General features: G+C 70.9%; 88 protein-coding genes, 4 tRNA genes and 3 pseudogenes (1 of these 95 running past the window's edge). 70 read left to right on the forward strand and 25 right to left on the reverse strand.

Features of this window, described 5'->3' with window-relative positions; all coding sequences use genetic code 11:
- Positions 1-279: 279 nt before the first annotated feature.
- Positions 280-2883: an aminopeptidase N gene (pepN, locus tag IG90_RS0118130; RefSeq protein WP_030585209.1), complete on the reverse strand. Its 2604-nt coding sequence runs from the start codon at positions 2881-2883 to the stop codon at positions 280-282.
- 163 nt (positions 2884-3046) lie between these two features.
- Between pepN and IG90_RS0118135 the strand changes: the two genes are divergently transcribed.
- The 3 genes from IG90_RS0118135 (at position 3047) to IG90_RS0118145 (ending at position 4628) form a co-directional block, all read left to right on the forward strand.
- A complete protein-coding gene (locus IG90_RS0118135; protein WP_030585212.1) occupies positions 3047-3697 on the forward strand; it encodes a mycothiol-dependent nitroreductase Rv2466c family protein in 651 nt (216 codons plus the stop codon).
- Between the two features lie 63 nt (positions 3698-3760).
- Positions 3761-4213: a GNAT family N-acetyltransferase gene (locus IG90_RS0118140; RefSeq protein WP_030585215.1), complete on the forward strand. Its 453-nt coding sequence runs from the start codon at positions 3761-3763 to the stop codon at positions 4211-4213.
- Positions 4214-4280: 67 nt separating this feature from the next.
- Positions 4281-4628, forward strand: a complete 348-nt coding sequence (locus IG90_RS0118145; protein ID WP_030585217.1) for a VOC family protein — start codon at positions 4281-4283, stop codon at positions 4626-4628.
- A gap of 28 nt (positions 4629-4656) precedes the next feature.
- On the opposite strand, the gene IG90_RS0118150 is transcribed toward IG90_RS0118145, so the two are convergent.
- Positions 4657-6105, reverse strand: coding sequence for an NCS2 family permease (locus IG90_RS0118150; RefSeq protein WP_030585221.1), 1449 nt, complete (start codon positions 6103-6105; stop codon positions 4657-4659).
- 336 nt (positions 6106-6441) lie between these two features.
- On the opposite strand from IG90_RS0118150, the gene IG90_RS0118155 reads away from it, so the two are divergent.
- Positions 6442-7068 carry a helix-turn-helix domain-containing protein gene (locus IG90_RS0118155; protein WP_051860126.1) on the forward strand — a complete coding sequence of 209 codons (627 nt, stop codon included), beginning with the start codon at positions 6442-6444 and terminating at the stop codon, positions 7066-7068.
- A gap of 103 nt (positions 7069-7171) precedes the next feature.
- Here IG90_RS0118155 and IG90_RS0118160 read toward each other — a convergent pair whose 3' ends face one another.
- A complete protein-coding gene (locus IG90_RS0118160) occupies positions 7172-7828 on the reverse strand; it encodes a CatB-related O-acetyltransferase (RefSeq protein ID WP_030585226.1) in 657 nt (218 codons plus the stop codon).
- 261 nt (positions 7829-8089) lie between these two features.
- Entirely contained in the window at positions 8090-9622 is a 1533-nt protein-coding gene (locus IG90_RS0118170; protein ID WP_051860144.1) for an MFS transporter, read from the reverse strand.
- Between the two features lie 104 nt (positions 9623-9726).
- Here IG90_RS0118170 and IG90_RS0118175 point away from each other — a divergent pair, with 104 nt between their 5' ends.
- Positions 9727-10632, forward strand: a complete 906-nt coding sequence (locus IG90_RS0118175) for a helix-turn-helix transcriptional regulator (protein ID WP_051860127.1) — start codon at positions 9727-9729, stop codon at positions 10630-10632.
- Positions 10633-10636: 4 nt separating this feature from the next.
- Here IG90_RS0118175 and IG90_RS0118180 read toward each other — a convergent pair whose 3' ends face one another.
- From IG90_RS0118180 to IG90_RS0118190, 3 genes are all read right to left on the reverse strand, one after another.
- Positions 10637-11380 carry a DUF2071 domain-containing protein gene (locus IG90_RS0118180; RefSeq protein WP_030585233.1) on the reverse strand — a complete coding sequence of 248 codons (744 nt, stop codon included), beginning with the start codon at positions 11378-11380 and terminating at the stop codon, positions 10637-10639.
- A complete protein-coding gene (locus IG90_RS0118185) occupies positions 11377-11712 on the reverse strand; it encodes a metalloregulator ArsR/SmtB family transcription factor (RefSeq protein WP_030585236.1) in 336 nt (111 codons plus the stop codon). The genes IG90_RS0118180 and IG90_RS0118185 overlap by 4 nt, the downstream gene beginning before the upstream one ends.
- Positions 11713-11888: 176 nt before the next feature.
- Positions 11889-12530, reverse strand: a complete 642-nt coding sequence (locus IG90_RS0118190; protein ID WP_030585238.1) for a superoxide dismutase — start codon at positions 12528-12530, stop codon at positions 11889-11891.
- Positions 12531-13102: 572 nt separating this feature from the next.
- On the opposite strand from IG90_RS0118190, the gene tkt reads away from it, so the two are divergent.
- Together tkt and IG90_RS0118200 are read left to right on the forward strand one after the other, a co-directional pair.
- Positions 13103-15394: a transketolase gene (tkt, locus tag IG90_RS0118195; protein WP_051860128.1), complete on the forward strand. Its 2292-nt coding sequence runs from the start codon at positions 13103-13105 to the stop codon at positions 15392-15394.
- A 32-nt stretch (positions 15395-15426) separates the two neighbouring features.
- Positions 15427-16113, forward strand: coding sequence for a Dps family protein (locus IG90_RS0118200; RefSeq protein ID WP_030585244.1), 687 nt, complete (start codon positions 15427-15429; stop codon positions 16111-16113).
- A 28-nt stretch (positions 16114-16141) separates the two neighbouring features.
- On the opposite strand, the gene IG90_RS0118205 is transcribed toward IG90_RS0118200, so the two are convergent.
- The 4 genes from IG90_RS0118205 to IG90_RS0118220 all read right to left on the reverse strand — a co-directional run bounded on the left by IG90_RS0118205 (position 16142) and on the right by IG90_RS0118220 (position 21775).
- Entirely contained in the window at positions 16142-17377 is a 1236-nt protein-coding gene (locus tag IG90_RS0118205) for an epoxide hydrolase family protein (protein ID WP_030585249.1), read from the reverse strand.
- 89 nt (positions 17378-17466) lie between these two features.
- Positions 17467-18537, reverse strand: coding sequence for a glycerophosphodiester phosphodiesterase family protein (locus tag IG90_RS0118210; RefSeq protein ID WP_030585251.1), 1071 nt, complete (start codon positions 18535-18537; stop codon positions 17467-17469).
- Between the two features lie 210 nt (positions 18538-18747).
- Positions 18748-20214: an amino acid permease gene (locus tag IG90_RS0118215; protein ID WP_030585255.1), complete on the reverse strand. Its 1467-nt coding sequence runs from the start codon at positions 20212-20214 to the stop codon at positions 18748-18750.
- Positions 20215-20335: 121 nt separating this feature from the next.
- Entirely contained in the window at positions 20336-21775 is a 1440-nt protein-coding gene (locus IG90_RS0118220) for an amino acid permease (RefSeq protein ID WP_030585258.1), read from the reverse strand.
- 346 nt (positions 21776-22121) lie between these two features.
- Here IG90_RS0118220 and IG90_RS0118225 point away from each other — a divergent pair, with 346 nt between their 5' ends.
- The gene (locus IG90_RS0118225) at positions 22122-22715 is read left to right on the forward strand and encodes a biotin transporter BioY (RefSeq protein ID WP_030585260.1); all 594 of its coding nucleotides are present in this window, start codon (positions 22122-22124) and stop codon (positions 22713-22715) included.
- A gap of 12 nt (positions 22716-22727) precedes the next feature.
- Here IG90_RS0118225 and IG90_RS45940 read toward each other — a convergent pair.
- Together IG90_RS45940 and IG90_RS0118230 are read right to left on the reverse strand one after the other, a co-directional pair.
- A pseudogene (locus tag IG90_RS45940) lies at positions 22728-22934 on the reverse strand (FAD-binding protein); the annotation flags it as partial.
- Positions 22935-22976: 42 nt separating this feature from the next.
- The gene (locus IG90_RS0118230) at positions 22977-24410 is read right to left on the reverse strand and encodes an amino acid permease (protein ID WP_030585263.1); all 1434 of its coding nucleotides are present in this window, start codon (positions 24408-24410) and stop codon (positions 22977-22979) included.
- Between the two features lie 259 nt (positions 24411-24669).
- Here IG90_RS0118230 and IG90_RS0118235 point away from each other — a divergent pair, with 259 nt between their 5' ends.
- The 3 genes from IG90_RS0118235 (at position 24670) to IG90_RS0118245 (ending at position 27450) form a co-directional block, all read left to right on the forward strand.
- Entirely contained in the window at positions 24670-25158 is a 489-nt protein-coding gene (locus IG90_RS0118235) for a ribose-5-phosphate isomerase (protein ID WP_030585266.1), read from the forward strand.
- Between the two features lie 107 nt (positions 25159-25265).
- On the forward strand, positions 25266-26093 hold the full coding sequence (locus IG90_RS0118240) for an Fpg/Nei family DNA glycosylase (protein ID WP_030585269.1): 828 nt from the start codon (positions 25266-25268) through the stop codon (positions 26091-26093).
- Between the two features lie 262 nt (positions 26094-26355).
- Positions 26356-27450: a PP2C family protein-serine/threonine phosphatase gene (locus tag IG90_RS0118245; RefSeq protein ID WP_411572635.1), complete on the forward strand. Its 1095-nt coding sequence runs from the start codon at positions 26356-26358 to the stop codon at positions 27448-27450.
- A 196-nt stretch (positions 27451-27646) separates the two neighbouring features.
- Here the strand turns inward: IG90_RS0118245 and IG90_RS0118250 are convergent, their stop codons facing one another.
- Entirely contained in the window at positions 27647-28825 is a 1179-nt protein-coding gene (locus tag IG90_RS0118250; RefSeq protein WP_030585275.1) for a cation:proton antiporter, read from the reverse strand.
- Between the two features lie 277 nt (positions 28826-29102).
- On the opposite strand from IG90_RS0118250, the gene IG90_RS0118255 reads away from it, so the two are divergent.
- Positions 29103-29603: an HD domain-containing protein gene (locus tag IG90_RS0118255; RefSeq protein WP_030585278.1), complete on the forward strand. Its 501-nt coding sequence runs from the start codon at positions 29103-29105 to the stop codon at positions 29601-29603.
- A gap of 90 nt (positions 29604-29693) precedes the next feature.
- On the opposite strand, the gene IG90_RS0118260 is transcribed toward IG90_RS0118255, so the two are convergent.
- Positions 29694-30860: an acyltransferase family protein gene (locus tag IG90_RS0118260; protein WP_030585281.1), complete on the reverse strand. Its 1167-nt coding sequence runs from the start codon at positions 30858-30860 to the stop codon at positions 29694-29696.
- A gap of 522 nt (positions 30861-31382) precedes the next feature.
- Between IG90_RS0118260 and IG90_RS0118265 the strand changes: the two genes are divergently transcribed.
- A complete protein-coding gene (locus tag IG90_RS0118265) occupies positions 31383-31577 on the forward strand; it encodes a hypothetical protein (RefSeq protein ID WP_026290750.1) in 195 nt (64 codons plus the stop codon).
- 101 nt (positions 31578-31678) lie between these two features.
- On the opposite strand, the gene IG90_RS0118270 is transcribed toward IG90_RS0118265, so the two are convergent.
- Positions 31679-31752: transfer RNA gene (locus IG90_RS0118270), tRNA-Gly, on the reverse strand.
- A 142-nt stretch (positions 31753-31894) separates the two neighbouring features.
- On the opposite strand from IG90_RS0118270, the gene IG90_RS0118275 reads away from it, so the two are divergent.
- The 5 genes from IG90_RS0118275 (at position 31895) to clpX (ending at position 36661) form a co-directional block, all read left to right on the forward strand.
- Positions 31895-31971, forward strand: a tRNA-Pro gene (locus IG90_RS0118275).
- A gap of 150 nt (positions 31972-32121) precedes the next feature.
- Positions 32122-33519: a trigger factor gene (gene tig, locus IG90_RS0118280; RefSeq protein WP_030585285.1), complete on the forward strand. Its 1398-nt coding sequence runs from the start codon at positions 32122-32124 to the stop codon at positions 33517-33519.
- A 315-nt stretch (positions 33520-33834) separates the two neighbouring features.
- The gene (locus tag IG90_RS0118285; RefSeq protein ID WP_030585288.1) at positions 33835-34440 is read left to right on the forward strand and encodes an ATP-dependent Clp protease proteolytic subunit; all 606 of its coding nucleotides are present in this window, start codon (positions 33835-33837) and stop codon (positions 34438-34440) included.
- 82 nt (positions 34441-34522) lie between these two features.
- The gene (locus tag IG90_RS0118290) at positions 34523-35206 is read left to right on the forward strand and encodes an ATP-dependent Clp protease proteolytic subunit (protein WP_030077756.1); all 684 of its coding nucleotides are present in this window, start codon (positions 34523-34525) and stop codon (positions 35204-35206) included.
- A 156-nt stretch (positions 35207-35362) separates the two neighbouring features.
- Entirely contained in the window at positions 35363-36661 is a 1299-nt protein-coding gene (clpX, locus tag IG90_RS0118295) for an ATP-dependent Clp protease ATP-binding subunit ClpX (protein WP_007448932.1), read from the forward strand.
- A gap of 73 nt (positions 36662-36734) precedes the next feature.
- On the opposite strand, the gene IG90_RS0118300 is transcribed toward clpX, so the two are convergent.
- Positions 36735-37751 carry a hypothetical protein gene (locus IG90_RS0118300; RefSeq protein ID WP_030585292.1) on the reverse strand — a complete coding sequence of 339 codons (1017 nt, stop codon included), beginning with the start codon at positions 37749-37751 and terminating at the stop codon, positions 36735-36737.
- Positions 37752-37889: 138 nt separating this feature from the next.
- Between IG90_RS0118300 and IG90_RS0118305 the strand changes: the two genes are divergently transcribed.
- The 19 genes from IG90_RS0118305 (at position 37890) to IG90_RS0118395 (ending at position 66920) form a co-directional block, all read left to right on the forward strand.
- Positions 37890-40511, forward strand: a complete 2622-nt coding sequence (locus IG90_RS0118305; RefSeq protein WP_030585295.1) for a valine--tRNA ligase — start codon at positions 37890-37892, stop codon at positions 40509-40511.
- A gap of 135 nt (positions 40512-40646) precedes the next feature.
- Positions 40647-42170: a bifunctional tetrahydrofolate synthase/dihydrofolate synthase gene (gene folC / locus IG90_RS0118310; RefSeq protein WP_030585298.1), complete on the forward strand. Its 1524-nt coding sequence runs from the start codon at positions 40647-40649 to the stop codon at positions 42168-42170.
- A gap of 7 nt (positions 42171-42177) precedes the next feature.
- Complete coding sequence (locus tag IG90_RS0118315) at positions 42178-42531, forward strand: DUF4233 domain-containing protein (RefSeq protein ID WP_030585300.1); 354 nt, start codon at positions 42178-42180, stop codon at positions 42529-42531.
- A gap of 149 nt (positions 42532-42680) precedes the next feature.
- Positions 42681-43094 (forward strand): nucleoside-diphosphate kinase, encoded by a 414-nt coding sequence (gene ndk / locus IG90_RS0118320; protein ID WP_030077767.1) that lies wholly within the window; start codon positions 42681-42683, stop codon positions 43092-43094.
- 288 nt (positions 43095-43382) lie between these two features.
- Positions 43383-44402, forward strand: coding sequence for a rod shape-determining protein (locus tag IG90_RS0118325; RefSeq protein WP_030585303.1), 1020 nt, complete (start codon positions 43383-43385; stop codon positions 44400-44402).
- A 181-nt stretch (positions 44403-44583) separates the two neighbouring features.
- Complete coding sequence (gene mreC / locus IG90_RS0118330) at positions 44584-45630, forward strand: rod shape-determining protein MreC (protein WP_030585306.1); 1047 nt, start codon at positions 44584-44586, stop codon at positions 45628-45630.
- Between the two features lie 11 nt (positions 45631-45641).
- Positions 45642-46307 carry a rod shape-determining protein MreD gene (gene mreD, locus IG90_RS0118335; protein WP_030585309.1) on the forward strand — a complete coding sequence of 222 codons (666 nt, stop codon included), beginning with the start codon at positions 45642-45644 and terminating at the stop codon, positions 46305-46307.
- A 99-nt stretch (positions 46308-46406) separates the two neighbouring features.
- Entirely contained in the window at positions 46407-48629 is a 2223-nt protein-coding gene (gene mrdA / locus IG90_RS0118340) for a penicillin-binding protein 2 (protein ID WP_030585312.1), read from the forward strand.
- The gene (gene rodA / locus IG90_RS0118345; RefSeq protein WP_030585315.1) at positions 48629-49822 is read left to right on the forward strand and encodes a rod shape-determining protein RodA; all 1194 of its coding nucleotides are present in this window, start codon (positions 48629-48631) and stop codon (positions 49820-49822) included. Before mrdA ends, rodA begins: the two co-directional genes overlap by 1 nt.
- Positions 49823-49851: 29 nt before the next feature.
- Positions 49852-51372, forward strand: coding sequence for a CYTH and CHAD domain-containing protein (locus tag IG90_RS0118350; protein WP_030585318.1), 1521 nt, complete (start codon positions 49852-49854; stop codon positions 51370-51372).
- 52 nt (positions 51373-51424) lie between these two features.
- On the forward strand, positions 51425-53353 hold the full coding sequence (locus IG90_RS0118355; RefSeq protein WP_030585321.1) for a TIGR03960 family B12-binding radical SAM protein: 1929 nt from the start codon (positions 51425-51427) through the stop codon (positions 53351-53353).
- A 77-nt stretch (positions 53354-53430) separates the two neighbouring features.
- On the forward strand, positions 53431-54588 hold the full coding sequence (locus IG90_RS0118360) for a hypothetical protein (RefSeq protein WP_030585324.1): 1158 nt from the start codon (positions 53431-53433) through the stop codon (positions 54586-54588).
- A 122-nt stretch (positions 54589-54710) separates the two neighbouring features.
- A complete protein-coding gene (locus tag IG90_RS0118365; RefSeq protein ID WP_030585327.1) occupies positions 54711-55493 on the forward strand; it encodes a TIGR03936 family radical SAM-associated protein in 783 nt (260 codons plus the stop codon).
- A 228-nt stretch (positions 55494-55721) separates the two neighbouring features.
- Complete coding sequence (locus IG90_RS0118370) at positions 55722-59975, forward strand: Rne/Rng family ribonuclease (RefSeq protein WP_030585330.1); 4254 nt, start codon at positions 55722-55724, stop codon at positions 59973-59975.
- A gap of 336 nt (positions 59976-60311) precedes the next feature.
- On the forward strand, positions 60312-61430 hold the full coding sequence (locus IG90_RS0118375) for a DegT/DnrJ/EryC1/StrS family aminotransferase (protein ID WP_030585332.1): 1119 nt from the start codon (positions 60312-60314) through the stop codon (positions 61428-61430).
- Positions 61427-62446: a Gfo/Idh/MocA family protein gene (locus tag IG90_RS0118380; protein WP_030585335.1), complete on the forward strand. Its 1020-nt coding sequence runs from the start codon at positions 61427-61429 to the stop codon at positions 62444-62446. Before IG90_RS0118375 ends, IG90_RS0118380 begins: the two co-directional genes overlap by 4 nt.
- Positions 62436-64016, forward strand: coding sequence for a glycosyltransferase family 4 protein (locus tag IG90_RS0118385; RefSeq protein WP_030585336.1), 1581 nt, complete (start codon positions 62436-62438; stop codon positions 64014-64016). The genes IG90_RS0118380 and IG90_RS0118385 overlap by 11 nt, the downstream gene beginning before the upstream one ends.
- A complete protein-coding gene (locus tag IG90_RS0118390) occupies positions 64013-65629 on the forward strand; it encodes a glycosyltransferase family 2 protein (RefSeq protein ID WP_030585339.1) in 1617 nt (538 codons plus the stop codon). Before IG90_RS0118385 ends, IG90_RS0118390 begins: the two co-directional genes overlap by 4 nt.
- A gap of 4 nt (positions 65630-65633) precedes the next feature.
- The gene (locus IG90_RS0118395) at positions 65634-66920 is read left to right on the forward strand and encodes a nucleotide sugar dehydrogenase (RefSeq protein ID WP_030585342.1); all 1287 of its coding nucleotides are present in this window, start codon (positions 65634-65636) and stop codon (positions 66918-66920) included.
- A 73-nt stretch (positions 66921-66993) separates the two neighbouring features.
- On the opposite strand, the gene IG90_RS0118400 is transcribed toward IG90_RS0118395, so the two are convergent.
- Positions 66994-67590, reverse strand: a complete 597-nt coding sequence (locus IG90_RS0118400) for an acyltransferase (RefSeq protein ID WP_030585345.1) — start codon at positions 67588-67590, stop codon at positions 66994-66996.
- A gap of 302 nt (positions 67591-67892) precedes the next feature.
- Between IG90_RS0118400 and rplU the strand changes: the two genes are divergently transcribed.
- The 12 genes from rplU (at position 67893) to IG90_RS0118460 (ending at position 83872) form a co-directional block, all read left to right on the forward strand.
- Positions 67893-68213, forward strand: a complete 321-nt coding sequence (gene rplU / locus IG90_RS0118405) for a 50S ribosomal protein L21 (protein ID WP_003969204.1) — start codon at positions 67893-67895, stop codon at positions 68211-68213.
- Between the two features lie 14 nt (positions 68214-68227).
- Complete coding sequence (rpmA, locus tag IG90_RS0118410) at positions 68228-68485, forward strand: 50S ribosomal protein L27 (RefSeq protein WP_015608479.1); 258 nt, start codon at positions 68228-68230, stop codon at positions 68483-68485.
- A 144-nt stretch (positions 68486-68629) separates the two neighbouring features.
- Positions 68630-70066 carry a GTPase ObgE gene (obgE, locus tag IG90_RS0118415; protein ID WP_030585349.1) on the forward strand — a complete coding sequence of 479 codons (1437 nt, stop codon included), beginning with the start codon at positions 68630-68632 and terminating at the stop codon, positions 70064-70066.
- A gap of 235 nt (positions 70067-70301) precedes the next feature.
- Positions 70302-71801: a bifunctional cytidylyltransferase/SDR family oxidoreductase gene (locus IG90_RS0118420; RefSeq protein ID WP_030585352.1), complete on the forward strand. Its 1500-nt coding sequence runs from the start codon at positions 70302-70304 to the stop codon at positions 71799-71801.
- A gap of 225 nt (positions 71802-72026) precedes the next feature.
- Positions 72027-74150 (forward strand): hypothetical protein, encoded by a 2124-nt coding sequence (locus tag IG90_RS0118425; protein WP_233436000.1) that lies wholly within the window; start codon positions 72027-72029, stop codon positions 74148-74150.
- Positions 74151-74335: 185 nt separating this feature from the next.
- Entirely contained in the window at positions 74336-75574 is a 1239-nt protein-coding gene (locus IG90_RS0118430; protein ID WP_030585358.1) for a glycosyltransferase family 2 protein, read from the forward strand.
- A gap of 183 nt (positions 75575-75757) precedes the next feature.
- A complete protein-coding gene (locus IG90_RS0118435; protein ID WP_030585361.1) occupies positions 75758-78526 on the forward strand; it encodes a CDP-glycerol glycerophosphotransferase family protein in 2769 nt (922 codons plus the stop codon).
- A 172-nt stretch (positions 78527-78698) separates the two neighbouring features.
- Positions 78699-79853, forward strand: a complete 1155-nt coding sequence (gene proB / locus IG90_RS0118440) for a glutamate 5-kinase (protein WP_233436001.1) — start codon at positions 78699-78701, stop codon at positions 79851-79853.
- Positions 79854-79981: 128 nt separating this feature from the next.
- Positions 79982-80473, forward strand: coding sequence for a hypothetical protein (locus tag IG90_RS0118445; RefSeq protein ID WP_030585367.1), 492 nt, complete (start codon positions 79982-79984; stop codon positions 80471-80473).
- A 108-nt stretch (positions 80474-80581) separates the two neighbouring features.
- Complete coding sequence (locus tag IG90_RS0118450) at positions 80582-81865, forward strand: glutamate-5-semialdehyde dehydrogenase (protein WP_030585370.1); 1284 nt, start codon at positions 80582-80584, stop codon at positions 81863-81865.
- A 60-nt stretch (positions 81866-81925) separates the two neighbouring features.
- Positions 81926-82519, forward strand: coding sequence for an SCO2584 family spore wall biosynthesis protein (locus IG90_RS0118455; protein ID WP_051870764.1), 594 nt, complete (start codon positions 81926-81928; stop codon positions 82517-82519).
- Between the two features lie 210 nt (positions 82520-82729).
- Positions 82730-83872: an SCO2583 family membrane protein gene (locus IG90_RS0118460; protein WP_030585375.1), complete on the forward strand. Its 1143-nt coding sequence runs from the start codon at positions 82730-82732 to the stop codon at positions 83870-83872.
- Here the strand turns inward: IG90_RS0118460 and IG90_RS0118465 are convergent.
- Complete coding sequence (locus IG90_RS0118465) at positions 83790-84947, reverse strand: M48 family metallopeptidase (RefSeq protein WP_030585378.1); 1158 nt, start codon at positions 84945-84947, stop codon at positions 83790-83792. The genes IG90_RS0118460 and IG90_RS0118465 overlap by 83 nt on opposite strands.
- 110 nt (positions 84948-85057) lie before the next feature.
- Here IG90_RS0118465 and IG90_RS44845 point away from each other — a divergent pair, with 110 nt between their 5' ends.
- From IG90_RS44845 to IG90_RS0118510, 10 genes and pseudogenes are all read left to right on the forward strand, one after another.
- Positions 85058-85210 carry a hypothetical protein gene (locus tag IG90_RS44845; RefSeq protein ID WP_033894375.1) on the forward strand — a complete coding sequence of 51 codons (153 nt, stop codon included), beginning with the start codon at positions 85058-85060 and terminating at the stop codon, positions 85208-85210.
- Positions 85211-85294: 84 nt separating this feature from the next.
- A complete protein-coding gene (locus IG90_RS44850; RefSeq protein WP_033894376.1) occupies positions 85295-85456 on the forward strand; it encodes a hypothetical protein in 162 nt (53 codons plus the stop codon).
- A 37-nt stretch (positions 85457-85493) separates the two neighbouring features.
- The gene (gene nadD, locus IG90_RS0118480) at positions 85494-86111 is read left to right on the forward strand and encodes a nicotinate-nucleotide adenylyltransferase (RefSeq protein ID WP_030585381.1); all 618 of its coding nucleotides are present in this window, start codon (positions 85494-85496) and stop codon (positions 86109-86111) included.
- 19 nt (positions 86112-86130) lie between these two features.
- A complete protein-coding gene (locus tag IG90_RS0118485; protein WP_030585384.1) occupies positions 86131-87921 on the forward strand; it encodes an LCP family protein in 1791 nt (596 codons plus the stop codon).
- Between the two features lie 168 nt (positions 87922-88089).
- Entirely contained in the window at positions 88090-88521 is a 432-nt protein-coding gene (gene rsfS, locus IG90_RS0118490; RefSeq protein ID WP_030585387.1) for a ribosome silencing factor, read from the forward strand.
- On the forward strand, positions 88518-89171 hold the full coding sequence (locus tag IG90_RS0118495; RefSeq protein ID WP_030585390.1) for a histidine phosphatase family protein: 654 nt from the start codon (positions 88518-88520) through the stop codon (positions 89169-89171). Before rsfS ends, IG90_RS0118495 begins: the two co-directional genes overlap by 4 nt.
- A 53-nt stretch (positions 89172-89224) precedes the next feature.
- Positions 89225-89491: pseudogene (locus IG90_RS45945) on the forward strand (transposase); the annotation flags it as partial.
- A gap of 426 nt (positions 89492-89917) precedes the next feature.
- Positions 89918-89990: transfer RNA gene (locus tag IG90_RS0118500), tRNA-Ala, on the forward strand.
- A 323-nt stretch (positions 89991-90313) separates the two neighbouring features.
- The gene (locus IG90_RS0118505; RefSeq protein WP_030585393.1) at positions 90314-90547 is read left to right on the forward strand and encodes a hypothetical protein; all 234 of its coding nucleotides are present in this window, start codon (positions 90314-90316) and stop codon (positions 90545-90547) included.
- Positions 90548-90679: 132 nt separating this feature from the next.
- Positions 90680-90752, forward strand: a tRNA-Ala gene (locus IG90_RS0118510).
- A 78-nt stretch (positions 90753-90830) separates the two neighbouring features.
- Here IG90_RS0118510 and IG90_RS0118515 read toward each other — a convergent pair.
- Both IG90_RS0118515 and IG90_RS0118520 read right to left on the reverse strand, forming a co-directional pair.
- A complete protein-coding gene (locus tag IG90_RS0118515; RefSeq protein ID WP_030585396.1) occupies positions 90831-92408 on the reverse strand; it encodes an NADH-quinone oxidoreductase subunit NuoF family protein in 1578 nt (525 codons plus the stop codon).
- Entirely contained in the window at positions 92405-93736 is a 1332-nt protein-coding gene (locus IG90_RS0118520) for a ferric reductase-like transmembrane domain-containing protein (protein ID WP_033894379.1), read from the reverse strand. The genes IG90_RS0118515 and IG90_RS0118520 overlap by 4 nt, the downstream gene beginning before the upstream one ends.
- A 543-nt stretch (positions 93737-94279) precedes the next feature.
- On the opposite strand from IG90_RS0118520, the gene leuS reads away from it, so the two are divergent.
- From leuS to IG90_RS0118545, 5 genes are all read left to right on the forward strand, one after another.
- A complete protein-coding gene (gene leuS / locus IG90_RS0118525; protein ID WP_030585401.1) occupies positions 94280-97147 on the forward strand; it encodes a leucine--tRNA ligase in 2868 nt (955 codons plus the stop codon).
- A gap of 154 nt (positions 97148-97301) precedes the next feature.
- The gene (locus IG90_RS0118530) at positions 97302-98087 is read left to right on the forward strand and encodes a hypothetical protein (RefSeq protein WP_030585404.1); all 786 of its coding nucleotides are present in this window, start codon (positions 97302-97304) and stop codon (positions 98085-98087) included.
- 126 nt (positions 98088-98213) lie between these two features.
- Complete coding sequence (locus IG90_RS0118535) at positions 98214-99059, forward strand: DegV family protein (RefSeq protein WP_030585407.1); 846 nt, start codon at positions 98214-98216, stop codon at positions 99057-99059.
- Positions 99060-99703: 644 nt separating this feature from the next.
- Positions 99704-100441 (forward strand): ComEA family DNA-binding protein, encoded by a 738-nt coding sequence (locus IG90_RS45950; protein ID WP_411572631.1) that lies wholly within the window; start codon positions 99704-99706, stop codon positions 100439-100441.
- Positions 100438-102957, forward strand: a complete 2520-nt coding sequence (locus IG90_RS0118545) for a ComEC/Rec2 family competence protein (protein WP_233436003.1) — start codon at positions 100438-100440, stop codon at positions 102955-102957. The genes IG90_RS45950 and IG90_RS0118545 overlap by 4 nt, the downstream gene beginning before the upstream one ends.
- Positions 102958-103024: 67 nt before the next feature.
- Here IG90_RS0118545 and IG90_RS42100 read toward each other — a convergent pair.
- Positions 103025-103111 (reverse strand): annotated as a pseudogene (locus IG90_RS42100) (pyridoxamine 5'-phosphate oxidase family protein); the annotation flags it as partial.
- A 7-nt stretch (positions 103112-103118) separates the two neighbouring features.
- Between IG90_RS42100 and IG90_RS0118555 the strand changes: the two are divergent.
- Positions 103119-103997 carry an arylamine N-acetyltransferase family protein gene (locus tag IG90_RS0118555; RefSeq protein WP_030585415.1) on the forward strand — a complete coding sequence of 293 codons (879 nt, stop codon included), beginning with the start codon at positions 103119-103121 and terminating at the stop codon, positions 103995-103997.
- Between the two features lie 62 nt (positions 103998-104059).
- Here IG90_RS0118555 and IG90_RS0118560 read toward each other — a convergent pair whose 3' ends face one another.
- Positions 104060-104305, reverse strand: a complete 246-nt coding sequence (locus tag IG90_RS0118560) for a hypothetical protein (protein WP_030585418.1) — start codon at positions 104303-104305, stop codon at positions 104060-104062.
- A gap of 128 nt (positions 104306-104433) precedes the next feature.
- On the opposite strand from IG90_RS0118560, the gene holA reads away from it, so the two are divergent.
- Positions 104434-105420, forward strand: coding sequence for a DNA polymerase III subunit delta (holA, locus tag IG90_RS0118565; RefSeq protein WP_030585421.1), 987 nt, complete (start codon positions 104434-104436; stop codon positions 105418-105420).
- A 303-nt stretch (positions 105421-105723) separates the two neighbouring features.
- On the opposite strand, the gene rpsT is transcribed toward holA, so the two are convergent.
- The gene (rpsT, locus tag IG90_RS0118570; RefSeq protein WP_007449624.1) at positions 105724-105990 is read right to left on the reverse strand and encodes a 30S ribosomal protein S20; all 267 of its coding nucleotides are present in this window, start codon (positions 105988-105990) and stop codon (positions 105724-105726) included.
- 215 nt (positions 105991-106205) lie between these two features.
- On the opposite strand from rpsT, the gene lepA reads away from it, so the two are divergent.
- From lepA to hemW, 4 genes are all read left to right on the forward strand, one after another.
- Entirely contained in the window at positions 106206-108080 is a 1875-nt protein-coding gene (lepA, locus tag IG90_RS0118575) for a translation elongation factor 4 (protein WP_030585424.1), read from the forward strand.
- A 322-nt stretch (positions 108081-108402) separates the two neighbouring features.
- On the forward strand, positions 108403-110292 hold the full coding sequence (locus IG90_RS0118580; RefSeq protein ID WP_030585426.1) for an AMP-dependent synthetase/ligase: 1890 nt from the start codon (positions 108403-108405) through the stop codon (positions 110290-110292).
- A gap of 519 nt (positions 110293-110811) precedes the next feature.
- Positions 110812-112809, forward strand: a complete 1998-nt coding sequence (locus IG90_RS0118590) for an ATP-binding SpoIIE family protein phosphatase (RefSeq protein WP_030585431.1) — start codon at positions 110812-110814, stop codon at positions 112807-112809.
- A gap of 44 nt (positions 112810-112853) precedes the next feature.
- Complete coding sequence (gene hemW, locus IG90_RS0118595) at positions 112854-114095, forward strand: radical SAM family heme chaperone HemW (protein ID WP_030585434.1); 1242 nt, start codon at positions 112854-112856, stop codon at positions 114093-114095.
- Between the two features lie 52 nt (positions 114096-114147).
- Here hemW and IG90_RS0118600 read toward each other — a convergent pair whose 3' ends face one another.
- Positions 114148-115343 carry the 3' end of an ABC transporter substrate-binding protein gene (locus IG90_RS0118600; protein WP_030585437.1) on the reverse strand. The gene runs 1681 nt beyond the window's last position, so only the last 1196 of its 2877 coding nucleotides appear in the window; its start codon lies beyond the right edge, outside the window — the gene reads right to left on this strand; its stop codon occupies positions 114148-114150.

A 115343-nucleotide genomic window follows, 5' to 3' on the forward strand; every position in this document is an offset into this window, starting at 1 on the left:
CCGCGCCATCGACCACCGCACCCACAGGACCACCGTCCACATCGAGATCCAGCACGTTGCCAAACCCGTCAGACGGCTAACCGAACGGCATTGGCCCTAACCCCTGTTACACGCCCGTCGACAATCCCGGACAACGCCGTCCTGAAGTACGGACGTTCGACAACCGAAAAGGGCCGTCGTACCGGGACAGGGCGGAGGGGCGCCTCGGACGGGTGTGCGAGCGCCGCTTTCACGCCGCACGCACGCCCCCGCCCGGGCGCCCCCTCACGCGTGGAGGGCTCAGGCAGCGGCCCGGTCGCACTCCTGGCCGCGCAGCGCCCGCGCGAGATCGTCCCGGGCCTCCAGCACCAGCCGCCGCAGCGCCGGGGCCGCGTCCTCGTGCTCGCCCAGCCAGGCGTCCGTCGCCGCGAGGGTGTCGGTGCTGTCCTGGAGACCGGGGAACATTCCCCGCACCACGTGCATGCCGATCTGGATGGACCGCTCCGCCCAGATCCGCTCGATCACCTCGAAGTAGCGGCTCGCGTACGGGGCGAGCAGCTCCCGCTGGGAGGGCTGGCCGAAGCCCGCGATCGTCGCCTCGACCAGCGCGTTGGACAGCTTGTCCGACTCCACGACCGCCGCCCACGCCTGGGCCTTGACCGCTTCCGAGGGTCGCGAGGCCAGGCACCGTACGTGGTGGCGCTTGCCGGACGCCGTGTCGTCGCGGGCCAGTTCGGCGTCGATCGCCGCCTCGTTCGCCACCCCGTGCGAGGCCAGCGGGGAGAGGAAGGACCAGCGCAGCTCCTGGTCGACGTCGAGACCGTCGATCCGGGCCGTGCCCTCCAGCAGCCCGCCCAGCAGCTGGAAGTCCGCCTCCGACGAGGCGACCGCCGCGAAGAACCGGGCCCAGGTCAGCTGGTGCTGGCTGCCCGGCTCGGCGGTCCGCAGCTCGCGCAGCGCGCCCTCGGCCAGAGCCCGGCCGCCCTCCTCGCGCCAGTCGGGGGCGGCGTAGTCGACCAGCGCCGACTGCGCCCAGGCGTGCAGCATCTGGAGCACGCCGATGTCGCTCTCCCGCCCGGCGAACGCCAGCACCAGCGCGACGAAGTCACGGGCCGGCAGCAGTGCGTCCCGGGTCAGGTTCCACAGGGCCGACCAGCACAGGGCACGGGCCAGCGGGTCCGTGATCTCGCCCAGGTGGTCGCGGAGCGTGGCCAGCGACGCCTCGTCGAAGCGGACCTTGCAGTACGTGAGGTCGTCGTCGTTGACCAGGATCAGATCGGGACGCTCCGAGCCGGCCAGCGCCTCCACCACGGTCCGCTCCCCGGCCACGTCGACCTCGGCGCGCGCGTAACGCGTCAGCTCGCCCTCGGGCGTACGCCGGTACAGGCCGACCGCGACGCGGTGCGGGCGCAGCTCCGGGTGCGAGGCGGCGGCCTCCTGGACGACGGCCAGCTCGGTCAGGACGCCGGCCGCGTCGTACGTCGGCACGGGAGCGAGCACGTTGACGCCCGCCGTCTGGAGCCAGGAGCGCGACCAGGCCGTCATGTCGCGGCCCGAGGTCTCGGCGAGCACCGACAGCAGGTCGCCGAGACGGGTGTTGCCGTAGGCGTGCTGTTTGAAGTAGCGCCGCGCGCCCTCGAGGAAGGCGTCGCGTCCCACGTACGCCACGAGCTGCTTCAGCACGGACGCGCCCTTGGCGTACGTGATCCCGTCGAAGTTCAGCTTGGCGTCCTCCAGGTCACGGATGTCGGCCGTGATGGGGTGGGTGGAGGGCAGCTGGTCGGCGCGGTAGGCCCATGCCTTGCGGTTGTTGGCGAAGGTGATCCAGCCGTTGGTGAAGCGGGTCGCCTCGACCATCGAGAAGGAGCCCATGAAGTCCGCGAAGGACTCCTTCAGCCACAGGTCGTCCCACCACTCCATGGTGACGAGGTCGCCGAACCACATGTGCGCCATCTCGTGCAGGATGACGTTGGCACGCCGCTCGTAGGCCGCCGAGGTGACCTTGCCGCGGTAGATGTACTCCTCGCGGAAGGTGACCATGCCCGGGTTCTCCATGGCACCGAGGTTGTACTCGGGCACGAAGGCCTGGTCGTACTTCCCGAAGGGGTACGGGTAGTCGAAGTGGTCGTGGAAGAAGTCCAGGCCCTGCTTGGTGATCAGGAAGACGTCGTCCGCGTCGAAGTGCTTGGCGAGCCCCTTGCGGCACATCGCGCCGAGCGGGACCTCCAGCGTCGTGCCGTCGTCGAACGTACGGCTGTAGTGGTCGCTCACGTAGTGGTACGGACCGGCGACGACGGCCGTGATGTACGTGGAGACCGGCTTGGTCTCCGCGAAGGTCCACACCTCGCCCTCGCGCGACTCCTCGGCCCCGTTGGACCAGACCCGCCAGCCCGCCGGGGCGGTCACCTGGAAGCGGTAGGGAGCCTTGAGGTCGGGCTGTTCGAAATTGGCGAAGACGCGGCGGGCGTCGGCCGGCTCGTACTGCGTGTAGAGGTAGACCTCGCCGTCCTCCGGGTCGACGAAGCGGTGCATGCCCTCGCCGGTCCGGCTGTACGCGCAGCGGGCGTCGACCACGAGCACGTTCTCGCCCTCGACGAGCCCGTCCAGCGCCACCCGCGTCCCGTCGAACACGACGGCCGGGTCGAGGGCCGTCCCGTTCAGCGTCACCGCGTCCACACCCGGCGCCACCAGGTCGGCGAAGGTCGAGGCACCCGCACGGGCGGAGCGGAACCGGATCGTGGTGAGCGACCGGAACGTCCGCGGACCGCCGTCTCCGTCGCTCCCGTCGGCCCTCTCGGGCTCGCCGACGGCGGACCGCAGGTCGAGAGCGACCTCGTATCCGTCGACGGTCAGCAGCTCGGCCCTCTCACGGGCCTCGTCGCGGGACAGGTTTTCACCGGGCACGGGCACTCCTTCGTGACGCGCGTCATGTGTCGTGTTCGAACCCATTGATCCTTGCACGCGTCTCCGCGCGGCGGCATTCAGGGAATGGGCAGCCCCTCCGAAGGCGTTCTCGCCCGCGGGTGGAACACGCCCTTCTGTGGAACGCGCCCTTCTGAGGAGAGACATGTCCGAGAACACCCCCGCCAACGGCAGGACCCCGGTCGACTTCTGGTTCGATCCGCTCTGCCCCTGGGCGTGGATGACCTCGCGCTGGATGCTGGAAGTGGAGAAGGTCCGCGACGTCGAGGTCCGCTGGCACGTGATGAGCCTGGCCGTCCTGAACGAGGACAAGCTGGACGACCTGCCGGAGGAGTACCGCGACCTCCTGGAGAACAAGGCCTGGGGCCCGGTCCGGGTCGTCGTCGCCGCACAGCAGCTGCACGGCGACGAGGTCGTCGGCCCCCTCTACACCGCGCTCGGCACCCGCTTCCACAACAACGGCGAGGGCCCCACCCGCGAGGCCGTGGCCGCCGCGCTGAAGGACGTGGGCCTGCCCGCCGACCTGGCCGGCCACGCCGACTCCGACCGTTACGACACCGAGCTGCGCGCCTCCCACAAGGAGGGCATCGACAAGGTCGGCCAGGAGGTCGGCACCCCGGTCATCGCCGTTCCCGGCGCGGACGGCGAGCAGATCGCCTTCTTCGGCCCGGTCGTCACCCCCGCCCCCAAGGGCGAGGAGGCGGCGAAGCTCTGGGACGGCACGCTGCTGGTCGCCTCCGTCCCGGGCTTCTACGAGATCAAGCGGACCCGGACGCAGGGCCCGGTCTTCGACTGACGCCGGCTGTTCCGTGCCCGCGCGTATCCGTGCGTCCGTACGCACAAGGGGATGATGACTTCCATGCGGATACGCGCGGGCGAGGCGGCCGAGGCCGCCGCACTGACGGAGCTGGCCCTCCGGTCGAAGGGCCACTGGGAGTACGACGCGGAGTTCCTGGCCGCCTGCCGGGAGGAGCTGACGATCCGTCCCGCGGAGGTGGCGGCCCGGCGGACGCTGGTGGCTGAGGAGGACGGCCGGATCCTCGGCTTCACCACCTTGGACGGCGCGCCGCCGAAGGGCGCGCTCGGCATGATGTTCGTCGAGCCGGACACCATCGGCAGAGGCATCGGGCGACGGCTGTTCACCCACACCATGGACGAGGCCCACCGCCTGGGCTTCACCCGCATCACCATCGACGCCGACCCGAACGCGGAGCCGTTCTACCGGGCCATGGGCGCGGTCCGGATCGGCACCACCCCGTCCGGCTCCATCGAGGGCCGCGAACTGCCGCTGCTGGAAGTCGCGCCGGCCTGAAAACGGCCGGCCACGGGCCGGGCGGGCTCCCGGCCCGTTGTCAGTGGTGCGCCGTACGGTGAGGATCATGCGCATCTCACCGGAAATGATCACGATCGACTGTGCGGACCCCCAGGCGCTGGCGGCCTGGTGGGCCGAGGCGCTGGGCGTCGAGGAGACACAGGACTACGACCAGTTCGTCGTCCTCGCCGCGACCCCGCTGGTCCTCGGCTTCCAGCGGGTGCCCGAGCCCAGGACCGCCAAGAACCGGGTGCACGTCGACTTCGCCTCGCCGGACCGCCCGGCCGACGTGGAGCGCCTGGCGAAGCTGGGCGCGACCGTCGTCGGCGAGCGGTCCATGGAGGGCGGGACGTGGACGGTCCTCAGGGACCCGGAGGGCAACGAGTTCTGCCTCGCCGACGCCGGGAGCCACTGAGGCCCGGGTCCCCTGACGCCGGGAACCGCTACTTGAGGCCGAGGAGCTGCTCCAGCGGGTCGATGACGAAGTAGACCAGGAAGAGCGCGGCCGTGCCCCACAGCAGCCAGTGGACTTCGCGCGCCTTGCCGAGGCACGCCTTGATGACCACGTAGGAGACGAAGCCGGCGCCGATGCCGTTGGTGATGGAGTAGGTGAACGGCATGACGACGATGGTGAGGAAGGCCGGGATGGCGACGTCGTAGCGATCCCAGTCGATGTGCTTGACCTGGGTCATCATCAGGAACCCGACCACGACGAGGGCGGGCGCCGCCGCCTGGAGCGGCACGATCGTCAGGACGGGCGTGAGGAAGAGGGCGAGCGCGAACAGGCCGCCGGTGACCATGTTGGCGAAGCCGGTACGGGCTCCTTCCCCGACACCCGCGGCGGATTCGATGTAGGTGGTGGCCGACGACGAGGACGCGGCGCCACCGGCGACCGCTGCCACACCGTCGATCAGCAGGACGCGGCCGAGACCGGGCACCTGGCCCCGCTCGTCGAGGAGCCCGGCCTCGGCCGTGACACCCACGACCGTGCCCATCGTGTCGAAGAAGTCGGACAGGATGAGGGTGAAGACGAGCAGGACGACCGTCAGAACGCTGACCTGGCCGAACGAGCCGAACAGGTCGAACTGGCCCAGCAGCCCGAAGTCGGGTGCGGCGACCGGGTTGTCGGGCATCGAGGGCGAGGTCAGGCCCCAGGACTTGATGCGGGCGATCTCGTTGACGACGATGGCGACGACGGTCATCAGGACGATGCTGATGAGGATCGCGCCCTTGACCTTCCGGGCGACCAGGACGATCGTGAGGAGCACGCCGAGGCAGAAGACGAGCATCGGCCAGCCGGTGAGCGTGCCGGTGCCGAGCTGGACGGGCACGGTGGAGTTCGCGGCGTCGGGGATGCGGGTGACGAATCCGGCGTCCACGAAGCCGATGAAGGCGATGAAGAGACCGATGCCGACGCTGATGGCCTGCTTGAGGGGCTGCGGAATGGCGTGCATGATCGCCTCGCGTAGCCCGGTCATCACCAGAACGCAGATCAGCAGCCCTTCGAGCACGATGAGGCCCATCGCGTCGTCCCAGCTCATCAGGGGAGCGATCTGGTAGGCGACGACGGCGTTGATGCCCAGTCCCGCTGCCAGGGCCAGCGGCAGATTGCCGCCCACACCCATGATCAGCGTCATGACCGCGGCGACCAGCGCGGTGGCGGTGACCAGCTGCACGTTGTCCAGTTGCTCGCCGAACTTGTCCTCGGCCCCGCCGAGGATGATCGGGTTGAGCACGAGGATGTATGCCATCGTGAAGAACGTGGCGAATCCGCCGCGTATCTCCTGGATGTAGGTCGAACCGCGTTCGCTTATGCGGAAGAACCGGTCGACGGCGCCCACCGATCCGCTGGGCTTCGCGTCGGGCGGCGGGCTGGTCGTAGTGGGGTGCATGACGGAGTCTCCTGGGCCTGCGAATGATGGGTGAAGGGGATGGTGCCGGTGCTGCCCGATGTCAGTGGCAGGTGCTGTGCGAACGCACATGCGGCTCCTTGCGAGCGGATCATACGCGGCGACGGCGCGTTCGCAACTACCCGCGTAGAGGGTGTATTTGATGCCCATTAGGTCCTGTGGTTTCCTACGGAATCAGTGGTGACCTTTGCCGCCAAACCGGCAGGCAGCCGACAGTGGGTATGGAAGTGGCGGTGACAACTCCCCTACGCTCCGTATGTGCACCCACCACTCCCTTTCAACGCGCGGGCAGCGCGCGCCCTGCGCGAGAAACTCGGGATGGCGCCCGGTCATGTCGCCTACGGCATGCGCGCGTCCTTCGGCACGTCACACGTCGGTCCCGAGCACGTGATCGCGTGGGAGCGCGGGACCCATGTGCCGGACGCGGCGGAATTCACGGCTCTGGCGGGCGCGTTGTGGTGTCAGCCCAGTGAGCTCATGGGCCATCCGCGCACCTTGCTCGAACACCGCATCGCTCGCGGCGTCTCGGCCGAGGACGTCGCGCGCGCCACCGGCCTCACCCTCGACGCCTACCTGTCCATGGAGGAGGCCGGTCTGTGGACCGGCGACAAACGGCAGTCCGTCAAGCTCGGCGAGGTCCTCGGCCTTCCCCCGCGCGACTTCATCGCCATCACCAGGCTGGAGGAGGAGCTCGCCCGTCTCCTGGCCGAGGCGGTCTCCACGCGCTGGCAGGCGCACATCCGCGACATCGCCAAGCTCGTCTCGATGGAGCGCCGCGACCTGAAGGGCCCCTTGGCCGCCATGCACCAGGAGTACCAGGCCCTCCTGGCGGCCACTCTGAGCCGGGCCGGCGGCACCACCGCGTCCGGCGAGGCCGGGCGTCGCTACATCGAGGACATCGTCGACCACTTCTGGACCCGGCTGCCGGGATCCTCCCAGGCGTAGCCCGGCGGGGGGCTCCGGCTGCTGCTCGGTGCCGTCGCCGAGGCCGCCTCGTCCCTCACGCTCGGGCTGGTACGGCCCTGGGGGAGACGGTGCCGCGACCCTTCTACGCCTCCGGCGCCGCCGCCTCCAGCTCCGCCACCGTGCCCGACATCACCGTACGGATGTGGCGCGTCAGGTGGTCCGCCGGCCAGTCCCACCAGGCCACCGTCAGCAGGCGCGCGATGTCCGCCTCCTCGTACCGGGTGCGGATCAGACGGGCCGGGTTGCCGCCGACGATGCCGTAGTCCGGGACGTCCGAGACCACCACGGACCGCGAGCCGATGATCGCCCCGTGCCCGATGCGGACGCCCGGCATGACCACGGCTTCGTAACCGATCCAGACGTCGTTGCCGATCACGGTGTCGCCCCGGTCGGGGAGGTCCGTCAGCAGGTCGAAGTGGTCGGTCCAGGAGCCGCCGAGGGTTGGGAACGGGAAGGTGGACGGGCCGTCCATACGGTGGTTGGAGCCGTTCATGATGAACCGCACGCCTGTGCCCAGGGCGCAGAACTTGCCGATCACCAGGCGCTCCGGCCCGTAGTGGTAGAGCACGTTGCGGGTCTCGAAGTCCGTGGCGTGCTCGGGGTCGTCGTAGTACGAGTACTCCCCGGCCTCGATCAGCGGCGAGGTCACCAGGGGCTTCAGCTGCACCACGCGCGGCTGGCCGGGCATCGGGTGCAGGACGGTGGGGTCGGCCGGGACGGGCGTGGGGGCAGAAGTCATGGGGGTCGCTTCCAGGGAGGGGCCACGGGCGGACGGGCGTGGATCATCGTGGCATCCGGGCCCGGCGGGGCGCGCACATTTTCCCGAGCGGCCGGGAGGGATGGGACGATGCGGCGGTGCGGGAAGTGCTGGACGCGATCGAGGCAGTGAACTGGGACGGGCTGCCGGGCCCCGCCGTGCTGTTCCCGGCCCGGTGCGGCGATCCCATGCGCTGAGCCGGGAGCCGGCAGCCGGCAGCCGGGAGCCGGGAGCCGGCCCGGCTCAGCGAACGGCGGCTCCCTCACCATCGCCCGCGGCGACGGCCTCCGCGACAGCGGCTTCCGGGGCCTCGTCATCCAGAACCTTCGGAACCCGGCGCAGGGTGAAGAGGCCGAGGGCGACGTGGAGGAGACCGGCGGTGACGGCGACGACCTGGAGGCCGGTGACGAAGGCGTCCTTCGCCTGGCCGATCACCGCGGGTGCGAGACCGGGAAGGCCGAGCGTCTCGCCGAACGTACCCGCGAGGTCAGGGCCTTGCAGACGGAATACGAGGACGGACAGCGAGCCCAGGAGCGCGATGCCGAGAGCGTTGCCGATCTCGTTGCTGGTCTCGGCGATCGCGGCCGCGGACCCGGCCCGTTCGGCGGGAACCGCCGCGACCGCGGTCTCGGCGACGAGGCTGAAGGAGATGCCGTACCCGACACCGGCGAGAACCGTGGACGCGATGTACCAGCCCACCCCGCCGGAGGAGGCGACGGGCAGTAGCAACAGCAGACCGGTGGCGACGAAGAGGTGGCACGTGACGAGCGCCGACCGCTTGCCGGTGCGCGCGACCAGCAAGGGCGTGACGATGCAGGTGACGGTGAGAAGCAACGCCCCGGGGACGGCGAGGAGCGCGGCGCGCAGGACGGGGATCCCCAGAACGGACTGGAGGTAGACCCCTGAGAGGTAGGCGGTCGCCGACCACGCGGCGAGCGGCAGCAGCCCGGTGATGATCGCGATGGCGAAGACCCGGTCCCGGAACAGGCTGAAGTCGATCAGCGGATGTCCCAGAGTGAGCTGCCGCCGGACGAACCACACCAGGACGGACCCGCCGGCCAGCCCCGCCATCGCGATGTTCGTCGACCATCCCTCCGACGCCAGGGTCTTGATGGCGTAGACGGTCAGCAGGAGGCCGACCACGGACTGCACGACGCTCAGGGCGTTGATACGGCCGGACCGCGATGACTCCACCTCGCGGAGCAGGAACGGGGCCAGTGCCAGGAACAGCACGAGCACCGGAAGGTTGACCAGGAAGACCGAGCCCCACCAGAAGTGGCTCAGCAGTTGCCCACCGACAGCCGGCCCGATCGCGAACCCGGCGGCGAAGGCGGCGGCGAAGATCCCGATCGCCTGGGCGCGCCGGCGCGGGTCGACGAACAGTCCGCTGAGCACCGCGAGCGCCGAGGGCAGCAGCGTCGCCCCGGCCAGGCCCATGAGCGCGCGGAAGACGATGAGCAGGTCCGGGCTCGACGCGAACGCCGCTCCCAGCGAGGCGAGTCCGAACAGCGTCACCCCGATCATCAGCAGCTTCAGCCGGCCGTGCCGGTCACCGATGCCGCCGAAGGCGATGAGCAGGGAGCCCACGACGAATCCGTAGATGTCCAGTGTCCACAGCGCCTGGCCGGCGGTCGGTGAGAGGGCTTCGGTGACTTCCGGCATGGCCAGGAACAGCACCGAGCCGTCCATCGCGACCAGCAGGACGGGGCCGAGAACCACCGCCAGGCCCAGCCATGCCCGCAGACCGGGCTCTTGCGTATCAGCAGTCTTCTTCATGGACACGAGCATGGGAATCGCCGGGACGGGCAACCAGCCCCACGCCATGGGTACACCTCCCAGGGGCACCCACGCCCACCCCATGCCCTCCTACACTCCGAGCCATGGCCATGGAACCGGAAAGTCTCGGGACGTTTCTCAGGAACCGCCGCGGCCGAGTGACACCGGCGGACGTCGGACTCCGCACCTATGGCACCGCCCGCCGCGTTCCCGGACTCCGGCGGGAGGAGCTGGCGCAACTCGCCGGGGTGAGCGCCGGCTACTACACCCGGCTGGAGCAGGACCAGGCCGGAACCGCCTCCCGGCAGGTCCTCGACGCACTCGCCCGCATTCTCCTGCTCGACGCCGCGGAGACCGCCCACCTGCACAACCTCGCGCTCCGGCGGGCGGAACCGCGCATGGTCCGCCCCCAGCGCCAGCAACTGCATCCGAGGGTGCTCGCGCTTCTGGAGTCCCTGGGCCGGAACACACCGGCCGTCGTCCTCGGGCGCCGGGGCGACGTGCTGGCGTGGAACCGCACCGGACACGCCCTCACGGCCGAACACGTCGACTTCGACGCGCCGCAGGACTCCGCGCGACGGCCGTCCGTCCCGCGGATGTTCTTCCTCGACTCCCACACCCGCGACCTGCACGAGAACTGGGACGAACTCGCCCGGACCCATGTGGCCTACCTGCGGTTCACCGCGGGCCGGTATCCCACCGACCGCCGGCTGGCCGAGCTCATCGGTGAACTCGTCATGCACAGCGATGACTTCGCCAGGCTGTGGGCCACCGGCGACGTCGCCGACTGCACCGTGGGCACCATGCGCCTGCGGCACCCGACCGTCGGCAGGGTCGACGTCGACTACCAGGTGTGGCTCCAGCCCGACACCCCCGACCACCGTTTGGAGATCTACACCGCCAACGACGAACCCTCCGCCGACGCGTTGCGCCTGCTGGCCGACCAGGGCTCCGGCCGGCACGTCTGCGCGGACCGTCCCCTCAGCGGTGCCCCGGTAGCACCCCGATAGCGTCTCAGGCCGCCCCCGCCCCGCACCCCAGCCGGAACGGCTCGCCCTGCGACCAGTCCGCCGCCACGCCCCGCATCACCAGCGCGCTGTCCAGCACCGCGCTGCCCGGCGGGAAGCGGTCCAGGTCCTCGAAGAACGAGGAGCGTACGGCACGGGGCCGGCCCGCCGTCACCTTCCAGGCGTCCGTGGACAGTTCGAGGACGTCCAGGTGGGTTCCACCTGCGTTGGGGGAGAGGCCCCGGCTGCCGAGGCGGAAGAACTCCGAAGCCTCCGCCAGGTCGGCGAACAGCCCGCTGCCGTGCAGTTCCTCGGCCGGCTCCACCGTCGCGTCCACCTCCACCTCCCCGTCCCGGGTCGCGAAGGCCACCCGTACGGCGTCGGCCTCCTCCCGCACCGTGAAGTCCGCGCGGCCGTGCTCGCCCGGGTAGATCCGGCCGCCGGCGAAGGCGTTGAGGCGGGAGGCGGTGTCGCGGCGCGGGATGTAGACGCCCTGCTTGACGCCGTCCGGCCCGTCCCACTCGACGGAGATCCGGTGCGCCGCGTTCTCGCTGGTCAGCCCGGTCGCGGCCGGGGCCCAGCCGGGGCGGACGCCGCCGATCCGCAGCAGGCAGATCCCGGCCACCGCCTGGCCGCGCACCAACTGGGGCCGCAGCGGCGCGGGCAGCAGGGCCCCCACGACGTACGGGTCGACCCGGTAGTTCACCAGCAGGCGGCGTTCGATGACGCTGGAGAGCCGGGACCTGATCATGAGGCGTCGCCTTCCGGCGCGGAGCGCCACTTGGTGTTGCGGAGCACGATCTGCTCGGGGCACACGGCGCTGAGGAAGCGCCCCACGCACATGGCGAGCCGCTCCTCGGCGAGCGAGTAGAGGATGCGGTTGGCGTCCCGGCGCTCGGTGACGAGCCCGGCCCCCTTGAGGACGCCCAGGTGGCGCGAGATGGACGGGGCGCTGATCGAGAACCGGCTCGCGATCTCCCCGGCGGCCAGCTCACCGCCCCGCAGGTCCTCCAGGATCTGGCGGCGGGTGGGGTCGGCGAGCGCGCGGAACGCGCTCGCCTCTTCGTCGGCGGGTGATTCCATGGCCTATGTTTAGCATATGAGCTAAATGGCTAACAGCCCAGGTGAGATGGGAGTCCCGGCAGGGAAGAGCCCCCGCGAGTCAGGTCCTCGCGGGGGCGCGTCCTTCATCCGCCTGCCGTGGTGAAGGTTGAGAAGACGATCACGAGGCAGGACGTCTGTGGTGCGTCGGTGTCACCTCAGGGGGCGAGTAGCAGGACGTCCGCGCGCTCCTTGGCGGCGGCGTAACGCCTGGCCACGTCCTGCCAGTTGACGACCTGCCACATCGCCTCGATGAAGTCCACCTTCTGGTTCTTGTACTGCAGGTAGAAGGCGTGCTCCCAGGCGTCGAACACGAGGACCGGTACCGAGCCCTGCCCGACGTTGCCCTGGTGGTCGTAGACCTGCTCGACGATCAGCCTGCCGCTCACGGGCTCGTACGCGAGCACGCCCCAGCCGGATCCCTGGGTGGTGGCCGCGGCCTTCGTCAGCTGGGACTTGAAGCCCGCGAAGGAGCCGAAGGACTCGGTGATCGCATCGGCGAGGTCGCCCACGCCGTCCGTCGCGAGGGGCTCGCCGCCGCCGTCGCCGGTCATGTTGTGCCAGTAGATCGAGTGCAGGATGTGGCCGGAGAGGTGGAACGCGAGGTTCTTCTGGAGGCCGTTGATCGCGCCCCAGGCCTCCTTGTCGCGGGCCTCTTCCAGCTGCTCCAGGGTGTCGTTCGCACCCTTGACGTACGCGGCGTGGTGCTTGTCGTGGTGCAGCTCGATGATCTGCGGATTGATGACCGGTTCGAGCGCCGCGTAGTCGTACGGGAGTTCCGGGAGCGTGTACGTGGCCATGATGCGAGCCCTCCGACTGCTGGAATGCCGTCCAGTTGTTATTGCAACCTATATGCAGGAGCAGGCTAACAGCAGGAGTGCTCCGAAGTGATCAGCCCTTCGGCCTAGGACCTGCGGCGCGGAGGGCCGGACTGGGTCAGGGGTAGGGACAGGAGGGGGGCGGGGTATGCGTGTTCCGGACGGACGGACGGACGGACAGACGGAGTGGTGCGGGCTGGGTTGGACCGCTGTGACGTCTCGTCGGCATCGGGGCGCAGCCGTACTGCCCCTCGCCCTTGAACCTGCTCGGCCCCTCGCCTGCCGGGGTGGCTTCTTCCGACATGGTGGGCCTCTCCTTCTCGTCAGGTGTCCTATTATCTTGCCTTTTCTTGTTATAAAGGCGTTCTGATTCCTCGCCTGCTTCTCTCCTCACGAGCGCCCATGTTTGGGCACGACTTCCAGGGGGACCCGCGATACGGCCGAGCGGTCCACGCAGTGGCGGCCGGGCCGCCCGGGGCCCGCCGAGCCCGCTTTCGTGCCGGGCGCGAGTGCGCCGCGCGCCTCGCCCCCGCCGCACCGACCAGGAGGACTTGATGCCACCCCCGAACGCCCCCGACGTCCCGAACGGCTCGACCGCCTCCCAGGGCTCCGGCGCTCGCCCCCGCGACACGGAACTGGCCCCGCCCCTCGCGGACAAGGCGGGATGGGGTCCGCTCGACGTCCGGGCCGTCGACACCGTCCGCGTGCTGGCGGCCGACGCCGTGCAGAAGGCGGGCCACGGCCACCCGGGCACCGCGATGAGCCTGGCCCCGCTGGCGTACCTGCTGTTCCAGCAGGTGATGCGGCACGACCCGGCCGACGACGAGTGGCTCGGCCGCGACCGCTTCGTGCTCTCCTGCGGGCACTCCAGCCTCACCCTCTACATCCAGCTGTACCTGAGCGGGTACGGCATGGAACTGTCGGACCTGGAGGCGCTGCGCACCTGGGGTTCCGCCACCCCCGGCCACCCGGAGTACCGCCACACCCGGGGCGTCGAGATCACCACCGGGCCCCTGGGGCAGGGGTTCGCCTCCGCTGTCGGCATGGCCATGGCGGCCCGGCGCGAGCGCGGCCTCCTCGACCCCGACGCGCCGGCCGGCACCAGCCCCTTCGACCACCACGTGTACGTCGTCGCCTCCGACGGTGACCTGATGGAAGGTGTGACGTCCGAGGCCAGTTCGCTGGCGGGACACCAGGAGCTCGGGAACCTGATCGTCTTCTACGACTCCAACCACATCTCCATCGAGGACGACACCGACATCTCCTTCAGCGAGGACGTCACCGCCCGCTACGCCGCGTACGGCTGGCACGTCCAGACGGTCGACTTCACCCGCACCGGCGACTACGTCGAGGACGTCGACGCCCTGCTCGCCGCCGTCGAAGCCGCGAAGGACGAGAGCGGCCGCCCCTCCCTGATCCTGCTGCGCACGATCATCGGCTGGCCCGCACCCACCAAGCAGAACACCGGCAAGGCCCACGGCTCCGCGCTCGGCGACGACGAGGTCGCCGCCACCAAGAAGCTGCTCGGCTTCGACCCCGAAGCCGACTTCACCGTCGAGGGCGACGTACTGGAACACGCCCGCGCGGTCCGTGAGCGAGGCGCCGAGGCCCGTCGCGCCTGGGAGCCCGGCTATCAGGAGTGGCGCTCCGCCCACCCCGGGCGCGCCGAACTCCTCGACCGGCTGCGGGAACGGAAGCTTCCGGGCGGCTGGACCGGGAGCCTCCCCGTCTTCGACCCCGACCCCAAGGGCATCGCCACCCGCAAGGCCTCCGGCGATGTGCTCACCGCGCTGGCCCCCGTGCTGCCCGAACTGTGGGGCGGCTCGGCCGACCTCGCGGGGAGCAACAACACCACCATGGAGGGCGAGCCGTCCTTCGTACCGGAGAGCAAGCAGACCGGCGAGTTCCCCGGCGACCCGTACGGCCGCACACTCCACTTCGGCATCCGCGAGCACGCCATGGGGGCGATCCTCAACGGCATCGCCCTGCAGAGCCTCACCCGCCCCTACGGCGGTACGTTCCTGATCTTCAGCGACTACATGCGCCCGGCCGTCCGCCTCGCCGCCCTGATGAAGCTCCCGGTCACCTACGTCTGGACGCACGACTCCATCGGCCTGGGCGAGGACGGCCCCACCCACCAGCCCGTCGAGCAACTGGCCGCCCTCCGCGCGATCCCCGGCCTCGACGTCGTACGGCCCGCCGACGCGAACGAGACGGCCGTGTGCTGGCGCACCGTCCTGGAACACCACGACCGGCCGGCCGGCCTCGCCCTGACCCGGCAGCCGCTGCCCGTCCTGGAACGGGGCGAGGGCGCGTACGCCTCCGCCGAGGGGGCCGCCCGGGGCGGCTACGTCCTCGCCGACAGCCGGGGCGCGACCCCCGACGTGATCCTCGTCGCGACCGGCTCCGAGGTCCACATCGCCCTGGAGGCAAGGGAGGTGCTGGCCGATGAGGGGCACGACGCCCGGGTGGTCTCGCTGCCCTGCCGCGAGTGGTTCGCCGAGCAGCCGTACGCCTACCAGGACGAGGTCCTGCCACCCCGCGTCCGGGCCCGGGTGAGCGTCGAGGCGGCCGTCGCCCAGGGCTGGCGGGACGTGGTGGGGGACGCGGGCCGCACGGTCAGCCTGGAGCACTTCGGCGCGTCCGCACCCTACGAGCGCCTGTACGAGGAGTTCGGCATCACGCCGCACGCGGTCGCCGACGCCGCACGCGAGAGCATCCGCGCGGCAGCCGCCCCGGTCCGGCCCGGCGGGGAGCGGTCCGGCGCCGACCCGGCCGGGGGCGGCACCGGGGATGTCGGCCAGACGCCCCCACCACCACGACCTTCGACCGATCTCGCCCCATGATCTCGCCCAGCTACTTCGCCCAGAGGAGTCCCATGTCCCCCGCACGCACCCCCCGCTACACCGTTCCCGGCCTCGGCGTCGACGAAGGCCGTCAGGTCATCGACCTCCTGACGCTGCGCCTGCACGCGCTCAACGACCTCGCGCTCACCCTCAAGCACATCCACTGGAACGTGGTCGGGCCGCACTTCATCGCCGTCCACGAGATGCTCGACCCGCAGACCGCCGCAGTACGGGACATGGCGGACGCCGCCGCCGAGCGCATCTCCGCCCTCGGCGGCGAGCCGAACGGCACACCGGGCGCCCTGGTCAAGGAGCGCACCTGGGACGACTACAGCGTCGGCCGCGCCGACGCCATCGCCCACCTCGGCGCCCTGAACCTGGTCTACACGGGGATCATCGAGAGTCACCGCGAGGCGGTCGAGAAGGCCGGCGAGATCGACCCCGTCACCGAGGACCTGCTCATCGAGCACCTGCGCGGCCTGGAGCAGTTCCAGTGGTTCGTCAGGGCCCACCTGGAGAGCAGCTCCGGCACCCTGTCGACCGCCGGCGCCGACACCGAGGAAGCGGCGGCCGAAGCCGCGTCCCCGAAGCGGTCCGCCGCCCAGCGCGGCCCCGCCAAGAAGACGGCGCTGCCCGCCCCGGCGAAGAAGACCGCGAAGAAGGCGGCCAGGAAGACCACGGCGAGCAAGAGCACGGCGAGCAGGCGCACCACGCGCTGAGGTGGCCCGGGGCCCTGGACCAGGTGGTTCAGGGCCTGCGGCCGCGGAAGGTGCCGCGCAGGTCGTTCACCCAGGCGTCGGGGTTCTCCCAGGGGATGAAGTGGCCGCCGTGGTCATGGGCATTGACGTTGACGTGGTTGAACCAAGCCGCCTGCGGACCGGTCTCGAACGCCCGGACGCGCTCGGCGGCGGTGTGGATGCCCGGCGGGTTCTCGTAGGTGACGAAGGTGAGGCCGACCGGGGCCTGCACGACCGGGGTGCGGTCGTGGGCGGGGGTCCAGGGGTAGCGGTTGGCGTTGGCGTAGTAGCGCATCGACGTGGCGACGGAGTTGTTCACCCAGTAGATCGTGGCGTGGGTGAGCAGGTCGTCCTTGCTGAAGACGGCTTCGAGGTCGCCGCCGTTGTCGCTCCAGGCGTTCCAACGCTCCAGCAGCCAGGCGAGCAGTCCGGCGGGGGAGTCGCTCAGTCCGTGGGCCAGGGTGGCGCCGTCGATCATGTGCACGGCGAGATGGGACGCCCAGCGGTGGTCCAGTTCGACGACGCGGGCGCGGACGTCGGCGGACTGGTCGTCGGTGAGGGGTCGGTTCCGGGCGAAGTCCCAGGCGCGGGGGCCGGTGAAGAAGTCGAGCGGCAGCCCGGAGCCGATGTGGATGCCGTACAGCTCGTCGGCGTACTTGTGGCCGAGCTGGCTGGAGACGATCGCGCCGATGTCGCAGCCCCCGGCGGCGTACTTCTCGTACCCCAGGGTCTCGGTCATCAAGGTGTGCCAGAGGTCGGCGACCTTCCAGAAGTTGACGTCCGGAAAGCCGGTGAGCGGACCCGGGAAGCCGAACCCCGGAAGGGACGGCACGATGACGTCGAACGCGTCGGCGGGATCGCCGCCGTACGCGGCCGGGTCGGCGAGCTGGTCGATCACCTTCGACCAGTGCCAGAACGTCCACGGCCAGCCGTGGGTGAGGATCAACGGGACCGGGCGGGGGCCGCGGCCGGGCTTGCGCAGGAAGTGCACGGGGACGCCCGCGACGCTCACCCGGTAGTGGTCGTAGGCGTTGATGGCGGCCTCGGCCTCGCGCCAGTCGTAGCCGTCCCGCCAGTGGGCGACCAGCTCACGCAGACAGCTGTCCGGAACGCCGTAGCCCCAGTCCTCGTTTCCCTCGTCCAACGGCGGACGGGTCAGTGCGAGACGGGCGCGCAGGTCGTCGAGGACCTGGTCGGGCACATGGATCGGGGTGGGCTCCAGGGGGAAGGCGGGCGGGGCGGTCATGGCGTGGTCCCTTCCGGGGGCGGAGGCGGAGGAAGCGGTGTCCTCGACGTTCCCTCGGAACGCTTCCACATCCGCCCGCCCGGCGGGAGTCACGCCCGCAGGCCGTCCCTCGCCTGCACCGCGATGTCCGGGAAGTCCGTCACCACCGCGTCCACGCCCTGCCCGTAGTGGAAGGCGTACTCCGCGAACGCGTCGCCGAAGCCGTTCGGCGCGCTGCCCCGGCGGTAGGCGGCCGGGAGGTACCGGTTCTCCGCCCGGAAGGTGTACGCGCCGACCTTCAGGCCCGCCGCGTGGGCGTCCGCCAGCAGGGTGTTCGGCGGGACGAGCGAGGACTTGTCCGGGCCGACCCACTGCGCGTACGAGGCGATCTCGCGCAGCCCGGCCGGGGTCATCATGTCCCGGTAGGTGAGCTCGTGCCCGTACGGGCCGCCGTTCGTGCCGAGCGCCTGCCACAGCGGGAGGCCGAGGCGTGCGGCGGCCACCCGGCGCAGGCTCGCGGGCTCGAAGGACTGGACGACGCAGTCCCGGGCGGTCAGCCGGTTCCGGCGGATCACCCGGATCAGCTCCTCCTCCAGCGGCAGCCCGATCGAGCGGAAGTACGTCGGGTGCTTCGTCTCCGGGAACACCGCGATCCGCCGGCCCGACTCCCGCGACAGCCGCCGGGCCAGGTCCACGACCTCCTGGAACGTCATCACCCGGCCCCGCCCGTCGAAGACCGTGTTGCGGTCGCGGACCAGCGGAAGCCGCTCCACGGTGCGCAGCGTCCTCAGCTCGCGCAGCGTGAAGTCCTCGGTGAACCAGCCGGTCACCGCCTTGCCGTCGACCGTCTTCGTGGTGCGGCGGTCCGCGAACTCGGGGTGGCCCGCGACGTCCGTCGTGCCGCCGATCTCGTTCTCGTGCCGCACGACCAGGACGTGGTCCTTCGTCGGCACGAGGTCCGGCTCGATCCAGTCGGCCCCGGCTCGTACGGCGTAGGTGTACGCGTCGGCGGTGTGCTCGGGCCGCCAGCCCGCCGCCCCGCGGTGCCCGATGACCAGGGGGCCGGAAGGGTGGTGGGGGCGGTGCCCGGCGGAGGAGGCGGCGACGGCCGGGGCGGTGGCCGCCGCGGTGACGGCGGCGGTGGCCAGGAGGATCGAACGGCGCCTGGGGGCATCGGACATGACGGCTCCTCGGGTGGGTGGGACCACTACGGAAGCGAGGATGGATGACGGCCCGGCGTACGGGGCCCGGCCCTGCGATGTCCTGTTGCCCACGGGCACCCGCCGGCAACCGGAAACGTTGCACTGAGACGCCGAACGCCGAACGCCGAACGCCGGGCTCCGCCCCGTACGTACGAGGCGGAGCCCGGCGTTCGCGGACGTCGTCGGGAGTTACTTCCGCTGCGCCGGGATCCCGGCCGTGCCGTCGCCGACGACGCCGCTCCCGCCGTCGCCGCCCCGCCCCCGCTGACGTACGAGGCCGATACCGATCAGCACCACCGTCAGCGCCCCCGTGGCCAGCAGCTGGTCGCGGGTGTCCGGCTGGCGCAGCATCAGCAGGAAGATGCCCACCATGGCCGCCAGGGCGACGATCGTGCCGATGGGGAAGAACCACATCCGCACGACCAGCTTCTCCGGCGCCTCCCGCTCGGTGCGGCCGCGCAGGATCAGCTGGGAGGCCGCGATGAAGATCCACACGACCAGGATCACCGCGCCGATCATGTTCAGCAGCCAGGGGAAGACGTCGTCGGGCCGCCAGTAGCTGAGCAGCACGCACAGGAACCCGAAGACCGAGGAGAACAGCACGGCGTTGCGAGGCACCCCGGAGGTGATCTTCCCGAGCGCGGCCGGGCCCTGGCCCCGGGCGACCAGCGACCGGGCCATGCGCGAAGCGCCGTAGATGTTGGCGTTCATCGCGGAGAGCAGGGCGATGAGGATGACCACGTTCATGATCTGCGCGGCGCTCCCGATGCCGAGGTGGTCGAGCATCGCGTAGAACGGGCCGACCTCGGCGACCTTCGGGTCGTCCCAGGGGACCAGCGTGACGATGACCGCCATCGAGCCGATGTAGAAGACCGCGATGCGCCACATCGCCGTACGGACCGCCTTCGCGACGCCCCGCACCGGGTTCTCGGACTCGGCCGCCGCGATGGTGACGGTCTCCAGACCGCCGTACGCGAAGACGGAGGCGAGGAGTCCGATGATGAACCCGTCCATGCCCTTGGGGAGGAAGCCCCCGTCCCCCGAGAGGTTGGACAGGCCGGGCGCGTCCGTGTCGGGCAGCACGCCGAGGATCGCCAGCAGGCCGAGCACGAGGAACAGCGTGATCGCGATGACCTTGAGCGCGGCGAACCAGAACTCGAACTCGCCGAAGTTCTTCACGGCGGCCAGGTTCGTCCCGAGGAAGAGCACCATGAACAGGGCGACCCAGGCCCACTCCGGCGTCCCCGGCAGCCAGCCGCTGACGATCTGCGCGGCCCCGATGCCCTCCAGGCCCACGGCGACGCAGAGCAGGAACCAGAAGGACCAGCCCGCGGTGAACCCGGCCCACGGGCCGATCGCCCGTTCGGCGTGCACGGAGAAGGAGCCGGACGCCGGGTTGGCGGCCGACATCTCGCCGAGCATGCGCATCACCATCATGACGAGCAGTCCGGAGATGGCGTACGCGACGATGATCGAGGGCCCTGCCGCGGCGATCCCGGCGCCCGAGCCGACGAAGAGACCGGCGCCGATCACCCCGCCGAGGGCGATCATCGAAAGGTGTCGCTGCTTGAGGCCGTGGGTGAGCGCGGAGTCCGCCTGGGGCCCGGCGGGGGCTGCGGAGTCAGCGGTGGGGGGAGACGCGGAGGTCCGAGGCATGGACGAGCTCTGTTCGGTAGCTGAGACAGGGAAACGAACCCACAGTCTGGGCATCTTCACCGCTCACACGGAACAGGTGTCCGCTATACGGGCACCAGGCTCACACAAGGTGCACACGCGCCTACCGGCAGGTCGGAGCGGAGCCCTCGCGCTCCCGCCGCTGACGCCCCACCGCCCCCAGTACCACCAACGCCGTCGCCCCGGCCGACCACAGCACCTGCGGGCGTGCCGCCTCGTCGGTCAGCATCAGCAGCAGCACCCCGAGCAGCCCGGCCAGCGTCACCCAGGTCAGATACGGGAACCACCACATCCGCAGCGTGAGCGCCTCGGGGGCCTCCCGCTCCAGCCGGGCGCGCAGCCGCAGTTGGGAGGCGGCGATCAGCGCCCAGACGAACAGCAGCACCGCGCCGACCGAGTTGAGCATGTAGAGGAACACCGTGTCCGGCCACAGCAGGTTGAGGAGTACGGAGACGAAGCCGAAGGCCACCGAGGCCAGCACCGCCCGCCGCGGCACGCCACCTTCCGTACCGGCCGTGTGGGACACCTTCAGCAGCCCGCGCGGGGCCTCACCGCGCTCCGCCAGCGAGAAGATCATGCGGGAGGAGCCGTACAGATTGGCGTTGAGCGCGGAGAGCAGCGCCACGAACACCACGATGTTCATGATCTGCCCGGCCGAGGGCACCCCGATCGCGTCCAGCACCTTCACATAGGGGCTCAGCCCGGCCTGCTGCGCGGTCCACGGCAGCACGGTCACGATCACCAGCATCGAGCCGACGTAGAAGAAGAGGATGCGCACCACCGCACTGCGCACCGCCCGCCCCACCGCACGCGCCGGATCGTCCGTCTCGGCGGCGGCGATGGTGACGACCTCCAGCCCGCCGAAGGCGAAGACCACGGTCAGCACGCCGGAGACGACCCCGCCCCAGCCGTTCGGCAGGAAGCCGCCCTGGCCGGTCAGGTTGGTCATCCCGACCGGGCCGGTGTCGGGGAGCCGTCCGAAGACCGCCAGCAGCCCGAGCACCAGGAAGACGACGATCGCGCCGACCTTCAAGGAGGCGAACCAGAACTCGAACTCGCCGAAGTTCTTCACCGCCGTCAGGTTCGCCGCGGTGAACACCACCATGAACAGCAGCACCCACGCCCAGGGTTCGATGCCCGGCACCCATCCATGGGCGATCTGCGCGGCCGCCGTCGCCTCCACGGCGAGGACCACCACCAGCAGGAACCAGTACAGCCAGCCGACGCTGAACCCGGCCCACCGCCCGAGCGCCCGCTCGGCGTGCACGGAGAACGAACCCGAGGCGGGCATCGCGGAGGACATCTCGCCGAGCATCCGCATCACCAGCATCGCGAGCGCGCCCGCGATCAGATACGAGATGACGATCGCGGGCCCCGCCACCGCGATCCCGGCGCCCGAGCCGACGAACAGCCCGGCCCCGATCACCCCGCCGAGCCCCAGCATCGTCAGATGGCGCTGCTTGAGCCCGTGCGAAAGCGGCTCGGGCTGCACAGGGGAGGGGGAGGGCGAGAGGGAGGACGTGGGGGGAGGGGCGTCGTGCATGGGGGAGGGGGTCGCTCTCGGATCTACGGTCACTCGCGGGCCGATCAGAGCCGGCTGATCCTTATGGGGAAGCTCTGATCGTTTATGGGGAAGCTACAGTCTCGCCGATTGTCGCCCGCCCCGCCAAAACGTGCCGACACCGCCCTCACCTCCGTGACGAGCGTCACGCGGGAACATGATTGCGGCGCGGGCTTTGTGCGAATCCCACCAATCCATCAACCGCCGCTTTGTGGGCGGCTGATGGTGATCGAGCGTTAACCCGTGGGCTAACGTCGGCGGGAGCCCGACCCCACCCTGCCCGGCGGGGGGCCGTCCCGGCCCACCTGCCCTCACCCGCGGAGTCCCGATGAGTACTGCTGCCGCCCCCGTCCGCTCCGGAGCGGTCCTCGCCGACCTGCTGCCCGCAGCCCGGCACCGCTACGCCGTGGACGCGGCCCTCGTTCTCGGCGGTGCCGCCCTGACCGGCATCGCGGCCCAGATCGCGGTCCCGGTCCCCGGCTCCCCGGTCCCGGTCACCGGCCAGACCTTCGCGGCGCTCCTCATCGGCACCGCGCTGGGCGCCCGCCGCGGCTTCCTCTCCCTCGCGCTGTACGCGCTCGTCGGCATGGCCGGCATGCCGTGGTTCGCCGAGGCCTCCTCGGGCTGGGCGATGCCGTCCCTGGGCTACGTCTTCGGCATGCTCCTGGCCGCCACCGTCGTCGGCGCCCTCGCCCGGCGCGGCGGCGACCGCTCGGTGCTGCGCACCGCGGGCACGATGGTCCTCGGCTCGGCGATCATCTACGCCATCGGCGTGCCCTACCTCGCGCTGTCCACCGGGATGTCGCCGACCGCCGCCGTCGCGGCCGGTCTCACCCCGTTCCTGATCGGCGACGCGCTCAAGGCGGCGCTGGCCATGGGCGCGCTGCCCGCCGCCTGGAAGCTCCTCGACCGCCGCGGCTGATCCGCCCCACGCCTCGTAGGGGCCGCCGAAGAGGCCCGCCGGATCGTACTGGGAGACCGGACCGGCGAGCCTCTTCGTCGTTTCCGCCTCGTGGAAACCGGGGGTACGGTCCCCGCCGCCGAAGGAGAAGTCCAGCGACCGTCCGCGCACCCGCGGCTCCAGCACCCCGGACACCTCCCCGTACAGCGCGCGCACCGACGCCACGCCCGTACCGTCCAGCAGGTACGGGCACATCCCCGTACGGGGGTCGCTCGGCGGGTGCTACTCGGCGACGGCCTTGCGGCTGCGCCTCTCCCGGAACAGCGAGACGCCCACCACCAGCGCCGCGACCAGCAACGACAGTACGACCTGCTCGCGGGCGGCGTCATCGGTCAGCATGTAGACGAGGACGAAGGAGATCATCGCGATCGTCGCCCAGGTGAGGTACGGGAAGAGCCACATCCGTACGACCAGCTTGCCGGGGGTCTCACGAAGGATGATCCCGCGCATCCGCAGCTGGGTGAAACAGATGACCAGCCACACGAAGAGCGCGACCGCGCCGGAGGAGTTCAGCAGGAACTGGAACACCGTGTCGGGCCACTGGTAGTTGAAGAACACCGCCACGAAGCCGAAGACGACCGAGGACAGGATCGCCGCCTGCGGCACACCGCGCTGGTTGACCTCGGCGAAGGCCTTCGGCGCGTCCCCCCGCTCGCCGAGCGAGAACGCCATCCGGGAGGCGGTGTAGAGGCCGGAGTTGAGGCAGGACAGCACGGCCGTCAGCACGATGAAGTCCATGACCTGACCGGCGTGCGGGATCCCGATCACGTCGAGGGCGGCGACATAGCTGCCCTTCTCGACGATCGACGGGTCGTTCCACGGCAGCAGCGTCAGCACGACGAAGATCGAGCCGAGGTAGAACACGGCGATACGCCAGATCACGCTGTTGGTGGCCTTCGAGACGGCCCGCTGCGGGTCCGACGACTCGCCGGCGGCCAGCGTCACGATCTCACTGCCCATGAACGAGAAGACGACCATCAGCACACCGGTCAGGATCGCGCCGGGACCCTCGGGGAAGAACCCGCCGCTGTCCGTCAGATGGGCGAGACCGGACCCCGCGTGGTCCGACCCGGGCAGGAACCCGAAGACCGCGAGGAAGCCGATGACCACGAACGCGCCGATCGCCACGACCTTGATCCCGGCGAACCAGAACTCGAACTCACCGTAACTGCCCACCGAGACCAGGTTCGTCGCCGTCAGCACGACCATCACGATCAGCGCCCAGGCCCACTGCGGCACACCGGGAATCCAGCTCTCCAGGATCTTCGCGCCCGCCGTGGCCTCGACCGCGAGCACCACGACCCAGAAGAACCAGTAGAGCCAGCCGATGGAGAAACCGGCCCAACGGCCGAGCGCCTGGTCGGCGTAGGCGGAGAAGGAACCGGAGCTCGGCCGGGCGGCGGCCATCTCACCGAGCATCCGCATCACCAGGACGACCATCAGGCCGACCATCGCGTACGACACCAGAATCGCCGGGCCCGCGGCCGCGATGCCCGCGCTGGAACCCACGAAGAGTCCGGCGCCGATCACGCCGCCGATCGCGATCATCGAGAGGTGGCGGTTCTTCAGGCCGGCCTGAAGCCCGCCCGACGAGTCCGGCCGGTCCGGCTCACCGGGCTCCTGGACCGGATTCGCCAGCGTCGTCTGCGACGTCATGGGGGGAGTCCTTACGTTTTCGAGCATGAGGGTGTGCCCCGCTCCGCCGTCGGGTGGTGCCCGTGGGGGTGCGAAGACAGGCCACGCATTCAAGCCCGATACAAGGCGGAAGAGGAACCCTCCATTCGGATCGTTTGCCTGATCATTGCCTGAGTGGCGTTCGCCACACAGAAACGGGATCAGGCCTACGAAATATCGAATCGAGGGATTCCGACCCCGCTGACGGCTGCCCCGCGAAGTTCGTGCCACACTTCGCACCATGCGCGTGTACCTCGGATCCGACCATGCCGGCTACGAACTCAAGAACCACCTCGTCGAGTGGCTCGGCGCCCACGGCCATGAGGCCGTCGACTGCGGCCCCCACATCTACGACGCCCAGGACGACTACCCGCCGTTCTGCCTGCGTGCCGCCGAGCAGACGGCCGCGGACCCGGACAGCCTCGGCATCGTGATCGGCGGCTCCGGCAACGGCGAGCAGATCGCCGCCAACAAGGTCAAGGGCGTCCGCGCCGCGCTGGCCTGGAGCGAGCAGACCGCCGCCCTCGGCCGCGAGCACAACGACGCCAACGTCATCGCGATCGGCGGCCGGATGCACACGGTCGAGGAGTCCACGAAGTTCGTCGAGATCTTCCTCTCCACGCCGTACTCCGACGAGGAGCGCCACACGCGCCGCATCGAGATGCTCTCGGCCTACGAGACCACCGGCGAGCTCCCCCCGATCCCGGCCCACCACCCGCAGCAGGGCTGACCCGCACCGCTACCCCCGCCCCACGCCTTCCCGTGCCGCCGGGTCCCGGACCCGGCGGCACGGCCATGCCACCGACCGTCCCCAGCCCCTGTGACAGGAGCCCCGCCGTGCCCGAGGGACACACCATCCGCCGCCTCGCCGACGACCACGCCGAACGGTTCGCGGGCGCACCGGTACGGGTGAGCAGTCCGCAGGGCAAGTTCTCCGACAGCGCGGCCCTGCTCGACGGGCGGATCCTCACCGCCACCGACGCCCACGGCAAGCACCTCTTCCTCGGCTTCGGCGACACCGGCTGGGTCCACATCCACCTCGGCCTCTTCGGCAAGCTCGGTTTCGGCACCGCCCCGCCCCCGCCGCCCACCGGCACCGTCCGCCTCCGGCTCGTCAACGCCGGCCACCACGCGGATCTACGCGGCCCCACCACCTGCGCCCTGATCACCGAGCCCGAGAAGCGCGCGATACACGAGCGCCTGGGCCCGGACCCGCTGCGCGGCGACGAGGACGGGGAGCGCGCCTGGCAACGGATCTCCCGCAGCCGGACCACCATCGCCGCCCTGCTGATGGACCAGAAGGTCATCGCGGGGGTCGGCAACGTCTACCGCGCCGAGGTCCTCTTCCGCCACGGCATCGACCCGTACCGCACGGGCAGGGACCTCACCCGCACCGAATGGGACACGATCTGGGCGGACCTGGCGGACCTCATGCGCGAAGGCGTGCGGAACAACCGCATCGACACCGTCCGCCCGGAACACCTTCCCGAGGCCATGGGCCGCCCGCCCCGCAAGGACGACCACGGCGGCGAGGTCTACGTCTACCGCCGGGCGAACCTGCCCTGCCACATCTGCCGTACGGAGATCCGCACCGCGGACCTGGTCTCCCGCAACCTCTTCTGGTGCCCCCGGTGCCAGCCCCCGGGCCCCCCTGGCGGCCGATAGCCGCGGGCGGCCTTCGGCGACGGGGAACCCCGGGCCCGTCCGGTGGCCGGGGTTCGCGGGCGGCGTTCGCGCCCGCGTGCTCCCAGCACCGCCGGAACCGTGTCATATGCCACGCGAAACCGGGTTCCGGTGCGTGGAGGACCCCATATCGAACACATTGTCACCGGGGTCCCCCTGCACCGGACGCGCTCGGGTCGATAAGGTCCCGGCAGTGGCCCGTAGCGGAGGAGTAGACGACTTCTGGGCCCGGTGGCGCAGAAACATGCACCGGGCCCGCATCGGCCTGCGTAAATCCGGGGTCGACTACTTCCGCGGCGACGGCTCCGACTGGATCGCCCTGGTCGGCCTGCTGCTGACGATCCCGGCCATCACCTTCGCCACCATCGCCAGCCCGGTCTGGATCGACCCGGCGGCCCTCGCCCTGCCCATCGTGGCGGGCGGCCTCCTGCTGCGCCCCGCCAGCCTGCTGGGCCTGTACGCGACGGCCGCCGGCGCACTGATCGTCGAGGCGCTCACCCTCGGCCCGTACCTGGACGGCCCCGCCCGGGTCACACCGGGCACCGTGCTCGTGGTCGCCGCCTGCGGATTCTTCGGGCTGATCCTCGCTCAGTTCCGGGCCAGGGTCGGCGTGCCCTGGCGGCGGGGCGGCACGATGCTCTTCGACCTGCGCGAACGTATCCGGGTCCAGAGCGCCCTGCCCCGGCTGCCCCAGGGCTGGCACCGCGAGATGGCCCTGCGCCCGGCCGGCGGCCAGTCGTTCTCCGGGGACTTCGTCGTCGCGGCCCGCACCCACGGGGGCCGCACCCTGGAGGCCGTCCTCACCGACGTCTCCGGCAAGGGCATGGACGCGGGCTCCCGGGCCCTGCTGCTGTCCGGCGCCTTCGGCGGGCTGCTCGGCTCGCTGCCCTCGCACGCCTTCCTGCCCGCCGCCAACGGCTATCTGCTGCGCCAGGACTGGGACGAGGGCTTCGCCACCTCGATCCACCTGGTGCTGGACCTGGAATCGGGCGACTACGAGATCTACTCCGCGGGTCATCCGCCCGCCCTCCAACTGCACGCGGGCAGTGGGCAGTGGGAGGAGAAGTCCGGGGAGGGGCCCCTGCTCGGCGTCTACGACGGGGCCGAGTTCGACGCGGTGAAGGGATCGCTCGCGCCCGGCGACGTACTGATGCTGTTCACCGACGGCCTGGTGGAGGCCGCCGACCGGGACATCGCAGAGGGCATCGACCGGCTGACGGGCGAGGCCGACCGCTATGTCTCCACCGGCTTCGAGGGCGCGGCCTGGCATCTGATCGAGGCCTGCGCCAAGGACGTCAACGACGACCGGGCCCTGCTGCTGCTCTCCCGCCGGGCCTGAGCACCTTTCAGCACGGACTCCGGCCACCGGGCCCGGGCCCGGGCGCCCCGGCACGAGCCGACGGGACGCCGAACGGCACCGCACGCCGAACGGCACCGCACCCCGGACCCCGGACGGCACCGCACCCCGGACGGCGGAGAGGCGCCCGTCACCCGGAGGCCGGGCACCAGGGCGCCTCTCCGCCGTCCGGCGTCGCTCAGACCGACACCGGCACCTGTTCCTGGTTGTCGTCCTTCCTGCGGCCGCCCGGAAGGATGCGGGCCAGCCAGTGCGAGCGCCCGGCGGCCAGCGGCGCGAGGACGGCGAGCAGGAGGACGTAGCCGGCGATGAACGGCGAGAGCCGCTCGTCCAGTCCGGCGGCCGCGGCCATCGTGGCCAGGATGAGCGCGAACTCACCGCGGGCGACCAGGGTGGTGGCGATGTTGGCCGTGGCCTGCGAGCCGAAGGAGTACACCTTCGCCGCGGCCAGACCGGCCGCGATGTTCATGGCGAGCGTCAGCGCCACGGCCGCCAGTACCGGCCACAGCACGCTCGGCAGGTCGCCCGGGTCGATGGAGAGACCGAAGGCGAAGAAGAAGATGGCGCCGAACGCGTCCCGCAGCGGGTGGACCAGCTTGAGGATGCGGTCGCCGGACGAGGTGGAGCCGAGCATCAGGCCGACCATGAAGGCGCCGATCGCGTCGGCGACGCCGAACATCTCGGAGACGCCGGCGACGAGGACGGCCATGCCGAGGAACGAGATGACCAGCAGCTCGTCGTCCTTGGTGTTCATGAGCTTGCCGATGATCTTCGTACCGAACCGCGCCGCGAGGGCGAGCAGCAGCAGGAAGCCGAAGGCCTTGCCGCCGTCGATCAGCGCCGCCGAGAGGCTGTCCGCACCGGACAGGATCGGCTGGAGCGCGGCGAGGTACAGGGCGAGGAAGACGTCCTCTACGACGATGATGCCGAGGATCGGCCGGGTCTCCGGATTCCCGATGCGTCCGAGGTCCACCAGGATCTTGGTGACGATCGCGGACGAGGAGATACCGAGGACACCGGCGAGGACCAGCGCCTCCGAGGTGCCCCAGCCCAGTGCGAAGCCGAAGCCCAGCCCGGCGCCGACGTTCAGTACGAGATAGGTCCCGCCCGCGACGGCCATCTTCCGGCCCCCCGCCTTGAGGTCGTCCATGTGGAACTCGAGCCCCAAGTAGAAGAGCAGGAGGACGAGTCCCAGCGCGGAGAGCATCTCCAGGTCGTGCGGGTTCGAGAGGAGCGTGTATCCAGGGGTGTGCGGGCCGAGCAGGATTCCGGCCAGGATGAACAGGGGGATCGTCGGCAGCCCGATACGGCCGCCGAGGCGGGCGAGGACGGCAGCGGCCAGGAAGGCGCCGCCCATGGCGAGGAGGGTGTCAGCGTGTCCGATGAGCCTGATCCTTCGGGGTCGGTCAAGAGCGAGTCAAGGGCGCACCAAGGGTGCGTCAAGGATCCATCAGTAATTAGTTTACCGAACGGTTGACGCTGCAACTATGACTCGTCAGATTGTCAGCTTTCGTCTGTTGATTCCGTGACGGTGTCACGAGGGAGTCGCGCGGGCGCCGCGTCAACGGCCCTACGCTGAAACGAGTTCGCCCGCGGTCCGGAAGCCGCCCCGGACGCGGTCGTAGGGTCGGTCCATGACGGAACACGATCTGAGCGTCTTCGAGGTGGAGGCCATCGCCCGCGAGGCCCATGCCCGGCAGACCGACAAGGCGGGCCGCCCGTACGTGGAACACCTGGCGGCGGTGGCCGAAGGCGTACGGGTACGGGGCGGCGACGACGGGCAGATCGCGGCGGCGTGGCTGCACGACGCGGTCGAGGACGACGCGCTCTCCGCGGAGTGGCTGGCGGCGGCCGCCCTGCCGCAGCGGGTGAAGGACATGGTCCTGGCGGTGACCAAGCGGCCGGGCGAGGAGCTGTCCTCGTACACCGCGCGGATCCTGGCGACCCCGGGCGCACTGCTCGTCAAGGAGGCGGACCTCGCCCACAACGCGGATCCCGCCCGCCTCGCGGTCCTGGACGCGGCGACGCGTACCCGGCTGACGGCGAAATATGCGCAGGTGCGAGGCCTATTGGGGCTGGTCGGCGGCGAATCACCCTCGGACCGAAAGGATCCGGCCAACCCGGAGACGCAATGATCCACCCGCGGCTCGGCCGCGGGTGGATCAGGGGGAGTGGACGAGGAGGGCGGCGGCGGCCGGTCCGCGCACGGCCGGCTCACCGAGGGCTCAGCGCTTCGCGGGGTCCTTCCGGAACGCCCACGCCATGTCCGGCTCGGTGGCCCACTTCAGGGTGCGGCCCACCAGCGGGGTGCACATGAGCGTCACGGCCACCGCCGCCGCGAGCGAGACGAGGACCAGTCCGACCGGGCCGGAGAGCCAGGTGTAGCGGTCGAACAGACCCGCGTACTCGGCCCCCTTGATCAGGAAGCCGTGCAGCAGATACCCGCAGATCGTGCCGGCGCCGAGCACCGTGAACCACCGGGCCCGGCCGGGCACCCAGGCCAGGAAGCCGATCGTCAGCGCCAGGGCGCAGCCGAACATCCCGAGCGTCATCACCGCGCCCGACCACCACGGGGCGCCCATCTCCTGCGCGCTGTTGGCGCGGTAGAGCCAGCCGAGCTGCATGCGCGGGGCGACCCAGTACGCGAACAGCAGCGCGCCCGCGAACAGCGGCACCGACAGCAGCCGCACCTCGCGCCGCCTGACCAGCTGGAAGTGCTCGGGCTTCATCAGCAGACCGAGCACGAAGAACGGCAGGAACTGCAGCACCCGCTGAAGGTCGAGGTCGTCGCCGATGTCGGGGGAGACGGAGGCGAGCATGGCGATGGCGAGAGCCACCGGCAGCGGATGGCGCAGCGTGCGCCAGATCGGCGTGGTCACCCGCCAGACGAACAGGGCGATCAGGAACCAGGTCAGGAAGAACGGGTCGACCAGGCTGATCGCCATGTCGGGCGAATCGTCCGCGTACCGCTTGAAGAGCGAATAGGCCGTCTCGAACAGCACGTACGGCACCGCGACGCCGGTGACCAGCCGCTTCGCCTTGGACGGTGTCATGTCGAACGATCGTGAGAAGTAGCCGGAGATGAGGATGAAGGCCGGCATGTGGAACATGTACACGATCATGTACAGCGCCCGGGTGGCGCGACTGCCGTCCATCACGGGTTCCCAGGCGTGCGCCACCGCGACGAGAACGATGGCCAGATACTTCACATTGTCGAAGTAGGGATCGCGCTTCATGGCCGCCGCGGGCGCCGGAGCGGCGGCGCCCGGAGTGCCGGGCACGGGGGCGGGCCGGGGTGCGGTGGTGGTGAGCGTCTGCTCGTGTCTGGGCTCCGACTCCCGGGTCGCCGGGGGGAGCGGTGCCCTCTGAAATACGCTCGGAGCTTGGAACATCCAAGGCACTCTAGACCGGTCGATTGCCTCGCGTAAAACTGCGGGGAGATATCACGCGTTCCCCTCTATTCGAATGTGAAACCGTCGAACACTGCCCGCTATGGCACCTTTGATCCCGCTTAAATGGGGCATATCGGAAGGGTGTTGGTCGAAGTGAATTACGTCGCATCCATGCCGTCAATTTGCTGTGAATGAAGTGTGGGGATGCGGAAACGATTGCTGCGGTGGATATTCGTCCGCAGGGATTTCACAGCCGGCGCACAGGGGGCGTGAGGAGGGTGCGGCTCTCGGGCGCCGCCCGCGCGCCCCCCGCGCACGGGGCGGGACGGGGCGGGACCGTGCGCCGCCCGGTGCGCGCCGCTGCTGCGTCGCCGGCCTGTGAAGGATGGCGGGATCCCGTCACTCCGTTCCGTCACCCGGCAGCGACCAGGGGGGAGTTGGTGGCACGATGGGGGTGACGGGGCGCGCGGTGGTGCACGCTTCCGGGCCGGCAAGGCGGACCGACCGAGGGTGTGATCAGACGTGGCTATTTCACTGTCTATGGTGCTGCTGTTCGCGGTCATCCTGGTGGTAATGATCCGTGGCGGCTCCATCAAGGCCGGCCCCGCGATCGTCGCCGTGCTCTTCGGCTTCTTCCTGGCATCGACCGGCATGGCCCCGTCGATCAACAGGTTCATGAACTCGATAGCCGACACCATCAACCAGATCAGCTTCTGAGACCCGTCAATCGGCTTCCGAAGTCCGACTCGGCTTCCGAGGCCCGCCAACGCACGAGGGCCTGGCCGGAGGATCATCCTCCGGCCAGGCCCTCGACTGCGTGGAGCGGGCGACGGGAATCGAACCCGCGTAGCTAGTTTGGAAGACTAGGGCTCTACCATTGAGCTACGCCCGCAAGCGTCGCACCGCAGGTCCGTGGACCGCGGCACGAAGAGCATCGTAGCGGGTCGGCGGTGGTGCCCGCACACCCGTTGTGCCGGCCGCCGGAAAGCGGCGGAACCACGGCTCCCGTGCATGTACCCTACGTGTCGCACCGACGGGGTGTGGCGCAGCTTGGTAGCGCGTCCGCTTTGGGAGCGGAAGGTCGTCGGTTCGAATCCGGCCACCCCGACCACCGGCAAGATCGCATTGTGGGAGTCCTCCCCCTTGCCGTTACTATGCAAAATGCGTGCCCGTGTGTCTGATGTACCGGGCTCGGTCCGCGAAGCCGCCACTCGGCGGCCCAGCAGAACCCCAAGAAGTCAGCCACCAAGGAGACCGAACCGTGAAGAGCGCCGTGGAGACCCTGAACCCGACTCGGGTTCGGCTCAGCATTGAGGTGCCCTTCGAGGAGCTCAAGGACAGCCTCGACGCGGCGTACAAGAAGATCAACCAGCAGGTCACGGTGAAGGGCTTCCGCAAGGGCAAGATCCCCGCCCGGGTCATCGACCAGCGGTTCGGCCGCGGTGCGGTGCTGGAGGAGGCCGTCAACGACGCCCTCCCGAAGTTCTACACCGAGGCGGTCAACGAGGGTGAGCTGAACGTCCTCGGCCAGCCCGAGGTCGACATCACCGAGCTGAAGGACGGCGAGCTGCTGGCCTTCACCGCCGAGGTTGACGTACGCCCCGAGATCGAGATCCCGGACTACTCCGGCATCGAGGTCACCGTCGACGCCCTTGAGGTCACCGACGAAGAGGTCGAGAAGGCCGTGGAGCAGCTCCGCGAGCGCTTCGCCGCCACCAACCCGGTCGAGCGCGCCGCCGCCGACGGCGACGTCGTCACGATCGACCTGCAGGCCAAGGTCGACGGCGAGGTCCTGGAGGACGGCGTGGCCGACGGTGTCTCGTACACCATCGGTTCCGGCGAGCTCCTCGACGGCATCGACGAGGCCGTGACCGGCCTGGAGGCCGGTGGCGAGGCCACCTTCACCTCCGAGCTGAAGGGCGGCTCCGCCGAGGGCAAGGCCGCGGAGGTCACCGTCAAGGTCACCGCCGTCGCCGCCCGTGAGCTCCCCGAGCTGGACGACGACTTCGCCCAGATGGCCAGCGAGTTCGACACGCTGGAGGAGCTGAAGGCCGACAGCCGCAAGCGCCTGGAGACCACCAAGCAGTACGACCAGGCCACCCAGGCCCAGGAGCGGGTCCTGGAGGAGCTGCTGAAGCTCGCCGAGGTCCCGATCCCGGAGAAGCTGCTCGCGGACGAGGTCCAGACCCGCAAGCACAACCTGGAGCACCACCAGCTCGGTCAGATGGGTCTCGACCTCGAGAAGTACCTCGAGATCCAGGGCAAGACCCTGGAGGAGTTCGAGAACGAGACCTCCGAGCAGGCCGTCAAGGGCATCAAGACCCAGTTCATCCTGGACGAGCTCGTCAACAAGGAGAAGCTGAACGTCAACCAGGAGGAGCTCACCGAGCACCTCATGCGGCGTGCTGCCTCCTCCGGCATGAGCCCCGACCAGTTCGCCCAGGCCGTCGTCGAGGGTGGCCAGGTGCCGATGCTCGTCGGCGAGGTCGCCCGCGGCAAGGCGCTCGCCGTCGTCGTCGAGGCCGCCAAGGTCGTCGACACCAACGGCGAGGTCGTCGACCTCGAGGACGAGGACGAGGCCGCCGAGACCACGGAGACGGCCGAGGCCGCCACCGAGGACAAGGCGGAGGGCAAGGCCGAGGAGAAGAACGAGGCCTGAGCCTCGCCCCGCTCCACAGGACAGCCTTCGCGCTGACCGGTAGGTACGACGGGCCCCGGACGCACCGCGCGTCCGGGGCCCGTCGCCTCTCCCCGTGCCATCGCGCCGTATCGCCGTGCGGCCCCCGGAACCCTTGTGCCCACTGCGGACCTTGCGCTCCCAGCGAACAGTTGCGGAAGCGGGATGGCGTTGTCCCACCTGCGCGTTAGGGTCCATGAAGAGGAAGGGTGGGGCAGTGACTTCACCCGCCCGGTACGAAGACGCTGAGACGGCCGGAGCCGTCAGAGACGAGCAGGTGGATACGTGACGAATCTGATGCCCTACGCCGCCGGAGAGCCGTCCCTCGGTGGAGGCCTCGGTGACCAGGTCTACAGCCGACTGCTCGGCGAGCGCATCATCTTCCTCGGTCAGCAGGTCGACGATGACATCGCCAACAAGATCACCGCACAGCTTCTCCTCCTTGCCGCTGATCCGGACAAGGACATCTACCTCTACATCAACAGCCCCGGTGGTTCGGTGACGGCCGGCATGGCGGTCTACGACACCATGCAGTACATCCCCAACGACGTCGTCACCATCGGCATGGGCATGGCCGCCTCCATGGGCCAGTTCCTGCTCACCGGCGGCGCCGCGGGCAAGCGCTTCGCGCTCCCTAACACCGACATCCTCATGCACCAGGGTTCGGCCGGCATCGGTGGCACGGCCTCGGACATCAAGATCCAGGCCGAGTACCTGCTCCGCACCAAGACGCGGATGGCGGAGATCACCGCCCGCCACTCCGGCCAGACCGTCGAGACGATCATCCGCGACGGCGACCGTGACCGCTGGTACACGGCGGAGGAGGCCAAGAATTACGGCCTCATCGACGAGATCATCACGTTCGCGTCGGGCATCCCGGGCGGCGGCGGCACCGGTGCCTGATCCGGTTCCCACCGGATCGGCGACACCGCCTCCCGCCCGCCTCTCGTACGCCGAGACCTCCAGCCCACCGAACGCCACCAGGATGGTGAAGACCCACATGAACAACTACACCGGCGCCTCCGCGAGCGGCCTCTACACCGGCCCGCAGGTGGACAACCGCTACGTCGTCCCGCGCTTCGTGGAGCGCACCTCGCAGGGCGTGCGCGAGTACGACCCGTACGCGAAGCTCTTCGAGGAGCGCGTGATCTTCCTGGGCGTCCAGATCGACGACGCCTCGGCCAACGACGTCATGGCGCAGCTCCTGTGCCTTGAGTCGATGGACCCCGACCGCGACATCTCGATCTACATCAACAGCCCCGGCGGCTCGTTCACCGCGCTCACCGCGATCTACGACACGATGCAGTTCGTGAAGCCGGACATCCAGACGGTCTGCATGGGCCAGGCGGCCTCCGCCGCCGCCGTCCTGCTCGCCGCGGGCACCCCGGGCAAGCGCATGGCGCTCCCGCACGCCCGGGTGCTCATCCACCAGCCGTCCTCCCAGACGGGCCGCGAGCAGCTCTCCGACCTGGAGATCGCGGCCAACGAGATCCTCCGTATGCGTACGCAGCTGGAGGAGATGCTGGCCCGGCACTCGACGACCCCGCTGGAGAAGATCAGCGAGGACATCGAGCGCGACAAGATCCTCACGGCCGAGGACGCCCTGGCGTACGGTCTGGTCGACCAGATCGTTAGCACCCGCAAGACCACCGCGGGCGCATCGCTCTGACGTCGGTCTTTCCCCTTGGCACATTCCGTTTGCACGACCACGGCCGTGTGAACCGTGCCAAGGGGGGCCCGAACGGGGGCCCAGGCAAGGTACCGTCGGATAGAGGCACCAGGAGTCGCTGAACCAGGCGTCTCCCAGGCGAAGGGGAAGCACCTCGTGGCACGCATCGGTGATGGCGGCGACCTGCTCAAGTGCTCGTTCTGCGGAAAGAGCCAGAAGCAGGTGAAGAAGCTCATCGCGGGACCCGGTGTGTACATCTGCGACGAGTGCATCGATCTCTGCAACGAGATCATCGAGGAGGAGCTCGCGGAGACGAGCGAGGTGCGCTGGGAAGAGCTTCCCAAGCCCCGCGAGATCTACGAGTTCCTGGAGGGGTACGTCGTCGGGCAGGAGCCCGCGAAGAAGGCCCTCTCGGTCGCGGTGTACAACCACTACAAGCGGGTCCAGGCCGGGGAGAACGGCGGCGGTGCCAATCGTGAGGACGCGATCGAGCTCGCCAAGTCGAACATCCTCCTGCTGGGCCCCACGGGTTCCGGTAAGACGCTGCTCGCGCAGACGCTGGCCCGCATGCTCAACGTCCCGTTCGCCATCGCGGACGCGACGGCGCTGACGGAGGCCGGCTATGTCGGCGAGGACGTCGAGAACATCCTGCTCAAGCTGATCCAGGCGGCCGACTACGACGTCAAGAAGGCCGAGACCGGGATCATCTACATCGACGAGATCGACAAGGTCGCCCGCAAGAGCGAGAACCCGTCGATCACCCGCGATGTCTCCGGCGAGGGCGTGCAGCAGGCCCTGCTGAAGATCCTGGAGGGCACCACCGCCTCCGTGCCGCCGCAGGGCGGACGCAAGCACCCCCACCAGGAGTTCATCCAGATCGACACGACGAACGTGCTGTTCATCGTGGGCGGCGCGTTCTCGGGCCTGGAGAAGATCATCGAGTCCCGGGCCGGCGCCAAGGGCATCGGCTTCGGCGCCACGATCCGCTCCAAGCTGGAGATCCAGGCGAGCGACCAGTTCCAGGAGGTCATGCCGGAGGACCTGGTGAAGTTCGGGATGATCCCCGAGTTCATCGGCCGCCTCCCCGTGCTGACCTCGGTCCACAACCTGGACCGCGAGGCCCTGCTCCAGATCCTCATCGAGCCGCGCAACGCCCTGGTCAAGCAGTACCAGCGGCTGTTCGAACTCGACGGTGTGGAGCTGGACTTCGAGCGCGAGGCGCTGGAGGCCATCGCCGACCAGGCGATCCTGCGCCAGACCGGCGCACGCGGTCTGCGGGCGATCATGGAGGAAGTCCTCCAGTCCGTGATGTACGAGGTCCCGTCCCGCAAGGACGTCGCCCGCGTCGTCATCACCCCGGACGTCGTCCGCAACAACGTCAACCCGACGCTGGTCCCGCGCGAGCCGCGCACGATCGGCAAGAACGACGGCGGCCGGCACGAGAAGTCGGCGTAGCCGCTGACGACTTGCTCACGCCGTAGGGGCGCCCGCCGTATGAACCGGTGGGCGCCCCTACAGCGTTGGGCGATCAGATCTTGGTGCGGGAGGTGTTGTAGAGCTTGGCGGCGAGGTCGGCCATGTCCTCCTGCGGCACGGACTTCTCGGTCAGCGCCGAGGCGACGTCGAGACCGGCGACGATGCCGACCGTGCTGTAGTCGGCCCAGATGCAGACCGGCATGGTGAACGTCTTCGGCCCCTTCGCGGAGGTGGTGTCGGGCTGGCCGGTGTCCACCTTGAGGTCCTGGCACTTCATCAGCGCACCGTCGAAGCCGTCCGGCTTGAACTCCTTGGGGCTGCCCACCCAGGAGGGCTTGTTGCCGGTGCCGGTGCCGGTCCCGGTGTCCTTCGTCATGTTCTTCTCGGCCTTGGCGAACGCGCCGTCGAGCGTCTTCGCCGGATCCGAGATCTCGCCCCAGACGCCCTCGAAGATGAGCACCTTCTGCGCCAGGGGATTGTCCTTGCTGCCGCTCTGGTACTGGGCCCCCGCCTTGTTGGCGTCCTTGACGCCCATGGCCTCGGCCTCGGCCTTGTCATCGCCGGTCACCGGGCCGGCCGGCGAGGGCTTGGACGTGTCCTTCTTGTAGTCCTCCACCGACGCCGGAGGCGTCAGCTTGTACCCCTTCGTGGAGTCCGCCACGTCACTGTTGCCGCCGGAGGTCAGGAAGTACACCCCGCCCGCGATGACCGCCAGCGCCACCACGGCGACACCGATGATCAGACCGGTCTTCTTCTTCGGCTGCTGTGGCTGGCCGCCGTACGGAGGCTGGCCGCCGTACGGCGGAGTGGGCGGCTGCTGGCCGTACGGGCCCGGCTGCTGGGCCTGCGGGTAGCCGTAGCCCTGCGGCGGCTGCTGGGGCTGGCCGTACGGGTTCGGCTGCTGCGGGGGGACGCCCTGAGGGGCCTGCTGCGGGTAACCGTAGCCGGGCTGGCCCTGCGGGGGGCCCTGGGGCGGCGGGGCTCCGTACGGGCCCGGCTGCTGTCCGTACGGTCCGGGCTGGCCCTGCGGCGGCTGCCCGCCGTACGGGCCCGGCTGGTTGTAGCTCATTGCGGTGTCCCCTCCAGAATTCCTCATGCGTTGCGAACATCCTGACGGAAGCCGCCCTGACATGGGGGATCGGGTCGGACACCGTTACTGAACCAATCCGTTTCAGTGCAGACCTGTGACGGCCCTAAACTGTCTCCCGTGACCGAGAACTCATCGCAGCAGCCAGCCAGCAACCCCGAACTGCCGACCCAGTACGCGCCGGCCGATGTAGAGGGGAAGCTGTACGAGCGCTGGGTAGAGCGTGGTTACTTCGAAGCCGACGAGCACAGCGACAAGCCGCCCTACAGCATCGTCATCCCGCCGCCGAACGTCACCGGGTCGCTCCACCTGGGCCACGCCTTCGAGCACACGCTGATCGACGCCCTCGTCCGCCGGAAGCGGATGCAGGGCTACGAGGCGCTGTACCAGCCGGGCATGGACCACGCCGGCATCGCCACCCAGAACGTCGTCGAGCGCGAGCTCGGCAAGGAGGGCAAGTCCCGCCACGACCTGGGCCGCGAGGCCTTCGTCGAGCGCGTCTGGCAGTGGAAGAACGAGTCCGGCGGCCAGATCTCCGGCCAGATGCGCCGCCTCGGCGAGGGCGTCGCCTGGTCCCGTGAGCGCTTCACCATGGACGAGGGCCTGTCCAAGGCCGTCCAGACTGTCTTCAAGCAGATGTACGACGACGGGCTGATCTATCGCGCCGAGCGCATCATCAACTGGTGCCCCCGCTGTCTCACCGCGATCTCCGACATCGAGGTCGAGTACCAGGAGGACGACGGCGAGCTCGTCTCCATGACGTACGGGGACGGGGACGAGACCATCGTCGTCGCCACCACCCGCGCCGAGACGATGCTCGGTGACACCGCCGTCGCCGTCCACCCCGACGACGAGCGCTACAAGCACCTGGTCGGCAAGCAGATCAGCCTGCCGCTGACCGACCGCACCATCCCCGTCGTCGCCGACCACCACGTCGACCCCGAGTTCGGCACCGGCGCGGTCAAGGTGACGCCCGCCCACGACCCGAACGACTTCGAGATCGGCAAGCGCCACGACCTGCCGTTCCTCACGGTCCTGGACGAGCGCGCCGTCATCACCGTCCCCGGCCCCTTCCAGGGCCTGGACCGGCTGGAGGCCCGCTCCGCCATCGTCGCCGCCCTGCGCGCCGAGGGCCGGATCGTCGCCGAGAAGCGGCCCTACGTCCACTCCGTCGGGCACTGCTCCCGCTGCAAGACCACCATCGAGCCGCGTCTCTCGCTCCAGTGGTGGGTCAAGGTCGCCCCGCTCGCCAAGGCCGCGGGCGACGCGGTCCGCGACGGCAGCGTCAAGATCCACCCGCAGGAGATGGAGAAGCGGTACTTCGACTGGGTCGACAACCTCCACGACTGGACGATCTCGCGCCAGCTCTGGTGGGGCCACCGCATCCCCGTCTGGTACGGCCCGAACGGCGAGGTCGTCTGCGTCGGACCCGACGACGAGGCGCCCACCGGCGAGGGCTGGACCCAGGACAGCGATGTTCTGGACACCTGGTTCTCCTCCGGCCTGTGGCCGTTCTCCACCCTCGGCTGGCCCGAACGGACCGACAGCCTCGCGAAGTTCTACCCGAACTCCGTCCTGGTCACCGGCTACGACATCCTCTTCTTCTGGGTCGCCCGGATGATGATGTTCGGCCTGTACGTCAACGACGGCGTCCCGCCGTTCTCCACCATCGTCCTGCACGGCATGGTCCGCGACGAGCACGGCAAGAAGATGTCGAAGTCCTTCGGCAACGTCGTCAACCCGCTGGACTGGATGGACAAGTACGGCTCCGACGCCCTGCGCTTCACCCTCGCGCGCGGCGCCAACCCGGGCACCGACGTCCCGATCGGCGAGGAGTGGGTCCAGGGCTCGGCGAAGTTCTCCAACAAGATCTGGAACGCCACCCGCTTCGCCCTGATGAACGGCGCCACCATCGAGGGCGACCTGCCCCCGGTCGAGGAGATGTCGGTCACCGACCGCTGGATCCTGTCCCGCCTCAACAAGACCGTCGCGGACGTCGACGCGTTCTACGACGACTTTCAGTTCGCCAAGATCAGTGAGACCCTGCGCCACTTCGCGTGGGACGAGGTCTTCGACTGGTACGTCGAGCTGTCCAAGACCACGTTCTTCGCGGGCGGCCGCCCGGCCGAGGTCTCCGGCCGGGTCCTCGGCGAGGTCCTGGACGTGATGCTGCGGCTGCTCCACCCGATCGTCCCGTTCGTCACGGAGGCGCTGTGGACCGCGCTCACCGGGCGTGAGTCGATCGTCATCGCCGAGTGGCCGGGCGACTCCGGCTTCCGCGACGACGCGGCCGAGAAGGAGATCGAGCTGGTCCAGCAGGTCGTCACCGAGGTCCGCCGCTTCCGCAACGACCAGGGCCTCCAGCCCGGCCAGAAGGTCCCGGCCCAGCTGACCCTGACCGGCACGGAGCTCGCCCCGCACGAGGCGGCCATCCGCCAGCTGCTCCGGCTCCAGCCCGCCGGGGACGACTTCCAGGCCACCGCGTCCCTCCCGGTCGCCGGGGCCACCGTCGCCCTGGACCTGTCCGGCACGATCGACGTGGCGGCCGAGCGCAAGCGCCTCACGAAGGACCTGGAGGCCGCGCAGAAGGAGAAGGCCCAGGCCACCGGGAAGCTCGGCAACGAAGCCTTCCTGGCCAAGGCCCCGGACAACGTGGTCGACAAGATCCGCGGCCGGCTCTCCAAGGCCGAGGCCGACATCGAGCGGATCTCCGCCCAGCTGGCGGGCCTGCCGCAGAGCTGATGGGGTGAGAGCGAAGCCCCCGCACCCCGACCGACCGGGGACGCGGGGGCTTCGCCGTACGGCCTCCGTGTCCCGCCCGTCCGCACTGTGCCGGGCGCTGCGCGCGATGTCGGCGCCCATCCGTAGACTGGGCGCGTGAGTGAGCCCCGCCCTTCAGACCGGCACGACGCGCCCGATCCCGACGACACCTTCGAGGAGATCGTCGACGAGGCGACCCAGCGCGACCCCGACCTGGCGGTGATCGAGGCCGGGAGCCGCACACTGCGCACCTACTCGGGCCACCCGCAGGGTGAAGTGGTCCCGGCCCGCCCGGCCGACCCCGAGACCGACGAGGCGCTGCGCGCGGTGGAGCAGGAGCTCGCCGGACGCTGGGGCGAGACCAAGCTGGAGCCGTCCGTCGCGCGCATCGCCGCGCTGATGGACCTCCTCGGCGAGCCGCAGCGCGCCTACCCCTCCATCCACATCACCGGCACCAACGGCAAGACCAGCACGGCCCGCATGATCGAGGCCCTGCTCAACGCCTTCGAGCTGCGCACCGGCCGCTACACCTCCCCGCACGTCCAGTCGATCACCGAGCGGATCAGCCTCGACGGCTCCCCGATCGAGCCCGAGCGCTTCATCGAGACGTACGAGGACATCAAGCCGTACGTCGAGATGGTCGACGGCCAGCAGCCCTACCGGCTCTCCTTCTTCGAGGTCCTCACCGGCATGGCGTACGCGGCCTTCGCCGACGCGCCCGTCGACGTGGCGGTCGTCGAGGTCGGCATGGGCGGCACCTGGGACGCCACCAACGTCATCGACTCCACGGTCGCCGTCGTCACCCCCATCTCGCTGGACCACACCGACCGGCTCGGCACCACGCCCGCCGAGATCGCCGGGGAGAAGGCCGGGGTCATCAAGCAGGGCGCCACGGTCATCCTGGCGCAGCAGCCGGTGGACGCCGCGCAGGTGATGCTGAAGAAGGCCGTCGAGGTGGACGCCACCGTGGCCCGCGAGGGCATGGAGTTCGGCGTCACCTCCCGTGAGATCGCGGTCGGCGGACAGTTGCTCACCCTGCGGGGCCTGGGCGGCGAGTACGAGGGCATCTTCCTTCCGCTGTACGGGGCCCACCAGGCGCACAACGCGGCCGTCGCGCTCTCCGCGGTCGAGGCGTTCTTCGGCATCGGCGCCGAGCAGGCCCGCTCCCTCGATATCGACGCGATCCGCAAGGCGTTCGCCTCGGTGCTCTCGCCCGGCCGCCTGGAGGTCGTGCGCTCCAGCCCGACCGTCGTGCTGGACGCCGCGCACAACCCGGCGGGAGCCAAGGCGGCGGCGGACGGCGTCTCCGAGGCGTTCAGCTTCTCCCGGCTGATCGGTGTGGTCGGCACGAGCGGCGACAAGGACGTCCGCGGGCTCCTGGAGGCCTTCGAGCCGATCTTCGCCGAGATCGTCGTCACGCAGAACTCCACCGCCCGCGCGATGGACGTGGACGAACTGGCCGCGATCGCCGTCGAGGTCTTCGGCGACGACCGGGTCCAGGTCGAGCCGCGTCTCGACGACGCGCTGGAGGCGGCGATCACGCTGGCCGAGGAGGACGACGAGTACGCGGGCGCCGGGGTGCTGGTGACCGGATCCGTGATCACGGTCGGCGAAGCCCGGCTGCTGCTGGGAAGGGGCTGAGACGCCGATGCGGACGCTCTGCGCCTCGACGCTGATCGGCGAGTTCTTCGTGATCGGCTTCGCCGGTCTCGTCGCGATGAAGCTGGACGACGCCTCCATGGCCGTGGTCTGGACGGTGTGTGGCATCGGCATGGCCCTGTCCGTGCTGCTGTGCGGAATGATCACCCGGCCCGGCGGTGTCCAGTTGGGCTGGGCGCTCCAGGTCGCACTCGTCCTCAGCGGTTTCGTGGTCCCGATGATGTTCATCCTCGGCCTGGCCTTCGGCGGTCTGTGGTGGGCCTCGATCCACTACGGCCGCAAGATCGACGAGGCCAAGGCCAACTGGGCCGCCCAGCAGGACGCCGGCGAAGCCACGGCCTGAGGCCGGACACGCGCGGCTCGCCCGCCCGGGCCCCGGAAATCCGGGGCCCTGAAGGTGACCCTGGGTGAACCCGGGCGCGGACCCGTCTCCGTACCCCTGTAATCTCGCCCTCACCGCACCCGTATGCCTGGCCTTGCAAGGAGCCGTACATGACTCAGCGCACTCTCGTCCTGCTCAAGCCCGACGCGGTCCGCCGTGGCCTGATCGGCGAGATCGTCGGCCGCATCGAGCGCAAGGCCGACTGGCGGATCACCGCGCTGGAGCTGCGCACCCTGGACCACGAGACGCTGGAGCAGCACTACGGCGAGCACAAGGGCCGCCCGTTCTACGAGCCGCTCATGGAGTTCATGGCCTCCGGCCCCGTCGTCGCCCTGGTGGCCGAAGGTGAGCGGGTCATCGAGGGCATCCGTACCCTGGCCGGCCCCACCGACCCGATCGCCGCCGCGCCCGGGTCCATCCGTGGTGACTTCGGCACGATCACCCGCGAGAACCTCATCCACGCCTCGGACTCCGAGGAGTCCGCAGAGCGAGAACTGAAGCTTTTCTTTCCGGGACTTTCCTGACCTGATCGGCCAAACAGCGCTGTACGCCTGGGGCGACCGAAGTAATTCGGTCGCCCCTCCGCATAGGGTTTGGGATCGCGGGAACGCATCCTTCCGACGTAACGTCACCATGGGTAGAACGGGCACCCGTTCCGCTCACATTGGCGAAGGACCCTCGCGCTGTGTCCGTGCATACGGCACTACGATGGAAGCTTCCACGCCCGCAGCGCCAACCTCGCCTACCAGAACAAGCCATCTTCGCTTCTTGGGAAGGCCCGACGCATCCTCATGGGGAACAAGGGGAACTCAATGTCGTTCATCGGCCGTGACATGGCTATCGACCTCGGGACTGCCAACACGCTGGTGTACGTCAGGGGGCGCGGCATCGTCCTGAACGAGCCGTCCGTCGTGGCCATCAACACCAACACCGGCGGAATTCTGGCGGTCGGCTCCGAGGCCAAGAAGATGATCGGGCGCACGCCGGGCAACATCGTTGCCGTGCGGCCCCTGAAGGACGGCGTGATCGCCGACTTCGAGATCACCGAGCGGATGCTCCGCTACTTCATCCTCAAGATCCACAAGCGTCGCTATCTTGCCCGCCCCCGCGTCGTCGTCTGCGTGCCCTCCGGTATCACCGGGGTCGAGCGCCGCGCCGTCATCGAGGCGTCCACGCAGGCCGGTGCGCGCCAGGTGCACATCATCGAGGAGCCCATGGCCGCGGCCATCGGCTCCGGCCTGCCGGTCCACGAGGCCACCGGCAACATGGTCGTCGACATCGGTGGCGGCACCACCGAGGTCGCCGTGATCTCGCTCGGCGGAATCGTCACCGCCCAGTCGATCCGCACCGCCGGTGACGAGCTGGACAACGCGATCATCCAGCACATCAAGAAGGAGTACTCGCTCCTCCTCGGTGAGCGGACCGCCGAACAGATCAAGATCACCATCGGTTCGGCGTACGACCTGGAGAAGGACGAGCACACCGAGATCCGCGGCCGCGACCTGGTCTCCGGACTGCCCAAGACGGTTGTCATCTCGGCCGCCGAGGTCCGCAAGGCCATCGAGGAACCGGTCAACGCGATCGTCGACGCCGTGAAGACGACGCTCGACAAGTGCCCGCCCGAGCTCTCCGGCGACATCATGGACCGCGGCATCGTCCTCACCGGCGGCGGCGCGCTGCTGCGCGGTCTGGACGAGCGGCTGCGCCACGAGACGGGCATGCCGATCCACATCGCCGAGGACCCCCTGGACTCGGTGGCGCTCGGCTCCGGCAAGTGCGTCGAGGAGTTCGAGGCGCTCCAGCAGGTGCTGGACGCCCAGCCCCGCCGCTAGGGCGTGTCCGGCAGAACATCACCCGATCCGGCGCGCGGACCGCGGACGCTGCGGCTCCGCCCGCCGGATCGTTGATATAGATCGTTGCTGTACACGTACCGACGTACGCAGGTGCTGACGTACGGACAGCCACACATACACAGGCACGAACATTCCGACGAGGAAGGCACGGCCGCCGCACGTGAGGGACACACGAGAGAGCCGGCTGCTCCTGGTGCTGCTGATCGCCATCGCATTCGCCCTGATCACGGTGGATATCCGAGGCGGCGAGAAGTCACCGGTCGACGGCGCGAGGCAGGCCGCGGCCACGGTCTTCGGGCCGGTCGAGAACGGCGTGGCGGCAGCGGTCGACCCGGTGGGCAACGCCATAGGCGCGGTACGGGACTCCGGCAACCGGCACGACCGGATCTCCACCCTGGAGCAGGAGAACGCCGCGCTGAAGGCCAAGCTCGGCAGCGACGACCGCACCGACAGCCGGGTCCGCCAGCTCGACGCCATGCTGAAGAACGCGGGCGCCGGACAGTACGGCATCAAGGGCGCCGAGGTCATCGCCATAGGAGCGGCACAGGGCTTCTCCTGGACGATCACCATCGACGCCGGGTCGGACGACGGCATCCGCCGCGACATGACCGTCCTCAACGGAGAGGGGCTGGTCGGCCGGGTCACCACCGTCGGCCCCGGCACCGCGACGGTCCTGCTCGCCAACGACCCCGACTTCACCGTCGGCACCCGGATGGAGAAGACCGACGAGCTCGGCTTCGCCACCGGCCAGGGCTCGCGCCCGCTGTCGGTGCAGTTCCTCAACGGCAAGGCGAAGGTGAAGGCCGGCGACCGGCTGGTCACCTTCGGCTCCAGCAAGGACAAGCCCTTCGTACCCGGCGTCCCGGTCGGCGAGGTCGTCCGCGTCGACCCCTCCGGCGGCGAACTGACCCGGACCGTCTACGTGAAGCCGTACGTCGGGTTCACCAAGCTCGACATCGTCGGCGTCGTCGTGCAGGCCCCCCGCGAGGACCCGCGCGACATGGTCCTGCCCAAGCAGCCCGTCAAGACGAAGCCGAAGCCGACCCCCACGGTCACCGTCACGGTCCAGCCCAACGGCGACCTGGTGGACGGTTCCGGCAAGGTCGTCGGCAACATCAACGAGAAACCGGGCGACGCCGCCGGTGACGCGGCAGGCGACCAGCAGGGCAACGCCCAACCCGACAACGCGGCCAACGACCAGGAGTAGAGCTGATCCCCATGCGCATCAACCGGACTCTGCTCTCCACCGCCCTGGTCGTCGTCGCCCTCGTCGTCCAGGTCTCCGTCCTCGCCCGCCTCCAGCTCCCCGGGGCCGTCCCCGACCTGCTGCTCCTCACCGTCCTCGGACTCGCCTTCGTGTACGGGCCGGTCAGCGGCTCCCTCATCGGCTTCGGCGCGGGCCTCCTCGCGGACCTCGCCCCGCCCGCCGACCACGCCGCCGGGCGCTATGCCCTGGTGCTCTGCGTCATCGGCTACCTCGCGGGCCTGGCCCGACCGGAGAACGGGCAGCTGAAGTCGGCCTTCGCCCCGATGGCCGTGGTCGTCGCCGCCGCGATCGGCTCGACCCTGCTGTACGCGGGCGTCGGCGCGCTCGTCGGCGACACCTCCGCCCGCCATGTGGGTCTGGGCAGCCTGCTGTTCACGGCCGCGATCTACGACCTGCTGCTGGCGCCCTTCACGGTGCCGCTCATCATGGCGTTGGCCAGACGCACCGAGAACGACCCGCTCGCCGAGGCCTCCTCCGGCGGCAACGACGTCGCCGCCGGCTGGCTCTCCTCGGGCACCGGTCTGCGGATCGGCAACCAGCGCGGCGGCCTGCGGGTCAAGGCCGCCCGCAGCCGCGCCGCCCGCGCGGGCAGGATCAAGGGGGTCAAACGACTGTGAAGCCGTACGCGACCGAGGAGGCCGGGAGCGCTCCGTGAGGCTGTATTTCCCGGGGGACGACCCCCGTACCCCCAGCAGGACCACCACAGGGGGCACCGCGTGAGCAACATTCCCGAGACGGGGCGGACCCAGCGGGTCCAGATCCGGCTCATCGTCATCCAGGTCCTCGTCTTCTCCCTGCTGCTCACCCTCGGCGGCCGCCTCTGGTACATCCAGATCCGCAACGGCGACGAGTACACCGCCGAAGCCGCGGGCAACGGGGTGCAGCAGGTCGTCCAGCCCGCCGTGCGCGGCTCGATCCTCGACGCCCGCGGCGTGCCGCTCGCCGACAACGAGACCCGTCTCGTCGTCTCCGCCAGCCGCACCGAGCTGCTGAAGATGAAGGACGACGGCGTCGGCGTCCTCACCCGGCTCGCCGACGTCCTGGACATGAAGACCCAGGACGTCCGGGACAAGGTCCGCCTCTGCGACTCCAAGACCCCCCAGCCCTGCTGGAACGGATCGCCCTACCAGCCGATCCCGGTCACCGACGAGGCCACCACCCAGCAGGCCCTCCAGATCCGCGAGCGCGCCGAGGACTTCCCCGGCATCACCGCCGAACCCACCGCCGTACGCCGCTACGCCGCACCCGGCAAGGCGAAGACCGCACAGGTACTCGGCTACCTCTCGCCCGTCACCGACGAGGAGATCCAGCAGGCGCTGGACGGCCCGTCGCCCTACCTGCGCTCCGACCAGGTCGGCCGGTCCGGCCTCGAGCGCACGTACGACAAGGAGCTGCGCGGCAAGGCGGGCGTCACCCGTTACGAGGTCGACAACCTCGGCCGTGTCATGGGCGAGGCGGAGAACGACCCGGCGGTGTCCGGCTCCAGCCTCGTCACCAGCCTCGACGCCCGCGTCCAGGCGGTGGCCGAGTACGAGCTCGCCCAGGCGATGAAGACCGTCCGCCAGGAGACCGACAAGATCACCGGCCGGAAGTACGAGGCCGACTCCGGCGCCGTCGTCGTCATGGAGTCGAAGACGGGCCGCGTCGTGGCGATGGCCTCCCAGCCCGACTACGACCCCAACGCCTGGGTCGGCGGCATCTCCGGCAAGGAGTACGCCAAGCTCACCAGCAAGAAGTCCAACTACCCGCTGCTCAACCGGGGCATCCAGGGCCAGGCGCCCGCCGGCTCGATCTTCAAGGTGGTGTCGGCGAGCGCCGCCGTGCGCGGCGGCCACGCCTTCAACGACCGCTACAACTGCAGCAGCTCCTACAGCCTCGGCAGCCAGACCTTCGCCAACTTCGAGTCCCAGGGGCACGGCCCCATCACCCTCGGGGACGCGCTCAAGTACTCCTGCAACACCGTCTTCTACCGCCTCGGCCACGAGGAGTGGGCCAAGGACGGCGGCATAAAGCCGAAGAAGGACGCCAAGAACTGGTTCTACCGCACCGCCCGCGACTTCGGGCTCGGCTCCGAGACCGGCATCGACCTGCCCAACGAGGTCAAGGGCCGCATCCCGGACCGCCAGTGGAAGCAGGACTTCTGGAAGGCCAACAAGGACGCCTGGTGCAAGGAGGGCAAGAAGGGCGGCACCTACGTCCAGCAGATCGCGTACGAGAGCTGCCTCGAAGGTAACCAGCTCAAGGCCTACGACAGCATCAACTACGCGATCGGCCAGGGTGACGTGCTCGTCACCCCCATCCAGATGGCCACCGCCTACGCCGCCATCAGCAACGGCGGCACCATCCACGAGCCCACCGTCGGCAAGGCCGTGATCAGCCCCGACGGCAAGAACATCCAGGAGATCAAGCCCAAGGTCAGCGGCAAGCTGCCGGTCGACGCCCAGACCATCAAGGACCTCGACAAGGGACTGCGCTCGGTGGTCGAGCCGGGCGGCACCGCCGCCTGGCGGTTCGGCGGCTGGCCGCAGGACAAGATCCCGATGCGCGCCAAGACCGGTACCGCGCAGGTGTACGGCAAGCAGACCACCGGGTGGTTCGCGACCTACACCGACGACTACACGATCGTCATGACGATCTCCCAGGGCGGCACCGGCTCCGGCTCCTCCGGGCCCGCCGTCCGCAAGATCTACGACGCGCTCTACGGCCTCGACGCCGAGGGCAACCAGGACAAAGAGAGGGCCTTGCTGCCGAAGCCCCAGAAGGCGCTGCCGAAGATCCAGCCCGACGGCTCGATCTACGCGCCGAAGGTCAAGCCCTACGACCCCACCCCGGTCACGCCCGAGGTGCAGCCGGGAGGACAGGAACCCCAGTTGCCCCTACCGCCCGGAGGACAGCCCGGACTCACCGGATCGCCGGCGTCGACGGGGAGGCAGCCGTAATGGCAGGTGGATTCTCCGTCTCCCGGTACGGCCCCGACGAGGGCTCCTGGGCCAAGCTGACCGCCCGCGACTCCCTCGTACGGCGGCTGGACTGGCCGCTGCTCGGGGCCGCGCTCGCGCTCTCGGTCATCGGCTCGCTGCTCGTGTGGTCCGCCACCCGCAACCGCGACCACCTCACCCAGGGCGACCCGTACTTCTTCCTCCTGAGGCACGCCCTCAACACCGGCATCGGCCTCGCCCTGATGATCGGCACGATCTGGCTCGGCCACCGCACGCTGCGCGGGGCCGTCCCGGTCCTCTACGGCATCTCGGTGCTGCTGGTCCTGGCGGTCCTCACCCCGCTCGGCACAACGGTCAACGGCGCCCACGCGTGGATCAAGCTCCCCGCCGGCTTCTCGATCCAGCCCTCCGAGTTCACCAAGATCACCATCATCCTCGTGATGGCGATGCTGCTGGCGGCCCGCGTGGACGCGGGCGACCAGACCCACCCCGACCACCGCACCGTCGCCAAGGCGCTGGGCCTCGCGGCCATCCCCATGGCCATCGTCATGCTGATGCCGGACCTCGGCTCGGTGATGGTCATGGCCGTCATCGTCCTCGGTATCCTGCTGGCCTCCGGCGCCTCCAACCGCTGGGTCTTCGGCCTCCTCGGCGCGGGCGCGGCCGGGGCCGTCTCCGTCTGGCAGCTCGGCCTGCTCGACGACTACCAGATCGCCCGCTTCGCCGCCTTCGCCAACCCCGCGCTCGACCCGGCGGGCGTCGGCTACAACACCAACCAGGCCCGCATCGCGATCGGCTCCGGCGGACTCACCGGCACCGGGCTCTTCGAAGGCACCCAGACCACCGGCCAGTTCGTGCCCGAGCAGCAGACCGACTTCGTCTTCACCGTCGCAGGCGAGGAGCTGGGCTTCCTCGGCGCGGGACTGATCATCCTGCTCCTGGGCGTCGTCCTGTGGCGCGCCTGCCGGATCGCCCGCGAGACCACCGAGCTGTACGGCACGGTCGTCGCCGCCGGGATCATCGCCTGGTTCGCCTTCCAGTCCTTCGAGAACATCGGCATGACGCTCGGCATCATGCCGGTCGCCGGGCTGCCCCTGCCCTTCGTCTCCTACGGAGGATCCTCGATGTTCGCCGTCTGGGTGGCGATCGGGCTGCTCCAGTCGATCAGGGTGCAACGGCCGATGTCCGCCTGAACCCGGCGCATGCGGGTAGGTGTCCTTACATGGCGGACACCAAGCGCGAGATCGAGCGGAAGTACGAAGCCACCGACGACACCCGGCTGCCCGACCTGACCCGGGCGGCCGGGGTCGACCGGACGGTCCACCGCGGCCTGACCGAGCTCGACGCCGTCTACCACGACACCGCCGATCTCCGCCTCGCCGCCGACGCCCTCACCCTGCGCCGCAGGACCGGCGGGGCCGACGAGGGGTGGCACCTGAAGTTCCCCGTCGCCACCGGCATCCGGGACGAGATCCACGAGCCCCTCGCCGACACCCTGCCGCCCCCGCTGGCCGCCCTCCTGCGCTCCCGGGTCCGCCACGCGGAGATCGCCCCCGTCGTCCGGCTGCTCTCCGCCCGCGACGTCCACCACCTCACCGCCGCCGACGGCACCCTCCTCGCCGAGGTCAGCGTCGACCGGGTGCGCGCCGAGCGGCTCGCGGGGGAGGGGACCGGCGCCACGGCCACCTGGACCGAGATCGAGGTCGAGCTCGCCGACGACGGCGACCCAGCCGTCCTGGACGCCGTCGAGAAGCGGCTGCGCAAGGCCGGGGTGCGCCCCGCGAAATCCGCCTCCAAGCTCGCCCGGGCCCTCGCCGAGACGGCCCCCGCACAGAGCGGGAAGGCGGCGGCGCGGCCCCACACCGCGGGCGACCACGTCCTGGCCTACGTACGCGAACAGATCCGGAAGATCGTCGACCTCGACCCCGCCGTCCGCCGCGACCTGCCCGACTCCGTGCACAGGATGCGCGTCGCCACCCGTCGGCTGCGCAGCACCTTCAAGACCCACCGCAAGCTCCTCGACCGCGAGATCACCGACCCCCTCGGCGCGGAGCTCAAGTGGCTCGCCGCCGAACTGGGCCTCGACCGCGACCAGGAAGTCCTGGACGAACGGATCGGCACCCGCGTCGAGGCCCTGCCCGCCACCCTGACCCTCGGCCCGGTGCGCGGCCGCCTCCGCGCCTGGTCCGCCGCCCGCCGCACCGGATCACGCCGCAGGATCATCGACGTACTCGACGGGAAGCGGTATCTGGACCTCCTCGACGCCCTCGACGCGTTGAGCGCCGACCCGCCCCTGCTCCCAGCCGCCGGCCGCGCACCGCACAAAGCCCTGCCCCGGGCGGTGCTGAAGGACTACGACCGCCTCGCCACCCGCCTCGACCGCGCCCTCGGGCAGCCGCCCGGACCGGAGCGCGACACCGCGCTGCACGAGGCCCGCAAGGCCGCCAAGCGCGCCCGGTACGCGGGCGAGGCGGCCCGGCCCGCACTCGGCAAGCCCGCCAAGCGCTTCACCAAACGCGTGAAGGCCGTGCAGAGCCTCCTGGGCGACCACCAGGACAGCGTCGTCGCCCGCGAGGCCCTGCGCACCCTCGCGATCCAGTCGCACGCGGCCGGGGAGACCGCGTTCACCTGGGGACTCCTCTACGGACAGGAGGAGGCCGCCGCCGAAGCCCTGGAGCGCGAACTGCCCGAGGTCTGGGCCCGCGCCTCCGACTCCGGACTGCGCGCGGATCTGAGGACTTGAGTACCGGGGTACGCTGGATGGTCACCCCTGCCGGCTCACGAAGGTTCGCGAGATGTCTGCCGCATCGGTCTTCCCACAGCTCGAAGCTCTGCTCCCGCATGTGCAGAAGCCCATCCAGTACGTCGGCGGTGAGCTGAACTCCACCGTCAAGGAGTGGGACAGCTGCGACGTCCGCTGGACCCTCATGTACCCCGACGCCTACGAGGTCGGACTCCCCAACCAGGGCGTCATGATCCTTTACGAGGTGCTCAACGAGCGCGAAGGCGTCCTCGCCGAGCGCACGTACAGCGTCTGGCCCGACCTCGAAGCGCTGATGCGCGAGCACGACGTGCCGCAGTTCACCGTGGACAGCCACCGCCCCGTCGGCGCGTTCGACGTCTTCGGGCTGAGCTTCTCCACCGAGCTCGGCTACACCAACATGCTCACCGCCCTGGACCTCGCGGGCATCCCGCTGGAGTCCAAGGACCGCACGGTGGACCACCCGATCGTCCTCGCGGGCGGCCATGCCGCGTTCAACCCCGAGCCGATCGCGGACTTCATCGACTGCGCGGTCGTCGGCGACGGCGAGCAGGCCGTCCTGGAGATCACCGAGATCATCCGTGCCTGGAAGGCAGAGGGCCGCCCCGGCGGCCGCGACGAGGTGCTCTTCCGGCTGTCGAAGACCGGCGGCGTCTACGTCCCGCGCTTCTACGACGTCGAGTACCTCCCCGACGGCCGTATCGGCCGCGTCGTGCCCAACCGGTCCGGTGTGCCGTGGCGCGTCTCCAAGCACACGGTGATGGACCTCGACGAGTGGCCCTACCCCAAGCAGCCCCTCGTCCCGCTCGCGGAGACCGTGCACGAGCGGATGTCCGTGGAGATCTTCCGCGGCTGCACCCGCGGCTGCCGTTTCTGCCAGGCCGGCATGATCACGCGCCCCGTGCGGGAGCGAAGCATCACCGGCATCGGCGAGATGGTCGAGAAGGGTCTCAAGGCGACCGGCTTCGAGGAGGTCGGCCTCCTCTCGCTCTCCTCCGCCGACCACAGCGAGATCGGCGACATCGCCAAGGGCCTCGCCGACCGCTACACCGAGGACAAGGTCGGCCTCTCGCTGCCCTCGACCCGCGTCGACGCGTTCAACGTGGACCTGGCCAACGAGCTGACCCGCAACGGCCGTCGCTCCGGTCTCACCTTCGCCCCCGAGGGCGGCTCCGAGCGCATGCGCAAGGTCATCAACAAGATGGTCTCGGAGGAGGACCTGATCCGCACGGTCGCCACCGCTTACGGCAACGGCTGGCGCCAGGTGAAGCTGTACTTCATGTGCGGCCTGCCCACCGAGACCGACGAGGACGTCCTGCAGATCGGCGACATGGCGGTCAACGTCATCGCCAAGGGCCGCGAGGTCTCCGGCCAGAACGACATCCGCTGCACCGTCTCCATCGGCGGCTTCGTCCCCAAGCCGCACACCCCCTTCCAGTGGGCCCCGCAGCTCAGCGCCGAGGACACCGACGCCCGGCTGAAGAAGCTCCGGGACAAGATCCGCGGCGACAAGAAGTACGGCCGCTCCATCGGCTTCCGCTACCACGACGGCAAGCCCGGCATCGTCGAGGGCCTCCTCTCGCGCGGCGACCGCCGCGTCGGCTCCGTCATCCGCGCGGTCTACGAGTCCGGCGGCCGCTTCGACGGCTGGCGCGAGCACTTCAGCTACGACCTCTGGATGAACTGCGCCGAGAAGACGCTGCCCGAGTTCGGGGTCGACGTCGACTGGTACACCACCCGCGAGCGCACCTACGAGGAGGTCCTGCCCTGGGACCACCTCGACTCCGGCCTGGACAAGGACTGGCTCTGGGAGGACTGGCAGGACGCACTCGACGAGACCGAGGTCGAGGACTGCCGCTGGACCCCCTGCTTCGACTGCGGTGTCTGCCCGCAGCTCGACCTGGACATCCAGATCGGCCCGACCGGCAAGAAGCTCCTGCCCCTCAGCGTCGTGAACAAGTAGCCCGCATCGGCGAGAGCGCGGTGACGCGGAGGCCCGGTCCCGGCAACTGCGGACCGGGTCTTCGCGTCCTTCACGACATGGACGACGGAGAGCACCAGCATCTGGACCGGTACGCGCCCGAGACCGCCCCGAACAGGCTGGTCAGGGTCGTGGTGCGGGTCGTGGTGCTCGTCCTGGTCCTGCCCGTCCGCATGGTCTGGGATCTCCTGGCCGCCGGCTGGCACACCTTCGACCGGGTCGTGCTGCCCCCGGCCGCACGCGGGCTCGCCGCACTGGCCAGGGGGCTGGGGCGGAGCCTGGAGTGGCTGTTCAGCGGCATCGGCTGGATGGTGGGGATGCTCATCGGCGTCCTGGTGCTGATTCCGCTGAGGTGGCTGTACACCTCGGTGCTCACACCGCTGGGCCACGGCCTGCGCTGGATCGGCACCGCCCTGCTCGCCCCGGCCGCGCGCGGTCTCGGAACCGGCCTGGCGTGGCTGCTCACCACGCTGCTCGTCCGGCCGGTCGCGGGCCTGTGGCGTCACGTGATCGTCCCGGTGGTGCGCTACGGCCTGGTCGTCCCGGTGGTGTGGCTGTACGGGAACGTCCTCACCCCGCTCGGCCTCGGTACGGCCTGGGCTCTGGGTCAGCTGTGGCGGGGCACGGCGTGGGCCCTGGGCACGTTGTGGCAGGGCACGGCCTGGGTCCTCGGCCAGGTCTGGCGGGGGATCGCGGCCACCGGACGCGGGCTGGGCATCGCTGCCCTCTGGCTGGTGATGACGCTGCTCGTGGCCCCCGCCTCCTGGACGTACCGCCTGATCCTCGCCCCGGTCGGCCGGGAGATCGCCGCCGCGTCGGAGGTCGCCTGGCGGATCGCCGGGTACGTCTCCCGGGCCGTCGGCCGGGCCATCGCCTGGCTCGCGTGGCACCTGATCGGCGCACCCGTCTCCTGGGCGTACCGCACCGTCTGCGTCCCCGTCGGCCACTTCGTGCGCGACTCCGTATGGGCCCCGGCCCGGCGTGCCGCCGCCGAGGCGGGCCGGGCCGCCCGAGGGGCCCTCGCGACCGCCCGGGAAACCGTGCGCCAGGCCCGCCGCGACGCCTGGCGGGCGCTGGTCGGTGGCACGGACGGCGCACGGTCCCGGGAACCGCTGGGAGTCCCTGCGCGTACTCTGGGTAGTACAACGACTGTCCCCAGCGCGGCGCAGGCGTCCGAGACCCCTCTGGTCGGCGAGAAATTCGTCAAGCGGGGGTGAGCCGGAGCGGCACCCGGGGGACACCCGAATTTCGTGGGCGGCGCGCCACCGCGCCCGCCCCGCACCAAGGAGAAGAACCACTGGGCAAGCGACAGCCCGAAGGCCCGCCGCCCGCACCGGCAGTGCAGCGCATCCGCTTGCGCTACACCAAGCGCGGCCGCCTCCGGTTCACCAGCCACCGAGACTTCCAGCGGGCCTTCGAGCGGGCACTGCGCCGCTCCGAGGTGCCGATGGCGTACTCGGCGGGCTTCACCCCCCACCCCAAGGTCTCCTACGCCAACGCCGCACCCACCGGCACGGGCAGTGAGGCGGAGTTCCTGGAGATCGCCCTCACCGAGGCGCGGGACCCCGAGGTCCTGCGCGGACTGCTCGACGAGTCGATGCCGGACGGCCTCGACATCATCGACGCGGTGGAGGCCCGCACCTCGGGCCTCGCCGAACGGCTCACCGCCTCCGTCTGGGAGATGCGCCTGGACGGCGTCGACCCCGAGGACGTCCGCACCGCCGTGGCCGCCTTCGACGACGCCGAGACCGTAGAGGTCCAGCGCAAGGCGAAGAACGGCATCCGGACGTTCGACGCCCGCGCCGCCGTCGCCGACCTGCGGGTCGTCGACGCTCCGGCCGATAGGCCGGGCGAGCGGCCCTGTGCGATACTGCGCCTGGTTGTTCGGCACGTGACACCTGCCGTGCGGCCCGACGACGTCCTGTCCGGTCTCCGAGCTGTGGCCGACCTGGCGCCGCCTGTCCCCGCTGCGGTGACAAGGCTGGCGCAGGGGCTCTTCGACGAGGAGTCCGGCACGGTGACCGACCCGCTCGCGCCTGACCGCGAGGCCGCCCCGACCGCAGATTCCGCGGTCGCCGGGGCAGCCGTCGCGACGGTGCCGGAAGGTGCAGGTTCCGCGTAAGGCGGTCGTCGTAGCGCAGCCCTCCGACTCGGGAGCCACCTGGGTCGGGCCGCGCACTGACCCACAAGACTTTCGCCAGGCCGTACGCACACCGCATACGGAACCGGCGAGCCAGACATCAGTTCCCGTGCGGCGCCCGCGCCCCGGACGGCGGTATCGCACCACAGCGGACCGTGCCGGACCGGAATCAGACGCGGCGCCCGGGAGCACGACGGGAGAACCGCCCGCATGCCTCAGCCGAACGAACCCGGCACGACCGGGAACAACGAAGAGAACACCCCCGGCGACAAGCTGCCGCCGCGCCGCAGGCGCCGCGCCGCTTCCCGCCCGGCGGGCCCGCCCGGCGGAGCCGTGGCCCCCGCCGAGGACGTCACGCCGGCCATACCGGCCGACGGGTCCGCCGCCCCGGCCGCGGACGACACGCCCGGCGAGACCGTCGCCGAGACCGCCCCGCCCGCGCGTACGCGCCGCCGCGCCGTGCGTAAGGCCACCGCACCCGCCGGCGCCCCGGAGCCGGTGGAGGGCACCCCGGCCGCCGAGCAGCCCGCCGCGGTCGCGGAGGCCCCCGCGCCGGCCGCCGCCCAGGAGGAGCCCGCCGCACCCGCGCCGCGCACCCGTCGCCGCGCGGTCCGCAAGGCGACCGCTCCGGCCGGTGCGCCGGAGACCGCCGAGGCCCCCGCCCCGGTCGTCGAGACCGCGGCCGAGCCCGTCGCCGACCTCGACCCCGAGGCCGGCGACCCCGAGGAAGAGACCGTGGTCGCCGTGGAGATCCCCGAAGAGGCCCCCGCGCCCCGACGCCGTCGCGCTTCCCGTAAAGCCACCGCCCCCGCGGGCGCCCCGCCGGCCGCGGAGGCTGCCGTCGTGGTCGCGGCCGAGCCCGCCGTGCCCGCTGTCGCGCCCGAGCCCGCCGCCGAGCCGGAGCCCGCGGAGGCCCCTCGCGGCCGTGCCCGCCGCCGTGCCTCCGCCCCGGCCGGTGCGCCCCAGGCCGCCGCGCCCGTCGCCGAGCCGGTGACCGAGCCGGCGCCGGTCGCCGAGGCCCCCGGCGCCGAGGCGGAGGCCGCGGAGGAGACCCCCGCCCCGCGCACCCGCCGCCGCGCTTCCCGCAAGGCGTCCGCGCCGGCCGGTTCGCCGCAGGCCGCCGCCGAGCCGGTCGAGAACGCCGAGGAGCCCGTCGAGGCCGGGGAGAGCCTGCCCGCCGCCGTCGCCGAGGAGCTCGCCGCCGAGGTGGAGGAGGTCGAGGAGGCCGCCCCGCGCGGACGCCAGCGCCGCCGGGCCACCGCCGCCGGTCGCCCCGAATTCACCACGAAGCCCGAGGAGCCGACCCGCAGGGGCCGGCGCGCGACGCGCCCCGCTGTCGCCGTCTTCCAGGCCCCGGTCTTCGCCGAGCCGATGTTCCAGACACCCGAGACCGCGGCCGCCGCCGCTGCCGCGGCCGGTTCGGCCTCGCCGTACGACGAGGCCGACGAGGTCGAGGAGCAGCAGACCACCGAGGCCGAGCGGAGCGCCGCGCCCGCCGAGGCCGCGCCGCAGGGCGGTTCGCGCCGCCGTCGCCGCCGCCGTGGTGAGGCCGCCGAGGCCGAGCAGCAGGCCGCCGAGCCCGCCGCCCCGGTGGCGGCGCCCGCCGAGCAGCCCGCCGACGAGGCCCCCGAGGCCGAGGCGGACGAGCACGAGGGCGAGGACACCGACGAGTACGGCGACCGCCCCTCGCGCCGTCGCCGTCGTGGTGGCCGTCGCCGCCGCCGTGGCGAGGCCAACGACGTGGACGACGAGCAGAGCGCCGAGGACGCGCCCGCGCCGTCCCGTGCCGAGGAGCCCCGCTCCGAGGACGAGGAGGACCGGGTTCAGGACGCCGACGACAACGACGAGGACGACGACTCCTCGGCCTCCGGGTCGAGCAGCAGCCGCCGTCGCCGCCGTCGCCGTCGCCGCAGCGGTGACGCCTCCGCCGAGGCCGACCACGGCACCACCGACGACCCGGAGCGTACGGTCGTCAAGGTTCGCGAGCCCCGCAAGAAGGAGGAGCGCGAGCCGGGCACCGGCTTCGACGAGGTCCAGTCCATCAAGGGCTCGACCCGAATGGAGGCCAAGAAGCAGCGCCGCCGCGAGGGCCGCGAGCAGGGCCGCCGCCGGGTCCCGATCATCACCGAGGCGGAGTTCCTCGCCCGCCGCGAGGCCGTCGAGCGTGTGATGGTCGTCCGCCAGAGCGGCGAGCGCACCCAGATCGGCGTCCTCGAGGACAACGTGCTCGTCGAGCACTACGTCAACAAGGAGCAGGCCACCAGCTACGTCGGCAACGTCTACCTGGGCAAGGTCCAGAACGTGCTGCCGTCCATGGAGGCCGCCTTCGTCGACATCGGCAAGGGCCGCAACGCCGTCCTGTACGCCGGTGAGGTCAACTTCGAGGCGCTCGGCATGGCCCACGGGCCGCGCCGCATCGAGACCGCGCTCAAGTCCGGCCAGTCGGTCCTGGTCCAGGTGACCAAGGACCCGATCGGCCACAAGGGTGCGCGTCTGACCAGCCAGGTCTCGCTGCCGGGCCGCTACCTCGTCTACGTGCCCGAGGGTTCGATGACCGGGATCAGCCGCAAGCTGCCCGACACCGAGCGCTCCCGCCTCAAGACCATCCTCAAGAAGATCGTCCCCGAGGACGCGGGCGTCATCGTGCGCACCGCCGCCGAGGGCGCGAGCGAGGACGAGCTGCGTCGTGACGTCGAGCGGCTCCAGGGCCAGTGGGAGGACATCCAGAAGAAGGCGAAGGGCACCAGCGGCTCCAACGCGCCGACGCTGCTCTACGGCGAGCCGGACATGACCGTCCGGGTCGTCCGCGACATCTTCAACGAGGACTTCTCCAAGGTCATCGTCAGCGGCGACGAGGCGTGGGAGACCATCCACGGTTACGTCTCGCACGTCGCACCCGACCTGACGGAGCGGCTCTCCCGCTGGACCTCCGAGGTGGACGTCTTCGCGACGTACCGCATCGACGAGCAGCTGATGAAGGCGCTGGACCGCAAGGTCTACCTGCCCAGCGGCGGTTCGCTGGTGATCGACAAGACCGAGGCGATGATCGTCGTCGACGTCAACACCGGCAAGTTCACCGGCCAGGGCGGCAACCTGGAGGAGACCGTCACCAGGAACAACCTGGAGGCGGCCGAGGAGATCGTGCGCCAGCTGCGGCTGCGCGACCTCGGCGGCATCGTCGTCGTCGACTTCATCGACATGGTGCTGGAGTCCAACCGGGACCTGGTGCTGCGGCGTCTGCTGGAGTGCCTGGGCCGCGACCGCACCAAGCACCAGGTCGCCGAGGTCACCTCGCTGGGCCTGGTCCAGATGACCCGCAAGCGGGTGGGTCAGGGTCTGCTGGAGTCCTTCTCCGAGACCTGCGTCCACTGCAACGGGCGTGGCGTCATCGTCCACATGGAGCAGCCGACCTCCGTCGGCGGCGGTGGTGGCGGCAAGAAGTCCAAGAAGCGCGGCCGCGGCGGCGCGGGCCAGGACCACGAGCACGGTCACGAGCAGGACCACGGCCACGACGAGCACGCGGCCGAGCCCGGCGAGACCGAGTCCGAGGCAGAGCTGGCCGCCGAGGTCGCCGCCCCGGTGTCCCTGGCGGACCTGGAGCCGGCCGCTGACGAGGAGTTCTACAGCAGCCCCGCCGAGGCCGAGGCGGCCGCCACGCGCGGCCGTGGCCGCCGTCGGGCCTCCCGCAAGGCGTCGGCCCCGGCCGGCGCCCCGAAGGCCGAGGCGCCCGCCCCGGCCGTCGAGACCACCGTCGCCGAGGCCCGGCCCGAGCCGGCCGTGGACGCACTCGCCGAGGTTCCGGTCGCGGAGGCCCCGGAGGCTTCGGTCGAGGCCGCACCCCAGGGGCGTACGCGCCGTCGGGCCACCCGTAAGGCGACCGCCCCGGCGGGTTCGCCGAAGCAGGCCGAGGCCGCGGAGCCGGTCCCGTCGGCCGAGCCCACCACGGACCCGGTCGCGGTCGAGGACCCGGTCGTCGAGGCGCCCGCCGCCGAGACGCCGGCCCCCGAGGTCCCGGAGGAGAAGGCCCCCGAGGCCGAGGCCCCCGTGGCCGCTCCGCCGCGTGCCCGGCGCCGGGCGACCCGCAAGGCCACCGCTCCGGCGGGCTCGCCCACCGGGTCGGACGACGCCGAGGTCGTCGTGGTCGTTTCGGCGCCCGAGGAGAAGGCCCCGGAATCCGACGGTCAGGCAGCCGAGGCGGTCACGGAATCCGGAACGTCGGGATCCGCATCCGAATCCGCGGAACCGGCCCCGGCGAAGAAGACGGCCCGCAAGACCGCCGCCAAGAAGGCCCCGGCAAAGAAGGCGGCGGCCAAGAAGACCGTCGCGAAGAAGACCGCCGCCAAGAAGACGACGGCGAAGACGGCCGCGAAGAAGGCGACGAAGAAGACCGTCGCCGCCGAGCAGTCGTCGCCGTCCGTAACGGCTTCCGCGTCTTCCGCGGAGGGTGAGCCGTCGGCAAGCTGATGAATCCGTAACCGGTTGTTCATCTTCAGGTGTCCCGCTCCGAGCACGTCGGAGCGGGACACCTGCTTTGTTTCAGAACTGATGCAGGAGGTGGTTAACGAGCCCGAAATGGGTCAAGAAATCCCTGATAATGTGACGACGGTTGCCATGCGTGTGAGCGTTCTTCACGGAAACTACGGGTGGTGACAAGGCCCGGCGAAGATACCGACCGGGCCCGGATTCCTCGGCAGGGCGTCGGCATCGCGCCGGTGGGGTTACGCGCGACCTCGGTAAGACGTCCCGCACCTCGGAGCTCTGCCTGGTAACGAGCTCTTGCGGTGTTCAAGGAGGACGTTCATGACGAGCATCAACGAGCAGCCGATTCCTGCTGCCCGCCCGGTCATCGGGGAAGACGAGATCGAGGCCGCGGTACGCGTGCTGCGCAGCGGTCGCGTCGTGCAGGGCCCGGAAGTCGCGGCTTTCGAGGAAGGCTTCTCGCGCCTGGTCGACGACCGGCACTGCGTCGCGGTCAACTCGGGCACCTCGGCCCTCCATCTGCTGCTGCTCGCGCTGGGCATCGGCCCCGGCGACGAGGTGATCGTCCCCTCCTTCTCCTTCGCCGCCTCCGCGAACGCGGTCCGCCTCGTCGGCGCCGACGTGGTGTTCGCCGACATCGAGCCGGGCAGCTTCGGCCTCGACCCGGCCGCGGTCGAAGCCGCGATCACACCGCGCACCGCCGCGATCATGCCGGTGCACCTCTACGGTCACCCCGCGGCGATGGACCAGCTCATGCCCATCGCGGACAAGCACCAGCTCGCCGTGGTCGAGGACGCCTGCCAGGCCCACGCGGCGGCGCTGAACGGCACCCCCGTCGGAGCGTTCGGCGCGGGCGGCACCTTCAGCTTCTACCCGACCAAGAACATGCACTCGCTCGAAGGCGGCATGGTCACCACGGCCGACGCCGAACTGGCCCGCACCTTGCGCCTGCTGCGCAACCAGGGCATGGAGCAGCGGTACGCCAACGAGATCGTCGGCGCCAACATGCGGATGACCGACGTGTCCGCCGCCGTCGGCCGCGTACAGCTCGGCAAGGTCGAGGGCTGGACCGAGCAGCGCCGCGCCAACGCCGCGTACCTCGACGCCCACATCACCGCCCCGGCCGTCACCACGCCGCCGGTGGCGAAGGGCGCCCGGCACGTCTACCACCAGTACACCGTGCGGATCAGCGGCGACCGGGACGCCGCGATGGCCAAGCTCACCGAGGCGGGCATCGGCAACGCGGTCTACTACCCGACGCCGATCCACCGGCTCAAGCCCTACTGGGAGCCGGACCAGAAGGCCGGCCGCACCTGGGACCTGCCCGAGACCGAGAAGGCCGCCGCCGAGGTCGTCTCGCTGCCCGTCCACCCCTCGCTCACCGAGGGCGACCTGGAGCGGATCGCCGCCGCCGTGAACTCCCTGGGGGAGAACCTGTGACCGCCGCACTGAAGGCCGGGCTGATCGGCCTCGGCTCCATGGGCCGCCACCACGCCCGCGTCCTCGCGAGCCTGGAGGGCGTCGAACTGGTCGGCGTCGTCGACCCGATGGGCGACAAGAACGGCTGGGCCCAGGGCGCCCCCGTCCTGTCCACCGTCGAGGAGCTCATCGCCCTCGGCGTCGACTACGCCGTCGTCGCCTGCCCCACCGGCCTGCACGAGGAGGTCGGCCTCCAGCTCGCCGACGCCGGCGTCTGCGCCCTGGTGGAGAAGCCGCTCGCGGACACCGTCGAGGGCGCACGCCGCCTCGTCGACGCCTTCGAGTCGCGCGGCCTGGTGGCCGGCGTAGGCCACATCGAACGCTGCAACCCGGCCCTGCTCTCGCTCCGCGCCCGCCTGGAGGCCGGCGAGCTGGGCGACGTCTACCAGGTCGTCACCCGCCGTCAGGGCCCCTTCCCGCACCGGATCGCCGACGTCGGCGTGGTCAAGGACCTGGCCACCCACGACATCGACCTGACGGGCTGGGTCACCGGCCAGGCGTACGCCTCGATCGCCGCGCACACCGTCTCCAAGTCGGGCCGCCCGCACGAGGACATGGTCTCCGCCGTGGGCCAGCTGTCCGACGGCACGATGGTCAACCACCTGGTCAACTGGCTGAGCCCGCTCAAGGAGCGGTTCACCTCGGTCACCGGCGAGCGCGGCTGCTTCATCGCCGACACCCTCACCGCCGACCTCACCTTCCACTCCAACGCCGCGGTCACCACCGAGTGGGAGGCGCTGCGCGCCTTCCGCGGGGTCTCCGAGGGCGACATGATCCGCTACGCCATCCCCAAGCGCGAGCCGCTGCTCGTCGAGCACGAGCTCTTCCGCGACGCTGTGCAGGGCAAGCCCGCCGACATCTGCACCCTGCGCCAGGGGCTGCGTACCGTCGAGGTGGCGACATCGCTGCTCGACTCGGCCAACCGTGGCCGGACCGTCGTATTCGAGACAGGAGAGCCCGCCCGTCATGGCGATTGACAGCTCGGCCGCAGGGCCGGAGCACAGTGCCCGGGGAAAGATTGTCATGCTCGTCGACAACGGCGTCAACGGCGATTCCAGGGTGCAGAAGGAAGCCCGCTCAGCGGCGGAGGCCGGCTGGGACGTGGTGCTCCTGGGCAAGTCGCCCACCAAGAAAACCCAGACGTGGCGGCTCGGCGACGCCCAGGTCCGCCTGCTACATGTGCCGACGCCCCTGCACCGCCGCCGTCATGAGTACCGCAGGGCCGTGCTGCGTTCGCCTCTCGCGTATCCGCCCGGTCCGCTCGCGGAGTACCGCAAACAGCGGATGAAGGCCTGGCGCGCCGAGCTGAACGTGCGGAGCGTCGAGGCCAAGCGCGCGAAGTCGTCGCTGAGTGCCGTGCGTCTGCTGCCGCCGCGTCTGATGGCTAAGGTGCTGAGCAAGTGGGTGCACCTCCGGGCTGGCCGCACCGAGGCGCTAGCACAGCGTCGCAAGAGCATGGACTCGCCGCTGGACCGTTTCACCACGGCCTTCTGGGTCCGCGCCATGGGCGATCGGGCCTGGCGGCGCCTCGACCCGGCCCTGTGGGACTTCGAGCTGGCGTACGGGAAGGTCATCGACCGACTCGCGCCCGACGTGATCCATGCCAACGACTTCCGCATGCTCGGCGTGGCCGCGCGAGCGAAGCTGCGCGCTGAGGCGAAGGGCCGGCAGGTCAAGCTCCTCTGGGATGTGCACGAGTTCCTCCCCGGTATCAAGCCGTGGAACCCGCACCCGCGCTGGCACATCGCGCAGTGCGGGCACGAGCGGGAGTACGCTAAGTACGCCGACGCCGTCACCACCGTCTCCGGCACCCTGGCCGAGATGCTGGTCGCGCGCCACGGACTGAAGGCGCTGCCGGAGGTGGTGCTCAACGCGCCGGACGCCGAGATCTCGCCGGAGCAGGCCGCGGAGGCGGTGCCTGACCTGCGCGAACTGTGCGGCATCGGCCCGAACGTCCCGCTGGCGGTCTACAGCGGTGCCGCGGCGCCGCAGCGCGGCCTCGATATCATGATTGAGGCGCTGCCACAGCTCCCCGGTACGCACGTGGCCTTCGTTGTCCTGCGGCCCAACTCGGCGTACATGCAGGAGCTGACGGAGCGCGCCGCCGAGCTGGGCGTCACCGAGCGGCTGCACATCCTGCCGTATGTGCCGCACTACCAGGTGGTCCCTTTCCTGTCCTCGGCCGACGTGGGCGTCATCCCCATCCACCACTGGCCGAACCACGAGATCGCCCTGATCACCAAGTTTTTCGAGTACTCCCACGCCCGACTGCCGTTCGTGGTGAGTGACGTCAAGACGATGGGGGAGATGGTCGCCCGGACCGGCCAGGGCGAGGTGTTCACGGCCGAAGACGTCTCCGACTACGTACGGGCGGTCAAGTCGGTGCTCGCCGACCCCGCGAAGTACCACGCTGCCTACGAACGTGAAGGGCTGCTGGAGAACTGGACCTGGGAGGCCCAGGCCGAGGTCCTGGACGGTGTGTACACGCGGCTCGTCGGAGGGACGCCGGTGAAGGCGCAGCAGCCGAGCTCCCAGGTGATGGCATGAGACGAGAGCCTGATGTCACCGTCGTGGTCGCCGTCTACAACACCATGCCGTACCTCACGGAGTGTCTGAACTCCCTGATCCGGCAGAGTATCGGCCTGGAACGGCTGGAGGTCGTGGCCGTCGACGACGGGTCGACGGACGGCAGCGGCGCGGAGCTCGACCGGTTCGCCGAGCTCCACCCCGAGGTGGTGAAGGTGGTCCACCAGCCGAACTCCGGGGGCCCCGCCGTGCCCAGCAACCGGGCGCTGGACGTGGCCACCGGCCGTTTTGTCTACTTCATGGGCGCGGACGACTACCTTGGCGAAGAGGCGCTGGAGCGGATGGTCTCTACCGCCGACGCCAACAAGTCCGACGTGGTCGTCGGCAAGATGGTCGGCACGAACGGGCGTTACGTCCACCAGAAGCTGTACACGGGCAACCGTGACGTCACCCTCGACGACTCCGAGCTGCCTTACACCCTGGCCAACACCAAGCTCTTCCGCCGGGAAATGGTTGAGAAGCACGGGCTCCGCTTCCCCGAGGACATGCCGGTCGGCAGCGACCAGCCGTTCACTATCGAGGCGTGCGTCCGGGCCCGGAAGATCTCCGTGGTCTCCGACTACACCTGCTACTACGCGGTCAAGCGCGGCGACGCGAGCAACATCACCTACCGGGCGAACCACCTGGCCCGGCTCCGCTGCGTCCAGCGGATCATGGAGCACACGGCCACCCTGATCCCCGCAGGCCCGCGGCGAGACGCCGTGTTCAAGCGGCACTTCGACTGGGAGCTGACCAAGCTCCTGCAGAAGGACTTCCCGGCCCTCGACGCCGACATCCGCCGCCAGGTCTGCGAGGGCGTCGGCGCGCTGGTGGACGCCTACTTCACCGACGGTCTGCGCGACGGCACCGGAGTCAAGCGCCGGGTACGCTTCGGCCTCGCCCGCAGCGGCGCCGTCCAGGAGCTCACCCGCGCCATCGCGGACGAGACCGAGCACGGAGCGCCGCCCTTCCTGCTGGAGGGCGACCGCGCCTTCGCCCTCTACCCCGGATTCCGGGACCCGGCCGTCGGCCTCGACGACCGGTACTACGAGGTGCTCGGCGAGACCGTGGCCGGCCGCCTCTCCGCGGGTACGCGACTGGAGTCGGCCGACTGGGAGCAGCACGGCACGGAGCTCGCCTGCGTCGTGAAACTGCGCGTCGGCATCACCGGCGACCCGTCCTCGGCCGTCGTCGTCCTCGCCCAGGGCGCCATGCCGGACAGCGCGGACAAGCCCGGCGCGCGCAAACTCCCGAAGGACGCCGCACGCCCGAAGCGCGTCGGTACGCTCACCACCGAAGCGGCCGAGGACGGCGGCACCCTGCTGACCGCCCGTATCCCACTCGCACCCGCGCGGGCCAAGAGGGGCGTCCGCCTCTACGTGGACGTCGCGGGCTCCCCGTACGAGATCCCGGTCCGCACCGAAGGGCAGCCGATGCCGCTGGCACGCCGCTGGGGGACCACCGACCCCCACCGCGTGGCCGCGAACACCAACACCAAGGGCCGGCTCGTGATCACGACGGCCCCCCTGCGGGAACCGAAGCCCGGTGTGGGCGCACGGCTGCGCCGCACGCTGTCCAGGTCGAAGAGGAAGTAATCCGATGAATATCTGTGTAGTCGCGCTCGGCAAGATCGGACTTCCGCTCGCCGTGCAGTTCGCCGCCAAGGGCCACAAGGTCATCGGCGCGGACGTCAACGAGAAGGTCGTCGAACTCGTCAACGCGGCCACCGAGCCGTTCCCCGGTGAGCACGACCTCGACGTCAAGCTCAAGGAGACCGTCGGCGCCGGTCTGCTCTCCGCCACGACGGACACCACGGCCGCGGTCGCCGCGTCCGACGCCGTCGTGGTCGTCGTCCCGCTCTTCGTGGACGCCGAGGGAACCCCCGACTTCGGCTGGATGGACGCCGCCACCAAGGCCATCGCGGCGGGCCTGAAGCCCGGCACCCTGGTCAGCTACGAGACGACGCTGCCGGTCGGCACCACCCGTACCCGCTGGGCGCCGATGCTGGCCGAGGGCTCGGGCCTGACTCCCGGCGAGGACTTCCACCTGGTCTTCTCCCCGGAGCGCGTGCTCACCGGCCGGGTCTTCGCCGACCTGCGCCGCTACCCCAAGCTCGTCGGCGGCATCGACGAGGCGTCCGCCGAGCGCGGCGTCGCCTTCTACGAGGCCGTCCTCGACTTCGACGAGCGCGAGGACCTGCCCCGCCCCAACGGCGTCTGGGACCTCGGCACGGCGGAGGCCTCCGAGCTGGCGAAGCTCGCCGAGACCACCTACCGCGACGTCAACATCGGCCTGGCCAACCAGTTCGCCCGGTTCGCCGACCAGAACGACATCGACGTCAAGAAGGTCATCGAGGCCTGCAACAGCCAGCCCTACAGCCACATCCACCAGCCCGGCATCGCCGTCGGCGGCCACTGCATCCCGATCTACCCGCGGATGTACCTGTGGAACGACCCGGAGGCCACCGTCGTGCGCTCGGCCCGCGAGGCCAACGCCGCGATGCCCGCGTACGCCGTCGACCTGCTGGCCGCCGCCTACGGCGACCTGGACGGCGCCGGGGTCCTGGTGCTGGGCGCCGCCTACCGCGGCGGCGTCAAGGAGACCGCGTTCTCCGGCGTCTTCGGCGTCGTCGAGGCCCTGAAGGCACGCGGCGCGGTGCCGTTCGTCTCGGACCCGATGTACACCCCTGAGGAGCTGACCGCGCTGGGCCTCGTCCCGCACGACGGCCACCAGGCCGTCACCGCCGCGATCCTCCAGGCCGACCACGCCGAGTACCGCGAGCTGTCCGCCGCCGACCTCCCGGACGTCCGTGTCCTGGTCGACGGCCGTCGCACCACGGACCCGGCCAACTGGGCGGGCGTACGCCGCGTCGTCATCGGCGGCTAACTCGTCCGAACACGCGGTGAGGGCGGGTGCCCGGCCAGGTACCCGCCCTCACCGCGTGTTCCGCGGGTGTCTCTCAGCGCTCGGACAGCACGCCGTCGCTCTCCTCGTACACCGCCCCGCTCTGCGGGCACTCCCACACCCCCGGCGCGCCCTCGCGCGCGACCAGGCGGACCCCGCTGCGGCCGACCCAGCCGATCTGCCGGGCGGGCACACCGACGACCAGTGCGAAGTCGGGGACGTCCTTGGTGACCACGGCGCCGGCCGCGACCATCGCCCACCGGCCGATACGGACCGGCGCGACGCAGACCGAGCGGGCCCCGAGCGAGGCGCCCTCGGCGACCTTCACGCCGACGGCCTCCCAGTCGCCGCCGCGCTTCTGCTTGCCGTCCGGGTCGACCGAGCGGGGGTTGTGGTCGTTGGTGAGGACGACGGCGGGTCCGACGAAGACGCCGTCGCCGAGCTCGGCGGGCTCGTACACGAGCGCGTAGTTCTGCAGTTTCACGTTGTCGCCGATGCGCACACCGGTGCCGACGTACGCGCCGCGGCCGACGACGCAGCCCTCGCCGAGCCTCGCTCCCTCACGGATCTGCGCCAGCTCCCAGACGCTGCTGCCCGCCCCGATCTCGGCGGTCTCGTCGACCTGGGCGGTGGGCTGGACCCTGTAGTTCACGGCATGCCTTTCGGAGAGCTGATGCGCCCGCACAGCATAAGGCGGGCGGTCCGTCGCCTCCCCGGGCCGGAGACGGGTCTTCGCCCGCCCATCCCGGTTTGACCCCCACACCCCCGCCCCGTAACCTTGACCCTCGGTGTGTTTCCTTAACGCGCCTACCCCTGAGCACATCCCTCCCGGTAACGGTCGGTGTTCGCGCCGTCCGCCAGGAGAGGCCGCTCATCCTTCCGGATCGACTCGGGCCCCGGCCCGTGCGAGCGGCTGGCATCAGGGGATCCGTTCCGAGCGAGAGAGAGATCCGCGTGTACGCCATCGTGCGCAGCGGTGGTCGCCAGCACAAGGTAGCTGTCGGCGACATCGTTGAGGTTGACAAGATTTCCACTGCCAAGGTTGGCGACACGGTCGAGCTCTCGACCCTGCTCGTTGTCGACGGTGACGCGGTCACCAGCGACCCGTGGGTGCTGGACGGCATCAAGGTCACGGCCGAGATCGTGGACCACCACAAGGGCGCGAAGATCGACATCCTTCGCTACAAGAACAAGACCGGCTACCGCCGTCGCCAGGGTCACCGCCAGCAGTACACGGCGATCAAGGTCACCGGTATCCCCGCGGCTGCGAAGTAAGGGACTGAGAACACATGGCACACAAGAAGGGCGCATCGTCCACTCGGAACGGGCGCGATTCCAATGCTCAGCGGCTCGGCGTGAAGCGCTTCGGCGGTCAGGCCGTCAACGCCGGTGAGATCCTGGTCCGCCAGCGTGGCACCCACTTCCACCCGGGCACGGGCGTCGGCCGTGGCGGCGACGACACGCTGTTCGCGCTGACCGCCGGTGCGGTGGAGTTCGGTACGCACCGTGGCCGCAAGGTCGTGAACATCGTTCCGCTCGCCGTCTGAGTTTCCCGACGCGCGCAGAACGGCACACAGCACCTTCCGAGGGCGGATCTCAGCTTTCCCGGCGAACGGGGAAGCGGGTCCGCCCTCGGCGTGTTACGACAGAGACAATTCCGTATTTTCCTGCTGTACCTGGAGGCACCAACCATGACCACCTTCGTGGACCGCGTCGAGCTGCATGCCGCCGCGGGTAACGGAGGCCACGGCTGCGCCTCCGTCCACCGTGAGAAGTTCAAGCCGCTCGGAGGCCCCGACGGGGGCAACGGCGGACGCGGCGGCGACGTGATCCTGGTCGTCGAGCAGTCCGTGACCACCCTGCTGGACTACCACCACAGCCCCCACCGCAAGGCCACCAACGGCCAGCCCGGCGCCGGTGACAACCGCTCCGGCAAGGACGGCCAGGACCTGGTCCTGCCCGTGCCGGACGGAACCGTGGTGCTCGACAAGGCCGGGAACGTGCTCGCCGACCTCGTCGGCCAGGGCACCACCTTCGTGGCCGGTCAGGGCGGCCGCGGCGGCCTCGGCAACGCGGCACTGGCCTCGGCCCGCCGCAAGGCCCCGGGCTTCGCGCTGCTCGGCGAGCCGGGGGAGAGCCGGGACATCGTCCTGGAGCTCAAGACCGTCGCCGACGTGGCGCTCGTGGGCTACCCGAGCGCGGGCAAGTCCTCGCTGATCTCGGTGCTCTCCGCTGCCAAGCCGAAGATCGCGGACTACCCGTTCACCACCCTCGTGCCGAACCTCGGCGTCGTCACCGCCGGCTCGACCGTCTACACCATCGCGGACGTCCCCGGGCTCATCCCCGGCGCCAGCCAGGGCAAGGGCCTCGGCCTGGAGTTCCTGCGGCACGTCGAGCGCTGCTCGGTGCTCGTGCACGTCCTGGACACCGCCACCCTGGAGTCCGACCGTGACCCCGTCTCCGACCTCGACATGATCGAGGAGGAGCTGCGGCTGTACGGCGGCCTGGAGAACCGGCCCCGCATCGTCGCCCTCAACAAGGTCGACATCCCGGACGGCCAGGACCTCGCCGACATGATCCGCCCCGACCTGGAGGCCCGCGGCTACCGCGTCTTCGAGGTCTCCGCCATCGCGCACAAGGGCCTCAACGAGCTCTCCTACGCGCTCGCCGGGATCATCGCCGAGGCGCGTGCCGCCAAGCCGAAGGAAGAGGCGACCCGCATCGTCATCCGCCCCAAGGCCGTCGACGACGCGGGCTTCACCGTCACCCTGGACGACGAGGGCATCTACCGGGTGCGCGGCGAGAAGCCCGAACGCTGGGTCCGCCAGACCGACTTCAACAACGACGAGGCCGTCGGCTACCTCGCCGACCGGCTCAACCGCCTCGGCGTCGAGACCTCCCTGATGAAGGCGGGCGCCCGGGCCGGCGACGGCGTCGCGATCGGCCCCGAGGAGAACGCGGTCGTCTTCGACTGGGAGCCGACCGTGACCGCCGGCGCCGAGATGCTCGGCCGCCGCGGCGAGGACCACCGCCTGGAGGAGCCGCGCCCCGCCGCGCAGCGCCGCCGGGACCGTGACGCCGAGCGCGACGACGCGGAGAAGGAGTACGACGAGTTCGACCCCTTCTAGTGCCGCGTCAGCCAAGGTTCGCCCCGTCGCGACGCCCGGCACGCACTCTCGCCGCACCGGCCGAAAGCCCGAGTACGTCCAGTACGAGGGCTTCCCGGAGGTGCCCAACCTCCCTGGCCAGAGGGTGAACTGCGGGTTTCCGCAGGACGATCGGCGAACGACGTCCACCTTGCGAGACGGTCACGGAGAGTGCGACCATCACACTGTTCCCCCGTCATAGCAAGGTAGGTCGTCTGTGTCTGTGCCGCATGAAGCCAAGCCCCGGACCACAGCGGTCGTGCTCGCCGGTGGGACCGGCCAGCGCGTGGGCCTGTCGATCCCCAAGCAGTTGCTGAAGATCGCCGGCAAGGCCGTCATCGAGCACACGCTGACCATCTTCGAGAACGCCGAGGGCATCGACGACGTCATCGTGCTGATGGCGCCCGGTTTCGTGCCCGAGGTCGAGAAGATCGTCGCGAAGGCCGGACTGACCAAGGTCACCCGGATCATCGAGGGCGGCAACACCCGCAACGAGACCACCGAGCGCGCCATCGCGGCCCTCGGTGAGGGCCTCGCCGAGGGCGAGGACCGCAACGTCCTCTTCCATGACGCGGTGCGCCCCCTGCTGTCACAGCGTGTGATCACGGACTGCGTCGACGCGCTGGACCGCTACCAGGCCGTCGACGTCGCCATCCCGTCCGCGGACACGATCATCGTGACCCGCACGCACGGTGAGGACGGCGAGTTCATCACCGAGGTGCCCGACCGCTCCCGGCTGCGCCGCGGCCAGACGCCGCAGGCCTTCAAGCTCTCCACGATCCGCAGGGCGTACGAGGTCGCGGCGGGGGATCCCAACTTCCAGGCCACCGACGACTGTTCGGTGGTCCTCAAGTACCTCCCCGACGTGCCGATCTACGTGGTCGCGGGCGACGAGTACAACATGAAGGTGACCCAGCCGGTCGACGTCTTCATCACCGACAAGCTCTTCCAGCTGGCCTCCACCGCCGCCCCGCGCCAGGCCGACGAGGCCGCCTACCGGGAGCTCCTCACCGGCAAGACCCTCGTCGTCTTCGGCGGTTCGTACGGCATCGGCGCCGACATCGCGTCCCTGGCCGAGGCCTACGGTGCGAACGTCTACGCGCTGGGCCGCTCCACCACCGGTACGCACGTGGAGAACCCGGAGCACGTGGACGACGCGCTCTCCAAGGCTTACGCCGAGACCGGACGGGTCGACTACGTCATCAACACCGCGGGCGTTCTGCGGATCGGCAAGCTGGCCGAGACCGACAACACGACGATCCAGGAAGCGCTCAACGTCAACTACCTGGCACCCGTCCAGATCGCCCGCGCCTCGTACAAGTACCTGGCGGAGACGAAGGGCCAGTTGCTGCTCTACACCTCCAGCAGCTACACCCGGGGCCGTGCCGAGTACAGCCTCTACTCCTCCACCAAGGCCGCCATGGTCAACCTCACCCAGGCGCTCGCCGACGAGTGGGCGGGCGACGGCATCCGGGTCAACTGCGTGAACCCGGAGCGCACCGCGACCCCGATGCGGACCAAGGCGTTCGGCCAGGAGCCCGAGGGCTCGCTCCTCTCCTCGGAGGCCGTGGCGCGCACCTCGCTGGACGTCCTGCTCTCCGCGCTGACCGGTCACGTCATCGACGTACGGCAGCAGGACCCGACGGCCGGGGCCGCCGATTCCTCCGGTTTCGAGCAGGCCCTGGCCTCCGTGCTGGACCGCCAAGCAGATGTGTAATAATTCTTGACAAATGTGCTTATCCGGGCCTCTGTTGTCGCTTTGCGCGACGGCAGAGGCCCGAATGCGTGAAGCCGCACCTTCACATTTCCGCCAATACGTGAATCAACCGGCACCCCCTGGAGCAGGTTCTTCGTGATCTCGACAGCCATTCGCCTGGCCCGTGTGGGCAGCAGGTCGGAACTGGCGGCAGCGTTGTTGATGGGGCTGGGATATCCCTGCGTCATGCTTGCCGCGCTCATTCCCCACATCTGGTTCTTCGCGGCGGCCACCGCTGTCACCTATGCCGCCGACTGGTATCTGCACCAGCGGGGGAGTTATCTGGTCAACCGCCTGGGCAAGGTGCGGGCCGGGCTGTCGATCCGCTTCCTGCTGCGGCAGCTGATGGTCATCCTGCTGCTGGCCCGCATGGATCTCGCCGAGGAGCCGCTGTTCTACTCGGCGGTGGCCTGCTTCCTGCTCTTCTACGGGCTCCAGGCGCCGCACGGCGCCCTGGCGACCCTGATCCGGCTCCGCCGCACCATGCCGGTCGTCACCCGCAACGTGGACCTGCACGCGGTCCGCATCCCCGACGCCCCGCCCGGCGCGCTGCTGCGGCGCTCCGCCGAGAAGATGCTGCACCTCGACATCCCGGCCGTGGTGGGCATCCTGATCGCCGCCGGGACCGGTGAGGACGTCATCGGCTACGCGGGCATCGGCCTGACGCTGCTGCTGGCCCTGCTCTACCTCGCGCTGCTCTTCCCGTACATGCGCCGAGGCCGGCTGGCTCCTCCGGCCCCCACCGTGCTCAAGGCCGTCGACACCTGGCTGCGCGAGTACCAGCCGACCGTGGTGCTCTACTTCTCCGGCTCCAACGAGTCCGCCTACCAGGGCAACATGTGGCTGGAGACCATGGCCCGGATCGAGGGCCGCCCGCTGATCATCATGCGGGAGCGCGGACTCGTCCCGCAGCTGGCCGAGACCTCCGTCCCGGTCATCTGCGTCCCGGCCGGCACCCACCTGATGAACCTGGACCTCTCGACCGTCCGGGTCTGCCTGTATCCCGCCAACGTCGGCAAGAACATCCACATCCTGCGGGTCCCGACGATGAAGCACGTCTTCATCGGCCACGGCGACAGCGACAAGCTCGCCAGCGTCAACCCGTACTCCAAGGTCTACGACGAGGTCTGGACCGCGGGCCGGGCCGGCCGCGACCGCTACGCGCTGGCCGACGTGGGCGTCCGCGACCAGGACATCGTCGAGGTCGGCCGTCCGCAGCTGGAGCCCATCAGGAGCTGGACGGGCGCGGTGAAGAACCCCATCCCGACCGTGCTGTACGCGCCCACCTGGGAGGGCTGGGACGACAACCCGGGCAACACCTCGCTGCTGCTGGCGGGCGAGAACATCGTGCGCCGGCTGCTGAACGCCGCGGACCCGGTCCGGATCATCTACAAGCCGCACCCCTTCACCGGCATCCGCAGCGGCAAGGCCAAGGCCGTCGACGCCCGGATCCGGGCGATGCTGGAGAAGGCCGCCGCCGAGCGCGCCGCCGAGCCCCGCTGGGTGAAGGAGGCGTCGTCGGCCGCCGCGGGGCAGCGCGCCGCCAAGGCCGAGCTGGCCCGGATCGAAGCCCGGCTCGCGCAGCTCGCGGCCACCAGCAACGCCGGTGGCGACGACGCGGAGGAGTCGCGGATCTCGCTCGCCGACCCCGCCCGCGAGGCCGAGAGCGCCCAGCTGCGGGCCGAGTGGAACGACGCCTACTGGCGCTCCTTCGGCTGGTGGGAGCACCGTACGGTGACCGGCGCGCAGCCCAAGCTGTACGACTGCTTCAACGAGTCCGACGCCATGGTTTCGGACATTTCCAGTGTGGTCTCCGACTTCATCGCCAGCGGCAAGCCGTACGCGGTCACCGACTCCGCCGCACTCGGAGCCGACGAGTTCAAGCGGCAGAACACCGCGGTGCGCGCCGCGGTCATCCTCTCCAACGGGGCCGAGGAGCTCGACGAACTGCTGGCCGCGGTGGCCGACCCGGCGGCGGACACGCTGGCGGAAGCCCGCCGCGAGCTGAAGACCTACCTCCTGGGGCCGGACGAGCCGACCTCCATGGAGCAGTTCAACGCCGCGGTACGGGCGCTGGCCGCCAAGGCCGAGGCCCGCAACCTTGGCGTCGCCCAGCGGCTCGGCGAGCAGGCCGTGGCGGTGCCGGACGCGGAGGCCGTCACCAGCGGTGTCGGGACCGGTGATCCGCAGGCTCTCGCCGCGGCCGACGCCGCGGCGGACCCGGACGCTCCGGACGCACCGGAGGCCGAGGCGGCAGCGGAGGCGGAGGCGGAGACCGCCCTCACCGAGGGGACCTCGTCCGTGCGCTGAGCGCTGTAGCGACGCACGGCCGAGCGCCGCACACCTGATCGAACTGGCTGAAAAGCAGGCAACCCCGATCGCGACCCGTACGTCTCTCCTGGGGGAGGGATGTACGGGTCGTTCGGCGTGGCGATGCATAAAGAGTGCAGAGTCGGGCAATCTGCCTTCTTTCGTGATCAAATCGACAGGTGCACATGCCCGACATGCCCAGGAAGAACGATGAGCCCGATGTCAGTGTGATCATCGGAGCTTATGACGCGATGCCCTACCTGGTCCGGTGCCTGGAGTCCGTCGAGGCGCAGACCATCGGCGCGGACCGTATGGAGATCGTCGCGATCGACGACGGCTCCACCGACGGCACCGGCGCCTGCCTGGAGGAATTCGCCGCCCGGACCGCGATTCCCATGAGAGTCGTCCGCCAGGAGAATTCCGGCGGCCCCAGCGGGCCACGTAACCGGGGCCTCGACCTCGCCCGCGGCCGGTACGTCTTCTTTCTGGACGCGGACGACTACTTCGGCGAGGAAGCCCTGGAACGCATGGTCGCCATGGGTGACCGGGCGGGCACGGACGTGGTGCTCGGGAAGATCGTCGGCGTCAATCGCGGTGCCGCGAAGTCCATGTGGAAAAAGACCGTCGAGCGCGCCGACCTGTATTCCTCCAACATCAAATTCACCTTGAGCGCGCAGAAACTCTTCCGGCGCGACCTCCTCGTACGCCTCGGCATGACCTTCGACGAGAAGCTGAAGACGGGCGAGGACGCCCTGTTCACGATGGAGGCGTATCTGCGCGGCAACGGGGTCTCCGTCGTCGCCGACTACACCTGCTACTACCTGGTGGGCCGCGAGGACCGCAACCAGATGACCAGGAAGGGCAGCTACAAACGCCGCTTCGACTCGGCCCGCGCCCTCATGGGGCTCATCGCCGAGTACGTGCCCCCCGGCCCCCGGCGCGACGCCCTGATGGTGCGGCCCTTCGTCATCACGCTGCTGCCGCAGTTCGGCCCCGGACTGGTGAAGCAGAAGGACGAGGTACGCGAGCGGAAGATGGCGCTCGCCGCCCCCCTGATGAAGGCGTACTGGACACCGGAGCTCGGCCGCAACCTCAAGGTGAACGAACGGCTGCGGCTGATGTGCCTCGCCGAGGGCCGGCTCGACCTGCTCCTGGACGTCGCGGCCTTCCTGCGCGACAAGAAGGAGCCCGAACTCGTCCGCCGGGGGAGCCCGCCCCGACTCCACCTCGCCTACCCGCACTTCGGCGAGAGCTCCGTGCTCCCCGACCGGGCGTACGAGGTGACCGTCACGGAGTGGGTCGGCGGCCGGCGCATCGAGGCGCCGCAGGCCGGCCCCCGCGTCTCCTTCGCCCGGCGCGTGGTCCGCAAGGCCCGCCGTACGGTGCTCAGCGCCCTGCGCACCCCGCGAGCGCACCGCGTCTGAACCGGACCCCGGGGGAGCCCCGGACCCTTCTCCCCGCCCCGGTGACGACCGGGGCGGGTTCGTCCTGTGAGAGGTGTCACGTCATACTGTTGGGCAACCATGAGACGGTTGGAGACGTCTCATTAACGCCCCGTCCTTCCGGGGTTCATCATCTGCACGTCCCCCCGGAAAGGCCCTCTCCCCGTGGCGTCCCTCGAAGCGATCCCCGACGAGCTCAGCCGGCTCATGAAGTACTTCCCGGAGACTCCGGTCGAGGAGCGCCCCGAGTTCCACCGAGCGGCCAAGGACTTCCTGGACCGTGCCGCCCCCAAGGTCGTGCGGCAGTTCTCCCCGATGGCCCGGGTCAAGTGGCACCTGGCGGCCAGCGGCCGCGGTGACGAGCTGGCCGACCTGCTGCACTACGAGCGGGAGAACCCGGGAGCCTTCTCCGTCCGCGGCCTGCGGCGCGCCCGCATCGAACTGCCCGGCGTCGAGAGCTCCTCGCTCCCCTCCTCCGTGCGCAACTTCAACCGCAGCGAACTTCCCGTACGCGGCAAGCTCCTCGACCTCGGCTGGGAGGACGGCAAGCTCCTCGTCAAGGGCTACGCCTACATCCCCAACGTCCCCTCGGCCACCGGCAAGCGCTCCCTGCGCGTCGCCGTGCTCCGCCGCCAGGGCAGCCGCTCCACGCTCCCGCTGCGGATGCGCACCGTCCTGGAACCCCGTGCCACCGCCGAGGCCAAGGGCGCCCTGCACAACTACGACTGGTCCGGCTTCGAGCTCGGCATCGACCCGTCCCGGCTGCGCGTACGCGGCCAGTGGCAGTCCGGCACCTGGCGCCTGGGCATCGGGATCCCGCGCCCCGGCGGCATGTCGGTCGGCAGCATCACCAAGAACAACGCGGGCGCGGCCGGCCACAGCTACACCCGGGTCCTGGACGACGGCGTCCGCCTCGTCGCCGGCTTCGACCGCAACCGGCTCAAGCTCTCCGTCGACGTCGTCCCCGCCGAGATCATCGCCCAGGAAGCCGACGGCGGGAACCTCACCGTCACCCTGCGCTCCCGCGTCACCACTCCTGCGGGCAAGTACCCCACAGCCCTGCGGATCGACCACGAGCCGAGCGGCTTCACCACCGACCTCCCGCTCCAGCAGGGCGAGACCGGTGCCGACGGCTGGCTCCGGCACACCGCCCGCCTGGACTTCGCGGACCTGCCCGTCGACGACGTACAGCCCGGCAAGGCCGTCAAGTACCGTGCGCAGATCGTCTTCGCCGACGGCACCACCCGCCGTGCCACGGGCGGTGCGAAGCACGTCACCGGAGTCCACCCGCTGCCCGGGGGACGCGAGTTCGCGATCCTCACCGACGGCGCGGGGAACTTCACCCCGCAGGTCCGCACGGTCCAGCCGCTGGTCGACGGCGTCGAGTGGAGCGCCGAGGGCGAACTGGTCCTCTCCGGCGTCTACACCGGCCCCGCCGACCAGATGAAGATGGTCCTGCGCCACACCGGCCGCAACGAGGACCGGCCGCTGCCGGTCGAGTTCGCCGACGGCCGCTTCACCGCCCGCCTGCGCCCGGACGCCATGCCCACCTACGAGGGCACCGTGCCGCTGCGCGCCGGCCGCTGGATGCCGCGCCTGCGCCTGCGCAGCGAGTGGGACCACACCCGCGACCTCCCCGTCACGATCCGCCCCGACCTCGTCGGCACGCTGCCGCTGGCCCACCGGGGCGAGCACCGCACGTACACCGTGGAGCGGGTCGACTTCGACCGGATCTTCGTGGAGTCCGGCCCGGTCCTCGACCCGGAGCTGCGCGGCGCCTACCGCCAGCGCCTGATGCGCGACGTCTACACCCCCGAGCAGCGCAAGCTGCCGCTGCGCGAGGCCGTGCTCTACAACAGCTTCGGCGGCAAGCAGTTCTCCGACTCGCCCCGCGCGGTCTACGAGGAGCTCAAGCGCCGGGGTACCGAGGTCGAGCACATCGCGATGGTCCACGACCAGCAGGTCGTCCTGCCGCCCGGCGTCCGCGGCGTCGAGTGGGGCAGCAAGGAGTGGTACGAGGCACTGGCACGCAGCCGGTACGTCGTCACCAACGGCGGCATCCGCGAGTGGTTCGTCCGCCGCGAGGGCCAGGTCGTCGTCCAGACCTGGCACGGCACCCCGCTCAAGCGCATCGGCGCCGACCTCCTCGGCACCCCGAAGGCGAACCTCGCCTACATCGCAAGCCTCCCGCAGCGCTCGCGCCAGTACAGCCTGTTCATCACGCCGAACGCCTTCACCACCCCGATCATGACCAACTCCTTCCGCCTCCAGTGCGAGGTCCTGGAGGCGGGCTACCCGCGCAACGACGTCTTCCACGCCCCCGACCGCGTCAAGCGCGCCGCGGCCGTACGCGAGAAGCTCGGCATCCCCGCGGGCAAGAAGGTCGTGCTGTACGCCCCCACCTGGCGCGACGACCAGCGCTACGGCGGACGCCGCTTCAAGCTCGACAACAAGATCGACGTCGAGGCCGCCCGCCGCGAGCTCGGCGAGGACCACGTGCTGCTCTACCGCAAGCACCACAAGGTCCTCGACTCCATCCCCGGCGCCGGACAGGGCTTCGTCTACGACGTCACGTACTACCCGGACATCGCCGACCTCTACCTGATCGCCGACGTGCTGATCACGGACTACTCCTCGGTGCTGTTCGACTTCGCGCACTCCGGGCGCCCGATGCTCTTCTTCACGTACGACCTGGAGCACTACCGCGACACCCTGCGCGGCTTCTACTTCGACTTCACCTCCCGCGCCCCCGGGCCGCTGATCAAGACCTCCGAGGACCTGGTCTCCGCGATCCGGAACATCGACGAGGTGAGCGAGGAGTACAAGGAGAAGTACGCCCAGTTCCGGGTCGACTTCTGCGAGCCCTCCGACGGCCGCGCCGCCGCCCGCGTCGTGGACCGGATGCTCGCCGTCAAGGAAGAGCAGCAGGGCTGATCCACCCCGGCCGCCCCCGCCGTCCGCCCGCACCCCCCTCACCGGCCGCCCTCGGACGTCCACCGAACGGAACGGGCGGGCGGCGGGGGCGGCCGCTCGCGTACTGTGCTGTGCCGGGGCGGCTCGAAGGCCCCTCATCGGGACACCGGGGCGATCCAGAGCGAGGAAGCACGTGGCAGAGCAGAGGCCGTCGGGCCGCGAGCCGGCAGTGACCGGCGCCCGCAGGGTCGTCGTCAAGATCGGCTCCTCCTCGCTCACCACGGCCTCCGGCGGCCTCGACGCCGACCGGGTCGACGCCCTCGTCGACGTCCTGGCCAAGGTCAGGGACGGCGGCGAACGCGAGGTCGTCCTCGTCTCCAGCGGAGCCATCGCCGCCGGACTCGCCCCGCTCGGCCTCGTCCGCAGGCCCAAGGACCTGGCCCGCCAGCAGGCCGCCGCCAGCGTCGGCCAGGGCCTCCTCGTGGCCCGCTACACCGCCTCGTTCGCGCGCTACGGCGTCCGCGTCGGCCAGGTGCTCCTCACCGCGGACGACACCAGCCGCCGCGGCCACTACCGCAACGCCTACAGCACCCTGGACAAGCTCCTGGAGATGGGCGCCGTCCCCGTCGTCAACGAGAACGACACCGTCGCCACCGATGAGATCCGCTTCGGCGACAACGACCGGCTCGCCGCCCTCGTCGCCCACCTCGTCCACGCCGACCTGCTCGTCCTGCTCTCCGACGTGGACGGCCTCTACGACGGACCGCCCGGCACCCCCGGCGCCTCCCGCATCGCCGAGGTCACCGGCCCCGAGGACCTGGCGGGCGTCACCATCGGCAGCGCCGGGAAGGCGGGCGTCGGCACCGGCGGCATGGTCACCAAGGTCGACGCCGCCCGCATCGCCACCGCCGCCGGCGTCCCCGTCGTCCTCACCTCCGCCAGCCGGGCCGCCGACGCGCTCGCGGGCCGCGACACCGGCACGTACTTCCACCGCACCGGCCGCCGCTCCGCCGACCGGCTCCTGTGGCTGGCCCACGCCTCCACCCCGCAGGGCGCGCTCACCCTCGACGACGGCGCCGTACGGGCCGTGGTGGAGCGGCGCACCTCACTGCTGCCCGCCGGAATCTCCGCCGTCGAGGGCGAGTTCAGCGCCGGCGACCCCGTCGAACTGCGCGATCCCCACGGCACCCCGATCGCCCGCGGACTCGTCAACTTCGACGCGAAGGAGATCCCCCAACTGCTCGGCCGCTCCACCCGGGATCTGGCTCGCGAACTGGGGCCCGCCTACGAGCGCGAGGTCGTACACAGGGACGATCTGGTCCTCCTCGCGCCGCGCCTCACCCCCTGAATCGGCTGAAAGTCCCGCTCTCCGGCAGGGACCTTCACCAAAACCGCCCCACGCCCGGCTGTGGACTGGTCCACTTTGTAGTGGGGAAACAGAGGTACCGCACAGCAACACATCACAGGAGGCCGCCGGTGAGACGAGCGCGCCCGGGGGCGCCGCCCCGAGGCACGGCCAACCGCGCCCTGACGAGTGTCGGAGCGGGGGCGGATTTCGACCGGAATCCCCTCCCGTCGGACACCGTCGAACGGGAGCCGGTCACGACGGCGAAGGAGGAGTCCCCGCAGTCGAAGCTCTGGCACATCACCCTCAGCGTCTCGGGCGCCGAGACTCCGCTCGCCGAGGTCAGACGCGGCCTGGAACAGCTCGCCCACGACCATCCCTTCCTGCTGACCAGCCGCTACGCCAACGACCACGCGGAGATCCGCTACTGGGAAGAGGCCCGCGATCTGCACGACGCGGCCGCGGTCGCGCTGCGGCTGTGGGGCGAGCACCGCTCCAGCGCCCGGCTCCCGCCCTGGGAGATCGTCGGCCTCGAAGTCATCGACCGCGAGACCTACCACCTGCGGATCGCCGAGGGGTACGGACCGCCGCCCGCGGCCCCCGTCGGCGTGCACCCCTACTGACCCCGGGGTGACTCGGGGGTGGTCCGGGGGCGTCCGCCCCTCGGGTCGGCCGTCTCGCATCACGGGATATGTACCGGATGCCCGCAGAGCGCGCATTACTCTGCGGGCATGACCACGCTCTCGCCCTACGACAACCTCTCCCCGGTCGCGCAGACCGCCTACCGGGCCCGTGCCGCCGCCGCCGACATCGCGCCACTTCCACGCGCGGCCAAGGACGACGCACTGCTGGCCATCGCCGACGCCCTCGAAGTGCGCACGAGCGAGATCGTCGAGGCCAACGCGGAGGACGTCGAGCGCGCCCGCGAGGCCGGGACGAGCGAAGGCATCATCGACCGCCTCACCCTCACCCCGGAACGCATCCGCGCCATCGCCGCCGACGTACGGGACGTGGCCGCGCTGCCCGACCCGGTCGGCGAAGTGGTGCGCGGCTCGACCCTGCCCAACGGCATCGACCTCCGCCAGGTGCGGGTCCCGCTCGGTGTCGTCGGCATCATCTACGAGGCCCGGCCCAACGTCACCGTCGACGCGGCCGCCCTCTGCCTGAAGTCCGGCAACGCGGTCCTGCTGCGCGGCTCCTCCTCCGCCTACGCCTCCAACACCGCCCTCGTCCGGGTCCTGCGCGACGCGGTCGGCGGCTCCGGACTGCCGGCCGACGCGGTGCAGCTCGTCCCGGGCGAGAGCCGCGAATCCGTATCGGAACTGATGCGGGCCCGCGGCCTGGTCGACGTCCTCATCCCGCGCGGCGGCGCCTCGCTGATCCGCACGGTCGTCGAGCAGTCCACCGTCCCCGTCATCGAGACGGGCACCGGCAACTGCCACGTCTACGTCGACGCGCAGACGGACCTGGCCATGGCGGTCGACATCCTGATCAACTCCAAGGCCCAGCGCCCCAGCGTCTGCAACGCGGCCGAGACCCTGCTCGTCCACAAGGACGTGGCGGACGCCTTCCTGCCGCTCGCCCTGGACGCGCTGGCCGAGGCCGGGGTCACGGTCCACGGCGACGAGCGGGTGCTCGCCCACGCCGGGTCCACCAAGGCCACGGTGGTCCCGGCGACGACGGAGGACTGGGAGACGGAGTACCTCTCCTACGACATCGCGGCGGCGGTCGTCGACTCCCTGGACGCGGCGGTCGCCCACATCCGGCTCTGGTCCTCCGGCCACACCGAGGCGATCGTCACCACCTCGCAGGCCGCCGCCCGCCGGTTCACCCGATTGGTCGATTCGACCACGGTCGCCGTGAACGCCTCCACCCGCTTCACGGACGGCGGGCAGTTCGGCTTCGGCGCCGAGATCGGCATCTCCACGCAGAAGCTGCACGCCCGCGGTCCGATGGGCCTGCCCGAGCTGACGTCGACGAAGTACATCGTCACGGGGGACGGGCACATCCGCTAGGGCGGGCTCGGCGGCGTCTGGTGCGTGCGATCGCAAGGCGGAGGGTCGCCCCGATACTGGATGTATCGGGGTGATCCCGACAACGCGGCGAGCGTGCTCCCGGACGGCTGGGAGCCCGACGACGACCGCGGGGGCGCGGACGAGGACTTCGCCTCCGTGGTGTTCGACGAGGACTTCGTCCGGTCGGCGCCCGTCCATGAGCCCACCGCCGTGGAGCGCCTGCTCGCCGCCGCCGAGGCCCGCGCCGAGGCCGACGCGGCCCGTGCCCGCCGGAGCCGTCGCGCCGACGACGGATACGGCCCCTACGGCCGCACCCGGGGCTACCACGACCCCCACGACCTCGACTACGACCCGGACCACGGCGTCGGGGGCGACGACCCCGCCCCGGGCCCCTACGGCCGCCACGGCGGCTCCCTGCGCCCCTACCGCAACTCCGCCCGCTGGCACCGCCCGGTCGCCTGGCTGCTGGCTGTGGTGATGGGCGTCGGCCTGGTCTCCCTCGCCTTCAGCGCGGTCCACCGGGGCGCCTCGAACAACCGTCAGGACCAGGTGCCGCCGCCCGCCACCAGCGGCGTGGACAAGCCCGGGGCCGTCCCGTCGGCCTCCGCGGACTACTCCCGCCCCGCGGTCTCCGCCGAGCCCCGGGTGCCCTGAGTCCTCCCCCCTCACATCACCCGTTCGCCGATGGCCGCCCCCTTCGCCCTCGCACTTCCCGGCGGTCTCAGCGTTTACGCAGACCGCAATCGACCTACCCTGAGGATGTGACCCCTCGTTCCCAGGGGGGCTTCTCGCTGCCGGACGCCGCTCGGCCGAAGCAGACCGTTGCGCACCGAACCGACCGGTGTGGAGATCGGGAGAGAAGTCATGACAGGCCGCTCAGAACCGCCGGACGGCCCGCCCGAGAACCCCGCGGGCGGCGAGGACGAATACCGCTCGCTCGTCTTCGACGAGTCGTTCGTCCAGGCTGCCCGGTTGCAGGAGTACTCGGCGCAGGAACGGATGGGCGAGCACGCCCGTGCCGTCCGCACACTGCCCGAGGCGCAGGTCACCGTCCGAAGCGGCGGCTCCCGGGCCGCCATAGCCCTGGTCGTCCTCATCGCCCTGGCCTTCGCCGTGGCCGTCTACATCGGATTCCGGAGCCCCTACCCCCAGCCGGCCCCCCGACGCGCCGAACCCCTGCGGACCACCGTCGTCCCCCTGGCCCCCCGGGGCGCCGTACCGGGCGGGTCACCCGAGCGGCTGTACCGGGCCGAGCCGGTCTCCGGATTCCGCACGGGCGCGGCAGGCATCAACTTCCCCGCCGTGGAGCGCACCCAGAACTTCTCCGACAGCCAGATCACCGCCGCTCTCGCCACGGTCAAGGACTACCTGGTGGAGTCGTCCCTGAACCCCGACGTCCTCACCGGCTCCGTACGCCGGCCCGTCGAGCACCTCCTCGACCCGGACCAGCGCGCCCAGTTCGAACAGAGCTTGAGCAAGCCGGCGGACGACGGGAGCCACGCGGCCACCGGCTGGCTCGTGCGCTTCGACCCGGCGCAGGTGGAGCTCGCGGACCCGCAGATCCGGGTCAAGGGCACCCTCCGCTACGAGGAGGAGGCGGCGGGCGCCCTCGGCGTCATCTCGGACCACACCTTCACCTACGCCCTGCGCCCGGCGGACGGCCCCCACCGGGAGGACGGAGCGTCCCTGTTCACCGTGCGGCGCGAGCTGCACTTCCGCTTCGACCGGGAGGACCTGCGACTGCACCGCCTGGAGGTGCGCACCGCCTACGTCCAGGCAGGGCCGCAGTCCTGCTCGGCCGACGCGACCGGGATGCTCCGCCCGCTCCTCGCCGGGGAGCGGGCGGACGCCCGCGGACCCGCCGCCACCGACCCGTACGCCACGGGCCGGCCCACGGCGGCGCTCTGCGGAACCCTGGCGGCCGTCAGCTCCCCGACGGCCCCGACGTCCCCGAGCTCCCCTCCTCAGGGTCCTCACGGCGGCCCGACGTCCCGTCCCCGCCCGTAGCGGAATCGCCGGCCGGGCCCTGCGGTCCGCCCTTCGCACCCCCGGTACCGGCCCCGGCTCCGGTGAACTTGTCGCGCAGTTTGCCGCCCAGGTCTCCCGCGCCGCCGGCGATGTCGCCCACGAGCTTCATCAGCGGGTCCTTGCTGGTGCGCACCGTGTCCGCGTAGTGCGAGGCGGACTCCCGGAACGAGTCGGTCACCGAGGTGTCCTTGTCCTCGTCGCGCCGCGGGTAGTGACCGTCCATGATCCGCTGGAAGTCGCGGGTCTCCGACCACTTCTTCAGCTCGGCGGCCCGCACGGTGGTGAACGGGTGCGTCCGGGGCAGCACATTGAGGATCTTGAGCACGGAGTCGCGGAGGTCGCCGCCCTTCTCGTACTCGTCGGCCTGGGCGAGGAAGGCGTCCACGTTCATCTCGTGGAGGTGATTGCCGCCCGCGATCTTCATCAGGCCGCGCATGGAAGCCGTGATGTCCTGGCCGACCAGCAGCCCGGCCCGGTCCGCGGACAGCTCCGACTTGCGGAACCACTCGCGCAGCGCCGTCACTATCGCCATGACCGCCACATTGCCCAGCGGGATCCAGGCGACCTTCACGGCGAGGTTCGTCAGGAACAGCAGTATCGTCCGGTACACGGAGTGGCCGGAGAGCGCGTGGCCCACCTCGTGGCCCACCACCGCCCGCATCTCCTCCTCGTCGAGCAGCTCGACCAGGCCGGTGGTGACCACGATGATCGGCTCGTCGAGCCCGATGCACATGGCGTTGGGCTGCGGGTCCTGCTTCACGTACATCGGCGGGACCTTCTCCAGGTCCAGGATGTAACACGCGTCCCGCAGCATGTCGTTGAGGTGGGCGAACTGAGCGTCGCTCACCCGCACGGAGTCGGAGAGGAAGAGCAGCCGCAGGCTGCGCTCCGGGAGCAGCCCGCTGAGCGCCTTGAACACGGTGTCGAACCCGGTCAGCTTGCGCAGGGCCACCAGGGCCGAGCGGTCGGCGGGGTGCTCGTAGGCCCGGGAGGAGATCCCGGGGAATCGCCGGCGCTGCCTGCTCGGCACGTTCTCGTGACTGCTGTCGGTCATGGATGGCCCCCTGTTCGTACGAGACGTTGCTCGTCCCCCGGACAAAACCCCAGCGTATGCGCTGGCGCTACGGTGTGCGGGGGCTGTGGATAACTTTGAGGAGCGCCCGAATGCCGCACACCGACGTACTGCTCGCCGCCGCGTCCCAGGAGCCGGGACCGGGCGGCACCCTCCGGATCGTGCTGCTCGTCTCGATCCTCGGCACGGTGCTGCTCGCCTGGTTCCTGCTGCGTGGGTACCGCAACGACGACAACAACGACTGAGTCGCCGTGAGCGTGCCCGAGGGTCCCGCATACGATGTGACCGACGTCTTCCTTCCGATTCACGATCGATAGGTCCTGCCGAAGATGAGCCTCACGAGCACCGCACACCAGCTGGTCACTCTCGCCTCCGAGGGCGGCGAGGGCGGCAACCACGAAAGTCTCAACCCCTACCTCGTCGGCGCCGGGGCCTTCCTCGCGCTGATGTTCCTGCTGTGGGTCACCACCCGCTTCAACCGCGACCGCTGAGTCGGGGCGTACAGCTGTGCCAGTAGGCTCTGCACGCATGGGAGAGCAGGAAGTGCCTACCGGCCCCGGCAAACGCCGTATCGGCGTGATGGGCGGGACATTCGACCCGATCCACCATGGACACCTGGTGGCGGCCAGTGAAGTGGCCGCCCAGTTCCGTCTCGACGAGGTCGTCTTCGTCCCCACCGGGCAGCCTTGGCAGAAGAGCCACAAGAAGGTCTCCCCGGCCGAGGACCGCTACCTGATGACGGTCATCGCCACCGCGTCCAATCCGCAGTTCTCCGTCAGCCGCAGTGACATCGACCGTGGCGGACCGACGTACACCATCGATACGCTGCGGGACCTGCGTGAGGTCCACGGCGAGGCGGACCTCTTCTTCATCACCGGCGCCGACGCGTTGTCCCAGATCCTCACCTGGCGCGACGCGGAGGAGCTGTTCTCGCTCTCCCACTTCATCGGTGTGACCCGCCCGGGTCATGTGCTCACGGACGACGGGCTGCCCGTGGGCGGCGTCTCCCTCGTGGAGGTGCCCGCGCTGGCGATCTCGTCCACGGACTGTCGTGAGAGGGTCGCGCAGGGGGAGCCGGTCTGGTACCTGGTGCCGGACGGCGTGGTCCGCTACATCGACAAGCGCCAGCTGTACCGCGGCGAATGAGCCACGGAGAGGGGCACCGGTGAACGACCGACACGACCCGTACGACCCGTACTACCAAGAGCCGCAGATCGTCGGCTACGACGCGTACGGGCAGCCGGTCTACCAGCAGCAGGGTCAGCAACAGGGCCACACGCAGTACGACCAGCAGGGGCAGAGTTACTCCCCGTACGCCGCCCAGCAGGGCCAGGGACACCGGACCCAGGACGCCGGCTACGGCTACGACGCGTACGGCAACCCCCAGCAGCAGCCCCAGGGTTACGACCCCTACGCCGACCGGCACCCGGGTCAGACGCCACAGACACAGCAGGGCCAGGGCGCCGACCAGGGGTACGGCTACGGCTCCTACACCGACTACGGCTACGCCACCGGGCAGCAGCCCGCCGCGGTCGACACCGGCCAGCACTGGAGCATCCCGCAGCAGGGCGCGGCCCCCGCACCGGAACAGGCCCCGCAGGCTCCCGCACAGCCGCCGCAGCCGCAGCAGTCTCCGGAGGCAGCGGAGGCAGCGGAGGCAGAGGACGAGCCCGGGCTTCCGGGGCAGCGCAAGCCCACCCCGGACTACCGCACCGAGCAGTTCTCGTTCATCGAGGAGCCCGACGAGGACTCCGAAGACGTCATCGACTGGCTGAAGTTCACCGAGAGCCGCAGCGAGCGGCGCGAGGAGGCGCGGCGCAAGGGCCGCAACCGTATGGTCGCGCTGATAGTCGTCGCCGTGCTCGTCGTCGTCGGCGGGGCCGGCTACCTCTGGTCCGCCGACATGATCCCGGGCCTGTCCGGATCGGACGACAAGAAGACCGTGGCCGCCGGCGCCCAGCAGCGCGACATGATCGTGGTGCACCTGCACGACACGAAGAAGGGCGGCACCTCGACGGCGCTGCTCGTCGACAACGCCACCACCAAGCAGGGCACCACCGTCCTGCTGCCCAACTCCCTCGCCGTCGCGGGCGACGACGGGACCACCACCACGCTCGGCAAGTCCGTCGAGGACGACGGCAGGACCGGCACCCGGGAATCCATCGACACCCTCCTGGGCACCCGGATCACCGGCACCTGGCGGCTGGACACCCCGTACCTGGAGAACCTCGTCGAGCTGGTCGGCAACATCGAGGTCGACACCGACACCGAGGTGCCCGACGCCAAGAAAGGCGCATCGCCCCTGGTGAACGAGGGCGAGGGCCAGACGCTCAGCGGTCCGATGGCCGTCGCGTACGCCACGTACCGCGCGCCGGGCGAGCCCGAGGCCAAGCAGCTGACGCGGTTCGGCGAGGTCATGCGCGCCACCCTGCGCAAGATCTCCGAGGACCCCAAGGCCGCGACCGTCACCATCGAGACGCTGCTCCAGGTGCTCGACCCGTCTCTCCCCGAAAAGGACCTCGGAGCCTCTCTCGCCAAGCTGGCCTCGCGCGCCAAGGTCGGCGACTACAAGACGGCCGTACTGCCGGTCCAGGAAGACGGCACGCTCACCGAGGCGGACACCCGCGGCGTCGTCAAGGACATCCTCGGCGGCACGGTGAAGGCCCCCGAGGCGGGCGCTCCGCTCCGGGTCGCCGTCCGTAACGCCACCGGGAACGAGAAGGCCGCGGGGTCCGCCCGGGTCCAGCTGGTCAACGGCGGATACGCCTTCGTGGACAGCGGCAGGGCAGGGGCCGAGGCGTCGTCCGTCGTGCTCTACCGGTCCGCCGGGGACAAGGAGAAGGCCGTCGAGGTGGCCAAGACCCTGGGTCTTTCCGCGGGCGACGTGAAGAAGGGCGAACCGGCCGCCAACGCCGACGTGTCCGCGGTCCTCGGTCAGGACTACAAGGTCCAGTAGCCCGCCGGCCCGCTCACGGGCACCGGCCGACGCTCCGGCGTCGGCCGGTGACGTCGCTGAAGCCGGCCGATGAACACGGTGAAAGCCCGCCGGTGAAACGCAGTAAGGCTCTGTCGGTGGTCCGTGAGACCCTAGGGGTTGCATCCGACCGCCGACGAAAGCCTGCATGTGACCGCCACGGACCGCTCCATCGAGCTCATCAACGCCGCCGCTCAGGCGGCCGCCGACCGGCTCGCGCACGACATCATCGCCTACGACGTCAGCGACGTGCTGTCGATCACCGACGCCTTCCTGCTGGCCTCGGCCCCCAACGACCGCCAGGTCAAGTCGATCGTCGACGAGATCGAGGAGCGGCTCCAGAAGGAGCTCGGCGTCAAGCCGGTGCGCCGTGAGGGCGACCGCGACGCCCGCTGGATCCTCCTCGACTACGTCGACATCGTCATCCACGTCCAGCACAGCGAGGAGCGCGTCTTCTACGCGCTGGAGCGCCTGTGGAAGGACTGCCCGGAGATCGCCCTCCCCGAGGACGCGGTCAAGACCCGTGGCAAGGCCGAGGAGCACGCACAGCTCAACGGCGGCACGGAAGGTGACCAGAGCTGAACGGCAGCAGCAGCGGCAGGGGCCGCAGGGTCGTCCTCTGGCGGCACGGCCAGACGGCATGGAATCTGGAGCGCCGCTTCCAGGGCTCCACGGACATCGAGCTCACCGAGGCCGGCGTCGGGCAGGCCCGCCGCGCCGCCCGGCTGCTCGCTTCGCTGAAGCCGGACGCCATCGTGGCCTCCGACCTGCGGCGGGCGGCGGCCACGGCTGCCGAGCTGTCCGCCGTCAGCGGTCTCACCGTCGCCCACGACGCTTCGCTCCGCGAGACGTACGCGGGCTCCTGGCAGGGTCTGACCCACGAGGAGATCGTCGAGCGCTTCGGTGAGCAGTACGCGGCGTGGAAGCGCGGGGAGCCCGTGCGCCGTGGCGGCGGCGAGCTGGAGACCGAGGTCGCCGACAGGGCGGCCCCGGTCGTCCTGGAGCACGCCGAGAAGCTCCCGGAGAACGGCACGCTCGTCGTGGTCAGCCACGGCGGCACGATCAGGACGACGATCGGCCGGCTGCTGGGCCTGGAGGCGCACCACTGGGAAGGGCTCGGCGGGCTGTCCAACTGCTGCTGGTCCGTCCTCGGGGAGGGCGCGCGTGGCTGGCGTCTGCTGGAACACAACGCCGGCACGCTCCCGGAGCCGGTGCTCGGCGACGACGACTAGGACGCGTCCGGCCGATCATGTGACCGCTCCGTGCCTGAGCCGTTCCGGTGGGCATCGGGCGGGGTGGTCCGAGTGATGCCGAGTGGGAACGGCTGCGCCCGTTCCTGCCGTTCCTGCCGGTCAGTAACGGGCGTTGTGGCAGGTGACGGGATCACCGGCAGGTGATCGACGGGATTGTGCCCCGGGTGCGGACCGGGGTGCAGCGGTGTGACCTGCCCGAACGCTTCGGACCGTGGAGGACCGTCTACGAACGCCACCGCCTGTGGTCCGCCGACGGCACCTGGGAACGTCTGCTCCAGCAGGTCCATGCCGCGGCCGACCCGCACGCGAGATCGACAGGGACATCTCGGTCGACTCCACCGTCGTCCGCGATGAACGCCCGTTCGTGAAGCCCCTCTTGAGGCCAGTGGTCGGCAACCCTGGTTGTGTGGGCCGACACGGTTGCCCTGGGTAGCCAGGTTCCCAGGAACCCGCCGACGTGTTCCACATGGGAAGCCAGGACGGTGACCACCGAACACAGCGGGTGGGACCCCCGGCAGGACGACCTCGGCAACCATCCTGGCCGGGCGAGCCCACCCCCTGTGCAAAGCGTCTGCCGGTTCAACGCCATGACGGGCCGGACACGTCCTGGCGCTGGTTCCGGGCCGTCTCCGGGTGGCCCCGGCCGGATTTCACTTTCCGGCAGGTCGCAGGCTAAAGTTCTTCTTGTTCGCAGCGCGGAAACGCAGGGAAACACAGCGAACAGCGGGGCTATAGCTCAGTTGGTAGAGCGCCTGCATGGCATGCAGGAGGTCAGGAGTTCAATTCTCCTTAGCTCCACAATCAGGATCCCGTCCCCGTCAGGGGGCGGGATCTTCTGCATAGGAGGACCGAGCGGGCTGACCCCCTTGCGGGGTCATGGCAGAATCGGAACGCCGGAGGGGGCGACGTACCGATCGGGAGGGAGCGCGATGCCTGCGAGTCGCGAACACGTCCCCGACCAGCCTCTTGTCGCCGCCTCGCTCCCCGGTCCCGTACCGTCCGAAGATCGATCCCGTCTCGGCTGTCCGTCCTGCGGTTCGTCCCATGTGGCCCAGGTTCTGGGTGACAACGGAGGGGTCTCCTACGTGTGCACGGCCTGCGGCCACAGCTGGAGCTGACTGATGGGTGCACACAGGCGTAAGTGCGACTGGTGCGGCAGCGGTACGCCCATCGTCAGGGACATGGACCCGGTCAACGCGGAGTACCAGTACTGGTGCGAGGAGTGCGCACAGGCGCTGATCATAAAAGGCGACCCCATCGAGACCTACCGGGAGCTGGAGGGGGAGCCGATCTACGGGCGGCTCCTGGAGGAGCACTGCACCCTCAAGCGCTTCTACTCCTTCGCGACCGCCTGACCTGCGGCTGACGGTCGACCGCTCGGGATGATTCGGGCAAAACAGTGCGGACCGGAAACGATTTGGTGAAGCACCGGGGGGACCGTGTAATGTTCTCGATGTCGCCAAGGGAAACCGGGCGGCACGCAGTGAGGGGCTATAGCTCAGTTGGTAGAGCGCCTGCATGGCATGCAGGAGGTCAGGAGTTCAATTCTCCTTAGCTCCACAGGATCGACAGTGAAGAAGCGGGTCACCCGGATCGGGTGGCCCGCTTCTTTCGTCCGGATCGTTGTCCCGGTCGGGGTCAGTCGCGCCCGCTGCCCAGCGCACGCCGGCCCGCGGCCGGCAGGGCGGGGCGCTGTTCGGCCGGCGGCTGCTCGATGCGGAGCGCCAGGGCGGGGCAGCGGCGTACGGCCCGCTGGGCGCGTCCGCGCAGATGCATCGGAACGGCGGCGTCCGCCAGCGCCGGATAGCCGTCCGGGCCCAGCCGGATGAGCTCGGGGACGACGTCCGCGCACAGGCCGTGGCCCTGGCAGAGCGTCCAGTCGACCGCGAGCTTCTCGCCGCTCGGAATCGACTCCTCCAGGTCCTGGTGGTCGGGTGCGGGCAGCGGCAGCACCCCGACCGTCTCCCGGCCGCAGCCGCCGTCCAGGACGTGTGCGGCGAGGTCGTCCGTGAACGCCGACAGGGTCGAGAGCAGGAACCGGGCCGAACCGTCCGGGTGTTTGCACGCCCCGCGGCCCTTCACGGCCTGGGTGACCTCGCGCAGGGCCTCCAGTGCGGCGGGCCCGCCGCCGTTCAGCAGGTCGGAGAGCCCGCCCGCGGCGGCGGGGAGCCCCAGCTTGCACGGCCCGCACTGTCCCGCGGTCTCGGCCGCCAGCCAGTTGGCTATCCGGAGGGACTCGCCGAGCGGGCAGGTGTCCGGCCCGATCGGCAGGATGGCCCCCGCGCCGAGCGCGCCCCCCACGGTGGCCAGGGACTCGCGGGAGACCACGGCGTTGTGCGAGGAGACCGCGTCGATCCAGTTGCCGTGATAGCCCCCGGTGAGCACTCCCTGGGGGAGCGGCGGGGCGCCGGCCAGTTGCAGGACGTACCGCAGCGGCACCCCGGTCGGCACCTCGATGACCATGGGCCGGGCCACCGCGCCGGAGACGGTGAGCAGGACGGTGCCGGGCTCGCTCGGCAGCCCGGTGTGCCCGTAGCGGCGGGGCCCGATCCGGGCGGCGACGGCGAGCTGGGCGTACGTCTCCGCGTTCGACAGCAGCGTCGGGGCGCCGCCCACCCCGGTCTCCGCCGCCCGCTCGCGCCGGCCCGGGGGCAGGGCGGGCCCGCCGTTCGCCGCCCGGATCACCGAGGACGCCTCGCCCGAGACCATGCGCTCCGGGGTGCGGACCACCCGGGCGCGCAACTGCTGGCCGCGCCGGTCGGAGAGGCCGCGTTCGACGAGGGCCGCCCGTACGGAGATCTCCGTGGAGTTGCGGGTGACGGCGACGACCAGGGTGCGCGCGCCGAGTGCCTCGGCGGCCAGCAGCGCACCGTCCAGGATCAGGTGCGGGGCGCGGTTGAGCAGGACGGTGTCCTTGCGGCAGGCGGGCTCGCCCTCGCTGCCGTTGATCACCACGACGGGCCGCACCCCGCGCCGGATGGACGCCTTCGCCACGGCCCGCAGCTTCCTGCCGAAGGGGAAACCGGCGCCTCCCCTTCCGCGCAGGGAGATCGCTTCGGCCAGTTCGGCCAGCCGCTCACCGGTCATCGGCTCCAGCGGCCCGTGCACCTTGAGGTGCATGGCGAGGTCGAGCCGCTCCACCAGGTCGAAACCGGTGGTCAGTTGCGGCAGTCCGACGACACGGACCTCGGGCACATCGGGGAGGGGGACGTTCACGGTCGGTCTCCTGCGGGTGCGTGCCAGGGTTCGCCGGCCGGGGGCGCGGTGAACGGCGCGGGCGCCGGTTCGGCACGGGGCCCGGCGAAGGGGGAGGGAGCGGGGGAAGGGGAGGGGTACGGGGAGGTGCTGTCGTATTCCGGTGCGCCGTAGGGAGGCGGCGCGTACGTGTGTTCCTGCGCGGTCTGCGCCTGCGCGGGTGGTGCGGGGGACGGTGAGGGCCAGCGGCTCTCCGGCGGGAGTGACGGGTTGCCGAGCGAGACGGCGCGGTATCCGGCCGCTATGCCCGGTCCCGGTCCGGGCCCCGGTGCCTTCCTCCGCCCGAGGTCCGACAGGTCCCCCAGGTCCTCCGGAGGGCCGAAGATGATGCGGTCGGCGCTGCGGGGTGGGGGCTCGTACAGCGGCGACACGGACCCGTACAGCGTTTCCGTCGGTGCTTCGTGCAGCGAGCCGGGGATCGCCGTGGGCGGGGGCGAGGCCGGGGGGACCGGCGCCGACAAGGTGCGCGGGCGAACCGGCGTACCCCGGACGTCCCGGTCCGGTTCACTCCAGGCGGCCGGGTCGGACCAGGGCTCCCCGGTGGACGAGGAGGACTCCCGCAGGACCGGATCGGGGTCGGCCGGGGGCCCCTCGCCCAGCAGCTCGGCGATCCGGTCGGCGATCCGACGCCTCGTCGGACGCGGCAGCAGCCGCAGGCACAGCGCGCCGACGACTCCGGCGAGGCAGAGGCCGTACATCACGACCACCCAGGTGGCGGGCGCACGACCCGCGTACAGGCCGTGGATCAGCGCGGCGCACCAGGCCGGGTAGGCGAGCGCGTGCAGAGCGCGCCACCGGCCCGCGATGCCGCCCGTGTCCCGGGGGGACCCGAGCGACTGACCGAGCCGGGCGGCCTTGGGGGAGGGCTGCGCGAAGGCGCTCCGCAGGGCGCCGGTCGCGGCCGTGAGGATCATCAGCAGTCCGGCCAGCGAGCCGAAGCCGATCAGGCCGGCCGTGCCGGTGACGCCGAGGCCGAAGGGTATGAGGGCGCCGATCAGTGCCACATGCCCGAGCGCCACCTTGACGGTTCCGTGCAGCAGCAGGAAACCGAGCGAGGCCACGGCGGTGGCCCGGTGGATGCCCTGGCAGACGATCCGCTGACGGGTGGAGAGGAACAGCCGGTCGGTGGCCAGCAGGCCCCAGGCGACGGCCGCGCTGAGCGACACCAGCGACAGGACGCCGGTGGTGAAATCGAGGGTGGCGCGCAGCTCGTCGCTCCCTGCGACGGCGAGCAGAGGGACGAAAACCAACGCGGCGACAGTCAGGCCGCCCTGTACCGGCCGACTCATTCCGGGGCTCATGCTGGGAGATACGCGGATCTTGCGATGAGGGTTCATGGGGGGCGACTCCGAATAGTTCGGCAAAGCGGTCCCGTTGCCGCATGCTAGGACGCCCCATACCAACCAGTACGAGCTTTGCGCGGTTGCCCCGAAAGAGGTCGGTACGCCGAGTAACCTCCGCTTCCCGGGCGTTCCCTCCGCCCCAGGAACCTCCGCAGGCCTCCACGGAACGCCCATCGGAAGCCCACGCGAAGCACGCCGGGCGCACACCGCGCCCCCACGGAAGCTGCGCGCTTCGGCTACGAAGAGCGACACTCGGGTGGCAGGGTTCCGGCTCGCGCGCGTGATGTCCGCCCTCCGGTTACTCCCCGCTCCCTTCCGGCCCCGTGCGGTACCCTGACGCCATGCGTGCCGTACGCCTTCTGCTTAGCGGGCCGCGCTGAACAGTCCCGACCGGTGAGAACGCCTGGTCGGAGTCAGCGCGGCGTCCCCTCCTGTGCGAGGGGATTTTTCGTTTCCCGGCAGATGACGATCGATGGAGCTTTGAGGATCATGAGCGAGACGAATTCCGCAGCCGAGACGGCCGCGCCGCACCGCTACACGGCGGCGATGGCCGCCGACATCGAGGCACGCTGGCAGGACTTCTGGGACGCCGAGGGGACGTACGAGGCGCCGAACCCCACCGGCGACCTGGCGGGCGACCCTGAGCTGGCCGCCAAGCCGAAGAAGTTCATCATGGACATGTTCCCGTACCCCTCGGGTGCGGGCCTGCACGTCGGACACCCGCTGGGCTACATCGCCACCGATGTCTACGCCCGCCACCAGCGGATGACCGGCCACAACGTGCTGCACACCCTGGGCTTCGACGCCTTCGGTCTGCCCGCCGAGCAGTACGCCGTCCAGACCGGCACCCACCCCCGGGTCTCCACCGAGGCCAACATGGAGAACATGAAGGTCCAGCTGCGCCGGCTGGGTCTGGGCCACGACAACCGCCGCTCCTTCGCGACGATCGAGGCCGAGTACTACAAGTGGACGCAGTGGATCTTCCTGCAGATCTTCAACTCCTGGTACGACACCGAGGCCGACCGGGCCCGCCCGATCGCCGAGCTGGTCGAGCAGTTCGAGAGCGCCGCGCGGGCGACCCCCGACGGCCGTGAGTGGAGCGCGCTGAGCGCCACCGAGCGCGCCGACCTGCTGAGCCAGTACCGCCTGGCGTACGCCTCCGACGCCCCCGTGAACTGGTCGCCCGGTCTGGGCACCGTCCTGGCCAACGAGGAGGTCACCGCCGACGGCCGCTCCGAGCGCGGCAACTTCCCCGTCTTCAAGGCCAAGCTGCGCCAGTGGAACATGCGCATCACCTCCTACGCGGACCGGCTGCTGAACGACCTGGACGGGCTGGACTGGCCCGAGGCCATCAAGCTGCAGCAGCGCAACTGGATCGGGCGCTCCGAGGGCGCCCGGGTCGAGTTCCCGGTGGACACCGCGGGCGGCATCACCGTCTTCACCACCCGCCAGGACACCCTGTTCGGCGCGACGTACATGGTGCTGGCGCCCGAGCACGACATGGTCGAACGGATCATCCCGGCCGCATGGCCCGAGGGCACCCACCCGGTGTGGACCGGCGGTCACGCGAGCCCGGCCGAGGCCGTCACCGCGTACCGCAAGCAGGCCGCCGCCAAGTCCGACGTCGAGCGGCAGGCCGAGGCCAAGGACAAGACCGGGGTCTTCACCGGCGCGTACGCGACCAACCCGGTCAGCGGTGAAAAGGTCCCCGTCTTCATCGCGGACTACGTCCTGATGGGCTACGGCACCGGCGCGATCATGGCCGTACCGGCGCACGACGCGCGCGACTTCGCCTTCGCGCGCGCCTTCGAACTGCCGATGCGCTGTGTCGTCCAGCCCTCCGACGACCGCGGAACCGACCCCACCATGTGGGACGACGCGTTCGGCTCGTACGACGCGAAGCTGGTCAACTCCGCGAACGAGGAGATCTCACTGGACGGCCTGGGCGTCGTCGAGGCCAAGGCGAGGATCACCGACTGGCTGCAGGAACACGGCGTCGGCGAGGGCACCGTCAACTTCCGGCTGCGCGACTGGCTGTTCAGCCGGCAGCGCTACTGGGGCGAGCCCTTCCCGATCGTGTACGACGAGGAGGGCATCGCCCACCCGCTGCCCGAGTCGATGCTGCCGCTGGAGCTGCCCGAGGTCGAGGACTACTCCCCGCGCACCTTCGACCCGGAGGACGCGACCGCCCAGCCCGAGACCCCGCTGTCGCGCAACGCCGACTGGGTCAACGTCACGCTGGACCTGGGTGACGGACCCAAGAAATACCGGCGTGAGACCAACACCATGCCCAACTGGGCCGGTTCCTGCTGGTACGAGCTGCGCTACCTGGACCCGACCAACGACCGGCAGCTGGTCGACCCGTCGATCGAGCAGTACTGGATGGGCCCGCGCGAGGGGCAGCCCACCGGCGGTGTCGACCTGTACGTCGGCGGCGCCGAGCACGCCGTGCTGCACCTGCTGTACGCGCGTTTCTGGTCCAAGGTGCTGCACGACCTGGGCCACATCTCCTCCGCCGAGCCGTTCCACAAGCTGTACAACCAGGGCATGATCCAGGCCTTCGTCTACCGCGACAGCCGGGGCATCGCCGTCCCCGCCGCCGAGGTGGAGGAGCGCGACGGCGCGTTCTACCACGAGGGCGAAAAGGTCAGTCGCGTCCTGGGCAAGATGGGCAAGTCCCTGAAGAACGCGGTCACGCCGGACGAGATCTGCGCCGAGTACGGCGCGGACACCCTGCGCCTGTACGAGATGGCGATGGGCCCCCTGGACGTATCGCGCCCCTGGGACACCCGTGCCGTGGTCGGCCAGTACCGGCTGCTGCAGCGCCTGTGGCGCAATGTGGTCGACGAGGAGACCGGTGAGATCACCGTCGTCGACACGGAGCCCGGCGAGGACACCCTGCGCGCCCTGCACAAGGCCATCGACGGGGTCGGCCAGGACATGGCGGGGATGCGGTTCAACACCGCCATCGCCAAGGTCACCGAGCTGAACAACCACCTGACGAAGGCCGGCGGCCCGCTGTCCCGCTCGGTCGCCGAGCGGCTGGTCCTGCTGATCGCCCCGCTGGCCCCGCACGTCGCGGAGGAGCTGTGGCGACGGCTGGGCCACACCGAATCGGTCGTCCACCAGGACTTCCCGGTGGCGGACCCGGCGTACGTCGTGGACGAGACCGTCACCTGCGTCGTCCAGATCAAGGGCAAGGTCCGGGCCCGCCTGGAGATCTCGCCCTCCATCACGGACGCGGAGCTGGAGGCGCTGGCCCTGGCCGACGAGGCGGTCGTCGCTGCGCTGGGCGGGGCCGGGATCCGCAAGGTGATCGTGCGCGCGCCGAAGCTGGTGAACATCGTTCCCGCGTGACGGCCGTCCGAACGTCGATGGCTGAGGTGGGTGGTTAGGGCCATCCCCTACGGGCAGGTTGGGGGTTCCGAAGGAACCCTCGGCCTGCCCGTTCCGTTTACGGTGGAGGGGGCGACCGGTATCGGCGGCCGCAACGAGACATCGAGGGGCATTCATGGAAGCCGCGATCACGATCCTGGCGTTGCTCTTGGTCGCGTTCGTCGCGCTGGGTGTCTACGCGACCGTGAAGGCCGTCGGCGCGGCCAAGCGCGGCGTGGACCGCACGATCACGCAGGCCCGTCGCACCGTGGAGGACACCACGCTCCGGGCCAAGAGCTTCGGGCAGACGGGTGTCGCGGGCGAGCTCGCGCAGCTCCGGCTCGCCCTGCGCACCTCGATGCGGGCCACACAGGACGCCCTGCACGCCAAAGTCGCCGAGGACGCGTCCCTGGCGGAGTCGGTGGCCCTGTTCCGGAGGCTGAGCGAGCACGGCCTTGAGCTGGACGACGAGCTGAAGAGGCTGGAGCGCGAGCCGGACCGGGCGACGGTCGCGGGCCTCCTGCCCAAGCTGAAGGAACGCACACAGCGGATCACACACTCGGCGGAGTCGCTGCGCTGGGCGGCGCGGGACCGGGCGCGGCAGTTCGCCGACGACGACCTGGACGCGCTGAACGCGCAGATCGACATCGAGGCCGGTGCGCTGCGGCACTGGACCGTGGATGAGCCGTCGCGGGCATCCGGCGCGGGGACCGCCACCACGAAGCCGGGCCAGGGCCCCGGGACGGACTGGCCCGAGCCGGCCGCCTCGGCGGGTCCCTCGGCCGGAGACAGCAGCACGGCGGACGAGGCCTGGGCCGGACCGGCCCGCGAGGAGAGCCCGCAGGCGATCACCGCACCGGACCCGCGGCTGCGCACGACCTACCCCTGGCAGAAGTCGACTCGGCCCGAAACGACGAACTGACGCACCCCACTTCCCGGCGCCGGGATACGTAACGACCCGGCCGGATACGCTCCGAAGTGGCCATGAACGATCAGAGGGCCGGGGCCGGGCTGCCGCACTCCCACCACGCCAGGTAACCTCCGGCTCATGTCCTGCCATGTCGCTATCGTCACCGATTCAACGGCCTACCTGCCGCGCCCGACGATGGAACGGCACGGCATCACCGCGGTGCCGCTGACCGTCGTCCTGGGCGACCGGGCGCTGGAGGAGGGCACGGAGATCTCGGCCCGCTCGCTCGCCCTGGCCCTGCAGAAACGCCACTGGGTGACCACGTCCCGCCCCAGCCCCGAGGTCTTCGCCGCGGCCTATCGGACAGCGGCCGAGGGCGGGGCGGACGCGGTGGTGTCGCTGCACCTGTCGTCGGAGTTCTCGGGCACGTACGACGCCGCGCTGCTCGCGGCGAAGGACGCCCCCGTCCCGGTACGCGTGGTGGACACCGGGATGGTCGCCATGGCTCTGGGGTTCTGCGCTCTCGCGGCGGCGGAGACCGCCGAGGCGGGCGGCAGCCTGGACGAAGCGGTGACGGCCGCGGAGAAGCGGGCCGCGGGCACCTCGGCGTACTTCTATGTCGACACGCTCGACTATCTGCGCCGGGGCGGCCGTATCGGCACGGCACAGGCCCTGCTGGGATCCGCGCTGGCGGTGAAGCCGATCCTGGAGCTCGACGGGGGACGGATCGAGATGCTGGAGAAGGTGCGGACGGCGTCCAAGGCCATCGCCCGCCTGGAGGAGATCGTCGCCGAGCGGGCGGGTACGGCCCCGGTGGACATCGCCGTCCACCACCTCGCCGCCCCGGAGCGCGCGGAGCGTCTGGCCGAGCGGCTGCGCGAACGCCTTCCCGGTCTGGTCGACCTCCATGTCAGCGAGGTCGGCGCGGTGATCGGGGCGCATACGGGACCGGGGCTGCTCGGTGCGGTGATCTCGCTGCGGTGAGCGCGGTGAGCGCGGTGAGTGCGGCGACCTGAACGGGGTGCGGGTTTCACTCGGTGGAGTGGCCGAGTTGTCCACAACTGCCGGGCCGTCCACAGGAATCGGTGCTGCTCAGCGGGTTCCGGTGGAGGTGCCTAACGTCGTGAGGCATGGCCCTTCGATCTCCTCGGGCGTCGGCTCCCGATGCCCTCTCCGCCTCCGCCCCGTCGTCCGATACATCGACCACGCACACCCACCCACGCACGTCCACCCGCACGACCACGCTCCCGCCGCCCCCACGGGAACGGCACGGCCCCGGCACTCGTCCGGGCGGCAGGGCGGGTACGGGTCCCGGCGCTCGCTCCGGTGCACGCCACGGTGGGCGGCGGTCCGTGCGGCGGCGTTCCGCCCTTGCCGCGGCGGCCGCGCGCCGTCGGGCGGATGCGCTGATGGCGGGAGTCTCCGGGCCCGGGAGCGATGCCGCTACCGCCCCGGTGCATGAGTCGGTAGCCGGCCCGGTACGCGAGCCCGCCCCCGCAGTACGGGAGCCGGTACCCGCCCCGGTACGCGAGTCCGCCCCCGCACCGGTACAGGAGCCGGAACCCGAGCTCGTGCCCGAGACCGCGGGGGAGCGATCCGGTTGCGGTCCGTCGGGGGTGCGCCGTGCCGTGGCGGCTGTCCGGGAGCGGTTGCCGTTGTGGGTGCGGCTCCGGTGCGGGATGGCGCCGCGCACACCGGTGGTGCTCGGCCTGGTGCTGCTCGCCGCCGTGGCCGTCGCCGCCTTCCACTTCTGGTCCGTACGCCCCCAGACCGTGCGTGCGCCGGAACCGGTCGCGGACGAAGCGGCGTCGTCGGCGTCGGATCCGTCACGGCCCGGCGCCCCCGATCCGGTACCCCGTCCGGCCGCCGGGGCGCCCCCGGCCGTGGACGAGGGCGGCGGGAGTGCGCAGATCGTCGTCGATGTGAGCGGCAAGGTGCACCGGCCGGGGGTCCGTCGGCTTCCGGCGGGCTCGCGGGTGGCGGACGCGCTCGAGGCAGCGGGTGGTGTGCGCGCCGGCACGGATGTGACCGGGCTCAATCGGGCGCGGGTCCTGATGGACGGTGAGCAGGTCGTCGTGGGGCTTCCGCCCGGTCCGGCGGTCTCCGGCGCCTCCGGTGGCGGAGAAGCCGGGGCCGACGGGCCGGCCGGTGCGTCGGGCGGGCCCGGCCCCACGGCACCGCTGAGCCTGAACACGGCGACCGCGGAGCAGCTCGAAACCCTGCCGGGGGTCGGGCCCGTGCTGGCCCAGCACATGATCGACTACCGCACGGAGAACGGCGGATTCCGGTCCGTCGACGAGCTCCGGCAGGTCAACGGGATCGGCGACCGCCGCTTCGCCGACCTCCAGCCTCTCGTACGGCCATGAGCAGCAGCGAGGCCCGGCTCGCCCCCAGGGCCGCGGGCGCGGACGGGGACCCCACCGGAAGCGGGGCGGACGCGCGTCGGGAAGGGCCCACGGACCTGCGGCTCGTTCCGCCCGCCCTGGCGGTCTGGGCTGCCGCCGCGGTGGCGCTGGGGCTGCCGGGGCGGTGGGTGGCCGCAGTGACCGTCGCCTGCGCTGTTCTGGCGCTCGTTCTTCTGGTGGCGGCCGCGCGCACCCCTCGGGGTGCGAGGGCCACCGGACCGTCCCGGGCCATGGCCGCCGCCGGGGGAGCCGTGCTGCTGTGCGCGGCGGCGGGCGCGGCCGTGGCCGGACTCCACGGGGCCGATGTGCGGCGCGGCCCCGTCCCCGGGCTGGCGCGGGAGTACGCGCGGATCGACGCCGACGTGCGGGTCACCTCGGATCCCCGGATGACCCGCCCGGCGGTACGCGGCAACCACAGCGCCCCGGCCCTGCTCCTCCTCGACGCCGAGGTCATCGAGGTGCGGACGGCGGACGGCCGGCGCACCCGGGTCCGTACCCCGGTGCTGCTCATGGTCGCGGCGGGCGATCACCGGGCGGACTGGCAGAAGCTGCTGCCGTCCACCCGGCTCCGGCTCAGCGGCCGGCTATCGCCTCCCGCACACGAGGGCGATCGGCTGGCGGCGGTCCTGCGGGTGGACGACAAGGGTGCGCCCCGGATCACCGGGCCCCCGACGTGGACCCAGCGCACGGCGGGGGAGCTGCGCGCCGGGTTGCGGGAGGCGACGGACGAACTGGACGCGGACGCGCGTGCGCTGTTGCCGGGGCTGGTGGTCGGTGACACCTCCGGAGTCCCGCCCGAACTCCACGACGCCTTCAAGGCGACCGACCTGACACATCTGTTGAGCGTTTCCGGAGCCAATCTCTCGATTCTGCTCTTTCTCCTCATCGGGCCGCCCGGGGCGGCGCTGAGCGCGGAACGGCGCGGTCTGGCTCCCCTGCTGGGCCTTTCCCTGCGGGGGACCGCGCTGATCGGCGGTGCGCTGACGCTCGCCTTCATCGTCGTGTGCCGTCCGGAACCGAGCGTGCTCCGCGCGGCGGCCTGCGGCCTCATCACGCTCCTCGCGATCGGAACGGGCCGCCGGAGATCCCTGATTCCCGCCCTGGCGGCGGCTGTCGTCCTCCTGGTGCTGTACGACCCCTGGCTCGCCCGGAGTTACGGATTCCTGCTGTCGGTCCTGGCCACCGGTGCGCTGCTGACGCTCGCGCCGCGGTGGAGCGTCGCCCTGCGGGCGCGGCGGGTGCCGGGCAGGCTCGCCGAGGTGCTGGCCGCGGCGGCGGCCGCGCAGGCGGTGTGCGCACCCGTGGTGGTGGTCCTGGCCTCGCGGGTCAGCCTGGTGGCGGTCCCGTGCAATCTGCTGGCGGAGTTCGCGGTGGCACCGGCGACGGTGCTCGGGTTCGCGGCCCTCGCCGTCGCCCCGGTCACCCCGCCGGTGGCCGAGCTGCTGGCCCGGGTCGCGAGCTGGCCGGTCGGGTGGATCGCCCAGGTCGCCCGCACGGGGGCCGACCTTCCCGGGGCGGAAGCGCAGTGGCCTGGCGGGTGGTCCGGCGCGGCACTGTTGGCCGGCCTCACGGTCCTGGCCGCGCTCCTGGCCCCGAGGCTGGCCCGTCGCCCCTGGATCTGCGCGGCCACCGGGCTGCTTCTCGTACTGGCGGTGCTGAGGCCGGTTCCGTTGACCCGGATCATGACCGGCTGGCCGCCGCCGGACTGGGCGTTCGCGCTCTGCGACGTGGGGCAGGGCGATGCGATGGTGCTCATGGCGGGGGAGGGCACGGGCGTGGTCGTCGACGCCGGACCCGACCCCCGTGCGGTCGACCGGTGCCTGCGCGACCTCGCGGTGACCCGGGTCCCACTCGTGGTCCTCACCCACTTCCACGCCGACCACGTGCGCGGGCTGCCGGGCGTGCTCCGGGGCAGGGCGGTGGGCGCGATCCAGACGACGGGCCTTCAAGAGCCGCCCGAGCAGGCCGCGTTCGTGCGGCGGACGGCGGCCGCGGCGGGGGTTCCGACCATGCGGGCCGTGGCCGGTGAGCACCGCCGGGCGGGCCCGGTCGACTGGCGGGTCCTCTGGCCGCGCCCCGGGCCCGGGGGAGCGGGGGCGGCGGCGGTCCTGGAGCCGAACGACTCCAGTGTCACCCTGCGCGTACGGGCGGCCGGAGGGCTCACGCTGCTGCTCCTGGGGGACCTCGAACCCCTGGCCCAGCGGGAGTTGTTGCGCGGCCCGGAGGCGTCGGGCCCGGTGGACGTCCTCAAGGTGGCCCACCACGGCTCGGCCTTCCAGGATGCCCGGCTGCTCCACGACGTACGGCCGAGGCTGGCGCTCATCTCCTGCGGCGCGGACAACCCGTACGGCCACCCGTCGGCCCGCACGGTGGGCGCCCTCAGGGCGGCGGGGGCCCGGGTCCTGCGCACCGACACCGACGGGCCGATCGCGGTGACGGGCGCGGGGAAGGAGCTGCGGGCGGTGGGCAGGTCATGACACCCCGTAGCCCGCCCCACCCACCTGTCGTCGCGCTGCCCCGCTCCCGGGGGCCGGAGCACGCGGGTCAGTCCAGCCACGTCCCGGCGAGCATCAGGTCGCGGTCGGCGAGTTCGTTCACCTCGCGCCAGGCGCGCACGGTGTGGGCGCAGACTGGGCCCATGACCTCGCAGACACCCACGACGTCCGGTGCCTCCACCCCGGAACCCGACAGCGGCGACGACGGCATCACCGACGCGGTCGTCGACGCCTATCTCACCCGGATCGGCGCGGACCGGCCGGTGCGGGCCGGTATCGAAGCACTGCGCGAGCTGCAGCACCGGCATCTGCTCGCCGTTCCCTTCGAGAACCTCTCGGTCCATCTGGGCGAGGACATCGTGCTGGAGGAACGGGCGCTCATGGACAAGGTGACCGGAGGGCGCGGTGGCTTCTGCTACGAACTGAACGGCGCGTTCGGGGCGTTGCTGCGCGCGCTCGGGTTCCGGGTGGCCCTGCTCCAGGCCCGGGTCTTCGGCGACGGCGGTCGGCTCGGTATTCCGTACGACCACATGGCGCTGCGGGTGGAGACCGAGGACGGCACGGGACCCTGGCTTGCGGACGTCGGGTTCGGCGACAACGCGCTGCGGCCGCTGGCGCTCGACGACCGGACGGAGCAGGAGGACCCCCGGGGCGTGTTCCGGTTCCGTGAGGCGCCGCAGGGGGACCTGGATCTGCTGCGTGGCGGCTCGCGGCAGTACCGGCTCGACCTGAGGCCGCGGACGCTGCCGGAGTTCCGGGGCGGGGCCTGGTACCACCGAACCTCGCCGGACTCGCACTTCACCCGGTCCCTGGTCTGCTCCCGGTACACGGAAACCGGGAAGGTGACGTTGAGCGGACGGTCCCTGGTCACCACGGTCGGCGGCGAGCGGCACCGTACCGAACTGGCCACGGACGAGGAGGTGCTCGCCGCCTACCGGGACCACTTCGGGGTGCGGCTCACCCGGGTTCCCGAGGTCCGGGCGGCAGCAGTCGCCGTGCCGGGCAAAGGCCCCGGGCGGTGACCCCGCGAACGCGGATCGTGCCCAAGGGCTGAGTCGTCCGCGCCGGATCGTCCGGCACGCGCCTACGGCTTCTCCAGCCAGCCTTCGTACTCCGCGGCGAACGCGTCGAGCGCGGCCGGGTCCAGGCGCCGGGCCGCGTCCTCCACGACCACCAGCCACTGGGCGTCCTCGGCGTCGTCCTCGCCGGCCAGCGCGTCCCGTACGAGCTGGGGCTCGTCGGCGACGCCGAAGCGGTCCGCCAGCTCCCCGGCCACCTCCTCCGCGGAGTCGCGGTCGGGCAGCACCAGTACGTGTCTCACATCGCTCACCCGGTCATTCTCCGGTACGGGTGCCCGCGCCCCGCGCCCCGGGGCGGCCGGGCCGCCAGTGCTGTCCGGGCCGCGAGTGCCGTCCGGACTGCCCGGGCTGTCAGCGGGGCGTGGGATGCTGGATCGCGATGGCCACCAGGAAGAATTCCACCGACGATCCGCTCGCCCCCCTCACCCTCGCCGTGGGCCAGGAGGACCTCCTCCTGGACCGTGCGGTGCAGCAGGTGGTGGCGGCCGCGCGTGCTGCCGACGCCGACACGGACGTACGTGATCTGGCGTCCGACCAGTTGCAGCCCGGCACGCTCGCCGAGCTCACCAGCCCCTCGCTCTTCGCCGAGCGCAAGGTCGTGATCGTGCGCAACGCGCAGGACCTCTCGGCCGACACGGTCAAGGACGTCAAGGCGTATCTCGGCGCGCCGGTCGAGGAGATCACACTCGTCCTGCTGCACGCGGGCGGAGCCAAGGGCAAAGGGCTGCTGGACGCGGCGCGCAAGGCGGGGGCACGGGAGGTCGCCTGCCCGAAGACCACCAAGCCCGCCGAGCGGCTCTCCTTCGTACGGTCGGAGTTCCGTACGCACGGGCGGTCGGCGACGCCGGAGGCCTGCCAGGCGCTGGTCGACTCCATCGGCAGCGATCTGCGGGAGCTGGCGAGCGCGGTGTCCCAGCTGATCGCGGACGTCGAGGGCACGATCGACGAGGCGGTCGTCGGGCGCTATTACACCGGACGGGCGGAGGCCTCGTCGTTCACCGTCGCCGACCGGGCGGTCGAGGGGCGCGCGGCGGAGGCGCTGGAGGCGCTGCGGTGGTCGTTGTCGACCGGGGTCGCGCCCGTCCTGATCACCAGTGCGCTGGCGCAGGGGGTGCGGGCGATCGGGAAGCTGTCCTCCGCGCGGGGCGGCCGCCCGGCCGACCTGGCCCGGGAGCTGGGGATGCCGCCGTGGAAGATCGACCGGGTGCGGCAGCAGATGCGGGGGTGGACGCCGGACGGGGTCGCGGTGGCCCTGCGGGCCGTGGCGGCGGCGGATGCGGGGGTGAAGGGCGGGGGGGATGATCCTGAGTACGCCCTGGAGAAGGCCGTCGTCACTGTCGCCCGGGCCGCGCGGGCGGGGCGGTAGGCGGCCCTGGGGCGCCTCGGCCCGCCGCTCGCCGCTCTGGGTGCGGGGCCCTGGTCGCCGGTTCGGTCCTCAAACGCCGGACGGGGTGGGTGCGCGCCGGACGGGCTGGACGTACACGCACGGAAGCCCCGGGCCTCGGTCTGGGGAGATCGAGGCGCCGGGGCTTCCGGGTCACACTTCGGGTGCGCCGCACCCGCGTGGCGAACGCAGGTTCGGTGTGCGGCGCGGGGTGCCGGTCCGGGGCGGGAGAGAGGGCCCGTTATTCCGGTCCGGCGGTCACATCAGTGAGCTTCGGGAAGAAGCTCAGGCCTGCAGGGAGGCAACCTTGGACGCCAGCGCCGACTTCTTGTTGGCGGCGGCGTTCTTGTGGATGACACCCTTCGAGACAGCCTTGTCGAGCTGACGGGAGGCGTCGCGGACGGCCGTGGTGGCCTTCTCGACGTCACCGGCAGCGGCGGCCTCGCGGGCCTTGCGGATCGCGGTCTTGAGCGACGACTTGACGGCCTTGTTGCGCAGGCGCGCCTTCTCGTTGGTCTTGTTCCGCTTGATCTGGGACTTGATGTTCGCCACGAAAGAGCCTTTTCAGGTTCGTTGGATCTTCTAGGTGAGCCACGCCGCTCGTGAGAGCCACGAGGCACAGCTGTCCACGTTAGCAGTCACTCTCCGACCGGCCCAAACCGGTCGTGGTCCCGCAGGCGTGGGACGATGGAGCCTACGTATCGATCCGACCGACCCGACATCGACCCGAGACACGGCGTTCGGCGTCTCAAGAATCAGGACCCTGCGTGCCCGCGACTCCTTCCAACGTGCCCGAGCCGAGCCGTACCGACCCGGCGCTGATCCGCAACTTCTGCATCATCGCGCACATCGACCACGGCAAGTCGACCCTCGCCGACCGGATGCTTCAGCTGACCGGAGTGGTCGACCAGCGGCAGATGCGTGCTCAGTACCTCGACCGGATGGACATCGAGCGCGAGCGCGGCATCACCATCAAGTCCCAGGCGGTCCGGCTGCCCTGGGCGCCCAACACGGGCGAGGACACGGGTACCACCCATGTCCTCAACATGATCGACACCCCGGGCCACGTGGACTTCACCTACGAGGTCTCCCGTTCGCTCGCCGCCTGCGAGGGCACGGTCCTGCTGGTCGACGCCGCGCAGGGTATCGAGGCCCAGACGCTGGCCAACCTCTATCTCGCGATGGAGAACGACCTCACCATCGTCCCGGTGCTCAACAAGATCGACCTCCCCGCCGCGCAGCCGGAGAAGTTCTCCGAGGAGCTGGCCAACCTCATCGGCTGCCAGCCCGAGGACGTGCTCAAGGTCTCCGCCAAGACCGGTGTCGGCGTGGACGCGCTGCTCGACCGGGTCGTGCGGGACGTGCCGGCCCCGGTCGGCGTCGCGGACGCCCCCGCCCGCGCGATGATCTTCGACTCGGTCTACGACTCGTACCGCGGTGTCGTCACCTACGTCCGTGTCATCGACGGCCAGCTCAACAAGCGCGAGCGCATCCGGATGATGTCGACCGGCGCCACCCACGAGCTGCTGGAGATCGGGGTGTCCTCCCCGGAGATGACCCCGGCCGACGGGATCGGCGTGGGCGAGGTCGGCTACATCATCACCGGTGTGAAGGACGTCCGGCAGTCCAAGGTCGGTGACACGATCACCTCCCTGCACAACGGGGCGACCGAGGCGCTGGGCGGCTACAAGGACCCGAAGCCGATGGTGTTCTCGGGGTTGTACCCGCTGGACGGCTCGGACTACCCGGACCTGCGCGAGGCGCTGGACAAGCTCCAGCTCAACGACGCCGCCCTGGTCTACGAGCCGGAGACCTCCGCCGCGCTCGGCTTCGGCTTCCGTGTCGGCTTCCTCGGCCTGCTCCACCTGGACGTGGTCCGCGAGCGCCTGGAGCGCGAGTTCGGCCTCGACCTGATCGCCACCGCCCCGAACGTGGTCTACCGCGTCGAGATGGAGGACGGCACCGAGCACGTCGTCACCAATCCGAGCGAGTTCCCCGAGGGCAAGATCGACAAGGTGCACGAGCCGGTCGTCCGCGCCACGGTGCTGGCCCCGAGCGAGTTCATCGGCGCGATCATGGAGCTGTGCCAGGGCCGGCGCGGCACCCTGCTCGGCATGGACTACCTCTCCGAGGACCGGGTCGAGATCCGCTACACCCTGCCGCTCGCGGAGATCGTCTTCGACTTCTTCGACCAGCTGAAGTCCAAGACCCGGGGTTACGCCTCCCTCGACTACGAGCCCACCGGCGAGCAGTCGGCGCACCTCGTCAAGGTCGACATCCTGCTGCACGGCGACAAGGTGGACGCGTTCTCCGCGGTCACCCACAAGGACAAGGCGTACGCGTACGGCGTACGGCTCGTCGCCAAGCTGCAGAAGCTCATCCCGCGGCAGAACTTCGAGGTGCCGATCCAGGCGGCCATCGGTGCCCGGGTCATCGCCCGTGAGACCGTCCGCGCCATCCGCAAGGACGTCCTCGCCAAGTGCTACGGCGGTGACATCTCCCGTAAGCGGAAGCTGCTGGAGAAGCAGAAGGAGGGCAAGAAGCGGATGAAGATGGTCGGCAACGTGGAGGTTCCGCAGGACGCCTTCATCTCCGTCCTGTCGACCGACGAGTCCGCGGGAGAGAGCAAGGGCAAGAAGTAGTTCTGCGCCGACGCCTGTCGGTGAGCTGCCCGAAGGGCCCCCATGCCGCAGCATCGGCGTGGGGGCCCTTTCGTTATGAAAGCGGCGGCCCGTTGCCTCTTACGTGGCGGACAAGTGCGCTCTACTCTGATCACGACCTGCTGGTTACTGGCCAGTTAAACAAGCTGGACAAGCAGGTTGCGCCGCAGGCGAGAGCGCAGAACCAGAGCAGCAGGACCCGAACAGCAGGACGAGAGCAGCAGGACGAGCACCAGGACGACAGCAGCAGGTCGCCCGTATCAAAGAAGCCGGTCGTAGCAATGCCGCAGGCCCGGAGGACGTCGTGAGCGACACACAGACCTTGATCGATAACCGGCCGCCCTCCGTGGCGTCCCTCTTCATCGACCGCGTGGCGGCGACCCCGGACGGGGAGGCGTACCGCTATCCGGTGCCGTCGGCCTCGGGAGAGGGGCCCGACGACTGGAAGTCGCTGAGCTGGGGCCAGGCCGCGGAGCGGGTCTACGCGATCGCCGCCGGGCTGATCGCGCTCGGCGTGGGGCCGGAGGAGCGGGTCGCCCTCTCCTCCGCCACCCGCGTGGAGTGGATCCTCATCGACCTCGGGGTGATGTGCGCGGGCGCCGCGACCACCACGATCTACCCCTCCACGAACGCCGAGGAGTCCGCGTTCATCCTGGCCGACTCCGAGAGCCGGATCCTCATCGCGGAGGACGCCGAGCAGCTGGCCAAGGCCCGGGAGACCCGCGAGGGGCTGCCGAACCTCGCCCACGTCGTGGTCATCGACCCGGCCGGCGTCGAGCCCGCCGAGGGCGACCCCGAGGGCTGGATCATCACCCTCGCCGACCTGGAGGCCAAGGGCGCCGAACTCCTCGCCAAGACCCCGGACGCGGTCACCGAGCGGGTCTCCGCGATCACCGCCGACCAGCTCGCCACCCTCATCTACACCTCGGGCACCACCGGCCGCCCCAAGGGCGTACGCCTGCCGCACGACAACTGGTCGTACATGGCCAAGGCCACCGTGGCGACCGGCCTGATCAACGCCGACGACGTGCAGTACCTCTGGCTGCCGCTCGCCCACGTCTTCGGCAAGGTCCTCACCTCCGGCCAGATCGAGGTCGGCCACGTCACCGCGGTCGACGGCCGCATCGACAAGATCATCGAGAACCTGCCGGTCGTCCAGCCGACCTACATGGCCGCCGTGCCCCGGATCTTCGAGAAGGTCTACAACGGGGTCGCCTCCAAGGCCCGCGCGGGCGGCGGCGCCAAGTACAAGATCTTCCAGTGGGCGGCCGGGGTCGCCCGCGAGTACGCCAAGGTCTCCCAGGACAACTTCCGGCGCACCGGCAAGGCGTCCGTCCCCTTCGCGCTCGGCGCCAAGCACAAGGTCGCCGACACCCTCGTCTACTCCAAGATCCGTGCGGCCTTCGGCGGCCGGCTGCGCGCCTGCGTCTCCGGCTCCGCCGCCCTCGCCCCGGACATCGGCTACTTCTTCGCGGGGGCCGGCGTCCACATCCTGGAGGGCTACGGCCTCACCGAGACCAGCGCCGCCTCCTTCGTGAACCCGGGCGAGGCCTACCGCACCGGCACCGTCGGCAAGCCGCTCCCCGGCACCGAGGTGCGCATCGCCGACGACGGCGAGATCCTGCTGCGCGGCCCCGGCGTCATGCAGGGCTACCACAAGCTGCCCGACAAGACCGAAGAGGTCCTGGAGTCGGACGGCTGGATCCACACCGGAGACATCGGCGAGCTGTCGGTCGACGGCTACCTCCGCATCACCGACCGCAAGAAGGACCTGATCAAGACGTCCGGCGGGAAGTACGTCGCCCCGGCGGAGGTCGAGGGCCAGTTCAAGGCGGTCTGTCCGTTCGTCTCCAACATCCTGGTGCACGGCGCGGACCGTAACTTCTGCACCGCGCTCATCGCCCTCGACGAGCCCACCCTCCTCGGCTGGGCCGCCGAGAACGGCCTGGAGGGCAAGTCGTACGCGGAGGTCGTCGCGGCCCCCCGGACCGTCGAGCTGATCGACGGGTACGTCTCGCGCCTCAACGAAGGCCTCCAGCGCTGGCAGACCATCAAGAAGTTCCGTCTCCTGCCGCGCGACCTGGACGTCGAGCACGGCGAGCTGACCCCCAGCCTCAAGCTGAAGCGGCCGGTCGTCGAGCGCGAGTACCAGGAGCTCATCGACGAGATGTACGCGGGCTCGCGCGAGGCCTAGTTGTTTGGAGGCTTCTCGCGCGAACCGTCCGGGGGCTCGGCCCCGGACGGGCACGGCGGGGCGGTCGGACACCCAGGTGTCCGGCCGCCCCGTTCGCCGTGGGTGTCCTGCTGTGACCGGGCACGCCGGCTTCCGGCACCGCGACCGGGTGCGCTCATGTCGCCGTCGCGGGCGTACCGTCGGTGAGCCCGTAGCGCGGGTACGCGGTGACCTCCGGGCCGGCTGCCGGCGGTGGATCAGCGGACGACCGCGGGCTCATCGCCGCGAAGGAGCCCGGATTCACCACCGCTGCCGCTGCCCGGGCCGCCCGTCGCACCTCGGTGACCGAAGGGAGCTCCGTGTACACGCAGAGGTCGGAGTGCTCGCACGTGCTCCTGTCGCGCTCCGTCTCACCTGTTCCGCTCACCGAAACCTTGCGTTCGAATCCGCTCGATTTTCTGCTCACTTCGGTAACTCGGTGCTTATGGATGCGGCCGGTCTGTCACTCTGTCGGTGTCGTCGGACCGTAGGAGCCGCACCGTGGCGCCCATTCCCTTGCAGCGGGACACCGTGCAGCGTCCCGGCACCACCCGTGCCGGGTACGCGCACGGCTCGCACCTGGCCGGCCGCACCAGCCTGCCCGGCATACCCCTCACACCGTCCGCCGCCCGCCGGTTCGTGCGGGCCACGCTCGCCGAGTGGACCGGGATCGGGGTGCCTGCCGCCGTGGGCTTCAGCGACCGGCTGGCCGACGACGCCGTGACCGTCACCAACGAGCTGGTGACCAACGCCGTCGTGCACGCCGGGACCACGGTCGACCTGGTCCTCAGGCTGGAGGAGGAGGGCGGCGACGAGCCGACGGCCGCCCTCGTCCTGGAGGTCACCGATCACCACCCGGCCCGCCCGGTGAGCGGTGACGATCCCGGGGGACCCGAACCGGCCGGGGCCCTCGCGGGGGAGCTGCCCGACCCCGCCGAGTACGGCCGGGGCCTCCAGCTCGTCGCCACCCTCGCCGACTCCTGGGGCATCACCTACCGCACCGGCCTCAAGACCGTCTGGGCCCGCCTCCCCGTCGACGACTGGAGTGCCCCGCCCGCCCCGCCCGACGGGGAGGTCCTCCGGCGCGGCCTGCGCGCCGCCGAGATTCTCGCCCCCGCCGCCCGGCGCACCGAGCGCGACGACGCGGTCTGGGACAGCCGGGGCGCCCCGGCCTTCCTCGCCGAGGCCTCCGACCTGCTCGCCGGGCAGCTCGACGAGGACCTGGTGGCCGCCATAGCGGGACAGCTGCTGGTGCCCCGGCTGGCGGACTGGTGCGCGATCTGGCTGGAGACCGAGGGCGGGGGACCGGCCGCCGAACCCCGGCTCGCCCGGGTCTGGCACAGCGACGAGACCGGCACCGAGCCCCTGCGCACCGCCCTGGAGCGGGAGCCCCTCCGCCTCCCGGCAGGCGTCGGCTCCGGCCCCGTGCCCTGGCCCGCCCGCCCCGCCGAGGAGGACCGGGACCACGCCGCCGAGGAGGACCGGGAGAACCCCGCCGAGGAGGGCGTCCCCCTACCGCCCCCGCACCCCGGCGGCCGGGACGGGGCCGCGCTCGCGTTCCGGATCACCGCGGGCGGGCGGGCCCTCGGGACCGTCCTCGTCGGCCGTGAGGGCGTCACCCGGGTGCCGGAGGCCGTCGCCTCGCTCATCGAGGACTTCGTCCGCCGCCTCGGCCTCGCCGTCGGTGCGGCCCGCGCCTACACCCGGCAGGCCACCATCAGCCGGATCCTCCAGCGCGGCCTGCTCCCCAGCAAGGTCGCCGAGATCCCCGGCGTCACCAGCGCCCTCGTCTACGAACCGAGCGACGACGGGGTGGTCGGCGGTGACTTCTACGACATCTTCCCGTGCCCCGGCGACTGCTGGTGCTTCGTCCTCGGCGACGTCCAGGGCAGCGGCCCCGAGGCCGCCGTCGTCACCGGCCTCGCCCGCCCCTGGCTGCGGCTGCTCTCCCGGGAGGGCTTCGGCGTCGGGGAGGTCCTGGACCGGCTGAACCGGCTTCTCCTGGACGACGCCATGGAGGCCGCCGAGGCCGCCGCCCTGATGGTCGCCGCCGCCGGGGGCCAGCAGCTCCACGACGGCACCCAGTCACGGTTCCTCTCCCTGCTGTACGGGGAGGTCGTCCCGCTCCCCGGCGGCGGGGTCCGCTGCACGGTCGCCAGCGCCGGGCACCCGCTGCCGCTGCTGCTGCGCCCCGACGGCTCCGTACGCCCGGCCGCCGAGCCCCAGGTACTGCTCGGGGTCGTCGAGGACGTGGCGTACGAGAGCCAGGTCTTCGACCTCGCGCCCGGGGACACCCTGCTCTGCGTCACGGACGGGGTGACCGAGCGCCGGTCGGGCGCGCTGATGTTCGACGACGGGGACGGGCTGGCCCGGGTCCTGGCCGGGTGCGCGGGGCTGCCCGCCGAGGCCACGGCCGAGCGGATCCGGCGAGCGGTCCATGAGTTCGCCGAGCAGCCGCCGGACGACGACGTGGCCCTGCTCGTGCTGCACGCGGACTGAGCGGCATGAGGATCCGGTAGGGGAAGCTTCCGCGGCGAGCGACAATGGACGGTATGCCTTCCGTACTGCCCGATGGTGAGCCCGTGCCCGACGACGGGGCGCTGCCCCGCCACGCCCTGGAAGGCGCAGCCGCCCGCCCGCTCGGCTTCTACCTGCACGTCCCGTACTGCGCCACCCGCTGCGGATACTGCGACTTCAACACCTACACCGCCACCGAGCTGCGCGGCTCCGGCGGGGCCCTGGCCTCCCGCGACAACTACGCCGCCCACCTGATCGAGGAGGTCCGCCAGGCCCGCAAGGTCCTCGGCGACGACCCGCGCCCGGTCCGTACGGTCTTCGTCGGCGGCGGCACGCCCACGCTGCTGCCCGCCGCCGATCTCGTCCGGATGCTGGCGTCGATCCGGGAGGAGTTCGGGCTGGCGGACGACGCGGAGATCACCACCGAGGCGAACCCGGAGTCCGTGGACCCGGCCTACCTCTCCGCGCTGCGCGAGGGCGGCTTCAACCGGGTCTCCTTCGGCATGCAGAGCGCCAAGCAGCACGTCCTGAAGATCCTGGACCGCACGCACACCCCCGGCCGCCCCGAGGCCTGTGTCGCCGAGGCCCGGGCTGCGGGCTTCGACCACGTCAACCTGGACCTGATCTACGGCACCCCCGGCGAGTCCGACGACGACTGGCGGGCCACCCTGGACGCCGCCATCGGCGCGGGCCCCGACCACGTCTCCGCGTACGCCCTGATCGTCGAGGAGGGCACCCAGCTCGCCCGCCGCATCCGGCGCGGCGAGATCCCGATGACCGACGACGACGCGCACGCCGACCGCTATCTCATCGCGGACGAGGCCTTCGCCGCCGCCGGCTTCGACTGGTACGAGGTCTCCAACTGGGCCACCACCGAGGCCGGCCGCTGCCTGCACAACGAGCTGTACTGGCGCGGCGCCGACTGGTGGGGCGCGGGCCCCGGCGCCCACAGCCACGTCGGCGGCGTCCGCTGGTGGAACGTGAAGCACCCCGGCGCGTACGCCCAGGCCCTTTCCGAGGGCCGCTCGCCCGGCGCCGGCCGCGAGATCCTCGGCCAGGAGGACCGCCGGGTGGAGCGCATCCTGCTGGAGCTGCGCCTGCGCGAGGGCTGCCCGCTGGACCTGCTGAAACCCGACGGCCTCACCGCCTCCCGCCGCGCCCTGACCGACGGGCTGCTGGACCCGCAACCGTACGGGAAGGGCCGCGCGGTCCTGACCCTGCGCGGGCGGCTCCTGGCCGACGCCGTGGTCCGCGACCTGGTGGACTGATCCGGCCGCGGACCCTCACGGCCTGCAGTCCTTCTGATCCGGCCGCGTACCCTCACGGCCTGCAGTCCTTCGCCGTCAGCGGCGGCGTGACGCCTGCGGGCTTGCCGCAGACGAAGGTCCGCTCGGCGCTCGGCCCGTGGCGGACCACCTTGACGATGTTGAGACCGTGCACGTTGTCCGAGACCGAGGACTTCGCCCGGCTGAACGAGATCGTCCCCGTGGGCATGTTGTTGAGGTCCACCGTGTGCAGCGTCGCCCACGTCTCCGCCGCGCTCCGGCGCTTGTCGCCGCGCGCCGCGGCGTCGTACAGGGCCGCCGTGGCGCTGTAGGAGATGACGGTCTGCCCGCTGGCGAACAGCTCGTCCTCGTACGCCGGACGCCCCGTGGCCAGCGCGGTGACCTCGCCGTCGGGGTGCAGCGCCCGCAGCGTGCGGTACGCGTCGCCGTAGAAACCGAGGTTCTTTCCCCGGTTCAGCGGGGCGAGTGAGCTGTGGTAGAGCGTGACGTTGGCCGCGATCGACGTGCTGTCGCCGAACGTGCCCTTCGTCAGATCGTCCCCGGTGAACACCGTCATCCGCCGGTTCGAGCACCCGGTGGTGCCCGACAGACCCGCCATCAGCGTCGGCACGTCCTCGACGCGACCCGCGAAGTACAGCGCGTCCGGGACCCGCTCGGCCTGGCAGATGGTGGTCAGCGGGGCGTTCAGGCTCGCCCCGCCCGCGAGGTCGTACGCCACGTCCCGGCCCAGCGAGAAGCCCGACGTCCGCAGCATCTCCTTGCCCGCGTTCCGCTGCTCGGCGGTGTACCGGTCCAGGTCCCCGTTGCGGTCCCCGCGCGACAGCACGATGGCGTGCGGCCGGTCCAGCCCCTTCGCGACCTGCCGGGCGACCAGCCCGAGCGCGTACGTCTGCTCCTCGTCCGTCGCCGCGAGCCCGAAGTAGTTGGGGAAACGGCGGGGCAGATCGCCGCTGGAGTTCGTCGTGTTCACCAGCGGCAGCCCGGCGTCGCGCAGCAGCCGCGTGGCGTCGTCGCTCTCGTAGGTGTTGCGGCCGAGGCCGACGACTCCGACCACCGACGGGTCCCGCCGGGCCACGTCGATGATCCTCCGTACGGCGGTGATCTGCCGCAACATGTCCTCGCCGCCGTTGGCGGTCAGCACCCGCAGCTTCACCGACCGGCCCACGGTCTTGTTCACCGCATGCTGCTGGAGGTAGACGCCGGTCAGCTCCTCCAGGCCCTTACGGGTCG

The organism is Streptomyces anulatus, assembly GCF_000721175.1.
GTDB classification, from domain to species: Bacteria; Actinomycetota; Actinomycetes; order Streptomycetales; family Streptomycetaceae; genus Streptomyces; species Streptomyces anulatus_C.

What these genes read in the sequence shown, in the direction of transcription:
- IG90_RS0118135 (WP_030585212.1), top strand. Translation starts at nt 3,047, where the DNA reads ATGTCCGAGAACACCCCCGCCAACGGCAGGACCCCGGTCGACTTCTGG.
- IG90_RS0118140 (WP_030585215.1), top strand. Translation starts at nt 3,761, where the DNA reads ATGCGGATACGCGCGGGCGAGGCGGCCGAGGCCGCCGCACTGACGGAG.
- IG90_RS0118145 (WP_030585217.1), top strand. Translation starts at nt 4,281, where the DNA reads ATGCGCATCTCACCGGAAATGATCACGATCGACTGTGCGGACCCCCAG.
- IG90_RS0118150 (WP_030585221.1), bottom strand. Translation starts at nt 6,105, where the DNA reads ATGCACCCCACTACGACCAGCCCGCCGCCCGACGCGAAGCCCAGCGGA.
- IG90_RS0118155 (WP_051860126.1), top strand. Translation starts at nt 6,442, where the DNA reads ATGGCGCCCGGTCATGTCGCCTACGGCATGCGCGCGTCCTTCGGCACG.
- IG90_RS0118160 (WP_030585226.1), bottom strand. Translation starts at nt 7,828, where the DNA reads ATGACTTCTGCCCCCACGCCCGTCCCGGCCGACCCCACCGTCCTGCAC.
- IG90_RS0118170 (WP_051860144.1), bottom strand. Translation starts at nt 9,622, where the DNA reads ATGAAGAAGACTGCTGATACGCAAGAGCCCGGTCTGCGGGCATGGCTG.
- IG90_RS0118175 (WP_051860127.1), top strand. Translation starts at nt 9,727, where the DNA reads ATGGCCATGGAACCGGAAAGTCTCGGGACGTTTCTCAGGAACCGCCGC.
- IG90_RS0118180 (WP_030585233.1), bottom strand. Translation starts at nt 11,380, where the DNA reads ATGATCAGGTCCCGGCTCTCCAGCGTCATCGAACGCCGCCTGCTGGTG.
- IG90_RS0118185 (WP_030585236.1), bottom strand. Translation starts at nt 11,712, where the DNA reads ATGGAATCACCCGCCGACGAAGAGGCGAGCGCGTTCCGCGCGCTCGCC.
- IG90_RS0118190 (WP_030585238.1), bottom strand. Translation starts at nt 12,530, where the DNA reads ATGGCCACGTACACGCTCCCGGAACTCCCGTACGACTACGCGGCGCTC.
- tkt (WP_051860128.1), top strand. Translation starts at nt 13,103, where the DNA reads ATGCCACCCCCGAACGCCCCCGACGTCCCGAACGGCTCGACCGCCTCC.
- IG90_RS0118200 (WP_030585244.1), top strand. Translation starts at nt 15,427, where the DNA reads ATGTCCCCCGCACGCACCCCCCGCTACACCGTTCCCGGCCTCGGCGTC.
- IG90_RS0118205 (WP_030585249.1), bottom strand. Translation starts at nt 17,377, where the DNA reads ATGACCGCCCCGCCCGCCTTCCCCCTGGAGCCCACCCCGATCCATGTG.
- IG90_RS0118210 (WP_030585251.1), bottom strand. Translation starts at nt 18,537, where the DNA reads ATGTCCGATGCCCCCAGGCGCCGTTCGATCCTCCTGGCCACCGCCGCC.
- IG90_RS0118215 (WP_030585255.1), bottom strand. Translation starts at nt 20,214, where the DNA reads ATGCCTCGGACCTCCGCGTCTCCCCCCACCGCTGACTCCGCAGCCCCC.
- IG90_RS0118220 (WP_030585258.1), bottom strand. Translation starts at nt 21,775, where the DNA reads ATGCACGACGCCCCTCCCCCCACGTCCTCCCTCTCGCCCTCCCCCTCC.
- IG90_RS0118225 (WP_030585260.1), top strand. Translation starts at nt 22,122, where the DNA reads ATGAGTACTGCTGCCGCCCCCGTCCGCTCCGGAGCGGTCCTCGCCGAC.
- IG90_RS0118230 (WP_030585263.1), bottom strand. Translation starts at nt 24,410, where the DNA reads ATGACGTCGCAGACGACGCTGGCGAATCCGGTCCAGGAGCCCGGTGAG.
- IG90_RS0118235 (WP_030585266.1), top strand. Translation starts at nt 24,670, where the DNA reads ATGCGCGTGTACCTCGGATCCGACCATGCCGGCTACGAACTCAAGAAC.
- IG90_RS0118245 (WP_411572635.1), top strand. Translation starts at nt 26,356, where the DNA reads ATGCACCGGGCCCGCATCGGCCTGCGTAAATCCGGGGTCGACTACTTC.
- IG90_RS0118250 (WP_030585275.1), bottom strand. Translation starts at nt 28,825, where the DNA reads ATGGGCGGCGCCTTCCTGGCCGCTGCCGTCCTCGCCCGCCTCGGCGGC.
- IG90_RS0118255 (WP_030585278.1), top strand. Translation starts at nt 29,103, where the DNA reads ATGACGGAACACGATCTGAGCGTCTTCGAGGTGGAGGCCATCGCCCGC.
- IG90_RS0118260 (WP_030585281.1), bottom strand. Translation starts at nt 30,860, where the DNA reads ATGTTCCAAGCTCCGAGCGTATTTCAGAGGGCACCGCTCCCCCCGGCG.
- IG90_RS0118285 (WP_030585288.1), top strand. Translation starts at nt 33,835, where the DNA reads ATGCCCTACGCCGCCGGAGAGCCGTCCCTCGGTGGAGGCCTCGGTGAC.
- IG90_RS0118290 (WP_030077756.1), top strand. Translation starts at nt 34,523, where the DNA reads ATGGTGAAGACCCACATGAACAACTACACCGGCGCCTCCGCGAGCGGC.
- IG90_RS0118300 (WP_030585292.1), bottom strand. Translation starts at nt 37,751, where the DNA reads ATGAGCTACAACCAGCCGGGCCCGTACGGCGGGCAGCCGCCGCAGGGC.
- IG90_RS0118315 (WP_030585300.1), top strand. Translation starts at nt 42,178, where the DNA reads ATGCGGACGCTCTGCGCCTCGACGCTGATCGGCGAGTTCTTCGTGATC.
- ndk (WP_030077767.1), top strand. Translation starts at nt 42,681, where the DNA reads ATGACTCAGCGCACTCTCGTCCTGCTCAAGCCCGACGCGGTCCGCCGT.
- IG90_RS0118325 (WP_030585303.1), top strand. Translation starts at nt 43,383, where the DNA reads ATGTCGTTCATCGGCCGTGACATGGCTATCGACCTCGGGACTGCCAAC.
- mreD (WP_030585309.1), top strand. Translation starts at nt 45,642, where the DNA reads ATGCGCATCAACCGGACTCTGCTCTCCACCGCCCTGGTCGTCGTCGCC.
- rodA (WP_030585315.1), top strand. Translation starts at nt 48,629, where the DNA reads ATGGCAGGTGGATTCTCCGTCTCCCGGTACGGCCCCGACGAGGGCTCC.
- IG90_RS0118350 (WP_030585318.1), top strand. Translation starts at nt 49,852, where the DNA reads ATGGCGGACACCAAGCGCGAGATCGAGCGGAAGTACGAAGCCACCGAC.
- IG90_RS0118355 (WP_030585321.1), top strand. Translation starts at nt 51,425, where the DNA reads ATGTCTGCCGCATCGGTCTTCCCACAGCTCGAAGCTCTGCTCCCGCAT.
- IG90_RS0118360 (WP_030585324.1), top strand. Translation starts at nt 53,431, where the DNA reads ATGGACGACGGAGAGCACCAGCATCTGGACCGGTACGCGCCCGAGACC.
- IG90_RS0118370 (WP_030585330.1), top strand. Translation starts at nt 55,722, where the DNA reads ATGCCTCAGCCGAACGAACCCGGCACGACCGGGAACAACGAAGAGAAC.
- IG90_RS0118375 (WP_030585332.1), top strand. Translation starts at nt 60,312, where the DNA reads ATGACGAGCATCAACGAGCAGCCGATTCCTGCTGCCCGCCCGGTCATC.
- IG90_RS0118385 (WP_030585336.1), top strand. Translation starts at nt 62,436, where the DNA reads ATGGCGATTGACAGCTCGGCCGCAGGGCCGGAGCACAGTGCCCGGGGA.
- IG90_RS0118390 (WP_030585339.1), top strand. Translation starts at nt 64,013, where the DNA reads ATGAGACGAGAGCCTGATGTCACCGTCGTGGTCGCCGTCTACAACACC.
- IG90_RS0118395 (WP_030585342.1), top strand. Translation starts at nt 65,634, where the DNA reads ATGAATATCTGTGTAGTCGCGCTCGGCAAGATCGGACTTCCGCTCGCC.
- rpmA (WP_015608479.1), top strand. Translation starts at nt 68,228, where the DNA reads ATGGCACACAAGAAGGGCGCATCGTCCACTCGGAACGGGCGCGATTCC.
- obgE (WP_030585349.1), top strand. Translation starts at nt 68,630, where the DNA reads ATGACCACCTTCGTGGACCGCGTCGAGCTGCATGCCGCCGCGGGTAAC.
- IG90_RS0118425 (WP_233436000.1), top strand. Translation starts at nt 72,027, where the DNA reads ATGCTTGCCGCGCTCATTCCCCACATCTGGTTCTTCGCGGCGGCCACC.
- IG90_RS0118430 (WP_030585358.1), top strand. Translation starts at nt 74,336, where the DNA reads ATGCCCGACATGCCCAGGAAGAACGATGAGCCCGATGTCAGTGTGATC.
- IG90_RS0118450 (WP_030585370.1), top strand. Translation starts at nt 80,582, where the DNA reads ATGACCACGCTCTCGCCCTACGACAACCTCTCCCCGGTCGCGCAGACC.
- IG90_RS0118455 (WP_051870764.1), top strand. Translation starts at nt 81,926, where the DNA reads ATGTATCGGGGTGATCCCGACAACGCGGCGAGCGTGCTCCCGGACGGC.
- IG90_RS0118460 (WP_030585375.1), top strand. Translation starts at nt 82,730, where the DNA reads ATGACAGGCCGCTCAGAACCGCCGGACGGCCCGCCCGAGAACCCCGCG.
- IG90_RS0118465 (WP_030585378.1), bottom strand. Translation starts at nt 84,947, where the DNA reads ATGACCGACAGCAGTCACGAGAACGTGCCGAGCAGGCAGCGCCGGCGA.
- IG90_RS44845 (WP_033894375.1), top strand. Translation starts at nt 85,058, where the DNA reads ATGCCGCACACCGACGTACTGCTCGCCGCCGCGTCCCAGGAGCCGGGA.
- IG90_RS44850 (WP_033894376.1), top strand. Translation starts at nt 85,295, where the DNA reads ATGAGCCTCACGAGCACCGCACACCAGCTGGTCACTCTCGCCTCCGAG.
- nadD (WP_030585381.1), top strand. Translation starts at nt 85,494, where the DNA reads ATGGGAGAGCAGGAAGTGCCTACCGGCCCCGGCAAACGCCGTATCGGC.
- IG90_RS0118505 (WP_030585393.1), top strand. Translation starts at nt 90,314, where the DNA reads ATGGGTGCACACAGGCGTAAGTGCGACTGGTGCGGCAGCGGTACGCCC.
- IG90_RS0118520 (WP_033894379.1), bottom strand. Translation starts at nt 93,736, where the DNA reads ATGAGTCGGCCGGTACAGGGCGGCCTGACTGTCGCCGCGTTGGTTTTC.
- leuS (WP_030585401.1), top strand. Translation starts at nt 94,280, where the DNA reads ATGAGCGAGACGAATTCCGCAGCCGAGACGGCCGCGCCGCACCGCTAC.
- IG90_RS0118530 (WP_030585404.1), top strand. Translation starts at nt 97,302, where the DNA reads ATGGAAGCCGCGATCACGATCCTGGCGTTGCTCTTGGTCGCGTTCGTC.
- IG90_RS0118535 (WP_030585407.1), top strand. Translation starts at nt 98,214, where the DNA reads ATGTCCTGCCATGTCGCTATCGTCACCGATTCAACGGCCTACCTGCCG.
- IG90_RS0118545 (WP_233436003.1), top strand. Translation starts at nt 100,438, where the DNA reads ATGAGCAGCAGCGAGGCCCGGCTCGCCCCCAGGGCCGCGGGCGCGGAC.
- IG90_RS0118555 (WP_030585415.1), top strand. Translation starts at nt 103,119, where the DNA reads ATGACCTCGCAGACACCCACGACGTCCGGTGCCTCCACCCCGGAACCC.
- holA (WP_030585421.1), top strand. Translation starts at nt 104,434, where the DNA reads ATGGCCACCAGGAAGAATTCCACCGACGATCCGCTCGCCCCCCTCACC.
- hemW (WP_030585434.1), top strand. Translation starts at nt 112,854, where the DNA reads ATGGACGGTATGCCTTCCGTACTGCCCGATGGTGAGCCCGTGCCCGAC.